The following is a 111239-nucleotide window of genomic DNA, read 5'->3' as shown; positions in this document are numbered from 1 at the left end:
CGTTGATAGGTTGGGTGTGTAAGCGCTGTGAGGCGTTGAGCTAACCAATACTAATTGCCCGTGAGGCTTGACCATATAACACCCAAGCAATTTGTGTCGAATGACCAGATTGCGGTGACTGTGAAGATGACACGAACCGAAAGTTTGCGTCACGAATGACACCTGAAACAGCTTGATATCACATACCCGATTTGCTGAAGCGCGCCGCAGGGCACGATTCGGTACCCGAATTTCTTGACGACCATAGAGCATTGGAACCACCTGATCCCATCCCGAACTCAGTAGTGAAACGATGTATCGCCGATGGTAGTGTGGGGTTTCCCCATGTGAGAGTAGGTCATCGTCAAGATTGAATTCCAGAAACCCTCTTCGCTTACGCGTTGAGGGTTTTTGTTTAAGTAGAAGTCACCAAAATTCGCTGGAACGTTACCTGTTAACGGATCGGCAACAGAATTTCTTGACGACCATAGAGCATTGGAACCACCTGATCCCATCCCGAACTCAGCAGTGAAACGGTGTATCGCCGATGGTAGTGTGGGGTTTCCCCATGTGAGAGTAGGTCATCGTCAAGATTGAATTCCGAAACCCCTCATCGCTTACGCGATGAGGGGTTTTGTCGTTATGGGGCATCAAATAAAAAAGCCCGCTCAGGCACTCGCTCCGAGCGGGCTGCTGTGATGCAGCGTCAATCAGCCAAACAGGCTGCGCACGTTACTCATTGCGCCATCTGCAAACCCCTGAAGAAACGCCTCGAATGCATCCCCTTCAGGCCCATTCTCAACAGGGTCGGCAACAATCGTCCAACTGGCGATGCAGGTATCGCCGTCACCGGTTGCTTCAACAGTCATTGCCGCCCACAGATTGCTGACCGGCAAGCTGGTGTGGATCAGTGACCAGGTCATATAAAGCGCTTGATCGTCCCTGGAGTTCAGTTGTTCGATGGCCACGTTGCCATCCTTGAACAGCTTGCTGCGAACCGAGCCCGGACCTTCGCCAGTGACTTCGATGCTCTCCAGCGCCGGTATGAATGCCTGGAAGCCACCGAAATTGCCGACGACAGCCCACACGCTGTCCGCATCACCGGAGACTTCCACGGCGGACACCACTCGGCATGCCTCTGGGTTCTTGATAAGGGTGTCGGGTTTCAGATTGCTATGAAGTGTGTTCATGTCGTTCTCCATTTATCTCAGGGGGTAATGGCTCAGATGAAGTCGATTTCTTTCAGGTAATCGCAGCCCCTGCGCAGTAACGCCGGAGTCTTTTGCGGGTATTGCTCGCCCATGCGACGAATGCCGTTCAGGGTGTTGCGGTGCTCGATCATCGAGATATCGCCGATGTCTTCTTCAAACCCGTCCAGATAGAACCCCAGCACGCCAAACAGCGCGTTCTGGCTGTCGACGCGCCTGAGTTGCATCTGCCATTGCTCGACGCTGACCAGCTCGAACTGACGCCCTGCCTCGCGGAAGGCGTGCACGTAGTCGCCCCAGCTCAAGGGCTCGGGGTTATGCAGGTTGAACACCGCGTGTTCTGGCTGGTAACGGCTGGCATGGAAGCCGATGAAACGCGCCAGAAAGTCCACCGGCATCAGGTCGAAGTTAATGGCGAATGCCGGAACCTGACCCAGTTGCAGCGAACCCTTGAGCATCAGCATCAAGCGGTTTTTCTGTGGCTGACACACGCCGGTAACGCTGTTGAAGGCGATGTTGCCGGGGCGATAGATGTTCACCCACACACCTTGGTCCCGGGCACATTGCAGGATGCGCTCAGCCACCCATTTGGAGAGGTTGTAGCCATTCTTGATGTAGATCGGCGGGGTCGTGGCAGCGGGCTGTTCAAGCACATTACCGGCGGCATCGATGGCACTGCAGGCAGACAACGTCGACACGAAATTGAAGATCTTTTTACTGCGCCCTTCACACAGCTTGAGGCATTCAAAGACCGGGGCGACATTGTCTTTGACCAGGCTTTCATAGTCCTGAACATGGTTCACATTGGCAGCGTTGTGCACCAACGCACCAAACTCGAGATCCAGCCGCTCATACACCGCTTCACTGAGCCCCAACCGGGGCTTGGTCAGGTCAGCGGGGTAGACCTTCACGCGGCTCAGGTCCAGGTGATCCAGACGGTTTTCCCGCAGGGCATGTTCGAAGCGCTGTTGCGCGCTTTGTCCAGAAGCCTCGCGCACCAGGCAGGCGATCTCGGTCGCCCCCCGGTTGAGCAGCGCTTCGACGATATGCACACCCAGAAAGCCATTGGCACCCGTGACAATCACTTTATGAACATCACCCAGCCTGCTGACGGGCAATGTAGCCAGCTGAAAGTCCGGCTTGGCATCCCGCAGGGCCTGAGCACTGAGGACGCCCGCCGAGGTGCCGTCGCTGTCGATAAGGCTGGCCAGTGTCAGCACCGTCGGTGCTTCGATAAAGCGATTGATCGGAATGCTGCGCCCAAAGCGTTCGCGAACCCCCAGCAACAGCCGCGACAGCAGGATCGAGTGACCACCGAGATTGAAAAAGCTGTCATCAGTCGAGATATCGTCTGGCGGCAGCTCCAGCAGCTCGCTCCATAGCCCCAGCAGCGCCTGTTGCTGCTCAGTCTCGGGCAGCCGACGAGCGTGCTGCCCGATAAAGCTCAGCGGTATTTCCAGAAGCGCTTTGCGATCGACCTTGCCGTTGCTGGCGAACGGCATGCCGGGCAACATCGTGTAGACGGCGGGATGCATGTAATCAGGCAACAGGCGTTGTACATGCGCTTTCAGTGCCTGTTCGTCATGCTCAAGGTACGGTTGAGCGAGAAACGCCAGAATTCGTCGCTGTCTGTCGATCACCACGGCAACCTGTCGATACAGTCCGCTGTCACGCAGGCAATGCTCGATCTCTTCCGGCTCGACCCGAAAGCCGCGAATCTTCACCTGATTATCACGACGTCCGCTGAGGACGATGCCGTCAGCCGTCCACTTGGCGATGTCGCCGGTGCGATAGGCACGCATAAGCTGGCCATCCGGCTTCGTCAGCCACACATAGCGCTCGGCGGTAAGCGCGGGATTGTTTACATAGCCCAGACAGACGCCGGGACCGATGATGTACAGCTCACCCTGAGTCTGTTCGGCCACGGGCTGCAATTGCTCGTCCAGAATCCACGCCTGGCTGTTGGCGATCGGTCGGCCCAGATGGCGGTTGCTGCTGGACGGCCCGAACTCGCAGGCGGTGACCAACACCGTGGCCTCGGTGGGGCCGTACAGGTTGTGGAAATGACATTGCCCGGTGAGTTGCGCAATCACGTGCGGCTCACAGACGTCGCCTCCGGTCATGACATGCTCAAGCCCCAGCGGTTGATCCAGCGGCAGGATGCTCAACAGCGCCGGCGGCAGGAATGCATGGGTGATGCCTTGTTGCAGCACGCTGACCAACTGCAACGGATCACGTCGCTGGTCTTCATCGGGGACCACCAGCTCGGCGCCACTGAGCCAGGTGGGGAAAATGTCGATGATCGACGAGTCGAAACTCAGCGTAGAGAATTGCAGCACCCGGCTGTGTTCGTTCAGGCTCACATGCTCGGCATACCAGGCGGTGAAGTGGCTGAGATTACGCTGGCTGAGCAATACGCCTTTCGGCTGCCCGGTGGTGCCCGACGTGTACAGCGCCATGCAGGGCGCATCCTGATCGGTAGCAACGCGTACATGGGTTGAAGCTCCATCCCCCACAGGAACCGCAGCGATATCCAGCGCCGGAAATTCCGCAGCCGCCAGCGGGTGCGAGCCATCGTGCAGCAACAGCATCGCTCCCGAGTTTTCCAGAATGTACTGCTGACGCTGCACGGGCTGGCCGGGATCAAGTGGCAGGTAAACCGCACCGCAACCCAGAACCGCGAGAATGCCCGCATACAGCTCGGCTGACTTGTGCAGGCAGATACCGATCACGGCAGGTGTGCCGGCTTTCGCGTGCGCCAGCAACGGCTGCAGCAAGCTTTGGATGGCGAGACTGTGCGCGTGCAGTTGCCGATAGCTGAGCGTCCGGTTGCGAACGGACAGTGCCGGGCGTTCGGCAAACTTCAGCAGCGCCTGCTCCAGCCGCTCGGTGATGGGTGTTTCGGACAGTTTCAGCAGATGCGGTTGATCTGTCTGATTGAAACGATGCTCGAACAGCAATTGATCAACCGCCTGCAAGCCGTGCTGCCGATCGCTCCGGGCGGGTGTGACGCTTGTCATACCGTTGAGACAGTCTTCATCTCTGGATAACCGGCTGATCTGCAATGTCGCCAGATCCACCATGGCTGCGACAGCGGCATCACGCAGTACCCGCCCGTTGCCTGATTCCTCGACCGCAAGCCACTTATGAACGATCAAACGTCGAGCCTCGGCTGCGCCATGCCAGCACAGCAATTCCAGCCGGGGTAATCCGTGATCCAGCGCCTTGCTGAAACCGACCCGCAGTCGCAGCTGCGTGGAGTGGCCGAACGCATTCAGTTGTTCCTCGAACAGGTCCAGGCTGCCGTCTTCGATCAGCACGCCGCCATCAGGCACCGTCAACGCGTCCAGCGCCTGCTGATCAGACAGATGCCGCACGCCATGCCCGTGGTCCAGCAGCTCGCTATTCAGTTCACTCAAGGTCAGGCTGTGACCGATGAGCACAATCTCCAGGCGCTTCATTGCAGCGTCCCCTGCGCAGGCAGATAGTCCGCCAGCGCCCGCTGCACACAAGGATCGTCCAGCATCGAGCTGTTCTTGAAGAAACGCACGATGTTGGCCACCAGTGGATGATGGCGGTTGACTGGAAAACTCACAGCCCTGGTCTCATCCCTGAGCGCCTGCTTGACGGTGTCCGGCACCTGCAGGTGGTCGATCAGGGTGAAGTCGAAGCCATTCTGAATATCGTTGGTCAGGTATTGAGCGATGAACACCGGCATGATGCGGGCGATGGATTCCCGGTCCTGTCGGGGAGCGGTGTGCCAGTAGATGCGTACCAGCCGCGCCCAGAAGCCCGAGTGACGCCCCTCGTCCAGCAAGTGGTCGGCCATCAGCCCCTTCACCGATTGCTTGACCGATTCGTCCTTGGCGAACGCCGCCACGTCATTGGTCACGGTGTTCTCCGCGATGGCGACACAGATCAGCTCCACCGCGCTGCGCAGATGCTCGGGGGCCAGAGCCAGTGCGGCGGGAATGGCCCGGCTGAGTTCAATCTCGTCCGGCAACGGGATAGGCTCAATACCTGTCAGGGCGATGGTCTGTTGCATGAAGTCCATCGCCACCAGTGCGTGGTAGTCCTCATCGACCACCACCGTCATCGCGTCATAGCGACAGGCAAACGGGAAGCGAATCGCGAAGTTGTCCTTGGCGATACTGCGCGCGGTCCTGTCGACGATCTCGGTCTCGAAGATCACCACATCGTTGATGAACTTGTAGAGGCTCTGCACCAGCGCGTAATCGCGCCAATGCGTGCACTCGCGGGTGAACGTGTCACTGAGTACCAGCGGCTGTCGGCTGAGGGGGTAGATGAGTTTTTCATCGTTCTCGACCATCCTGCGTGGACGCGTACGAATGGTGGCGCGACCTTCCCACGCATCGATGAACGACATGTAGTCTTCTGCTTTCATGATGGCTTCCTTGTAAAGGCTTCAGGGTGTTGCGAGCGGGTCCTACGCGCTGGCCTGCATGCGCGGCGTTCGCATGCTCAGGCGCAGCGTGTCCCATAGCCGGATCCTGCTTTCCACAGCCGCGATGGCGGTCTGATAAACCTCTCGTTCGCGCTGCGTGTCGCCAGCAACCAGACGAGCCAGCAACTGCTCTGCTGCCGGGCCGTGATCTTCAGCGTCCACTTCGATGTGGCGCTCCAGGTAGTAGCGGAAGGTGGGTGCCTGGTCGGCGGTAATGCCCCAGTCATCGAGGATGGTCTGGAACATCAGCGGGATGACACTCTCGCGACCATGCAGAAAGGCCGCAGCAACGCTGTGTGCCGGCGCATGCAGGGCGATGTCGAGGGTGTGTGTCACGAATGCCGTCGCCGCCTGCCCCGCGTCGACGTGTTGCAGCGCAGTGGTGTAACGCATGCCCTGTCTCTGCAGTTCGATGAAGCGCTCGATCTGTACCGTGCTCGCGCCAATCTCGCGCATCGCATCCAGGTACAGCTCGAAGTGGCTGTAATGACCCGCGCCCAGTCGGTCATCGGACTCCTCCCCCAGCACGATCTCGTTGATCAGGCGGGCAGCGGAAGCATCTGTCGACGGCAACCACGGCAATTGGGTGCAGGTCAGTTCCTGTTGCAGGCGCTTGGTCAGCGACATGAAATCCCAGACCGCGAATACATGGGTTTCCATAAAACGTCGGAGTACATCCAGTGCCGTGATTTCTGCAAAGATCGGATGACGGCCAAGTTCAACTTTCTTGTGTGCGAGCAGTGTTTTTTCACAAAGCATAGTGATGTCCCTATTGTCATGGTGGTGGTCAGTGTTAATGCAGTTACTCAAGGGGTGAGCGTTATCGGCAGTGCGACGATGACACGTAATAAAGTCCCCGAATGCGAGGCGAACAAGGGCCTGAAGTGTGAGGGCTGATTTGCCACAAACACGCATCGGTTATTGAATTACACGATACAGCGCAACGCCGGTTTACCGAGCCTTGGCCCTTGTGGGGCAAGGTGTTCACCCCGGCATGCCGTCGATAACACGGCCGGCGAAGAAAACTTAAAACAAATTTAACAAGGGCTGCAATCGTTTTTTAATAATAATTAAAGGGGGTGTTTTTTGAGGGTGTAAGTGGCTATATAAAACGTCGGGTGTACGTTTTACAGGCGCGCAGACAACCCTTCCGACTGATTAAGTCAGAATTATTAATAATGAGCGAATGCCTCGCCCAGCGTTGCCGATGTGCTGAATAATCAGGGTTCTGGATTTTTTTAATGGGCGAAGTTGGAAATGACTTCCACTGTCTGTTTGCCCCGTTCAACAACTCCTTATCCATTGAGTTCATATGAACAGAGAACCGCTCCGATCCTGCGCGAGCCGTTCAGCCGTAGCCAGGGAACATCCTCCGGTTGGTTTCCTCAGCGTCACGGCCGAGTTTGCCTCATTCCAGCGTTGGGCCATCCGGCAGATCAGGAAAATAGCGATAAAAACGCCATGTCGGGGTTGAGCCTGGCGATACGCCGACGAGGTGTGAAGCGGAGGGCGGGAGGTACAAGCGGTCAAGCCGCAGACGTTGTGTCACCGCCTGCTGGATAGACCGCCTTGATGATTCAGGCGGGGTTTTTCTTCGTTGCGCGGGGCGGCTTGGCCTTGGTGGCCTTTTTGCTGTTCAGGTATTGAGTGACGGCCTGAACACCTCGGTTGAGGTGGTACTGCAGCGCTTCGACACAGGGTTCGATCGCTTTCTGCTCGGCGAGCCGCAACAGCTGCCAATGGTCATCCTGAGAAAGCTTGCCCAGGCCCATGTCGGAAAGATTGAAACGCAGGAAGCGTTCTTCTTCGTTCAGGCCTTCTTCAACCAGACGCATGAGACGCGTGTTGTGGGTCTTGGCATACAGCGAAAGGTGGAACATCCGATTGAGTCTGCCGATCTGGCCGAAATCCGTCTCGACTTCAAGCTGCTCGATGTAGCCCTTGGCCGCCGCCAGATCGTCGGCATCCAGCAACGGGATAGACAGACGCAACGCTTCGGATTCCAGCAGTATGCGCAGGGCATAGGCGTCCACTGCGTCTTCGGTGATCAGCGGCGCGACCACCGCGCCCTTGTGCGTTTCGACACGCAGCAGCGACTGCGCCTCGAGCTGGCGCAGTGCTTCGCGCACAGGCATGCGGCTGACGCCAAACAGCGTCGCCAGTTCCTGTTGGCGCAATGCCGTGCCGCTTGGCAGGCTGCCATCGATAATGGCGTTTCGCAGCTTTTCTTCAATCACGGTTCTGGCAAGGTGCGCCGGAGGCTGCTCATTGCCCAGTACGGAGCCCAGAAAGGCTTCTCTATCTGATTTGCGCATTGGCCTACTTCTTCATCAACCCTGGCTGGACAATGTCCAATTAATCGCTTTGTTGCCGACAGACTAGCCAAGACTTGCCAGTCCGTCGCGAAAATACAAACATCATCATGTTTAACGGCGAGCAGCGAATCGCACTGCAGCCCGGCGAGCTCGACAAAATACGCGTCTATCTTAGCGCTCATCGACCTCACGTACCGAGTGCGTATTCACAGGTAACAGGAGTTTCACGTGTTGTTTTTATGACATTGCGCTCTGAAACGACCGGTCCAGAGCGCAACCGTGACACGCTCGCGGCATAAGGCCGCAGGCGTGATCGTCTCAGCGCGTCAGGCGGCCGGAAACGAAGTGCTGAACGTCATTGAAGCCGGGCGTCGACGCATGGCCGGGGGTCACCAGCGAATCGATGAACGCCTCGTCTTCAGCGGTGATATCCACCGTGAGTGCCTTGGTATACCCGTCCCACTGCTGCTCGGTTCTTGGTCCGACGATGGCTGAGGTCACGGCCTGGTTGTTGAGCACCCAGGCAATGGCGAACTCGACAATGCCGACGCCTTTGTCCTGCACATACGCCTGAATTCGCTGCGCGATACGCAACGACTCCATGCGCCATTCGGTTTCCAGCAGTCGCTTGTCCTGACGTCCGGCGCGGCTCTCGCTGTCGGGAGCGATGTCCGGAGCGTATTTACCACTGAGCACACCGCGGGCGAGCGGGCTGTAGGGCACGACGCCCAGGCCATGATGTGCGGCTGCAGTGATCTGCTCGACCTCGGCCTGGCGGTTGACGATGTTGTACAGCGGCTGGCTGATGACCGGCTTGTCCACGCCCAGGCGTTGCGCAACGTTGACGATTTCAGCAATTCGCCAGCCGCGGAAGTTCGACACGCCCCAATAGCGGATCTTGCCTTGCCGGATCAGATCGCCAATCGCCGACACCGTCACTTCCAGCGGCGTGTCGTGATCTTCCTTGTGCAGGTAATAGATATCCACATAGTCGGTATCCAGCCGCCGCAGGCTGTTCTCGATGGCATTGAACATGTGCTTGCGGTTCAGACCGGCCCGATTGGGCACACCATCGGACGGGCCGATCGCGACCTTGGTGGCCAGCACCCAGTCGCTGCGCTGTGCCGCGATGGCCCGGCCGACGATTTCCTCCGAGCGCCCGGCGTTATAGACATCCGCCGTGTCGATGAAATTGATGCCTTGATCCCTGGCCTTGTCGATGATGCGCAGCGATTCCTCGGCAGCGGTCTGCTCACCGAACATCATCGAGCCGAGTGTCAGTGTGGAAACCTTGAGGCCGGACTGGCCAAGGGTTCGATAATTCATGCTCAGCATCTCCATGTCATTCAGGCGAGCTCAGGCAACCCCCACGCCTTGAGCGGGAAGTCGGCCAGCGAGCCCAGCAGCAGGTCCGCATGCTCGTATTGCTCGACCGGCATATGCGAGTCCGGCACGGCCACCGCGTACATCCCGGCAGCCTTGGCGGCGGTCACACCGAATGGCGAGTCTTCGAAGACCAGGCAATCGGCGGGCGAGACGCCAAGACGGCGGGCGGCGACCAGAAAGATGTCCGGGGCTGGCTTGGCAGCGCCGACTTCCGGGTCGTCGGCGGTGACGACGGTGTCGAACAGCTCGAACCATGCGCGGTGCAGGGTGGTCTTGGCCTCGAAGTAATGCACCGACGAGCTGGTGCCCACGGCGATCGGAATATTATGCGCAGCCAGATGACGGACCAGCGCTTCGGCACCCGGCATGGCTGCGGCGCGCGGGAAACGCTCTTCAAGCATGGGCTCTCTGACTTCGAGAAACTCGTCGATCGACATCGGCAGCTCCAGCGCCTTGATCACGTAGTCCGAGAAGTCCCGGGCACCGCGGCCAATGGTGTGCTGCTTGACCGACCAGTCGAAGGTGCGACCGTGGCGGCTGGCAATCAAGTGGGTGACTTCGGTGTAAACCCCCTCGGTGTCCAGCAACAGGCCATCCATGTCGAAAATGACGGCCTTGATCGGGCCTCGTTGTTTTTGCTGCTCGCTCATGTGATCACGTCCTGTTCGCAAATTCGTTTCAGCCTAACGTTTCCGGGAAGGCTGTGGCTAGGGTCTGTTTCAAAACCTTTCCGCGGGATTGGCATGCGCAACAAAAGGCACAAGGCCATGTCCAACGCGCTTACAGAAGGGCGACGCGCCCACAGAAATGGCCATGAAGGCTGGGCTCTCGGGATCTGCCGATGATAGTCTCTCGCGGCTTTCAATCGGCGCTGCCGCTCCCGGTACGACTTTCCCATCATCAGAACGGATATCTTCACGTCACTATGAATAAATCAGCAGGTATAGCGATTGGCGTCATCGTCGTAGCGGGCGCACTGGCTACGGCTGGTGCCTGGTACACCGGCAATCAACTGGAAGGCGCGCTGAACGACTCGATCAGCAAGGCCAATCAGGAGCTGGCCAAGTCGTTCAAAGGCACGGACACCAGCGTCAAACTGGAAATGCTCTCGCTCGACAAGCACTTCTTCAGCAGCACGGCGCACTACCGCGTCGACATCCAGAACCTGTCCGATAGCACCCAGGGCGGCCAGTTCTTGTTTGTCGACCATATCGAGCACGGCCCCATTCCGCTGTCGCATCTGAAGACGCTGAACCTGCTGCCGGTCATGGCCCTGAGCAATTTCCAGATGGAAAAAAGCCCCAGCGCCGAGAAATGGTTCGCCATGAGCAAGGACGTTCCACCGCTCACGGGTCAGGCCAGCATCGGCTATGACCGCGCCACCAAAGGCACGCTGCAGATGGCTCCGCTGGAAATGACCGACGTCGACGGCACGTTCCGTTTTTCAGGTCTGGACCTGAACGCCGAGTCGTCCGCTGACGCGGAGAAATTCAGCCTTGCGGGCAACATGGACAATTTGCAACTCAATGTCGCGTCGCCCGACGGCCCGGTCAGCATCGAAATCAAAGGCATGACCTTCGACACGGGTGGTACCAAAGGCAAGTCCGGTTTCTATCTGGGCCACACCAACATGAAAATCCAGAACGCGGGTTTCCAGGTGGTGGGCAAGCCACAGGTGCAGATTCGCGATTTCACCAACACCAACCTGGCGCAGGAAGATGCCGGTAACCTGGCAGCCCAGATCAACTACGATGCCGGCATGATTGCCTACGCGGGCAAGGACGTCGGTTCTGCGCACATGGGCTTCAAGATCGCCAACTTCGATGTGCTGGCGACTCAGGCGCTGTATCAGTTGTATCAGGATAAAATCCTGCCTCAGCAGCAACAGGCCGCGCAGGAGAAACGTCCGTTCCGCCTGGAGCTGAGCCCGGCTGATCAGGAGCTGATGAACACCCAGATGAAAACGCTGCTGGCGGCCAAACCGCACATCGAGCTGGAAAAGCTCTCGCTCAAGACCAGCAACGGTGAAAGCCACATGCGTATCGCCGTGGACCTGGCCGATCCAGGCCCGCTCGATCAGCCTTCCGATGCGCTGCTCATGAAGAGCCTGGGCGAAGTCAACGCCAGGGTCGTCCTGTCCAAGCCGATGATTCGCGACCTCGCGACCCAGCAAGCCATGCGTGAAGGCCAGACCGACCTCAAGGTCATCGCCGATCAGGCCAAGGCCGCTGGCGACATGGCCAGCGCCATGGCCGAGATGATGCAACTGGCCAAGGTCGACGGCGACAACATCGTCTCCGACCTGCATTACGCCAACCAGATGGTCGACTTCAACGGCCAGAAAATGACCGTGCAGCAGTTCATGAGCAACGTCATGGGCAAGGTCGGCGTGCTGGGTAACCAGTAAGCCGCCTGTAACTCGGTCTGCGTCAGGACGGGCAATATGCCGCCCTGACGCAGGCGCTGCTACTGAGTCAGCCCGCGCAGGGTATCCGCCAGTTGCCGGGTACGCTGCGAGGTGCCCGCCGTCATGTCGCTGGAGCCTTCCAGTTCCGACAGCAGCCCCGTCAGCGTTCCGACCTCAAGGGACTGCTCCTCGATGTGCTGCGCCACCTTGCGAATCTCCTCGGCCAGGCGCTCGATATCGGTGCCGATGTCGTTGGCGTTCTGCGACGTCTTCTGCGCCAGCTGGCGCACTTCATCGGCCACCACGGCAAAGCCACGTCCCATTTCACCCGCCCGTGCAGCCTCGATGGCGGCGTTCAGCGCCAGCAGGTTGGTCTGTCCGGCGATCTGCTGGATCGTCTGCACCACCGACTGAATGCGCAGGCTGGACCTGGCCAGCTCCCGCGAGCCCAGCACCACCTCGTCCGCCTGACTGACCAGGCTTTTGACGGTATTGCCCGCTTTGTCGATAACCGTTTCCTGCTGGGTGATGGTCTGCGACAGCTCGTCCATCGACACATGCAGCTCGCCAGAGTAGTGGCGCAACTGAGCGGCGATTTCTTCCTGATCATGGTGGGCCTTGACCAGCACCTCGCCGAGGTCGCTCAGGCCTCCGAACACCGGGCGGATCTGCTCGTCCAGACCACTCGGGTCAATGGTTTGCACGAAGTTACGCTGCTTGAACTGATCGATCTGCTTGACCACCACATGGCTCAGACCAGCCAGCTTCTTGATCTGCCGGCGCAGAAAGAACGCCTTGAACTCGCCGTAATAGGCGATGAAGTTATCGATGTAGTCGTCGCGGAACGGCTGGCCTTCGGGCACTTTGAAAAAGAACACGGCGGTGAGCGTCTGGTTGAGGTTCAACCCCAGAATCTCGCCAAAGGTCGAGAAGCCCACCACCGGCGTCGCACCGAACACATCGTTCATCCGGCCCAGCTCACTGCCGTTGTTCAGGCGCCGCAGGATGCAGTCGCTCAACAGACCCAGCAGCGGCTTTCCGGACTTGCCCTGCAGAAAGCGCGCGAAGTCGTTGCGCGTGGTGTCGATCATGGATGTTCGTTTGACCATCACCAGCTCTTCGCCGGGCGCCACGTCGCAGAACAGGTGAACCCGCTCGCTTTCATAATCGATGCGCGCAATCGAGCGCACGAACAGCTCTTCGCCCACCCGGATGGCGAACGAGTACTGCGCCAGCTTGCCCTCCAGCTCATGCCGCTCGCACTTGAGCGCGTCACACAGCGCCGCAACCATGGTGGCGATCTCGCCTCTGGCGTTGACCACCTGGCTGATGTAACGCTCCTCCAGGGAGGCCGTCAGCACACTCAGGCTCAGTGGCGTCGGCTCGAAGTTCTGGCTCTTGAAGACGCCGAAGCGCACGTTTTTTGCGCTCTTGAGAAACACCACCTGGGCATGATTTTCGTAGCTGCGTTTGCCGTCGTGAATCAAGGTCTTCTTGAAGTCGCCTTTGCCCCCCGCAGAACCGCCGACGAACAGGCACGGAAAGCGCCCGGACTCATACAGCGCTTCCATGAAGAACGACTCCGACGCCGACAGCCCGTCGAACGTGACGTAGGCCAGCGTATCGCGGTGGTCGATGGGGGTGTTGATCTGCGTGCGCTTGATCGAGTCGGTCAGGCGCGCAATGCGCTCACGCATCGACAGTCGCTTGCCCGCGCCGCGAATGTCTTCGCTGTGCAGCGGAATGTGTAACACCTCCGCACTCTTGATGACGCTTGAGTCGAACAGCGCAAGGACAATCCTGTCCCACTGGTTATCCGCCGCGCAGTACAGCGAATCATTGCCCGAGCACAGTTCGCCTGACGTTGTGCACAGGCTGATCTTCGCGTTGGGAAAGCGCGCAGCGACAGACTTGGCCACCTGATCGAAGTCGACGTGCGGCGAAACGAAACCGGTCAGATAGACCGGATCGAAGCTCAGCGCAGACAGCTTGGCGTTCAATTCTCGGGCGGACGTAATGACACTGATGGCGCCCTCGGTCCGCGACGTGCCGGCCCGAAAACGAGATAAAAGGCTCATGGTTAAACCCGTAAAGATAAAAAAGCAGAGGCCACGCGGAATATGGACCGATCCTTATTGATCGGCTGCCAACAGGTTGGGGTGAGCTTGAAGGGCGATGAATTTTGCCTATGCGTGCCGCTCAGGACAGGTGCAGCATCAACGCTCTGATGAGGGCGAGCGTCTGGCGATGCACCGAATCATAATGATCATTGTGGCAATAGGGCCGTACCGACAGGGTGATGGAGTCGGCCGTTGTGGAGGACAGGTGCACATCGACAGCGGGGCTGCTCAGTACATTGGGCAGGCGGGCGATCTGATCCTTGAGGCGCGGGATGATCTTCTGCTCGTCGGCGGTGCCTGGCAATGTCGCGGTCAGTTCGACGCTGCGAAAAGCATTGCTGGAAAAATTGACGATCGTGTCAGAGAAGATCTTGTTGTTGCCCACCAGATTCAGCACGTTTTCCGGAGTGTTGATCGACGTGACGAACAAGCCGATTTCGACAACGGTCCCGGTCACGCCCGCCGCCGAAATCAGATCGCCGACCTTGAAGGGCCGCAGCACGATGATGAACCCCCCCGCTGCCAGATTGGCCAGCAAACCCGACCAGGCCATGCCGATCGCCAGCGCCACGGCCGCCAGCAGCGCCGCAAAACTGGTGGTCTCGATGCCGCAATAGCTCAGAATGGCGATCACCAGAATGATATGCAGCGTCACCGTGATGAACGAGCCGACATAGCGCAGAACCGTCGGATCAAACCGCTGCCGCGTCAGCGAACGCTGCGCCATCCTGACCAGTACGCCGATCAGCCAGCGACCCACTATCCACAACAAGGCTGCGATCACCAGCCTCAGAACAACAGTCGTCCCGTACTGCAGAACGACATTGAACAACGAGTTGATTCCGTCAGTGCCAATATTGATGACATTCAGCGCATCCATCACCGCTACTCCCGACTGCAGGGCTCGCCCGGCAGATGGCCTGACGAGCGGAGCCGTACATTGAAGGGAAAAGCGGGGAGGCGGCTACTGGTAGTTTTGACTGGAGGCAAAGGGCCTGCAACTGGTGTTGGGGGCTCAGCAGATGTTGTGGGCTTTTAGCCTACTCGTGTCTATTTTTTGTTTTTTGAGATGTAGTCAACTATGTTTTGCACCGTTTTGAATTTTTCAAAGTTTTCATCCGGGATCTTGATGTTGAATTCTTCTTCCAGAGCCATGCCGAGCTCGACAATTTCTAAACTGCTACCCTTGAGATCCTTGGTTATGTCAGATGTCGGTTTTACATCTTCTTGCGCTGCTTCCAAATGCTCGGCCACCAATTCTTTTACACGTGTCATTACATCTACCATGATGATCATCTCCTTGATTGCTTTTTTTTACTGACTACTGAAGGCCTAAAATTAGGCCGCAGCAGAAAAGCTGTCTACTGACATTAATAACAGCTGTTCAACAGTGGGAGGTCTGAGCAGTTTGGCCATGCTCGTATTAAGCCCATCGAGAAATCGCTAAACTCGCCACCTCACAAGGACGACTCAAGGACCTGGTATGCCGCTCTCTTCTGACACCCTGCGCCGTACGCTGGTGACCTGGCTGTATGCCGTCGCAGTTGCGCATGTGCTGGGCAGTCTGGTGTTCACCTGGGCAGGCTTTTCCGGCTTGCTCGATGGCTATCTGACTAGCCTCGAGCAGGCGTTCTGGACCGAGGCGGTTCCCGCCGCTGCTCGCGCGCAACAGGTCTGGTGGATGGCGCTGTTCGGCGCAACGCTGCAAACCTATTCAATGTACATGCTGGCGCTGGTGCACTTGGGCAATCGCCTGAAAAGCGCCATGCCCTGGGGCTGGCTGATTGCGGGCCTGCTGCTGTGGGCGCCTCAGGACATCCTGATTTCCGTGCGTGGGGGCGTTTGGTCACATGTGTGGCTCGATCTGGCGGCGCTGCTGGCGTTGTTGCCGCCGCTGATCTGGCTGTATCGCCATGATCGCCGCACTTCGGCTGTCCACTCGTCGAAGGACCCTCGTCATGTCTGACTTGCCGCTGCTGTATCTGCTGGCGGGCAACGGCAGCAGTGCCGAATGGTGGGACGACGCGCTGCCGTATTTTCAGCAGCATCAGGTCGTGCCGCTGGAGCTACCGGGCTTCGGCAATAATCCTCAGCCACCCTGCGAAGACCTCGCCGCCTACGCCGATGCGCTGTTGGCGGCGACCGTGAAGGGCAGCGCCATCGTCGCTGTGGGCGTCAATGCCTTGCTGGTCATTCATGCCTTGCAGCGCCAGCCCGGGCACTTCTGCAGAAGCGTGTTGCTGGCACCGGTGGGAGCTTTTCTGTGGCAGCGGCGTTTGCCTGCGCTGATGTCGCCGCTGCCCATTCGCAAGACCATTCACTGGCTGCTGGCCAACAAGCCCACGCTGTTTGCGCACAAGTTTTCCAAGCAGCGCTGGCCTGCCGCGCACTACCAGCGCATGGGTTCCGGTTACGCCCGCTGCCGTGCTTTCGTGCCGTATTGGGACCTGTTGCGTGCCGACACCGCGCTGCCGCTGCTGGAGTGGGTTCAGGATTCGATAGAGCTGGTCTGGGGCGATCAGGACAAGGTCCTGGGCATCGAGCAGGCAGCCGCGTGGTCGGCCATTCTGGCGCGTGCCGACCTGACCATCAGCCTGAAACCGGGCTGGGGTCACTACCCGTGGATCGACGCACCGGCCGAGTTTGCGCAGTGGCTGGAGTCGGGCGAGCGCGGCTTCGTTGCGCACACCAAAGGCGGCCGTCTGCGTCTGGCGGCCATTGCCGGGCAACCGGTGCCCGAGGCACTGTCTCTGGAACAGGGCGGTGACTCGGCCTTGCCCGCGTTTCTGGCCCGTCAGCCTGACGCTATCTGGGCCGTGCGCTCGTCCAGCTTCGGTGAGGATCAGGCCGATGCGGCCAACGCCGGTCTGAGCACCACTTTTCTTCGTGAGCCCGGCCACAACGTACCCGCGCGCGTCGCAGAGCTGCACAACGCTGGCGTCGAAGAGGTTGTGGTGCAGCGCTTCATCACGCCGGTGCTTTCCGGCATCGCCTTCGTGCGTCACCTGTCGGTCGAGCTGGAGTGGGTGGAAGGGCACCTGGAGTCGCTGGCCGACGGTCAGGCAAGCCCTGAACGAGCGATCATTTCCCGCCTCGGCGCGGCCTGGAGCAGCGGCGACTTCAAGCCATCCCACGGTTTGACTGAGGAGGCGCTCTGGGACTTCCTGCAGGGCGTTCTGCGCGTATTCCACTACGTGCCGGGCGACGTCGAGTGGGCCTGGGATGGCCGCCAGTTGTGGCTGCTGCAGTACCGCCCGATCAGTGACTACGGCTGGCGCCGCCACCTGACCGCCGCCAATATTGCGGAGATCCTGCCGCCACAGCCCAGCAGGCTGGTCGAGTACGCACAGCGGCGTGCCGCAGGCAGCATCCCGGCGATCATGGCGCGTTGGGATTCACGCGTGTTGCAGGACAACGAGCCATTTACCGCACTGTTTGGCGCAGCTTCCTACATCAACAACGACCTGTTTCTCGCACGTCTGGCTGACTGGGGCATCGCCTCCAGCAGCTACGCCGACGAGGTCGGCGGCGCGACCCCGCATCTTCCGTGGCGACCGCTGCGTCTGGTGCGCTCATTACCGGTGTTTCTGCGGATGCAGCGCATCGCGCGTGGCCACTTGCTGACCCTGGAAAAGCAACTGCACCGCTTCGACCGAGAGCTGCATGCCCTCACGGCCCAAGGTGCTGACGGCCAGCAATTGGCTGACTGGTTCACCCGTTTCTACGTATTCGTCGTGCAAGGCAACCTGTGCATCGCCACCTCGCTGGCCAGCAGCGGCGGAGACCTGCTGGGACGTCCGCCGACCGCTTACGACGACCTGGAGCATTGCCCGCACCGGCTGCCCTGGGAAACCGACCCCGCGACCCCGCGCCCGGCAGCCACTGACCTGCCTTTACAGGCCTTCCCGACCTGGCCGGGTTTCATTCGCATCGCCCACCGCGCAGGCCTGCCGGGCATGCGCGGCTACTACCTGCAAGTACGCGAGTGGTATCGCGACAACCTGATGCGCCTGTTCTTCCGCCTGCATCACGCCATGCCCGGCGCCGACCGGGAACACTGGTTTGCGCCCCATCCGGACATTCGCAGCCGTGCAGGCAGCTTTTGGCAGGACGGCCGCGAAGGCACCGAGCAGGCCACCGGCTTCATGATCTATCCGGGCCAGGTCCAGGGCATTCTGGGCGAGGACATCCTGCTGGAAGACACCCTCGACCCCGGACGCCACGCGCACTACCAGAACGCCCGCGCGGTGATCGCGCGCATGGGCGGGCGTCTCTCGCACGGCTCGACGTTGCTGCGCGAACTGCGCAAACCCTCGGCCGTGCTGCCGCAGGTTGATCTGGCGTGGGTGGGGCGTGAAGTGCTGTATGTGGATGGGGAGTTGCGGCTGGTGGAAGGGCAGGCATAAAGCCCGAGGGGAGTTATCCACAGCCAACCCGCACGCTCATTGAGCGGTGCGGGTGCTCAGTTGGCTACGTCTGCAGGTCAGAGGCGCATGCCTTTGAACGGGTTCCAGCCTTGCTCGCCTTTCACTTCCTTGAGGTAGTGGGAGTAGTTGGCCGTCAGGGCGTACATCAGAGAAAACACGACGTTCAAGCCGGTGCCCAATGCTGCCGGAACCTCCATTCCGAGGATCCCGAAAAGCAGAGCTATAACGATGTTGACCGCGATAATGACGCCGATCAGCGCCAGATTTTTCTTCCACAGACCCAGTACAAAGAAATAAATCGGGCCGAAGAAAAACGCGATGATATTGGCGCAGACCAGCAGCTTCTTCTTGAAGTCAGGCAGCGCGTTCACTGCCGGCTTGAAGCGTGGATCGTTCGGCGCACCATACGTCTCGAAAAAATTGAAACGCTCTTGCCACTTGGCGCTGTGCTGGCCAGTGCTTTGGGTCTGATCTGTCGTGCTCATGGTTCTACTCCTTGTGTTCCGTGGGGTGACGTTTTCTTCCGGGAAATCCTGTGTCTCTGATGTTGCTGCTTTTGTAATCAGCGAGCGATTGTATGAAGTTTCCAGGTGGCGTACTACGTAATTGCTCCCCGAGCTCTTCATGCCCGCCTCGACAAGGTATAGCCAAACGCTTACACGCGGTGGAGGGATTTGGCCATTTCCGATCTGGTCCTTCCTCCGTAGTATTGGATCCATCAAGTGGTGAACAGGAGTTCACCAGGATCAAGGATGATCGACCATCGCCTCGGAGGCAGCCGACAGGGAGTCGGGATGGTCTTGGAAAAACCCGCTTCGGCGGGTTTTTTGTTGGGCGCGATAAAGTCCTCGTTGAGCCCGGGCTATTTGCGTAGCGCCTTTCTCTTGCGCAGGCTTTCACGATGCACCTCGAGATCCTTGCGCCGCCGCATCTCCTGACGGATCTCCTTGCGTTCGGATCGAATAATCCTCCATTGCATGCGCAACTCCCGGCCGCGCTCGCTGTTGAGCGATAAAAGGCCCAGCAACGGGAAAAGCAGCCCCAGCACGTAAAGCATCAATTCAAAACGCCGCCAGTGCGCAGGGGCAGTGGGCAACACGGCAAAAAAGCAGCTCACCAGAATGGCCGCCAATATCCACATTCCGCAGGCATGCCCACGACTCATCATGATGCCGCCGAAACTCAAGACCAGTGATACGCCCATCATGAGCATCATCGACTGGCCCGTTCTCTCCGGCTCATTTGGAAAGTACGCATCGACCATCGTGCCTGCGGTAATGGCGAGGGAAAATATGCCCATGAAGATCGGAGTCAGAAAGGACAGCAGATAACGCGAGCGGAAAGCGGCAACGTGACTGCGGTAAATCACCATAGGTTCCGGCGAGGCCCGCTTGCTGCGAGATTGTTTACCCATTTTTCTTCCTTGGTTGGGTGTTGCGGTTAGTTGTCTTCTTCGCTGATGGTCTGCTACCTGACTTCATTTGCTGAATGATATTACCCATTTCAAAAACCTACCCAGCCACCAGCGACTGCGTGCTTCACGAAGCTGTTCGATGTACTCGAACGTGTAAGACCGATTGTGCTTCTTTTCCAGCGCCAGGATTTTTTTCAGTATTCGGATGGCGTCCCTGTTCCAGTAAAGAAGGTAAAGATTGCTCAGTGCTATCCAGATACTGACCATAATGATCAGTTCTATAGGCCACACGATCATTGCAGCGATTCCGGCCACAATGACGCCTCCGCTCAGTAAGTTTCCGTTTCTCGTGCTGACATAACCGTGCACCATATATATCTTGTTATCTCTGGTCTCAAAAGACAGCTGACGTGATCTCGATTTTGTGAAGTAAATAAATAAAAATGAAACGAGCATCAGTAAGGCCGGAATCATCGCCCACGATAAAGCATCTGTCGTTGAAGCGCCGTATTCAGATTTTGCTATAAGATAAATAACGCTTGTATTCATGAGTAGAAATGAAGAGAAAAGGCCTGTGAAAGAATGAACTGCGATTGCAGTGAAGCTTTCGCTCAGGTAAATCAAATATATTGCCCGCATGAGTAGGGTAAAGAGGCCGAGGCATACCAGCCAGAAAAAATCAGATTTAAACGTCGACATTGTGCCAAATAAGGCGATCAACAAGAAAGACCCGTAAAGTCCCTTTTTTATTGCGTTGGGTTGTGGTTCTATCATGTTGTTAACTCAAGTTTTAAAAGCGAAATATAGTAAAATTTAATGGCTTGGTCTGAAAGATCATACATTAAATATTTAAGTGTATGACCAGTCGTCCCACTATTTTAGATGGTTGCCTTTTGACGAGTGACCTAGTCAAAGCGGCCGGTGCTGAGGTTCAGACGGTTGCCGATGTTGTAATACGGATGGTTAGGTGCTGGTCTATGCGATGAGGCAGTGAGGTCTAATTGCTGAGTTAATCGTCCTGGCAGCCTGCGCTCCATAAGTCACAGTCTTTCAATAATGGCCCACAGGTCGTGTGCGAAGTCTGTCTTCACAGCGGTGACGCCCAGTTTTCTGCCAGCGTCCGTCGGCTTGCGCTCGATTGACAGCAGTCGGTCGCCGTCGTCGTAGGCGTAGTCCTGACGCGCGTCGTCGTTGAGTTTGGCCAGCAGGCGACCAATCGGGTCGCGCTCCAGATGGGTGCTGCGCCGTGGCTGTTCGCCTTTCTCGCCGTAGCCGATTTCCTCGACCTGTGTCAGGTGTCCGCCGAGGTTGTAGCTGAAACGGCGGGTCAGGTTGTCGATGCGTTTTTCTTCGATCAGACGGTCTGCGTCGTCGTAGGCAAAGCGGTAGGTCGCATCGTTTTCGTTGGTCAGGGCGACGAGGCGAATGGCCTTGTCGTATTCGTAAGTGATGGTCTGCCCTTTGGCATCCTGTCGCCATTTGGGCAGGCCACGGCCGTTACGCAGCAGCTGGGTGGTCTGGCCTTTGCCATCGGTGTGGGTCAGGACCTGGCCCAGTTCGTTGTAGGTAAAGGTCTCGCTGGTACCATCCGGGTGGTTGATGCGCAGCACTTCGCCGTCGGGTTTGCGTTCCAGCGTGGTGGTGTTGTTCAGGGCATCGGTGACGGTGAACAGGTGATCGAATTCTTTACACAAGCAATTCGACATTGACGAGGTGCTCGCTGCACCTTTGATGTTGATAAGGCAATCCAAGTCGCTTTCATGGCAAAGTTTTTATCACCTTTGTACAAGGCTAGGATGGTATTGAAGTTGCCCATCTCAGTCAAATTTTTAAAGATCGCTACTGTGGCGCTAGGGCTATCTCATCGTGAAAGTGCAAGCCTCTAAAAAACCAGAGTTACAAAATACTAGCAACAAGCTTTCTTACAAGCTTCACTTAGACTAATTATATTTTTGTAGCCTAAATGAGTCTTATTATTAGGGCAAAGGCTAACAGCAAAAACCAGATGCCCTATCAAAAGAAAATAAATTTCCTACTCTATTTTTTCAACACTCTCTGTAGCTAATTCAATATGAGTGGTTTGAACCTAAGCTTACATCGCAAAGGTTTTTATTTGCGTAGCATTAATCATTAAATCGTCAAGCCTGTTCGAAATAACTTTCCAAGAAATCGTTAAAATTTGCCCACTGAGGTCTCAATTTTCCTTGTTTGAAATCCAAGAGCTCATTTCCCAAAGATACGCTAAGTACCTCGCCAGTGTCTCTATTATAGAAATAGCCACTTTCGCCCTCGAAGCTATCTAGCGGAATATACTCCTGTGGGAGCTGCAATGTTTCATGTGTGCTCTTCAAGTCTAGATCAAAATTGGTGTTTTTGGAGAACCAGCATACCTGATATATTTCCTTTCCGTGCTGCATGAATGTTGGACCGTCTTCTACGTGTAAGTAGAACTGAGCGAAATCAGATGATAAGTCAATACCCAGCTTCTTGAGCTCCACTTCATAATCTGCGCTAGCATCTTCATACCACCAGCCTTGTTGTTTAAAAAAATCTATCAGTTTTTTCGATATCATAGCTTTATCCGCAGTTTCCCGAAAGCTTAGGGCTCCCGGCTCTTCTGTTAATTTCTGTTTGCGCACGTCCTTCCCAGTAAGCGCCGCGATCACCGTTGAATAGGTCTCTATTAACAGGGTTGATCGGATGCTGTGCAGGTAGATGAGGATGCAACGCGTTAGTGTTACCAAATTTTTTATGTGTATCGGCAGATAACTCGAAGAGAGAGCCTAACCCATCTTGTTTAGAATGATGGAGATTAAGCTGAGAATAACTGCCATTCTTAACAACAAATGGACTTCTCCCCTCTGATGCGAGATCCAAGTTGGTCTTGACTCCTTCCCTTGTATTGACAGGTAGGTCCCAGTCTATCACTTGCTGATAAACTGTATGTGTACTACCGGATGGAGCGGTGAATGAGGAGGGTGTAAAAAATCCAGTTAGTCCAAACGGATCAATCCATCCGTTGGTATTAGGGGCATACTGATAAAGATTAAACCCACCCAACAACCCAATCGGATCCTGCGTAGTAAACCGCCCAATCTCCGGATCATAATACCGAAACGTGTTGTAATGCAGCCCCGTCTCGGCATCAAAATACTGCCCTTGAAACCTTAGGTTCTGCTCAACCTCGTTCACCACCAGCTTTTCCACCGCACCCCACGCCCGGTACTTGGCCTGCCAGACGATCTGCCCTTCTGCATCGGTCATTTCCAGCGGTGTGCCGATCTGGTCGGTGTGGAAGTAATAAACCTTGTTCTCTACCTCGCCCTCTTTCTCATCCACGCGGGCCAGCGGCGCGTAGCTGCCGGGCTCGTAGATATACAGGCTGCTCTGTCCCGGACTTTCCTCACGCAGCATGCGCAAGCCTTGCCAGAGGAAGCGTTTGTGGTCGGTGTGGCCTTTGATCTCGGACTGTTTGGCGACTCGCCTGCCCAAACTATCGTATTGGTAGCTACTGGTGCTTTCCACCTGCGTGTCAGCCATGGTCTCGGTTTTGACCAGGCGGTTTTCGCAGTCGTAGGTGAAGGTCTGCCAGCGCACGATGCCGACGACTTTTTCGATCAGGTTGCCCCAGGCGTCGTATTTGTATTCGTGGTTCGCCCACTGTTTGAGGCGGTTGTCTTTGACGTGGTCGAAACGACTGGTGTTGAAGTTGAGGCGGTTGGCCGCAGCGTCGTAGCGGAATTCTTCGCCATCGACTACTCGACCGGTGTTGCGCGCCAGCAACTGGCCGTTGGCTTCGTACTCGTACTGGGTTTCGCCGCGCAGCTTGTCGAGGGTGCGGCTCAGTTCGCCGGCAGGGTCGTATTCGTAGCGGCGGTGAATCGGGTTGTAGGCGTGTTCGACGTAACGCTCCGGCTTTATGAGCGGGTTCTGGATCTGCGACAGTTTTTCAGCAGGCAGGGTGGTTGCGTACTGCCAAGCCTTGCGACCCATGCTGTCGTAGCCGAAGCAACTGGTCAGCTTGCCCTGTGTGCGATAGATCTCGCGGTGCAGATCGTCGCGTTCCATGTCGCTGATCAGCTGGCCATCCAGATTCATCTGGTGCAGGTGACCGCTGCCGTAGTACAGGTGATTCAGGTGCTGGCCGGTAGGAAGTGTCAGCGTGGTCAGGTTGCTGAGCGGATCGTACTCGTAGGCCAGTGCGCCTTGGGGTGTGGTCTCTTTGATGAGGCGGCCGAGCAGGTCGTAGGCAAATTCCAGTTTCTCGGCGGCAACACCGAGTTTTCTGCCGGTGTCCGTCGGCTTGCGCTCGATTGACAGCAGTCGGTCGCCGTCGTCGTAGGCATAGTCCTGACGGGCATCGTCGTTTAGCTTGGCCAGCAGGCGACCAATCGGGTCGCGCTCCAGATGGGTGCTGCGCCGTGGCTGTTCGCCTTTTTCGCCGCAGCCGATTTCCTCGACCTGTGTCAGGTGCCCGCCGAGGTTGTAGCTGAAACGGCGGGTGAGGTTATCGATGCGTTTTTCTTCGATCAGACGGTCTGCGTTGTCGTAGGCAAAGCGGTAGGTCGCATCGTTTTCGTTGGTCAGGGCGACGAGGCGAATGGCCTTGTCGTATTCGTAAGTGATGGTCTGGCCTTTGGCATCCTGTCGCCATTTAGGAAGGCCACGGCCGTTACGCAGCAGCTGGGTAGTCTGGCCTTTGCCATCGGTGTGGGTCAGGACCTGACCCAGTTCGTTGTAGGTAAAGGTCTCGCTGGTGCCATCCGGATGGTTGATGCGCAGCACTTCGCCGTCGGGCTTGCGTTCCAGCGTGGTGGTGTTGTTCAGGGCATCGGTGACGGCCACCAGGTGGTGGCGTTCGTCATAGCGGTAATAAGTGCTTTTGCCCGAACAGTCCTGAAAGCGCTGCACTTGCGCCAGGTTGTTCCACCACAGGTATTTGGACTTGAGCGTCGGGTCGACGATGGTGTGCGGCAGGCCGTCCTCACCGTTGAGGTATTCGGTCTTGTGGCCCAGCGCATCGATCTCGGCCACGAGGTTGCCTTTGGCATCGTAGTTGGCCTTCCAGGTGCTGCCATCCGGGTAATCAACCTGAGTGATCAGCGTCGTCAGGTGGTGGTACTGGTAGCGAATACTGCGGCCCAGCGGATCGGTCTCCTTGAGCAACCGGGCGAACTCGTCGTACTCGAACGCCAGCTGATTGCCATCGGGCAGGGTCAGCCCGGTCATGTTGCCGGTGTCGTCGATCTCGATGACGTAGTGATCGCCACTGTAGTCGCGGCTCGAGGTGACGCGATGGTCCTTGTTGTAATGAATTTCCAGCTCGCGGCCCAGTACGTCGGTGACCCAGGTGGTGCGGGCCTCGCGGTCGTAGCGGAAGTGGAAATGCTCACCATCGCTGGTCTGGTGTTCGACGACACGCGGCTGGCCGTCGATGATTTCCCAGCGGTACTCGCAGGTCAGGCCCAGTGCGTTACTGTGGCGGGTCATGACGCCATCGGTGTAACTGAAACGGCGCACGGAATCACCGTTGCGGTTGAACACCTCAGCGAGCTGACCGTTACTGTCGTAGTGGTATTGAACCAGCGTTTCGACAGCCTCGTTGTCGACGATGCGCTTGACCGAGGTCAGGCGCGTGGTCACTTCGTCGTAATGCAGGTGTACGCGGATCCCGCCCGTTGCGCTGATGTCGGTCAGCGTGCCTTGTTCAGTGCGGGTGAAATGCAGGAAGTGACCGAGTGCGTTTTCGATACGATCCAGCGGGACCGGCTTGTTGTCGTCAGGCACTTCGCCGAAGTAGAAGAAGATGTTGTCCAGCGTCTGCAGCAGGTAGTGACCACCCTGCGTGCAGACCAGATAAACCTGTTCGTGGGGGTTGTAGATGCGCTGGCCGGGCGCTATGTCCACGAACGGTACGGTGCGGCCCTGGTTGTCCGTAAGGTAGAGGAAGCTGCCGCGCTTGCGCAGGCTTTGCTCCCACGGCAGCACCCAGCCTTTGCCGAGTACGCTGTCGACATTCAGATTGCTGGCGTAAAAACGCGACCATTCGATGGGCATCAGGCCCGGCAGGCTGAAGTCGATCTCATCCGGGATCAGCTTGCGGCCAGTCGTGGTGTCGACCGGATTGCCGCTCAGGCCGCCGATTGCACTGCGCATCACAGGCTCAACCACGTAGCGACTGCCCACTTCGCCGGCCACGAAACCTGCGGTGAACTTCATGGCGCAGGGCAGCACTGCTTTCATGCCAGCCTGCGTTCCGGCCTTGAGCAGCTGTGCAATACCACCTGCCGCACCCGCCACGGCCATCAGCACATCGACGGTAGTGCGCAGCCAGCCTGGAATTTCGTCGTCCACTGGCAGATAGCGATACCTGCCGCCGCCGATAAATACGTTGTCGGAGCCGCCGGAGATGGTCGCGCCACAGGTCAGCTTGTCGCCTTTGCGCGCCGCCGCCACACTGTTGATGAAGACGTTGGTCGAGCCTTCGGCAATCTTGACCGGCCCTGGATGTTTGTCACAGGCACCAATGCTTTTTTCAACATGCGCCGCCTTGCGGTTGTTGATGTACACATTGGGTGAGGCCGTGATGATCGTGCCGGAAGGGGAGGAAAACATACTCCCTATCGCCTCTCCTGCGGCGGTGAGCAGGCTACCTCCGACGCCTGCTGCAAGTCCTGCCAGAAGAGCCACGCCGAACCCGCACGTGAAGGTTGCGATTGCCACCGTCGCAATGAGCGCAATACCGAGCACAGCCCCGATCAGGAAGCCCCCCAGGGCGCCGGTATGCGATATTTCGTCACCAAAGCGCGCGGCCTCGAACATGAGCGTTACTCCTGTTCGCTACCGTTGGCTGGAGAAGTGTCGGCCACGCGAGGCTGGAAACTGGCCAGCAAGTTTTCCCAGTCCTGGGTCTGCTCGGCACTGAAGTCCGTCTGGGACGTGGTCGAGAATACGATCGCGCGCTCAGGCTCGATCAGAAACGCCGCCTGGCGTTGATAGTAAGGGCGCCCTTCGGTCATGTAATACGCGTCGATCTGAATACCTTCGAGAGGGGCCACGGTCGATAGCGAAACTGCTTTTCTGTTCAGCAGCGTGTAACCGCGCAGCTTGGACGAAAGCATTTTGACCTGGCGATCAACATAGGTTTTCAGGTGCTCGGAAGGTAGCAGAGTGTCTCTGGAGACTGTAATGCTCAGCGGGGCAGGCAGCGTCGAACCCATGACGAACATGTTCACTGTGCGGTCCTGAAATCCCTCTGGCAGCTTGATACTGCCTTCGTGCAACTCGTAGTCCATGTGATAAGAATTCCTGAAATCAAAAAAGAAACAATCACTGTGCGGCGAGACCGCCCAGCATGCTATCGAAATCCGCCAGCCAGAGGCTGAGGTCCGGTTTGGTCGGATCGATCAGGCAAGAAATTTCCAACCACTGCAGCACATCCTTTCCGGCAAGCGGAACAAGCGCACCTACCAGTCGTGCGTGTTGTTCTGCGCTGCCTTCTTTGAAGTGGAAATCCAGCGCTTTCGCAGTACAGCCCACCAGGGTGCAGTCCCGCCGACGAATAATACGGAGTTGAGGGTCGCGCTCACGAAAGGTCTGCACCGAGCTTTCGAAAAGTGCTTCCAGCGCCTCACCCTGCATTACGTCTCTGCGTTTGACAGACAACATGAGCGGCTCGCCTTTGTACTCAAGCGTAACCTGGACATCACGAAACAGGGCGCCCTCAGGAAAGGCCAGATTAAAGCCACCAAAATTGAAACTGCTGGGCACGTCCTGCAATGGCGTGATCGGTTCTGGCTCAGGCTCGGGGACAGCTTCAACGACCGGAGCTTCCAGCGCCGCCTTGCGTGCTGCCTCCTCATCCGCAATACGTTTTGCGGAAATACGGTCGTAGAGACTTGTTCGTTCCATGCCCTGCGTTCTCACTTGTTGATGTCGACTCGGTCACCTTTGACGAAGGTGCTCTCGCCAAGAACATTGATCACTTTGCCTTTTATCTGAATGCCTTCCGGAGTGATCGAGATGCTGCTGTCGCCCACTTTGAGAAGGATGTACTGCTTGGCATCCACCTGAATGAATTGGTTGTCGACCTTTAGCGTAAACGACCCCTGCTGCACGTTCGTCACAGTATCTTTCTGGATGATTTCCGTATTTGTGCCGCCGACCGTCACCTTGCGGTTATTGCCCACCTCGTGCTTTTCATCCAGCTCGATCTCGGTGTCCATGTTGCGCTCGGCATGCATGATCACCTGTTCGGCACCGGCCTTGTCTTCAAAGCGGAAGAAGTTGGCCGTACCGCCATCACCCTTGGCCGAACGCGTCAGGAAACCACTCTGGGTCTTGTTGGCAGGCAGCGACCACGGCGGCGTGTTCTGGCTGTTGTACAAACTGCCCATGACGAGCGGACGGTCAGGGTTGCCATCAAGGAAAACGACCACCACCTCGTCACCGACACGCGGGATCTGCATGCTACCAAAACCGCCACTTGCGCCGGATTGAGCGACGCGGACCCAGCAGGAGCTTTTGTCATCAAACTTGCCGTAGCGGTCCCAGTGGAACTGCACTTTTACCCGGCCCATTTCGTCGGTGTAGATTTCTTCGCCGGGCGGGCCGACAACGATGGCGGTTTGGGGGCCGGAGATGCCTGGCTTGAGCAGATCCATCTGAGGCCGGAACTTGATTTTTTTGCGTACGCAATAAATTTTATTGGCGTAACCCGCCTGACTGCCCGAGGTGTAATTATTGCTGCCGCGATGCTCGATATTCATTAACAGGAACTGCCGATCATCGGGAGAGCCCGTGTCATGCTCGTAATGTTGCGTCAGTTCAAATGTGTAACCTGGACGCATCGCCCGACAGTTACTCGACCCTACGAATGTCTTACCTTTTAGCTCCAGTGCCTCGATACGATTACGCACGAGGAGCTCACCATCTTCGTGCGTGCCGTGCGTGTACTGCCCCATGTAATCAAAGATTTCATACGACGGAACATCGCCTTGCTGATTAAGGCTGTTCATCGTGACGGGAATACGATTTCCTGGCTGCCGGTAATCGAAGGTTTGTACCGAAATCTTGCCAGCCTGGAATTCCCGGGCTGAACTCCAGTGGGTGATGGAGTCAGAGGTTTCGGTTACAGAAGCTGTATGGAAGCGAACCTGGGGCTGCTCTGGAAGCGGTGTGAGTACAGTCGAGTCGTCCATGATGATCAGCGTATGGCTGTCCGCCGTATGCTCAAAGTAGAAGAACAAACCCTCCTGCTCCAGCAGGCGCATGACGAAGTGACTATCGCTTTCGCGGTATTGGGTGATGTAGCTGTATGGCTTGAGCGTGCGATTGACACGGAACTCGTACTTCGCAAGCCCATCGTAGCGACCAAATACCTTCCGGATCACCTGCTCCACTGTCTGATCCTGATAGATCTGAGAATCGTACCTCTGCGCAATCAGGCTCAACCACGAGCCTATGTAGGCTGAATAGCGCGACATGCCACCGTCGCTGCCATTGTTACCGAAGCTCAATACGTGACCGTTAATGTAACGGCTGCCTCCGGTGGCGAGTTCGATTTCAATGGTCGCGGACTGCCCTATAGCGGACTTAAGCTTTACGCTCGCATCATCAGAAATCAGATCGAGTTGAAACCCGAAATCAGCCGATAAACCTTCACTACCGGCAAAGGAATCAAGCAACAGCTCCTGGCCACCCTTGAGGGCCATCGTCAGCTTGAACAGTCGCCTGTTCTGCGCCGTAAACAGTGAGGATAGATCCATCGCTTCCACTACTCCTTAAGCCGGTACAACGCTAGGAGGCTTTATCAGCCCGCGCGTAATTATCATCGAAAATCAGGCTCCCGGCGACTTGCGCCGGGAAGCGACCCACTGGAATAACCTGCTCAGCCACCAGCGTCTACGGGCTTTGCGAATTTCATCAATCTGCATGAATGTATAGGGGGTTGGCATCGTTTTTTGGTGGAGGCGCAGGTCACGCAAGCCTCTGATTATGTGACGTGCGTGGAATAATAACGCTATCGAGAAAGTCGTTAACCCAAACATCGCAACCATCCCGGCGGTAAGGGCTCCTGCTGCTTTGATAAAAATGCTTGCTGCCAGGGTGGTTGCGCCAGCTATTAAGAGAGGATTGTAAGCAATCGATTTTTTTTGCTTTTTTTCTGGACGTGGCTGGACCTTGATTCCATCGTATTCAAATGGATGAAATGATGGCTTGCCATTGACCAATATCAGATACGTCAACGATGTAATCCCAAATGGGACGAGTCCCGCCATGAGTGCAGGAGCGCTTGCTTTGCCCCAAAATTTTGTGGCAACCAAATAAGCTGAGAGAGAAGCAAATGAGCAGAAGATGCTTGCTATCGTAACCAACAAGGAAGTCATATATAAAGTAAAGCTCTCGCATACATAGACAAGGTACAGAGTCCACGTTATTGCGCATAAGAAAATAGTAAAATAGACAGGTAAAAAATATTTAAAGCTTGAAAGTCCCAAAGCTAGTATGGAGACCAGAAAAACAAACAAAAACCAGCTGAATTTTTTCAGGTTTTCTGAGTCGATCATTTTTGTTTCTCGATTTCTAAGGCTTTTCCGATCATCTCGTCAATTCCGAACTCAACCATCGCCCATTGCGCAACCAGACCCACGCCGAAGCTGACGGCTACGACAACAACTAAGGGCGCTGCAGGAACCGCAAAAAAGGTGGCGCCGGCCGCCATGGCATAACCGGTTGCCACACCGAAACCAGCGGACACAATGTTAGTGGGCTGACTATGAACAGACTTGTTATAGAACTCCAGATTCGTGGAGGAGCTTGAATAATCCAGGTACGCTTGAGGTCCCACTGCCAGAGCAATGCCAACAGGGTTACTGCCCATAAACTTCAGTACTCCTGTCCCACCTTCCGCATGCAAGTGTGCTCGCTGACTCAAGGCCGCTTTCGTATTTTTCACTGGTACATGGGCGACTGAAGGTCCGATCGCATCGAGTATCTTGTAATGCTTTGCAACGGCTGTGACAGGTATCTCAAAAAATAGCTGACCTTCTTTAGCAATAATTTTAATACTGCCTTTAAATGTCTTTCGCGCCGACCGTGCGCCGGGCGTGCCTCTGCTATCTGCCCATGCGTTAAGTTTGGCTTTCTGCTCGGGCGTCATATCCAGTAAATCAGTCACCTTTCTGCTCTGTGCGGCTGCCATAGCGCCACTTGCGGCAGTCGCTATAGTCCCTGGCCAATTCCCTCCCGAGAACATGAGAGGGCCAATTACCGGAATGTTTTCAGCGGCCGTTTGCAAGGCTTGTAATGCTTCAACCGATACGTTGATTGCGTACTTCAGTTTTTGCAGGAGTTTGCGCAGTAGCAGAGCAGCACTTTTGGACTCATCAGAACTCATTTGCTCATCGCGAGATGAAAGCTGATGCACCAGGTACACCGCAGCTGTGTAATCATCAGTTGCGTACAGTCCTGCAAAGCGCCCAGGCTGCATGTAGAAGTCCATGGCCGATTCGCCTGCAAACCCCTGCTGACCACTACCCAGCAAGCCAGTCTGCTTGCGCTCACAGGTCAGAGCTGCGGAGGTAGGAGGGGTCAAGAATTTATTCATGCGCGTGCCTCGTTGACTGCCGCATGACGTCGGCATTTATCAAGCTGATCGGTCCGAAAACCAAATCTACCAAAATTGACGAGATAGCAATACTTTTGATGCCATCGCCGCCGCGAGGGGCCGGCCTGATCCATGGTCATGTACATATCCTTGAACGTACGTACGTCTGTTGCCGCAACTGAACGCGAGTCAGGGCTTGGAAATTGAAGCCGTCAGATAGCAACGTATCCCTTTATTCGGTATTTTTCTACGTTTCACGTCTATCAAAAAAGTGCAATATTTCCGAAAAAATCGTAGGAGACGTACTACCTCAGCTTCTTCCAAGACCTTCTGCTCCTACCGAGCCACCGAGTGAGACAGCCAGAAAATGTGAAAGTGCCGCAGACTGACCAGAAAGCTAATACTTTTCTTAGAGCCTTTTCGGTCTTACAATTCTTGAGGGAAAAAACCTGGCCTCTGTAAGGTGCCAGTCATACGGCGGGACTGACACGGCGGCCCTTGTTACGGCACCCATGGACCACGTTCCTGGTAGGAAGCTGTACAAAACTGAGTGGCTCCTGTGAAAGCCCAGGTTGCAGGAGATTAAAATGGACATGGATAAAGTTGAGTTCTCAGCAAAAAAGTTGGAAGATAAATTAGAAGAGTACTCACCGAAAGATCCTCAGGCATTACATCTCCATAATGACCTGAGACCATTGCTGGAGTTGGCAAAGTCGAGGCGGATTTTAACCCCTATAGAGGTGGGAGCCGTTCCGGGGCGTTATCGCTTTACCGAGAATGGGCTTCAAGAATACAGTGATTTAGAGCATGCATTTGCTGTATTTTCAATTGAGATTACGGGCGGGGAACCTCCACTTTTAAAAATACTTCGCGCAGAACGAAATCGAAAATAGCTCGTCCGTTCTGCAGTGATGAAGCGTATTCTGTATTAGGGGCAAGCCGATAATAAGGTTTAAGTCCGCCAAGGAGTTCATAGATCATGCTGTTTTACTTGCCGAAATGCGTATAAGTCGACACCCTGCGTTTTCGATATACGCAGCAGTTCTAAATCAGCCTCTCTATATAAAATCAATTCTTGAGGTTGTTGAGGCAGACAAGTCCGGACTTCACAAACTTTTTATCGGGGCCCTTGCAGTCAAGAGGTTCAAAGAAAAAGATTACGTGCTGGCACAAGTCCCGGTGGATGCTTATTACATTGCGAATCAGTCAGCAAACGGGCTGGAAATTAAACTTCCCGAAGGGTTGTGGCATCCTTGAGGAATAAATTTTATAATAGTTGCCCTGTGCAGAAAAATTTGCAATTTTCTCTCTTGGGGCCGGTTGTAGGTTTCTGCTTTCCTTCGTCCTTCTGTAAATTCAGCTGCCGCCAAAATCATTATTATGAATATTGAACATCTTAAGCAAAAAACGCAAAAGCTGCGTGAAGTGATTGAAGATTTGAAAAAATCAGATCACGTGGTTGAAAAGCTTCGAGCTGAGATCGAACCACTGATGAAGCTGGCCGAATCTGGCATGATAACAGTTAAGTTGCAGTGGCGAGACATTCCAGGGCGTTATCCATTTACCGAAGAGGGTTTGCAACAATATCCTCATCTTGAGCATGCTTTCGCAGAGTTTAGGATTGAGCTGACTGGTGGAGAGACTCCTTTGTTACGTAAGTTGAAAAGGGAAATGGGCGAGGAGTGAAGGTGAGTGTCACGGGCATTTAGATTTTGCTTTGTGTGGCTTACGTGCCTTGCTATCTTGATGCTGCATGACCTGCTTTCTGAGATATATATTATATGCACTGGTGAGAATTAGCTAATGCCCAGGATAACATGCGCCATAGCAAATAGGAGTAATATTATGGATGTTGAAGCTTTGAGAATGGCAGCCACAACGCTTCGTGACAAACTTGAATTTTATAAACATCGCGATCCTGATGCTTCAATATTGCTATTGGATCTTGAGGATTTGCTTTCCCGAGCAGAGCGAGGCCAAATCACTGAAATGGTTGAGCCGCGAGATATTCCAGGTTACAAGCTTTTCACTGAGACAAGTTTACAGTCATATAAAGATTTGGAGGCTGCTTACACAGATTTCTATATAGAACTCATAGAAGCACGAGAAGCGGAAGCTTACAAAATGTTGGCGGCCAAGATGGCTAAGGACTGAAAGTTCCATGATTAGGTAATTGTACAGCGTGGTTTCTAAGTGGTTACACAGTGAGGCGAAGATGTTTTTATGCTTTCCGATAAACCTTGAATTCTTCTGGTTTTAGATAAAAGGGAAAATGAAAAGCAGAGAGGCAGTCGAGGAATGCTAGATAAATGATGGTTCGTATAGGTCTCTGATGAGGTTAAAAGCAGCCATAGAGTTTTCAATATGAAAACTCCAGTAGATACTGAGGTGTACATAGGTAAAATGGGCTCTCGGAGTGGTTCTCATGGGTGTGTCACGTTGTTGTCAAGCCAGGGACTATTAGAGATTTGGTTTCGGATCAATAAACTTCATTTGATGGGGTGCGCTATGATATTTAATACTGCGCTGGAGTATGTAAATCACGCTCTTCTACTTGCTAAGGATCGGTGCGCTCGTAATCCCCAGTTTCCAATTTATACATCGGTAATTAATCAACTCATCTATGTCAAGGCGGTTTTCGAGGGGGTTGAGAAAGACAAGTCGAGGTTTCATGATTTGTCACTTGGCGCTCTAGGAGCTAAGGAGTTTGAAGATACGGACTACGAGCTGGCTCGAGCCATTATGGATGTGAACTATATAGCGTCTCAATCAGCTAATGGGCTAAAAGTAAAGTTGCCCACAGGCATCTTATACCAAGATCCATTCGTTAAGCGATGATTCAGATGGGGGGAGGCTCTATGTCACCTGCACTGTTCAGATTTGGAGCGGCGGTATTCGTTTTCTTCATGACATTGGTCGGTGTTTTTTCAGTTTACTGGATGTGGGAACATGTACTCCCTCTCTACGGGCGTATATATAGAAATGCACCTGTGGTAGAAACTCCTTACCTTGCGTTCTGCCTACTTATGGTTCCGCCCGCCGTGCTGCTAATCATAATTGGAGGCTCTATAGCCGTATGGACAGGGAAGAAATTTGATCCTCCAAATAATTCTTTTTTGGGGGCTTTCCAAAGTTTGATGCTCAAGATTTCTGTCAAGACAATAATCTATGTTGTGCCCTCCATAGCTGTATTGACTACTATTGTGTTGCTTGCTAGAGACTATACGCCGTGTCCAAAATTGCTTATTTCTGGTTCGGCATGGCAATTATTTTGGGTGAACGATGAGCGAGTTTGTTTTAAGCCGACGCGTTACATTAATGATGGCTGGCCCTGCAAGATGGTGGGCGACCAAGAATATTGTATGCAGGTAGACGGGAAGTGAACTTTAAATTGCAGCGGCCTTACATTTATTTTTCTTTGACAGCTAATGCTTTGATTTTTGGGCATAGTCTATTAAGTGGTGACGTCCATAATGATTTTATCTTTATAGTTAATTATTCGTAAGAATGGCAGAAAATGAAGCTTGTTGTAGGCGCTTTTTGCACAAATTGATAGGCTTTATCTATGAGGTTGAATGATTAAGGCTCTAAAGCAGTCATATGAAATTTAACGACACTTTTTTCAATCGCGACCTCATGCTCTCCTTGGGCACCGAGGAAACCTCCGGCCGTTTTTATTTATCGTTCCCGGTGAGCAATGGCTTGATCGATTATGAGGAGTATTACGAGATCGACAAAGCCAGCTTTGATCTTTTCCACACAGATCTCATTGCTGCACATGCTTTCGCCACGACATGCCGCAGGAGAGAGCGGGATGATTTTTTGATCCTGAAGCCAGGAGCAAAGCGGGGAACGGCTATTTGGCCGTTAACAAGCGGTATAGATTCGGGCAACAGGGAGCAGCTTCCATACTGCTCTGCACCTTGAAAGATTATCCTGGAAGGACCCATGATCGACTTGAGAAGCCCCAACGACATGCTCGACCACTATGTTGAGCGCTACGATCATCTGCTGCCAGCACCTTCCGCGCAGCTACTTCAACGCATGGATTACATGCTGAAGCCTGATGCACCCAGGCTGCCGAGGGGCAAGCCCGATTGGATAGCATCACGGACGTGTACCCTCAGCGAAGAACAGGCGCTGGACCGTGCGAAGGGGTGCCTGCTCGGTATGGCCATTGGCGACGCGGTGGGCACAACACTGGAGTTTTTGCCTCGTGATCGTAGCCACGTTTTTGACATGGTCGGTGGCGGCCCTTTCAAGCTCAATCCCGGTGAGTGGACCGATGACACCAGCATGGCGCTCTGCCTGGCAGACACTTATCTTGCGAAGGGCAATTTCGACCTTATCGATTACGCGGCCAGACTAGGCCGCTGGTATCTAAGCGGCGAAAACAGTCACAACGGCAGATGTTTTGATATCGGCAATGCTACTCGAACTGCGGTCGAAGAAAGACTGAAAAATGGCGGCCTTTGGTATGGAAATGCTGCTCCATCCAACGCTGGTAACGGCTCAATAATTCGCTTGGCCCCAACTGCGATATTTTGTCGACATTCGCTCTCAGCTACTTGGCGTGATAGTGCCGCCCAAAGTCAATGCACGCATCGAGCACTAGAGGCCATCAGTTGTTGCAGACTTCTCGGTGCCCAGTTGCATCTGGCCCTAAATGGAGCAGACAAAGAAGAGACCCTTTCTCCGATGATTCGGCCATTACGACCGCGAGCTTTGATCATCAACGCCGGCGAATACAAGGAAAAAAACCGCGACCAGATCCGCTCCTCCGGCTATGTCATCGACACCCTCGAAGCAGCCCTTTGGGCCGTTTGGAATACCGACAATTTCAAAGACGCCATTCTGCTGGCCGCCAACCTGGCTGATGATGCCGACAGCGTAGCCGCCACTGCCGGACAAATTGCAGGCGCTCTGTATGGTGTGTCGGGTATGCCTGAGGAATGGGTCAAGAAAGTCGCATGGTCCGAGCATATTCAGGGGCTGGCTCAACAGTTGTTCGAGCGTGCGCCGCTGCATGACCCTTTGGGCGACTGATAGGGAAACGCGCGTGCTCTCTCCGAAGATCAGCTCACAGCCCCTGACTTTTATCGCGTCTCAAGGAATCTGAACCAAATGTCCAAACCGTGCCCGCAACAGCTCTACAACAAAGCCTGGCTATTCGCATCCCAGGCCCACGTCGGCCAAAAAATGACCGGTTCGGACCTTCCTTACACCACCCACGTGGCGATGGTTGCCAACGAGTTGATCTTCGCCCATCGCGAAGAATCCGTGGGCGCGCTTGAAATCGCCTTGCCCACAGCGTTGCTGCACGACGTGCTGGAGGATACGCCGGTAACTCAGGATGAGTTGGCTGAAGCGTTCGGTGTCGAGGTCGCCTCAGCCGTGGCGTGCCTGAGCAAGAACCTGATCGTGCCGTTTTCCGAAGCGCTTTATTTCGCCGGGATCGCCAGTCATTCCAAAGAAGCTGCGTCGGTCAAGTTGTGTGATCGCATCACCAATCTTCAGTCAGCGCCGTCCACCTGGAAGAAGGCGAAGCGAGCGTCGTATCTGGTGGAGTCGGCGCAGATTCTGGCAGCCTTGGGGCATGCGAACGGGTATCTGCGGCAGCGGCTCATTGATACGATGGCGCGTTATGAGGCGCTTTATGTTGATGGCTTTGAAGGCTGAATAATGAGCTCTCATCATTGTCGGATCGAGAACGGGAGTCTCTGGATAGAAAGTCAGCGAGTCTGCCTTCCTTACCCGGCGGACACGTTTCTGCTGTTTAAGGGGATAGTGCTAATCAGGCTTGAATCCCCGCCGGGCGAGGGCTTCAACCGGAACATCTTCGCTTTCTCGATGGCTGGCGAAGTGCTCTGGCAGATCGAGGAAAGCCCGCACGGTACGCAGGCGGACAAGCCGTTTATGAGTCTTCACTGCGATGACAACGCTCATGTCATCGCAGATTGCTGGAATGGTGTGACCTACTCGGTGAATGCGGAGAATGGGAAGATTCAAGTTATCCAGTTCAACAAATAGCCGCGCTTCCGGGCCGGCTTTTTGTGATACCGAATATCAGGCGACCTACTACTTGTGCCAAGCCGCTATCCACTTGCACAGCCTGCCCAACCACCATCTCCTACAAGCCTCACGAATGTCATCGATTTGCACGATAGGGTAGAGCGTTGACACGCCAAAGCAATCACGCGTCCGACTCCGGGTTGCTCAACTGGTCATACCTGTTACGGAACAGACTGCGATTGTCGCTCGGTTTGACGTCTGGGTGCGAAGCGCTTTCGTGGCGGTGAAGCCCGCGGTTGGCCAGTTCCGCATTTTTGGGATCACCTTTGTAATCGGCGGCTACTGGCAGGTCATAGCTGACGCCGTTACTCAGGTCAATACGGTACTGGCTGGTTGTAACGTGATGGTCGATGCCGATCTGTCCGCTGGCGTCCATCACTCCTTTTTTGATCTCGGCCCCATCTGCAAAGATGGTATACGGCTGACCTGCCCATGCCTGATAGCCCGCCGCACTACTAAGCCCGGCGTAGGCTGTAAGCTTTTGTTTGATCGAATCGGTCGGCCACGCCGGATTATCCCGATTGAGCTGCGCAGGACCGTCGAAGGTCTTCTTCACGCCTTTTACGTCGATGGTTCCGGGGGCATGAATCTCGATATTGCCGCCTTTGATGCGGATGTACGCTGCGCCGCTGGTCAGCAGGATTTCTTCCTGCGCCGCAATCTCGATGGTGCGAGCGGTGGAGGTGATACGCACGCTTTCTTTCGCGGTCAGTTCAATGCTGTCGTTTTGTGCCTGTATCTCAACTTTGCCCTTTGCTGCAAACAGCTTGGCGCCTGCCGTTTGGGCGAACAGGCTGATGCTTTGCGCGACACTCACCAATAGCGACTTGCCGCTGGCCAGATTGGTGTCTTCACCGGTCGAAAGCGTTAACTGTTTGCCGCTGTGGATGTGAGTATTTTGCGGGGTGACGGTCGCGATGTCGGCCGGTGAGGATGCGACCAGCAAGGGCTTCTTATAGCCTGACGTCTGGCCACGGCCGCCGCTCATGATTGCCGCCTTGGTGTCACCGCCGTTACGTTGCTGCGGACTGCTGCTGATCGGGCTTTCGCCACCGCTGCCGTAATTGGCCTGGGTATCGGCGTTGAGCTGGTCGAGACTTTCAATACCGCCCGGCATGGGCAGCGCATTGTGCTGCTCGGCAATTTCCGACAATGCCTTCACTCGTGCCTGAGCGTTGCTCAGGTGCTGCTGAGCTTCCTGGGTATCAATCTGCCCGCCCTGCGCCTTGTTGCGCGGCCAAGTGCTCAAGTACAGACCTTGCTGAGCACGCAAGGCACCGTAGGCGTCAGTCCGCAGCTCGAAACCGGCACCGCGCAGTGCGCCTCGTGAATTGCCCTGTTGGTCGATCAGGTAACCGAGGTTCAGCTGACTATGCCCATGGCTACTGTGGATCTGGGTTCTGACCTGGCCGGTGGAATCGTCCATCACCCACTGGTTATAGCCGCTCCCCTGAATCTCCTGACTTTTATAGCCACTCATCAGGCCGCTGGAATGCCACGCAGGCTTATGTCCGCCGTAGACCTGTCCCATGATCAGCGGACGGTCGATATCGTTATCAAGAAAGGTGACGACTACCTCTTCGCCAGCGCGCGGCACATTGACGCTGCCCCAGTCCTGACCGCTGCTCGACTGCATCATGCGCAGCCAGCACGAACCAAGCTCTCCATCCTTCACCAGACGATCCCAGTGAAAGCGAACGCAAACCCGGTTCAGGTTATCGGTGAAAACCTCATGCCCGCCGGGTGTCACGACGACTGCTGTCTGCGGGCCGGGGTGCGCCGGTTTTTGATGGGTAAACGCGCTGCGATAGGGAATATCCAGACGCTGTGTTTCAAAGCGATTCAGGTAGAAGCCTTCATCGCCCGCCGGTAGCGAAGCTTGCGTCTGCAGTGCATCCAACTGTGTTTTCAGGCTCCCGGGTGGGCTTGATCGCGTCTTGCCGATTGGCAGGTTGCTCTGCACAAAGAACTCCACGGCGACGATCAGGAACTGACGGTCCTGGAGCGGCTTGAGCTCGTAAAGCGGATGTTGGGTCAGCTCAAAGCCATGACCGGGCTGCATCTGACGAGCCCCGCCCTGACCCTGAATGCGACGGGCCGCCGACTCATCCTGTTCGATCTGCACGCGCGCGAGCCATTCGCCGCGGCCGAGGTTCTGCCATGCATACTGGCCACGGTATTGGTAACGCTCGAGGTCAGGAGGCGCGGATGCGGCAGGCAGTGCCATGGAGTGAGTGATCTGTGGCTGCGCATGGCTGCGGTATTCGCTGCTGCGCCACTGCACAAGGCCATTGAGCAGGCGGGCGCCGGGGCTCCATTGGGTGATGCTGTCTTTCAGGTCGGCGGCCTGCTGGGTATGGAAACGCAGGCTTGCGGGGTTCAGTGTGGGCAGAGAGTCAATGTTGTCGGTAAACACGATGCAATGACTGTCGACCTTGTGCTCCACGTACCAGAAAAGGCCTTCCTGCTCGCACCAGCGCTGCACGAAGTTGGCGTCGGTCTCGTTGAACTGCGTCACGTATGACAGCAGCGGGTAGTCGCGTTGCAGGTCGAAGCGGTAGTTGGCGCGGGCCTGGCTGTAGTGCTGAAACACCTGAGCAAGGATGTCCGGCAAGCTCATTTCTTGCCAGATTCGGCAATCAATACGGTATTCCAGCAGGCTGAACCACGGCGCAAAGACCAGCTGCCAATCCTCGAGCCCGCCATCGCTGCCGAGATAACGCACACTCTCGACCCAGCCATGCCGAGGGCTCAGGCTGCCGTCGTCGAGGCGAATGCTCAGTTGCACTGCCTGACCAATCAGCTTCTCCGGGTCGAAGTCGGTGGTCTGATTGATCACGTCGACCGTGTAGCGCGCCACGTGGCTCAGACGTTCCACGGCATGCGCGCGCAGAGCAAACAGCTCCTGACCTTGCGGCGTGTTCAATTCCAGCAGGCGACCGGCCTGACTGAGCGGTCCGCTGAAGGCGTTCATGGCAGCGTCGAGTATCGAATTCATAGGTACATCCCTTTCTTGCAATTCCCTGGGTGATCAGCCGATCAGCCAGCCCTGAGTCTGATCCGCGCAACCACGGTCCAGTATCCATGCGGCGCTGCCCGGTTCTGCGCTGGCAGCCAGCCACGCCAGCCCGATCTGCGCCCATTGCTCAGTGGCAGGCCCGACCCTAGCGCCCAGCGTGTTCAAACGGATCTGGCGTTCCAGATCGAGGCCGGACAAAGAGGATCGAGCGTAATGATGGAGCTGCTGCAAACGTTGCCCATCGAAAGCGCCATCACCGATCAGCACCTTGATTTTCTCCGCGTCGAAGCCGGTTCGGGCGCTTAGCCCGGCCATCAGGCTTTCCAGCGCCTGCGTGTCGGTGCGGGTCTGTGAGTAACGGCTGACATGGTGTTCAGTGACGGGCGCAAACAGTTTCAAAGCGCCTTCGCGCAGCGGTTCAGGAGGGCTGGATTCGCGTTGCAGCAGGACCGCGCTGACCGCCTCCCCAGCCATTTCGCCGGGTTCACCCAACTTCATCTGTTCCTTGCACGCCCAGGTATCCAGGCTCAGGCACAAAAGGTAGGGGGCGCCGTAGCTTTGCCCCAGGACCTCGGGCAGCCACTGCGCCACAGGCTGAGTGGTGACGTCAAACGCGTAATAAGGCAAACGGTCGCGAGGCCACAGCCTGCAAACCGCGGCCAGCCAGTCCAGCTCACTGAGTGCTGTGGGTGTAAACAGCATGACCTGAGTGTTCGCCCAGTCGACCTGCGAACAGAACGCCTCATCCCACTGGGCAAACATCGCCTTGAGAATCTCGACAGCCCGCCCAGCCGCATCGACAGCGGGCGACCGAACAGCCGGTGTATCCAGACGGCGCAGAGGCCGTCGCAAACTGCGTGAATCAACCAGACGCGGATCATGATCAAAATCCGCACGGCGCAGCGCCAGCTCATCAGCCGTCAGCGGCGCGTCGAATACACCGCAAGGCAACCACACCCAGGCATTGACCACCGCCACAGAGCCAGAGGTGAAATTGCCCTTCGGCAACTGCGCCTCGACAACGCGCTGCCGCTCAAGATCAGCCAGACGCTTTTCGGACAGGCGATCATAAATACTCCTACGGGGACCAAGCATTTCTTTTCCTTAAGAGCGCGCGCGAGATTTTGGATATCGCGCTGTCGTGCAAGTAGAGATCGTTTATTTTTTAACGGCTGCCAAAGGCATGCCTGTAGCGGGGTCGAGGTTCTTTTCAGCCGCAATCCGTTGAATCAGTTCTTCCGATGGGGGCGAAAGTGGAGCGGCGGAATCACGATCACGCTTCCATTTGAATGTGCCATCCCACTCGGGTAACGGTGCTGGGGGCAGTGGAACAATGTCATCCAGATCTGGAACTTTTGCCCCAAGATGCTCATGGCGCGAGAGAAACATATTTATTTTATCCAATCGCTTCACACGCTCTTCATCTCGCTGCAAGGCCATATAGTAAAGCTCTTCCGATGGTGGCGGGCCTTCAAAAGCACGGGCCAGATTGCGTGCTGCATCGTAGTCACCGTTTCGAATTGCGGTGTGAAAACCGGTAACCGCATCCGCATAACGGCCAACGACTTTTGAATAGCTTGCGTAATGAACGCCTGCTGGCCCATTACCTTGCTCCATCGCGCATTTGTACATTGCTTGCATGACATCGGCGGTATCGGCCGGGATGCTAGACAGTAATCGAGCGACATAAAATTGTGCAGCAGGATTGCCTAAGTCTGCCGCTCTGCGAAAGTAGGCATACGCGCTGCCCTTATTTCGTACTACGCCGTAGCCGACTTCCAAATAATGCCCCATATCGTAGTAACCGCCTGGAATACCTTGCGCGATCAGATGCTCCACAATGTCAATCGCCTCTTTGCTGCGATTGTGACTATCAACAGCACCTTGAGAAATCAGGATGTGCAGGTTGGTCGCTGCTTTATAGTCCCCTGCTGCATAGGCCAAACGGTAGTATCTGCCTATTTGCTGATAGTCTTTGGCGCCTTTTTTCGATTCCAGAAATAGTGCATAGCGATACAGTGCCTGAGCATCCTCGCTTATAGCAGGCAGATTGTCGGCTTCGTGAGTGCAGACAAACGAAAGCCTTTCCATGGCTTTAGCCATGTCTTCATCAGTAACGCTGTCGTGACCTTTCTTCTCGCAAGCACAGAGGCTTGTGGTGAGAATTGCCAGAAAAACCAGCCTTGTAAACATTTCCATTCCCTTGTATGTGCCTATTTGTGAGAAAAGCTTCCCGGAATTGGAGTTCCTTCCTCTACGCATGTGTCGGGTATGACTCAACGCATGTCTTTTTCACTTCGATGCAGGTAATGGAAGACCTGTTTCAGGATCGAGGTTTTTTTCTGCCGCCATCCGTTGAATCAGATCTTCCGATGGAGGCGAAGGTGGTGCAGCGGCATCACGATCACGCTTCCATTTGAACGTGCCGTCCCACTCGGGCAACGGTGCTGGGGGCAGTGGAACAATGTCATCCAGATCTGGAACTTTAGCGCCCAAGTGTTCGTGATGTAATAAGAAGTCGCTGATTTTATCGTATCTTGCGGCACGCTCTTCATCTTTTTCTAAAGCTAAATAATAAAGTCTGTCAGAAGGTTTTCTATCTTCAAAGCCGCGTGCCAGACGATGAGCGCTAATATCATCGCCACTTTTAGTTGATAGTTGGTAGCCGGCTACGGCATCTTTGTAAGAGTGTATTGCCGAGGCATAGCTTGAATATTTTCTTGCAGCCTGTGAATGGCCTTGCTCCATTGCGCATTTATACATTGACTGCATTATGTCTGCAGTGTTGGGGATCTCACCTAGCAATTGGGCTATATAATATTGCGCGTCCGGACTACCCAAGTCAGCTGCGTTCCGTAGATATGCGCGAGAGCTAGGTATGTCTTTCTTTACTCCATAGCCTATCTCCAGATAATGTCCCATATCATAATAACCGCCCGGAATGCCTTGCGCGGTCAGATTCTTTACGATGTCAATCACCTCTTTACTGCGATTGCTACTATCAACAACGCCTTGAGCTATCAGGTCCTGCAGGTTGGTCGCCGCTTTATAGTTACCTGCTGCATAAGCCAAACGGTAGTATCTGCCTATTTGCTGATAGTCTTTGGCGCCTTTTTTCGATTCCAGAAATAGTGCATGGCGATACAGCACCTGAGCATCATCGCTTATCGCAGGCAAATGGTCTGCTTCGTGAGTGCAGACAAACGAAAGCCTCTCCATGGCTTTAGCCATGTCTTCATCAGTGACGCTGTCATGACCTTTCTTCTCGCAAGCACAGAGGCTTGTCGTGAGAATTGCCAGAAAAACCAGCCTTGTGAACATTTCCATTCCTTTGTGTCGAGGTCAGATTCCCCGGTCCCGGAGTCCGTTCCTTTGGGGCGTAGCAGGTATGGCTCAATGCATACCCATCGTTATCACGTCATTTCGGTAGCGGCAGACCTGTTTCCGGGTCGAGGCCTTTCTCCTGGCTTAGCGCCCGGATCATGTCTTCCGATGGCTTTTCAGCAGGGGGCGTGGACTCGCGTTTTTTCAGCCATTCGAATGTGCCGTCCCATTCCGGAAGCTTGGCTGGGGGCAGGGGAACGATCTGGTCGATGTCTGGGACTTTTGCTCCAAGAGCATCATAGCGTCTTAGGAAGGCACCAATTTGTTTATAGCGAAGAGACCGCTTGTCATCCACAGGCAGCGCAAAATAATATTGTTCATCACTAGCATCGGTTGTGGAAAATCCCTCCCTCAGAAAACTCGCGCTATTACGACTACCGTACCGAGCGCCCGCTTGAAAGGCCTGAATAGCCTCTGGGTAGTTACCCCGCACCTTCATATAAACTCCGTAGTTGAAAGCGGCCTGAGCATGCCCTTGATTCATTGCGCAGCGACGCATACTAGTCACTGTTTCCTCTGCCGATTCGATACCCTCAAGCAGTTTTGATACGTAAAATTGGGCATCCGGATTACCTAAGTCGGCCGCTCGACGAAAGTAAGCATTTGCTCTGCTTCCATCTTGCTTGACGCCATAGCCCTCTTCCAAATAATGTCCCATATCGTAGTAACCTCCTGGAATACCTTGGGCGATAAGACCCTCAACAATATCGATAACGTCTTTTTCTGGATTGTCGGTCTCAATAACACCTTGGGAGATCAAGGTGTGCAGATTAGTAGCTGCCTTATAATTACCCTCAGCAGACGCAAGTCGATAATACCTTGCTATTTTTTGATAGTCTTTAGGCCCCTCCGTGGTCTCTAGTAATCTTGCATATTGATACAGCTGTCGAGCATTTTCGCTAATAGACGGTAGATGATCTGCCTCTACATGACATGTAAAAGAAATTCTTTCTAAAGCATGTTTCATTTGGTCTGCAGATATGTTCAATGAGTCTTCCTCGGCACATGCGTATATCGTGAAGCACAAGGTGAAAGTTAAAATCAATCGAGTAAGCATATTTAGTCCTTATTTGTTCTTGAAGCACTTTCTCTTCTGAACTCTGTTAAGGATGCCGTGGGGCTTGCCTTGTCTTTGGTTTTTTGACGAAGTGCTGAGTTGTAAACTGCAGTTTCGGTCCAGATATCAAATGCTTCTCCAATATCATCTCCGCTGCCCTTCCCATTGGAATGTATTCCCCATAAATGCTTGCGCAATGGCTTAGTCACAGCTGGATCTTCAACACAGATATTCAGCTCGCTGTCGACTTCCATACTGCGTGTGTTGATATTGCTTGAGCCTAATGTAGTAAAAACATCATCAATGATCATCAGTTTGCTATGAATGTAAACGTCCATCCATTCTTCGGGGGGCGAGTCAGGAGCGACCAAGGTACAGATCAGCACCTCAAGGCCTTCAATTTCTACCTTTTCCACAGTTTTTACACTAGCAGCAGGCAGTTTGGCTTTTAATTCACGGTACTCAGCTTCTGCCGCTGCGGCTGCTTTTCGCTGTGATTCCCACAGTTTACTCATTGCCGGATTGAATGAATTTCCGTAGGTGCCTTCAATAATGGTGATCTTGCCTTTGGCGGTATCATAACGCTCCTTGGCTTGCGCGACCTGAGCTTCCAGCTCTTTATTGCGCTCCAGTCTCGCAACATTAGGCATGAGTTCGGGGCGACCTAATTGTCTGAGCATTCGATAGGTGTTGATTGTTCCATCGCCCATTCCTTCTTCTGACGAGTTGGTAACGACAAAAAGATAAAGTGGGCCATGCTCAATCAAACTCCGCCCGTCTGCAAATTGACGACGGACATTTTCTTTGATTTTTTCCGCCAAAGGTGGCCAGCGAAAATACTGGTTCTCTATGTACATAAAACTGTTTGCATTGCCTGCGGCCTTGATATACATCTCCCTGATATCACGCTTATCTTCTTGAGGCTGAGTCCGCAGAACCTGAGCCATCATTTTAGGACCGAACCCATCTCTGGCTTTCAGCTGGTTTGCAATATGTTGTCTAGGTGTCAAAAGGTCAACGCCTGTTTCGCGCAACCACGCTTCAGTAAAGTTGTGGTTCAAGTATTCGAGTATCGGGCCGGTAACTCGGCTGGAAATATCCTGACGCGGAGTTGCGCCGTTGCGGCCCTCATGAGCTGGCATTCTTGTCGCGCTGTGATCATCCTTATCCCAATAGGCGTCCAATGAGTTGTGACCCATGACAAAGCCCACCGCAATATCCGGAACTTCATAGTCAATAAGCACCATTTTTTGATGGTGACTCGGTGCGACGAACATAGCCCCTGTACTTACGACCTTATTAGTTTTACTGCGATCTTGATCAAGTGCTCTCATTTGCAATTGCCATGCAATTTCCACACGGTCGGTGACGGAAAAGTCGCGAGTGACGAATTCTAAATTCTTGATTTTGAGAGATTCGTCGGTGCCCCACATCATTACATGAAAAAAGCGTTGACCTAGCTGGATAGGGCCAGTTTCAGCACCCGTGTAGGCGAGGCGGACCTGGCGATACCACATCTTGTCAATCTGGATTTGTTCCTTATCTCGATTCTGTTCGGCTTGCGCGCGCCTTTCTTCGAGCTTCTTGTTCACGCTATCAAGGCCTAGTTCTTTTGTAACCGAGTTGGCGTGAAAAAAATCATCAAGGCCGGGAATCCAGTTGCTGACGTTATCTCCTGGTGTAGTGTTTTCCAGAAATTGGCCCATGTGAAGTGAGTCAGACCAACAGATGATTCTTACTTGAATTCCGGCTTGGGCCTTAATCGCCAGAAGTTTTCCGATACACATAGAGCTTTTATCGCCACGCTTAAAATACATCGAAGGCTGAAACCCCCAGCAGACTATTTCAACACTCTTTTTGGCAACCATTATCGCATCGTACACCGCGCCGAATGCGCGCTCGCCGTTGACCAAAGGCTCAAAAGTGGCTTCTCTAGGGTAGTACTCGGTGTTGTGTAGAAACCACGGCATGTTGATGTTGCACGACATGTTTTTGCTGGTAGCGACCGGGGTGGTGATTACAGGTGTGGTCATGGTCAAGCTCCCGGTGCGTTGCTGCTGAGTGTTGTATTCATCTCTGTTCCTTAGAGGTCCACGGTATCCTGCTGCGTTGCCATCAGCCGCGCATCACAGGAAATGAAATCACCTTCCCGGGCCACCGGGCGGCCGTCCACCAGCAGGGTTTCATCTCCGCTGACGATGGTCCCGATACCATGTGGGCAGGACACTCGGTCCCCGACCCTTGCCACGGCCAAACCATTTATGAACATGCTGGGCGATCCCTCGAGGACCTGACCTGCGTCAGAGGTGGGATCGTTGATCACGATGATTGGTCGCATACTGGCTTCCCTGTAAGTGATGACTCCCTGCCTGCTTAACGGGGCAGTGAGAAAATATTGCTAACGGTAAAGTTAAAACTTTTGGCAAATACCAGCCGCTACAGGCTATTCATTGACCTTCAATGGGCTCTGGTCTTACCCATCAGCACCGCCATCGTCACTGCCTGAACAATGAGATAGGCTGATATCGATAGGAATAGATTCGTGTAGTCGGTATACCTGGAGTTCGGGACAACATTGACGATAAGAGCAAAGCCTGCAGCAGCAAAAGACAGGCACATGGATATCCCGTAGGAAAGTCGAGATACTCGATCAAGAGGGTTTTTACGCCTAATCAACGATACTACGGTTCTAAGCGGCGCGTAAAAAATAAAGAATGCCAGCGTTGAAAAACACAGCAGCGATATCGCATTGACTACATAATCAAACATTCATGCCTCCCTGAAAATAGATCCCAATGTGTTCGCGTTACCAACGCAACCCCTCAAACGGATTCCAGCCCTGCTCGCCTTTCACTTCCTTCAGGTAATACGCGTAATTGGTCAGTTGCCCATACAACGCATTAAACGCAAACCCCAGCGCAGAACTCGCCTCCTTGGCGTAGCGGAACTCAAACATGTCCATCACGATGTTCAGCGCAACAGAAACCACTATCATGATCGCGATAATGCACAGGTTCTTCTTCCACAGCCCCAGAATGAACAGGTAAACCGGCCCAAAAAAGAACGCGAAGAAGTTGAAGTTGATTTTCACTTTTTTCAGAAAGGGCAGTTGCTTGAGCGCAGGTCTGAACCCCGGTGCGCTTGGGCCGCCGTGCGCTTCAAAAAAGGCGAAGCGTTCTTTCCATTTGTCGCTGTAGTGGCCTGATGCGTTTACCGGGTCTGACGTGTTCATTCTCTAATCCCTGATGTGTGTGAATCACGTGAATGGTCGTTCCCTGTTGCCACGCTGGATACGACGCAAAATACGGGTAAATCAAGGGCACGTCAGTCGTACAGACAGACTCGCCCTGTGGTGCATTTCCCGACGGTCTGTACGGATGTTCATACAGACCGATCCTACGGATTACGCTTACTGCTTAGGCTCTTTCGTACCCAGCACATCGCGAATGCTGTCCACGACGTTGCTGTCCTTGATGACGTCGTTCAGCCAGCCTTCCAGCGGCATGTTGCCCCACTTGATGGCGCGCTCGATGAGGTACGGGACGGGGCTTTGCGGTTCGGTGTTTTTGAAGAACTGTGCGATGCCGGCGAGCATGGTGAAGGCTTCGTCGCGTGTGGTCGGGGTGGTGCGCAGTGGTGCGGACGCGCTGTCCTGGCTGGCCTGGGTCATTACGGCACCTGCGGGTTGGTCGACGACGGTTTCGGGGGCGGCCTGAGCGGCGGCGGGGGCAGGGCTCAGTTCGATGCCGCGGTCCTTGAGCAGCTTTTCGGTCAGTTGCCCGGCGCGTTGCAGGATGTCGCTGAGGGTGACGAGGCTCGGCGCGTCGCGGCCGAACAGGGTATCGGCAGTGGCCTGGAGCTGCTGGCAGGCGTACAGGCTGGCGGCGATTTCGCTGGCCTTGAGGCGCAGATGATCCGAGTCGGTCAGGACCACCGAGCGCTGGAAGATTTCGGCGTTGATCTTGCCTTCTTCAACAGCGGACTGCATGGCCTTGGGGTTTTGCAGCGCGAGGTTTTCAACATGGCGCGACTCGTCGTAGCGCAACAGGCCAAAGTTCTGCCCCTGCGTGATCGGCAGCCCGCCGACGACTTCGGTCAGCGTGGTTTTCAGCCAGGCCAGGCGGGCGGCACGTTCTTCTACGCCATCCTCCAGAGACGGGTACAGATCGTCCCAGAAATTTTGCAGGATCCGTTCGGCCACAGTCAGGCCGAAGGTGATGCCGACAAAGTGGTATTTGTGCGCCAGGGCTTCGCTGAGCCAGGCGACGAGCATCAGGTCCTTGCTTTGTTCGGCAAGGCCCTGTGCGGCCAAGGTGATGGTCTGTTCCCAGTCCGAGGACTTGAGATCGGTTTGCCAGTCACCTTGGGTGAGGTAGTCGGGGTCTGCTCGACGAGCTTCCTTGACCTGATCGAACAGGGTGGAAAAGCTCAGGTCCTCGCCACTTCCCCCGTTGATGGGTGCCGTCAGATCGGCAAGCGAAAGGTCGTTGAGAAATTCAGACATAGTCAACTCTGATCAGAGAATAAAAGAACACCGTGCCTGGGCAGACACGGTGTTGAAGACGGGCCGCTTGCGCGACCCGATGTGTCACGGACTTATGCGAATACTTTGTTCGCAGTGCGGTCCCAGCCGCCAGTGACGTTACCGCCACCCTGGCCATCGGAACGGCTCTGCTGGGTGTAGGTGGTCTTGATGCGAGCGAAGTTGAAGCTGATTTCTTCAATCGGCAGATCGCTGACTGCGTTGTCTTCGCCTTTCTGGCTACCGCCAGCAACCGCCTTCACGGAAGACACAACCACTTCTTCCAGGTTGATGGTCAGGTAGGTCAGCTTGTCGCCGCCTGCACGGTTGACGTTCAGCTGGATCTTGGCGATGTGAGTGCCCTTGCAGCACGCTTCGAACAGCTTGGCGGAAGCCTTGTCCACAGACTTGCGGATGCTGAAGTCGCTCAGTGCAACGCGCTCGGACGAAGCACCGCCCGAAGAGCTTGCGGTCGCCGAGGTGGCCTGGGTAGCGCCGAACTCGTAGCCCAACACTTCGATCCAGTCCTTGTGCTTGTCGTCCAGAACTTCGCCTGGGATGCCATCGATTTGGATGTATGCGTCAAATGCCATTTTCTGCTTCTCCTTCTTCATTTAAAGCCGTGGCGTCTGCGGACAGAACACGGCCCTTTGATTAACCTTCCTGAAACGATCAAGAAAGGTTCTCTTGCCACGGCCAAGGTTTCATAGGGACAACCCGGGCTTCGGTTTGCTTGCCAACGCGCGATCAATTGAGCGCGCGTACTTCGATCTCCACGCGTCGATTCGGCTCAAGGCACTGAATCAACTGAGCTCTGGGTTGCTGCATGTCGCATTTGACCAGAGGCTTCTCGCTGCCTTCACCGACCGCGTCCACCAGCTCGGCGGGCACGCCCTTGCCGACCAGGTAGGTCTTGATGGTCTGCGCGCGCTGTTTGGACACCTGCATGTTGCTTTGCGGGTCGCCCAACTGGTCGGCGTGACCTGCAATCACGATCTTGCCGATGTTCGGTGTATTCAACAGCTTGCCGGCGATCGCGCTCAGCTGATTTTGACCTTCGGTTTTAAGGCTCTGGAAATCGGCACGACCAAAGGCAAACAGCGTGTCCGATTCCAGCGTGATCGTTTCGATAGCCTTCAACGACTGCGTCAACAGGCTGTTGATGTAATTACGCGAACTGGATGTCAGAAATGCGTTGTCGAGAATCCGCGGCACGTCCAGTTCGTGAATCTGATCGCTGTAGAAGTTGATCTGTCGGCTGGCGTACTCGTAATCCTGATTGGAGCCTGCCTCGGCATTCGCGGTGATGGTCTTGCCGGTCTGACGCGCAATGGCCGGATACCAGTAATCAGGCATCTTCGCTTTCAGGAACGCCGGGTCAGCCTTTTCACGCTGGGCGCGCGACAACATTACGTAGGTGTCCAGCGTGGCCTTGCCGAAGGCAGCGATGGATTGCGCGCGGTTATCCGGCGGCAGCGCCTTGGGCTCGACACTGTCTACACCGGTGACCGGCATCAGGTCCTTGGCATTACGCTGGTAGACCTTGATGGTGGTCAGCAGGTAAAGCGAGCGCGTCAGGTTGTCTGCGGTCGGTTTGAGCATCACCGTTTCCAGACGGTTGAAGTAACGCGTGCGCAGCAGCGGCTCGACGTCATAGCCCCGGTAGAGACCCAGACGCAAGCGCAGTGGTACGCCTTCGTCGTGATGACGATCGTAGTAAAGCGAAGTCCAGAAGCGCATGCGATCCAGCGTTTGCCACTCGGTGTACTGCCCGGTGGCCTTGCTGTCCTCGGCTGCGGCCTGAGCGAGTTCGCTGGAGATGGACTGGATGTTGTCCTTGTTGTTCCAGTACGACCAGCCCCACAGGCTGCACAGCAGCAACGCGACAAGGCTTGCGCCACCGATCCAGGCGGCCTTGCGGCGACGCTCGCGGTGGTTGGTGGTGTACAGCGCCACCAGATGCTGATCGGGGATGATTACCTTGCGGAACAGGCTGTTGATGAACAGCGGGTGCGGCTGGACATTGCCATCGACAGCTTCCTGCTCGCTTTCCAGCTGGAATCGCTCAGTGACCTGGCGGGTGTGTCCGCCCATCTCGGGCTGATCGGCGTCCAGTGCGCTGGTGAAGTAGAAACCGCGCAGCATCTCGGCGCTTTGATACGGGTTGGCGCGCAGCAGAGCATCGACGAACAGGAGCAGGCGCGGTTTCAAGGCTTCCAGCTCCAGCGGGAAGCGATACACCGCAGTGTCCTGACGAGTGACCTGGATGTCCTGAAGTACCAGTTGCTGGTTGGCGATCTGTTTCCAGTAATTGATCAGTTCATCCATCGCCACACCGAAGCGCTGGCCCCAGTCGGCTTGCTCGAAGCCCTTGTGCGGGAAGGTCTTGCCCATCACTTCGCCACGCGCCACATCGTCAAGCTGGCGATAGAACGGCACGAAGCCCGGGACCAGGTCGCACTTGGTGAACACCAGATACACCGGCAGACGCACTTCCAGCAGCGCGTGGGTTTCCTGGATACGTTCGCGCAGACGCTTGGCGATGCGCTCCTGGTCCTCCACCGAGGACTGCAGGATGTCATGAATGCTGACGGTGACAATCAGGCCGTTGAGCGGTCTGCGCTGGCGGTGCTGACGCAGCAATTGCAGAAAAGCGCGCCATTTGCCGGCTTCTTCCTGATCGTTCATGTAGCGCCCGGCCGTGTCCAGCAGCACGGCTTCCGAGCTGAAGAACCAGTCACAATTGCGCGTGCCACCCAAACCGGCCACGCGTGCGCCTTCGCGTTCTGCGTAGGGGAAGTTGAGGCCCGACTGATAGAGCATGGTGCTTTTGCCCGCTGCGGGCTGACCGACCACCAGATACCAGGGCAGGGCATAGAGCGCGTCCTTGGAGTTGCTGCCGTTCGGTTTGTTGCTTTGCAGGCGCTCGAGGCTTTGCAGCAGGCGCTCGCGCAGCAGGCTGACCTCTTCACGGTCCGCCGGGCTGGCGTTGAGCACCGCCTGATCGGCGTCGTCACGCAGCAGGCCTTCCAGGTTCTGGTGCTGTGATACGCCTCGATACAGCAACAGCACATAGGCTGCCGACAACAGCAGAAACAGGCCGATCCCCGTCAGCAGGCTGTTCATCGAGCTGAAGCCCAGGGCACGGCCGATGCTCCAGACGATAAAGATCGCCAGGAAAAAACAGACCCCTAGAACGTAGGGCTGGTAGCGCAAAAAGTAGTATTTGATCTTGTTCATACGGGCTTCAAATCCAGCACATCGACAAAGCGGTCGATAACGTCATAAAGAGGGCGGTCAATGTCTGGAAACACATGGCCTCGGTGGTGTTCGTCGAACGTGTCGAAGGGTGCCAGTACGTCATAACTCTCCGAATGCTCACTCACGCCCGTCACCACCCGGTACACGCCGGAGGTGTTGCGGGATGCAAAGCAGAACAGCCGGGGGCGCATGAAATCATCCGCCAGAATGCTGATCTGCGGCACCGCCCTGTTCGGTTCGATGCGTGTCAGCCAGTTGACCCACAGATCGGCTGTCGGGTTCTTCAAGCCTCGTTCTGCCGGCAGTGGCAGCGAAATACCAACGGGTGCCTTGGACGACGGGCGGCTCAGCGCCTGCAGCCTGGTGAGCACGGCGTTGCTGATGAACTCCGGGTAGGAGCTTTCCAGCGAGGTCGCGATGTCACGCAGGGTGAAGTTCACCAGAAACTTCTCATGCACACGCCTGAACAGCTCGAAGTCCTGCCCTTGCAGCGGTCGCAAGGCCCTGATGCGTTCGAACAGCACCGCCGTACTTTCGCCTTGCGCGGCCATGTGCAGCAGCGGTTTGATCTGCCCGGCGAACAGTTCGCTCAGGGTGAAAGGGTTCACAAACAGCCCGGCGTCACTGGACTTCACCGTTTGAAAGATGAAGAACGGATAACGCCGAGCGCTTGAGTCCCTGGAACTGATCAAACCGCCCACCAGCCAGTTGCCGCTGCGTGCCCGGTAGCTGAAAAAGCACACGGGCAATCGATCGAACAGCGTGCGCCAGTCTTCGCGGTGCTGCATGTCGGCGAGCGCGCCCTGCAGCCATGCATCGAACTCGCAGACATCGTCGCTGGCACCATGCAGGCTGACGAAATCTGCGCTCGCGGGCACTTTTCCGAAGCAGCCAATCATCGACCGCCCTCCAGATCCAGCATGTGCATCCTCACTTGGTCCGCCCATCGGTTGCGTTAAGCGCGCTCAGCGCCTTGACGTTGGCCAGGTCGGTCAGCTTCACGCCGCCATAGTTGCGTACCACCAGGCTGACCGGCCCTTTGGCCGTGTTCCAGCTGAATCGCTGCTGGATGCCGTCGAGGTCAGCGACGCGTGCGCTGTCGTTCATGCGCAGCAGGCCCCAGCGACCGGTGTAGTCGAACACGGTAATGCGTTCGCCGGACAGGGTGACCACATCCAGGCGTGCGCCTGGCGCTGTGGTAGTGCCAGGCCACGAGAAGCGGCTCCAGCTGGTCTTGCCGTTGCGGTAGTGCTGCTCCTGGCCATCCAGCGTGAAGATGATATCGGTGAAGTAGGCCGACGGCTCAAGCATGATCTCGAAGCCGTTGTCGCGGTCCGAGAGGCTGGCGATGACTTCGCCCAGCGAACTGGCCTTGTCGATGTTGCTGACCATTTTCGGGTTGACCAGCGGCGCCGCCTTGGCCCCGCTGCCCATGCCGAGCCCTTCGCCATCGGACAGGTTGCCGATTTCATTGCGCTTGAAGTTGGGCAGCAGGCCCGACTCCGGATCGACGAAGCGCTGCAGGTCTTTCACCGAGGCCTCGTTGCGGCTGTCCGCAGCAATCGGGTACCGGTGAGCCATGACCTGCTCCCAGGGCTTGGCGACCTGTTTGGCCCAGGCTTTGGCGATCTGTTCGCCAGCCGGATCACGCAGCGTTTCCCAGGCGAACTGAATCGGCAGGCTGAACAGGCTTTGCAACGAAGTGGAAAGCCCGCCCTGGCTGGTATCGACCGTGGTTTCAACGTAGTTACGCACGTTGGTGACTTCGCTCGGCTGCCCTTCGAGGGTTTCGCTGATCAACTGCTTGCTGCTCTTGCCGACATCCTGCGAGCGCTGGATGTTGTTCATCCGCACTTTGAGCTTGCGCAGCGCTGCCAGGTAGCGATCCATGATGGTGCTGTCGGCGCCTTCGGCATTCTGTGTGGCGAAAACCCGCGATACAGGCTCGAAACGCTTGGCCAGACTGCCGTCATCCACCGCAGGCAGTGGCGAGACCAGTACGCTGGCGGCCGCTTCCTTGTTGTCGAAGATGCCGGTGACCTTGCCCCAGAAGCCATCGTCGCGCTTGACCCCGGTCTGTTGCGCCTCGCGAACTGCAGGGACGTCCCATTGCGTGTTGTCGTTGACTGAGGCCAACAGCAGCTTGACCGGCGAATTGCGCACGTCACTGAGCAATGACAACTGCTGCGTGGCGTTGGCCATGTCGCTGAAGCGACGTACGCCCACGCTGTCGATCATGGTGTACCAGACTTTCGTGTAGTCACGCTTGTAACGGGACATGAACTCACGGACGAAGTTGGCTTTCTGCACCACGCTGTCGCCGCCTTCACCGTCGAGCACCCAGTCCGATTCGTTACGCAGATTGCCGGACACCAGCTTGATCAGCTCGGGCTTGACGAACTCTTCCCAGCCCTGACGGGTGAAAATCGCAGGCACAGCTTCCGAACCGTACAGCAACTGACGACCCGGCATCGGCACCAGATCATTCAGGCCGATAGCGGGGAACTGACGGCTGGACTCCAGTTGCAGACGCAGGTATTCACGGTCCACCAGCGAGCTGGAGATCATGAAAAACTTCAGGCTCTTGCGGGTCTCGTCGATCAACTGCTCATTGCGCGGCATGGCCGGCGCGTCGCCGTTCTTGAGCAACTGTACGTAGACCGGCGAGTTGTCCTCGATGACGTCGTCGCTGATCGGGTTGGCCTCGCTGGAAATATCCGCCCAGGCCACCGGCAACGCCGCGTTGACGAACTCGGTTTCCGGATGCGTGGTCGGCTGAGTCAGAATCAGATAAAGCTTGAGAGCGTTGTATGACTCGATGATGGATGCCACCTGCCGTTCATCGAGTCGTCCGAGCATTTCCTCCGACAGCGACAGACCGCCCGTGGTGGCCGACAACTCGGCCGCATCGTTTGCGGTGGCCGGGTTACGCAGTGCGGCGATGGCCTCGCTGCGTGTCTGGCTGGCCGTGTTTCTCGCGGCGCCGGTCAGGCGATTGGTCACGTCGCCGGTGCTGCGCGGAATGCTGCTCAGGCTGGTCGGACGGCCTGCAGCGACGTTGCGAGCGCCACGGTCCAGCAGTTTCCGGCCTTGCGCACGCGCCTTGCCGGTTTTGCTGTCGGAACCTGCGGGGGCGGCCCCGAAGCCATACTGCGGGTCCATGGTTTTGGCGAACTCGTTGAATTCACGCATCTGCAATTGCAGTTTCAGGGTGATCGGCTCAAGCGCCTGGGTACGCAGTTGCTGCAAGTAGGCGGTCTGGGTGGCGAAGTAGATATCGTCACCACGGTACAGGCCGCCGCTGAGTTGCAGCGGTACGCCCTTGGTGCGGTATTTCTCGATGGTTGCCAGCTGATTGCGCAGCAGCTCCAGGCCTTGGCCCGAGGCAAGGCGTTGTGCCCGGTCCGGGGACTGCTCCAGGTCGTGCAACTGCTGGCTGATGTTGGCCAGCCACTCGCGGTTTTTCTGGAACGACAGGGCCTGCCAGCCGATGAAGGCCAGCCCGGCGAACAGCGCCGCAGCGATGACGATCGGGCCAATAGAGCGGTCGCGGCCATGCCGTGACTGGTACAGGGTCAGGTCACGGTCAGGGAAAATGACGCGGCGGAAGGTATCGGTGATGAAGTAACTGCGATCACTGATTTTCCGGTGTTCTTCTTCCTCTTCCTCCACTGCACCGTATGGCTTCGCCGGCCGCAGGACGAACGACTCCGACAGCTCGTCTTCATACACCGGTGTCAGTTGCTTGTCGGTTTGCAGGGCGCTGGTGAAATACAGGCCGCGCAGCAACAACTGAGTACCGTTGACGTTACTGCGCGCGAAATGCTGCAGGAACTGCTCGAGTATCGCCGACAGCTCGGCAAAGTAGTTGGGGAAGTTCAGCAGGGCGCTGTTGGCATCGGCACCCAGCGCGATGATCTGTGCATCGACATGGCGACTGACATGCGCCTGCAGGTTCGCCAGCTTGCGATCGAGCACCGTGCGCAGGCTTTCGGTGCTGATCTCGTTCAGCCCGAACGTCATGCCGAGCGGCTGCTGGCGCTCGTTCAGGTCCATGCCGTCGAAGGCCTGGTTGAATCCGGGCAGTTGGTCGGTCTTGGTCAGCATCAGGTAGATCGGTGGATTGGCGTCCAGGCAATCGGTGTATTCCTCGATGCGCGTGACCAGGCGCGCCCCCATTTCGTTGCGTTCGGCGGAAGAGGAGGCCAACAGTTCCGGCAGGCTGACCACCAGCACCAGACCATTGACGGCGGCTTTGCTGCGCTGCTTTTTGAGCATGCGCAGGAACGCCGCGAATTCGCTGGCGGACTGATCATCGCGAAGGTAGCGGCCAGCGGTGTCGATCATCACGGCTTCAGGGCTGAAGTACCAGTCGCAGTGCTGGGTGCCGCTTTCCGTGTCATTGGCGCTGCTGGCAATGCTGGCCGACAGGCCGGAGCGGGTCAGCAGCGAGGTCTTGCCTGCCGCTGACATGCCGATGACCAGATACCAGGGCAGATCGTAGAGCGCCGAGGAGCCGCCACCACCTGCCGAACGATCGGTGCGCAGCATGGCAATGGCATGCTTGAGGCGGTCGCGCAGCACTTGCTGATCACGGAACTCGCCGGTGGACTTCAGCGAGCGGTCAACTTCGATCTGAACCAGATTCTCGAGGTTGTGTTCGGTGCGAATCCGGCGGTATTGACGCAGTACGATCAGCAGCAGGTAGAAGGCGCTGATGATCGCCATCGCTTCGAGCGTGTAGCCTTGCAGCCAACTGATCCTCGGGGCGAAAAACCAGCAGACAGCCAGGCTGATCAGCCACAGTATCGGGACCAGGAACCAGAAACTTTTTAACAGGCGCAGTAATGTCTTCATGTCTTCCTGACTCGGTTACCTGATCGGGACTCAAGCATTGAACAGTTGGCTGATTTGTTCGGCCAACGCGGCCACGTCTTTGCCCAGCAACCAGTCAAGCGTCAGATAGACACCCAGGCATACGAGGGCGATGAGCACCAGGTAAAGCCATACCGGAACTTCATGGCGCAGCATTTGCGACACCTGGTCAGGCAATGCCCAGTCAGGCGACAGCGCCTTTGGCGTCTTGCGGTAGCGTGCGATGTCCTGGCCCAGCGTGTTGGCCAGGTAGCGCAACTGGTCCTTCTGACCCAGCCCGAATTTGCCTTCGAAACCCAGGGCCAGGCACAGGTGATACACCTCGAGCACATCCAGGTTCTTTTTCACGTCGGCGCGCAGCAGTTCGATTTTCTCGAAGAAGCCTTCGCCCGCCAGGTGAACCCCGAAATAACGGAACTGCAACGGCTCCATTTCGAAGTGGCGACGCATGTCGTTGTCGCCCGAACGCAGCACGCTCTCATCGAGGAATGCGCACAGTGCGTATTGGGCGTCCTTGACCTGTTCGACGCTGTAGTTGGCGCTGCGCGCCTGACGCTCCAGGTTGGCGAAAAAGGTATCGACGCTGGATTCGAAGGCAGTGACCGAGATCGCCTGGCGGCCGCGACGGACAATCAGCGCCATGGTGATGAAGTCACGTACCAGGTCTTTGAGCGTAGGTTTTTCGGTTGCGGCCGTAGCGGCACCTTGCATCACGGCTTCAGTCATTTAAGCACCGCCAACAGTTCGAGCTTGAGATTGGTAAACGCGCTGGGCGCGTAGAAGGAAATGGCCTGGGCTTCCATCATGCGTTCATACACGCGGCCATGCGGCTCGATGGAGAAGTAATGGTTGTCCAGGCGCACCGGAATGGCGTTTGGCAGACGCGTCGAGTGGTTCAGCGTGACGCCCGGCATGGCGCTGTTGACCACCACTTCGATGTCTTCCGGCGAACCGACCTTGAAGGCGCGCGGCACCAGTTCCAGCAGGCTGGAGCCGGGCATGTCGGCATGCACCGAGATGTAAAAGTCGGCTTCGGTAAGACGCGGGTCCAGCAACTGGCCCTGCCAGTACGAAGGCCGGACCTGACTCAGGTTGATGACGATGCACTGGTTCGGAATCACGTTTTCAAGCAGCAGACGAACCAGTTCGTCGAGCTTGACCAACGAGGCCGCCGGGTCCTGATGATCGTAATCGGGGATGTCGGTGAGCTGGGTGTCCAGCGAGAAGGTCAGCAAACCACCCGCCAGTTCCGCCAGAAACAGATACAGACGTTCCGGGTGCAAGCGTGGATGCGCCAGCAGGTGAGCCAGTTGCGGGTAGGCGCGGTTGACCGTATTCAGCAGCCAGAACAAGGTGACGTCGCTGGAGCCAAACTCGGCGATCTGGTCAGCACGCTCGCGGCGGCGGCCTGAAAGCGCCTTGCTCTTGGCTTGCAGCACGCTGATCAAACGCCTGCCGAGACCGACCAGCGTCTCGTGGGTGCCCACGTGCAGCGTCGGGTGCACAAAATGCGCATCCAGGTTGAAGCCGCCAATGCTGTTGCGTGCCAGTCGGGCAATCGGGCAGTAGCTGTAGCCATCCAGACTGTCGCCATCGACCAGCATCACCACGTTCAGGCGCAGGCTGGTGATTTCGTTTTCCAGATCGCCTTCGTTGAGGTCTGGCAGGGTGTCGAACTGTTTGCGAAAGCGTCGCGCGCTCTTCTGCTCCTGGCCGTCCTCAACGTAGTTCAGGCCAAAGGGCTCAGGCAGTTTGAGCGCCGCGTAGACCTTGATTTCTCCGCCTTTGAGCAGGTTTTTCAGGTCGCGGGCGGCAGGCAGCGGGTCGTGCTGCGGCGCGTCGTAAAGGCTGCCGTCCGGGAACACCAGCTTCAGACGCTTCAGTTGCAGGGAGCCTGTCGCCAGCGCCTCGACGTCGACTTCCAGCGTTTGCACGCCCCAGTGAAAGGGCGTGGAGCGCAGCGTCGACTCAGCAAGCTGATGTTGATGAAACTCATCCTGATATTGGAAATGTTGCGGCAAAAGGAACATGCCTTCCGACCACATCACGCGGCTTTGTTTACTCATTTGGCGCCTTCCAACAGAGAATTGAATTGTGAGTCGGCTGCCTTTTTGGCAGCACTGCCGGCCGAGTCCTGAACCTGCTGGACAGCTGCGTCCTGCGCGCGCTCGGTCATACTTTTGCCGGCGGGTTGTTCGGGAATCGAATTGGATTTGTTGAACTGCTCTTCAGTCTTGAGTTTGTTCAGCACGTCCACACCACGCACCGCGAGGATGTAGTTGTTATCCACCAGCACACGCACGCCGTCGGACGAGAACCAGATACCGTCCTTGCGCAGCGTGTTGGCGTCGAACGCGACCTTCCAGCGGCTGTCGACGTCGGTGCGGAAGAACGCCGCGATGCCCACATACGAGGCATTCGGGTTCAGCGGCCACTGATCGGTCTGGCCCATGCCAGGCAACAGAATCAGCTCCCGGCTTTCGACCAGGGTGTTGCCCAGAGCCTTTTGCGGATCATCCCAGAGGGTATCGGCGTTGATCGACTCGAAGCGCTCCAGAGAGGACAGTTGATAAACGCGCACCACCACCGAGAGCGGTTTGCCGTACTCGTCGGGGTTGAGCTGGTTGCCGCCGTCAGTCGTCAGGATGACCTTTTCGTTGTCACCGAACATCATGTCGCCAGCCCAGGTGTCATCCATGCGCTTGGCGACACGGTCTGTCACGCCGCAGGCGGACAGAGCCATCATCATTGCCAGAACAGCCAGGCACCTTGCCAAGGCTGGCTTCGAGGAACAATTGCCTTGAAGTCTTTTATTCATTACGTCTTACCTATGGGGTGATCGATCAGGTCAGGGTGTAAGCGAAGTCGCCATCGCTGCCCAGGTCGATGGTCAGGCTCTGAATCGGCTTGTCCTGCGCCATCCGCTCCAGCACCCGCTGCGCGAGCTCCGGCATGAGGGTCTTGGACAGGATGTTGTCGATATTGCGCGCGCCGCTGTCGACTTCCGTGCAGCGCGACGCGATAGCCTTGATCAGCGCTTCGTCGTAACGCAGCACCGCCTGATGATTGCGCTCGAAACGCTTGCGGATGCGCTCCAGCTTCAGGCCGACGATGCGCTCCAGAATCGCGTCCTGTACCGGGTAATACGGCACGATGGTCAGGCGACCCAGGAAGGCCGGTTTGAACACCTGATTCAGCTCGTCGCGCAGGCCTTCCACGATGTCATCGGGGGTCGGCTTCTGCTCGGTGTTCAGGCACCACTGCATGATGCGATCAGTACCGGTGTTGGAGGTGAGGATGATCACGGTATTGCGGAAGTTGATCTCGCGACCTTCGCCATCGTCCAGCACGCCTTTGTCGAAGACCTGGAAAAACAGCTCGAGCACATCCGGGTGGGCTTTCTCCACCTCGTCGAGCAGCACCACGCTATAAGGCTTGCGGCGTACGGCTTCGGTGAGCACGCCACCTTCGCCGTAACCGACGTAGCCAGGCGGTGAGCCTTTCAGGCTGGAGACGGTGTGGGCTTCCTGGTATTCGGACATGTTGATGGTGATGACGTTACGTTCGCCGCCATACAGCGTGTCAGCCAGGGCCAGTGCCGTTTCGGTCTTGCCGACGCCGCTCGGGCCCAGCAGCAGGAACACACCGATCGGCTTGTTCGGGTCTTCCATGCGGGCACGGGAAATCTTGATGCGCTTGCCGATTTCTTCGAGTGCATGGTCCTGACCCAGTACGCGTTCGCCCAGCAGCGCGGGCAGGCTCTGCACGGTGTCGATTTCGTCGCGCAGCATCTTGCCCAGCGGAATGCCGGTCCAGCCGGAAATCACTTCGCCAATCGTGCCGCCATCGACCAGTGCGTGGACCAGCGGTTGCTCGCCCTGCACGCTGGCCAGTTCGGCGCGTACGGCGGCAATCTGCCCGGCATCAGGCTCGCCGCTTTGCGGAACGCTGAGTGCGCCAAGCTTTTCGACCAGTTCCAGCTCGCGCTTCCACTGTTGCTCCAGCGACTCGCGGGTCTCCTGTTCGGCCTGCAGCTCTTCGTGCAGGGCCGTCAGACGGCGAGCGTGGTCGCTGCCCTTGGCGGTTTCCTGCTCCAGTACGGTGATTTCTGCGTTCAGGTTGTCGATGTGACGCTTGCAGTCCTCCAGCGCTCCCGGCTGTGCCGACTGGCCCAGGGCAATGCGTGCGCAAGCGGTGTCGAGTACGCTGACTGCCTTGTCCGGCAACTGGCGGCCGGTGATGTAGCGGTTGGACAGGCGAACGGCCTGCACCAGCGCTTCATCCATCACCGTGACCTTGTGGTGTTCCTGCATCTTCGCCAGCAACCCGCGAAGCATGTGGATGGCCTTGTCTTCGTCAGGCTCTTCGACTTTCACCACCTGGAAGCGTCGAGCCAGTGCGGCATCCTTCTCGAAATACTTTTTGTACTCGGCCCAGGTGGTGGCGGCGATGGTGCGCAGCTCACCGCGTGCCAAGGCAGGCTTGAGCAGGTTGGCGGCATCGTTCTGCCCGGCTTGCCCGCCCGAACCGATCAGCGTGTGGGCTTCATCGATAAACAGAATGATCGGGTGCAGGCTGCGTTTGGTTTCTTCGATGACCGACTTGAGGCGGTTTTCGAACTCGCCCTTGACCCCGGCACCGGCCTGCAACAGGCCCAGATCCAGCGTATGAATGGCAACGCCCTTGAGCACCGACGGCACGTCGCCCTGCACAATGCGCAGCGCCAGGCCTTCCACCACGGCTGTTTTACCGACGCCGGCTTCACCGGTCAGGATCGGGTTGTTCTGGCGGCGGCGGGTCAGGATGTCGACCATCTGCCGCACTTCGAATTCGCGTCCCAGCACCGGGTCAATGCGACCATCGCGAGCGCTCTGGGTCAGGTTGACGGTGTACTGGTCCAGGGCTGGCGTCTTGCCGTTGCCTTTGGTGGTGGCGCCCGTGCTGGCGTCGGCGTTCGCCAGTGGCTTGCTCAGCTTGGTCTCGGGGCTGCCCTCGACCAGCGCGCTCATGTTCAGGCGCAGGTCGTCAGCGTTGATCTTCTCCAGCTCCGGCGCCGAGCCGATGACCACGCGACGCAGTGCATCGTCATCCAGCAAGGCCTGCACAAGATGGCCGGTACGGATCTGTGACTGACCGAACTCGATCGATGCCAGCACCCAGGCCTGCTCGATCATGCGCGTGATGTGCGGCGAGAGCGCAGGCGTCCGCGTGTTGCCTTTTTTGAACGTCCCCAGCGCAGTGACCAACTGTGCCTGCAGGCGATCAGGCACCACATCGTAGTGGCGCAGGATCACTGGCAGATCGTTGTCGTTGTTATCGAGCAGTTGCAGCAGCAAGTGCTCGACTTCAACGTCGTAATGGTTCTCCGACAGGCACAGCGCAGCAGCGCTTTCAGTGGCAGTGCGGCTCGTTTCGTTCAGCTTGGCGAACAGGGACTTCAGGTTCACAGGGAGACCCCATCAAAAGGAATATGGAAAACGGCGCAACGGGAGGGCTCCACGTCGACACCGGGGCGTTTGAGCCAGCCAAGCCAGCCCAGCGATACATTGCCTTGGCGACCCAGGCGGGCCACGGGTACAGCTTCGCGCTTGAGCTTCGGCGCAATCTGGAAGTCCAGTTCGGCACCGATGTAAAAACGCACCAGTTCAACAAGCTTCTGGTAATCCTCGGTGCCCGGCTGAAAGCGCTGGTAGTCGGCCAGTTCCAGAGGACCCATTTCGATACGTACACACGACTGGTAATCCCAGACGCGATTGCCGGCCACGGCGCTTTGCCCCAGCACGGCGTTCTTGCGGCCCAGCTGCGTGCACTGGCTGCTGTCGAGCTTCAGCCAGCGTCCGGCGAACTGCTGGATCTTGAACGGCAGCGAGAAGTAAAAACTCAGCATGACCTCAAGGTTCAGGGCGTTGCGCGGCTTCTGCGCGAACATCCCCGAGAAGTAGCTGAACAGTTCGCGGCGCAGGGGAGACTCGCCCTTGTCGAACTTCTGCTTCAGGCCTTCTGGACCGAAACCCACCAGGTTGAGCAGATAACGGTCGAAGTTCGAAGTGCCGTTGCGCTCGTACTCGATGTAAAACTTGTACTTCTGCCACGCCTCGTAAAACAGCGTGGTCATGCGATGCGAAAAAATATCCAGAAACGCATGTGCAGCGTCGTCTCGATACTGAATATGTCGGTCGATCAATAGCTCGGTGTACGGGCGCGGCAGCACGCCCGAAGGACCGACCAGGCCCATGAACGTGACCTGCACTTCGGACAGCGGCAAACCTGCCGCCGAGAGCTTGCCTTCGCGTTCGAACTGCAGGTCGCTGACTTCACTGGCCGGGAAGTTCAGCGACAGCTGCGAACGAAAGCGCAGAGGGTCTTCGTGCGGCCTGGTTTCCAGGTCCATACGCCCGTTCCTGCTGTAGTGCAGGCGAAGCAAACGCACCAACTGGAAAAATTCGAATCGGTGCGGCTCAGCCCTTGCCTGGTCGATCAGACCAGGGGTTGATCGCCTGTTCGCGGGGGCCATTGGACCACTCTCTTTTCGCGCTGCAAGGTGCGAAGGGTTAATTGGGTAAAGCTGTTCATCGAGCAGTACTGACCAAAGAAGTGATCAAGCACCATGCCGAACAGGAACACGCCACTGCCGGTGTACTGGCTTTCATCGAACTTCAGCGTGATGCCGACGCCGCGCACGAAGTTCGGCCGCGGATGGCCGATGCGTGCCACGACCGGCTCGCTGCTCACCGAAACGATCCCGTTGATCTGTTTGCGGATCGCCGACACGTTGCGGTAGTTGTAAAGCGACAGCAGTTCCAGCAGCACCTCGCGTCCCTTGGAAACCAGCGACATGTGGTTGAGTGACAGGTGCGAAATAAGCCGCCAGATCACGCCGTTGCCCAGCGGCACGCGCACCGTCGCCGTAGGCTTGCGCAGGCAGCGGATGTCCTTGATCACTGAGTTCGACGGAATGTTGAAATCGCCGCGCTCGCCGCCAAAAGGCAGCATCAATGGCAGGTCGCGATTGCTGCACGTCAGACGGATACTGAGCGTGTCATTGTTGGAATCGATCAGCTCCAGATCCCGATCCACGACCCGGATGAACATGTTTGAGCCGTCACTTTGCCGGCTCTGCGTCGGCCGGCGCCGGGCGATCCAGAAACTCTGTCCCGGGCCTTGATCGCCGCGTGGTTCGAAGAACGGATGGCAGGTGCCGACCTGGTCGTTGCCATTGATCTTCTTGACCCGGCGCACGCGATCGATCGAGACCACTTCGGCGGAGCTTTGCAGGCGCACATCCGGCGTGACAGCGTATTCATGCTGGACGTGGGTCAGCTTGATCGGCTCGGCCTGCTGGCGGAACAGGTTGATGATCGGCGTGCAGTTGAGCTTGAAATTGTTGCGGCTGACGTTCTGCGTCAGGCGCGCCAGACGGTCCGTCAGGTCGTAGTCGGAAAAGTAGAAATTGATCTCCACTTTGCCGATCTCTTTGCCCGCCAGAATGCGCGCAAAGCCCGACAGGTCGAAGAACATGAACTTGTCCGGGAAGGTGAAGTACTCGTGCAGCAACCGATAACCGAGAAACGAACGCTCCGAGTAATCCACCAGCCCTTCATCCAGACCGTAACCGACAGACTTCAAGGCACCGGCGGGCAGCACCACTTCGCGAGTGCGGCCTTCGTCTTCGAAGGACAGCGTGGCCTTGGCCAGGTTGTTGAACAGCAGCTCATACAGTTGATGCATGAGCGTGCTTTCGCCATCGAGGAAAAAGCGCAGGCTGTCCATTTCCATCTTGCCGAACAGCACGTCGGAGGTGGCCGTCAGACCAATGCGCAGACGTGCAATCAGGTCTGCGCTGTGGCCGTTGAACGCCGAGCGTTCCATTTCGATGAACGACGCGCTCTGCACGGCAATCGGCCATAGCTCGACCGGGTAGCACGTCCGGAACTTGCACACGATGCCGTCCACCGGATTAGCGTGCAGTTCGGTGTGTCGCGCCACACGATAGGACTCGGTGACCTTTTCCTGCTTGCCCATGTTGAACTCGACGATGGACATCGACGGGGTAGGGCGCAGGTAATGCGGGTACAGCACCTCGAGGAACGACTCGACGATTTCCGGAAACTCATCATCGAGTTTCTTGTGCACACGCGCCGACAGGAACGAGAACGCCTCGATCAGGCGCTCGGTATGCGGGTCCTCGCAGTTGTCGCCCTCAATCAGCAGTCGCGAAGCGATCTTCGGATATTGAGCGGCAAATTCCTGGCCCAGAAAGCGCAGGTGCGAGAGTTCCTTCTCGTAATAGGGCAGCAGATCGTCGAGCATCAGTTGAGGTTCTGCACTTTGTATTCCTGAGTGTTGACCTGCAGCACGGCGTCAAAGGAAACCTGACGCGAAATGTCCTGCAGACGCAGTACTGCGTCCACACGAAAAGTCAGCATGCGTTGGCCGGTCTGTTGTGCAAGCAACTGGACTTTCACGCTGCGAAAGCGTCGGTCGCCCACCGAGATGGCCTTTTCCAGCTGGCGCTGGATCAAAAGCCGGTCCTGTGGGTCGAGCACGCTTCTACTGGTGAAGTCGGGCATACCGTAGTCGAGGATGGTGCCGCTCAGATTGGCGAAACCTTCCAGCTCGCCAGCGACCAGAGACTGGCGAGTGTTCACCAGAATCTCCAGGTCACGCACGATGCTGGCCTTGTAATCGGCCAGCGAGCTCAACCGTTGCGATGACGATTCCACGGACTGATGCGGACGATCGTCGAGCAATCGATCCAGCAATGAAGGCAACAGCTTGTGTTGACTACTCATGTTGCCTCCCTGGCTAAGTGATGGACGTTAGCCGCGTGTCGATTGCGGCAATTCGGCGACCAGACGCAGCGATGCCGTCAGTTCATCCAGTTGGTAATGCGGACGCAGGTAAGTCACGGCCTTGTAGACGCCAGGCTTGCCAGGGACTTCGAACACTTCGGCACGCGCCTCGCGCAGCGGGAACTTGGCCTTGGCTTCCTGGCTGGCGGTGTCATCCAGCAACACGTAGCTGGACAGCCACTTGTTGAGGAACAGCTCGACATCCTTGCGCGATGCAAAACTGCCGATCTTGTCGCGCATGATCGCTTTCATGTAGTGAGCGATACGCGAGGTCGCGAAGATGTATTGCAGCTGCGCCGACAGACGCGCGTTGGCGTTGGCAATGTCGGTGTTGTACTGCTTCTGCTTCTGGGTCGACTGGGTGCCGAAGAACGCGGCATAGTCGGTGCCTTTGCAGTGCACCAGCGGAATGAAGCCGAGGTCCGAGAGCTCTTTTTCGCGACGGTCGGTGATGGCGATTTCAGTAGGGCATTTGAGCGCGATTTCACCGTCATCGGTCTTGAAGGTGTGCGTCGGCAAACCTTCGACCAGACCACCGCCTTCCACACCACGGATCGCCACGCACCAGCCGTAGCGGGAAAACGCATCGGTCACGCGGGTGCCCAGCGCGTAGGCAGCGTTCATCCACAGGTATTTGTTGTGGTCACGGCCATCGACGCTTTCGACGAAGTTGAATTCTTCGACGGGCGTGGTATCCGGACCATACGGCAGGCGACCCAGCACGTGCGGCAGGGTCAGGCCGACATAGCGGGAATCTTCGGAGGCGCGGAACGACTTCCACTTGGCGTATTCGACGGTGTCGAAGATCTTCGCCAGATCGCGAGGGCCGGCCATGTCGGTGAACGAGTCCCAGCCGAACAGCTCAGCCGATGCAGCCGAAATGAACGGCGCGTGGGCGGCAGCTGCCACGTGGGAGATCTCTTCCAGCAGGTACATGTCTTCCGGGCTGCGGTTGAACTCGTAGTCACCCAGCAACATGCCGAACGGCGCACCACCGAAGGTGCCGTACTCTTCTTCGTAGATCTTCTTGAACAGTGCGCTCTGGTCGAATTCGGACGACGCCTTAAGGTCACGCACGAGGTCTTTTTTCGACGCGTTGAGCAGGTGAATCTTCAGCGTGGTGCTGGTCTCGGTCTGGTCAACCTGATACTTCAGGCCGCGCCAGGATGCTTCCAGTTGCTGGAACTCACGGGCGTGCATGATTTCGTTCATTTGCTCGGAGAGCATCGAATCGATCTCGGCGATGCGCGCGTCGAGCACGGCAATCAGGTCCTTGCTCGGCGTCATCTCGCCTTCAAGTACCTGGGCCACCAGTTCGCCGATCAGATCGCGGGTGCGGGTGCGCTCGGTTTCGGAGCGTGCAACGCGGCTTTCGGAAATGATGCTGTCGAGCAAGGAAGATTGCGGGGCGAAGTTTTCCACTTCAACCAGAGCGCTGTCCTGCTGAGTCACGGGTTGCTTATCGGTCATCGTCAGGCTCCTCCTTACTCTTTGCTGTCGGTGGCAGGAACGGCGGCTTCACGGCCAAATTCCTTGCCCAGGGTTTTCAGCTTTTCAGTGTTCTGCAACACGTCCATCAGCAGTTCTTCAAGCTTGTCGTTGCCACCCATCTTGTTACGCAGGTCAGCCAGCTTGTTGCGCACTTCCAGCAGCTTGCGCAGCGGCTCGACCTGACGCACGACGTTCTGCGGCTCGAAGTCTTCCAGCGCATTGAAGTTCAGCTCGACACCGAGTTGCGTGCCGTCTTTTGCCAGCGTGTTGTCGACGCGATACGCCAGGCGCGGCTTGATGCCCTTCAGGACGCCGTTGAAGTTGTCGCGGTCGATGAAGATGAACTTGCGATCCTTGAGCTTGGGCAGCGGCTCCAGCGGGTTGCCGGAGAAATCACCCAGAACGCCCACAACGAATGGCAGCTCTTTCTTTTCCTGAGCATCGCCGATGTCCACGTCGTAAGTGATATGGACCCGAGGCGCGCGAACGCGGTCAAGTTTGTGCTGGGTACTTTCCTTCTTCGCCATCGTCATCTCCTGTGCGAGCAACTCGCTGCAAGTCGTTTGCGTACCGGGCCTGTGGCAGGCCGGGCGCGATTAGAGTCCTTCAATCGTCAGCAAAAGACGCTGACGGATTTCATCGTTCATTTCCAGAATGTTTTCGTATCCGACCAATTCTTCGAAGCTGGTATTGCCTGCAATCTGCGTGCTGTTGCGAATGACCGATTCATCCGGCAGCTCTGAGCGCACCGGCGAACTGATCACGCAGAACGGCAGGTCGCCGAAGTCTTTCAAGCGCTCGAAACTGACCGGGAAGCGCAGCCCTTCGAACAGGCGGCTCATGCCCGGCGACTTGCTCAGGCAGTAGAACAGCACCAGATAATGCACTACATAGCGGTACAGCTCGGCGCTGCTGCGATTGGGGTCTTTGATGACCTTGCGAAACTGCGCCAGATCGAACGAGTTGAAGCCCACCACCCAACGCACCGGACTGGTGATGCGAATGGTCTGCCCGCTTTGTGACAACACCATGTCGTATTCGAGCGGGAACAGCTCGGGTGTCGTGCTGATCAGGTTCAGGGGCACTTCCAGTTCATTGACCAGCTTGAACGGCTCTGCCGAGGCAATGCGGTCATAGAGCTCCTTGAGCTCCTTGAAATGGTGCTGAGTCTCGCGGCCGCTGCTGCGCTGCGCGCCCTGCAGGTATTCACCGAAGAATGTCTGCGGGCGTATCAACAGCGCGAGGGTCGACAGATAGTCGGACGCCTGCACCTTGAGCGCGTCGGAGATAGCGCGCGTCTGCTTGCGCAGCTTGATCAATGCTTCTATATCGAACGTCTGAGTCATCGGTACATCGTCCTTGAACCCTTCACGACCGTTTCCCGGATCAGGCCGGGGGACGGGGAAAAGTTGCGAATTGCTCGACTGCACACCTGCTCATGAAGTGGTTTTGCCATGTGTGTCACTGCGAGACACACCGCCACAATGAGGGAGGAGTTCGTGCTGGCATATAGATGTCGTCTAGCCAGCAGTGTGGTCTATGGCACTATTTTTAGTAGGAAAGTTCCTACAGACGGTAGATATTTTCTCGGTTTCGTTACAGTAAGCAATGATGCCTATGAGCCATCATTATTTTGGATTGCACCCTTAATGTAGCTGTAGGTGTTGATTTTAAAGGGCTTTAGGGTGGTATTTGGATCCGATAAAGGGGGTAAATTAAGCTTAGAAAGATGAACTTATTTGCAGATTTACCGAGCTCTGAAGAGGGTAAATACACAGACTGGCCTTATCAGGCGATTTTTCCCGGGTGGAGGAATGATGGCACTGCGAGCGCTCAGGCGGACGAATCCAGGTGGGTCGACGCAGGTCAGGCGGGCAGCTTTGTTACATCAGTTTGCAAATCAGGGTATAACGCCGCCAGCGCCCTCACGCCTGTGTTCGAGCAACGGCAGGGCGCATGCACGCAGACGCCAGAGGCGTTTTGCCTGACGGACCTTGTGCGCGCTAAGGACAGCCAGCGGCGACGCACCTCTATGAGCCTTGCCTCATGAAAATCTACAAGCTCATTACTGTACTCATCCTGCTCCCTCTGGGCCTGAACCTCATCGGTGCCTGGCAGTTGCAGCGCAGTGTCGAAAACACTGAGCGCCTGACCGAGATCCAGGCCGAACTTGCGCACGCACGTCCCTATTTCGAAAGGCTCGCCAGGTCGCCCGACGCCCTCACGCGAACGATGGAGATGGACGGAGAGAACATCACCCTCAAGGAGGCTCTGTCCCGTCTCCATGAGGCAGAACAGGGCCTCGACTTCGTAGTGGTGGTGGGTAATGTCACCACCTGGCTGGCACGCGCCGTCATCGCGCTGTGCCTGCTGGCGGCTCTGGTCGGAGGCATCGGGCTGGCAGGGCTCAACTGGGCCGGCGCACGCGCACGTCAATCCCGAGAGCGGTTGCTGCACACCTTCAGCAGGGTCAGGCGGATTCTGCCCTTCGTTCTTGTGGGGCACATCGTCGCCATGGGCGCGGCGGTGTCGGCAATCCTCTGTTTCGAAGCCCTGGGCCTGTGGCATGTGGGGCGCATGTCCGCGGGCGAGCTCAAGTTGATCATCGTCGTGCTGATGCTGGTCGCTGCATGCCTGTATTCGATCTGGCGGATGGGCAAGCAACTGGGCGTCATGCTGCACATGTTCGAGCCCACCGCGATGGAGGTTCTGGGGCAGCAGGTCACGCCTGAAGAGGCACCGGTGCTCTGGGCTTATGTGCGCGATCTGGCCGAACGGCTCGGCGCGCTGTCCCCCGATCACATCGTGCTGGGCATGACCGAAGGCTTCTACGTCACCTCGAGCGACGTTTCCCTTCTGCCGTCCGACGCCGTGCTCAAAGGGCGAACTCTGCATGTGCCGATCCTGTACTTGGGGCTGATCGATGCCGCTGAAACGAGTGCAGTGATTGGTCATGAACTGGCGCATTTTGCCGGTGAAGACACCGAGTACAGCCTGCGCTTTCTGCCGATCTACGACGGCATCGGTCGCAGCCTTGGGGTGATCGCGGAAAACATGATGGTCAGCGGGTGGCTGCAGCGCACCATTCTGCGTCCGGCGTTCATGCTGGGCGTGTATTTCATGGAAAGCTTCGATCACGCGGTCAATCACTGGAGCCGCGTGCGCGAGCTGGCCGCCGATGCCGCGGGGGCGAGCCTGGCTGGCAACGCGTCGGCTGCCTCGGCGCTGGTGCGCATCTCGGCCATCGATCCGCTTTTGCAGGAGCGGATCTACACGCACATCACGCGGGCCACCAACCCAAGGCGCGGAGAGGTGTTCACCAAGGATCTGCCGAACAGCGTGCTGCACGAGCTGGCCGGCAAGGCATTCACGCTGCCTGACGAAGAAATGGCCGTCCAGCTGCCGCATCCCTCGGATACGCACCCTTCAAACGGCGAACGTATCGCCGCGCTGCAGGTTGCTGCCGACGAGGCGATCCGCAGCGGCATCCGGCCGGTGGTGGCGGCCCAGGCCCGCGCCGCGATGGACCAGTACTTCAGCAATGCCCAGGCACTGCGCACGCGTCTTACCGAGGACTTCATCAAGCATCATGTGGCAAATGATGCTGAGGTGGTGACCGAACTGCGTGCTCTCGCGAAAACGGTAAGCGGTGATGTGGTTCTGCATGAGGGCGCTCGCCTGCGGGGGCTGTTGCTAACACTATTCCTCGCCCCTCTGCTGGGGCTGGGTATTTATCTGATAGCCGAAGCGCTGTCATTTCCCCAGGGGCTGACCGAAAAGCGCAACTCTATGCTGATAGCGGGCGGCATCTTGACGGCGTTCATGCTGATGCTGCTGCCATTTGCGCTGCGCATGTGTCTGCGTGCCGACAAGACCGCTCTGCTGCTCACGCCCGAGCACTTTGTCTTCGCCAACCTGAAGTCCCCCGTCCCGATCCAGCACATCGCTGATTTTGAGCTGAATGTCGCCTACGGCACGTTTCTGACCCTGCATCTGCAAGACGATGCGCCCTTACCCGAGCGAGTCTCACGTTCGTTCTCTGCACCGAACGCAAAAGTGTTCAGGAAAAAACGCCGGGTACTCCTGGCGCTGGCGCGGTTCAGCCGGGACGGCAAAAAGCTCAAGCCAGACGAGCTTGGTGAGTTGATTGCGGATTACGTCAATGCGGGTACTGCGCGACACTTGCTGCAGCAGCGCTTTGAGCAGGGTAAGCGCTGAGCAGTTGGCTGTATGCGGGGCAGCGTAAAGCGCGCAGCTTTTCTGCAGACAACAAAAAACCCGCCGAAGCGGGTTTTTCCAAGACCATCCCGACTTCCTGTCGGACGCCTCCGAGGCGATGGTCGATCATCCTTGATCCGGGTGAACTCCTGTTCACCCCTTGATGGATCCAATACTACGGAGCGCGAGCCAGGTCGGAAATAGCCAAGTTCCCCCAGCGCGTGTAAGCCTTTCGCTATACCTCACGGGCTCAGCTTCGAACGGCCCTTTGAAGGGCGGGAAATCTGGCGCCAGGAAAAGTCTTGAGGCGATATGGCTGCTGACGGCAAAAATCGCACGCAATAAAAAACCCGCCGAAGCGGGTTTGTACCAAGACCATTCCAACTCCCTGTCGGCTGCCTTCCCGGCGATGGTCGATCATCCCTGATCCTAGCGAACTCCTTGTTCGCCAGTTGTTGGATCCAATCTTACGGCTCTGATGGCAGGTGCAAAATAGCCATTCGCTTCATTGCGTGTAAGCCTTTGGCTATACATGTGTCCGTTTTTACGGATTCTCAGGTGCTCGGCCATGCACCGGGACAGTCGAAAACACCGGCGAGACCACCGTGCCAGAGGGTTTCAGGCTCGTTTTCAGGGAGAGAAATTCGCGGTCACCTCACAATAGCGCTGTTGGGCGTTTTTACTGTCCTCATCGCGGTTTCTGGTCGCGCGTTTGGTCCACTCACGGCACTCTTCGCGGAAATTGACCTCTGCCGCCTTGCGACACTCGCGCCGTTCGAATGAACGAATGGCGAAGTTTTCGCAGACGCTGTCGCCATTGATCGTGTTGCCGTAAATCCGCCACTGCGCGCGGTAGCGGTTTCTGCCGTCCGCTTCGCGAATGGACGCCGTCGCGACACTGTAAGGCCTGGAAGAACGCGTGGAATTGCGTGAAGCATTGGCCTTGAAATCGGCCATGTAGTCGGCAGACACCATGCCTGTTGCCGGTTCTGCCTGAGCGGGGCGTGGAGCCTGGCCGAATCGACAGTTCGCCACCGCCTCATCAATGACGTTGCCGTTTTTCATGCAGTCATCCAAGGGCTTCACAGGGGCAGGCGGCGCCACAGTGGCCGCGATCGGTACAAGCTCTGCGGTTTTTCGAATGTGCGTGGGCGCGGGATCGGCGGCGGCTACGGGCTGCGCCTCGGCCTCGACTGTCCGGGTTTCGGGTATGGACTGCACAACAGGCGGTACTGTCAGCGCTTTGGGGCCTCTCGCATGTGAGGTGATCAGTCCGGCCACGCAGGCTGCAGCAATAAGGCACGCCAGCCACAGGCCATAAGGGCGTGAGCGGCGAGGCGCATCGACGCGCTTGCGGCGTGGATGCGAGCCCAGCACCACATCGACCTGACCCGGCACGAGGCGCTGAATGCGGATGATCCCGTCGTCCTCGGGTTGCTGTAGGGAATCCATTCCTGCTCCTGATCAAGCGATGTCTGGCGGTGATATTACAATGATATCGGCCGCTGGGTAGAGTTTCTGCAACGCTTTGGCGCTATGTGCATCCGGCCTGGCGCGTTAAGGTTGAGCCCGTTTTTTGACTGATGGATGGACCGCGAATGCACCAGCGTCTCGAACAGGTATTCGGCTACACACAGTTCCGGCCGGGGCAGGAGGCTGCCATCAGTGCGGTACTGGCCGGACGCTCGGCTGCGGCGATCTTTCCGACTGGCTCGGGCAAGTCGCTATGTTACCAATTGCCCGCCCTGATGTTGCCGCATTTGACGCTGGTGGTGTCGCCGTTGCTGGCGCTGATTCAGGATCAGCTTGCCTTCCTGCACCGCCATGGCATATCGGCGGCGAGCATTGATTCGGCGCAAAGCCGCGACGAGATCGCTGACGTGATGGCACGCGCACGTTCCGGCGAGCTGAAGATTCTGATGATCTCGGTCGAGCGCCTGAAGAACGAGCGCTTCCGCAATTTCATCGCTCAAGTGCCGATTTCCCTGCTGGTGGTCGACGAAGCGCACTGCATTTCGGAGTGGGGGCATAACTTCCGCCCCGACTACCTGAAACTGCCGGACTACCAGCGCGAATTCAATATTCCCCAGACATTGCTGCTGACCGCCACGGCGACCCCGCAAGTCCTCATCGACATGCAGGACAAATTCGCCATCGCCCCCGAGGATGTGATCACCACCGGTTTCTACCGCGCCAACCTGCACCTGTGGGTCAAGCCGGTCAGCGGACGAGACAAGCGACGCCGGCTGGTGGAGTGGCTCAACGAGCGTCGCGGGCAACCGACCATCGTTTACGTAACCCTGCAAAAGACAGCCGAACATATCGCCGCGCACCTGGAACAGCATGGCCTGCCCGCCAGCGCCTACCATGCCGGGCTGCCCAACGATCAGCGCGAGTCGATCCAGAAGCAGTTCATGGGCGGCCGTCTGAACTGCATCGTGGCAACCATCGCGTTCGGGATGGGCATCGACAAGAGCGACATTCGCAACGTGGTGCATTTCGACCTGCCCAAATCCATCGAGAACTACAGCCAGGAAATCGGTCGGGCAGGGCGTGATGGTGCTGCTTCGGATTGTCTGGTGCTTGCCAACCGCGACAGCCTCAACGTGCTGGAGAACTTCGTGTATGGCGATACGCCGGAGCGCGAGGGGATTGCCCGTGTGCTGGAAGACCTGCTCGGGGCGCGTCATGACGGGCAGTGGGAATTTCTGCTGGGGCCGCTCGCCGACCTCAGCAACATTCGTCAATTGCCGTTGAAGACCCTGCTGGTGCAACTGGAGCTGCGCGGGATCATTGCGCCGCGCTATGCGTATTTTGCCGAGTACCGCTTCAAGTTTCTGCTTCAGCCGCAAGACCTGATGGCGCGTTTCGAAGGGGAGCGACGCGAGTTCGTTCAAGCCCTGATCGACACCTCAAACCGGGCACGCACCTGGGCCACCGTCGATTTCCAGGCGATGTACCAGCAATACGGCGCCGAGCGCGGGCGGGTGGTCAAGGCGCTGGATTACTTTCAGGAAAAAGGCTGGATTGAGCTTGAAAGCAAACAGATGACCGAGGTCTACAGCCTGTTGCGCAGCGACTTTGATGCACAGGCCCTGAGCGTCGAATTGCACGATTATTTCGCTCATCACGAAGCCACTGAGGTTGCGCGCATTCACACCATGCTGGACGTGTTCGCCAGTGACCAGTGCCTGACCCATCGGCTGGCGCGGTACTTTGGTGATCACAATGCGCCCGAGCGTTGTGGGCATTGTTCGGTCTGCCTTGGCGAAGTCGCCCACCTGCCCGAACCACCCGCGCTGGAGCCCCTGGCGAATCGTGACTTTCAGCAACTGTGCAGTGAGTTTATCCACAAGCATCAGGACTACACCGGCCAGCGGCCCAGCGCTGACTGCCTGACGCGTTTTCTGTGCGGCATCAGCGTGCCGCTGTTCACCAGGCTCAAAGCCCGCGCCACCTCCGGGTTTGCGGTGCTGGAGGATTATCCGTACGCACAGGTCAGGACGTGGGTGCAGGCCATGGCTGGCAACTGACTATGCACACAAAGTGATCTGACCAAGGGGGCGATGCTCTGCATCCAGTCCTGAGCCTGCGTTGCGACAGACAAATGAAAACCGGCCGCTCAAGAGCGGCCGGTTTTTTGTGCTTCAGCAACTGACGGTGGTATCAGTCACGATGACGGCGATGGCCGTGGTGCTTCGGGCGATGGCCATGATCACGGTTACCACGATAACGACGGTCGTCGCTGCGGCTTTCGTTGCCCATGTAGTTGCCAAGTGCAGCACCGCCGCCGCCACCTACCGCCGAGCCGACCAGGCTGCCGGTGTTGCCGCCGACGCTGCGACCCAGCACGTTACCGCCCGCTGCGCCCAGACCGCCGCCAATGGCTGCCTCTGTGCGGTTGCGACGGTCCGCGCCTACAGCGCCACCGGCTGCGCCGCCGACACCTGCGCCAATTGCTGAACCAGTGCTGCCGCCGACCTGCTGGCCGACGACCGAACCGAGTACCCCACCCAATGCTCCGCCTACGCCTGACTCGAGGTTGCCTGCAGACGCCGCACCGCTGATCAGGGTAAGAGACAACAACAGTATCGAGGAATACTTCATGTATGGAATCTCATAGGGATGACGGCGCGATCTTGGTGTCAAGTGAAGAATGTAGCAATGCAATTCCGACGAGTAACACGATTGCCACACAAACTGCTAAGTTATTGTTTTGGCTAAGGAACTTAAGTCTGAAAAGAGAGTCTGAGGTTACTTGCAAAAGGCCCGTTTCCAGTGAAACGGGCCTTTTTTGTGGGCGTCTTTCAGGGACGTCAGAGGATGCGTGCCGACTCTGCCGAGCGCTCGAGGCGGATGGCAACGAACTTCGATGTCGGCGTGCTGCTGCCATCGCCCACGCTTTCCAGCGGCACCAGCGGGTTGACCTCCGGGTAGTAGGCGGCAGCCTGACCGGCCGGAATATCGAACGGCAACAACGTGAAGCCTTTGACGCGGCGCTCGCGGTTATCACTCCAGATCGAAATCAGGTCTGCCTTCTGCCCCGGCTGGAAGCCCAGGCGGATGATGTCGGCTTCGTTGACGAACAGCACGTCACGCTGACCTTTGACGCCGCGATAACGGTCATCCAGGCCATAGATGGTGGTGTTGTACTGATCGTGCGAGCGCATCGACTGCATGATCAGGTCCGGGATCTGCCCGGTCGAGCTGACGTGTTCATTGATCAGAGTCAACGGCAGCGCGTTGGACTTGAAGTTGGCGCGGGTCGACGCAGTGTTCCAGCGGCGTGCGCCAGCAGCGTTACCCAGGTAGAAGCCGCCCGGGTGCTTGACGCGCTCGTTGAAATCCTTGAAGCCGGGGATGGTGTCGGCGATCAGGTCACGAATACGGTTGTAGTCCTCGACCAGCCACAGCCAGTCGACAGGCGTCTTGCCCAGCGTTGCGTTGGCGATACCGGCGATGATCGCAGGCTCGGAACGCATTTGCTTCGACGACGGCTTCAACTGACCGTTGGAAGCGTGAACCATGCTGAACGAATCTTCCACGGTGACGGCTTGTGGGCCGTTGGCCTGGATATCGATGTCGGTACGGCCGAAGCACGGCAGGATCAGCGCGTCCTTGCCGTGGAACAGGTGGCTGCGGTTCAGCTTGGTGCTGATCTGTACGGTCAGATCGCATTTGCTGAGCGCTTCGGCAGTGCGATGGCTGTCCGGGGTGGCCTGAGCGAAGTTGCCGCCCAGCGCAATGAACACCTTGGCGCGGCCTTCGGCCATGGCGTGAATGGCTTCGACGACGTTGTGGCCGTTTTCGCGGGGCACTTTGAACTGGAAGCGTTTTTCCAGCGCATCGAGCAGGAACACCGGTGGGCGTTCGTTGATGCCCATGGTGCGGTCGCCCTGCACGTTACTGTGACCGCGCACCGGGCACAGACCGGCACCCGGACGACCGATGTTGCCGCGCAGCAGCATCAGGTTGGCAATTTCCTGGATGGTCGGCACCGAGTGACGGTGCTGGGTGATACCCATCGCCCAGCACATGATCACGTTCTTGCCCTTGGCGTACATGCGTGCCGACTGTTCGATGTCGCTCAGCGGCAGGCCGGATTGCTCGACGATGGCGTCCCATGACGTGTCATCGATGGCGGCCAGGTATTCGAGTACGCCTTCGGTATGTTCGTTGAGGAACGCGTGGTCGAACACCGAAGGTGCGTTGTTGGCCTGCGCCTCGCGCTCCCATTGCAGCAGGAACTTGGCCATGCCGCGCAACAGCGCCATGTCGCCACCCAGGGCAGGGCGGAAATAGGCGGTATTGGTCGGGCGGTCGCCGTTGGTGAGCATTTCGACCGGGTGTTGCGGGTGCTGGAAACGCTCCAGGCCACGCTCTTTGAGCGGGTTGACGCAAACCACCTGGGCGCCGCGCTGTACCGCTTCACGCAGTGGTTCGAGCATGCGCGGGTGGTTGGTGCCGGGGTTCTGACCGAGGACGAAGATGGCATCGGCGTGTTCGAAATCCTCGAACGTCACGGTGCCCTTGCCTACGCCGACGCTTTGCGACAGCGCTACGCCACTGGCCTCGTGGCACATGTTCGAGCAGTCCGGGAAGTTGTTGGTGCCATAGGCGCGTACGAACAGCTGATACAGGTACGCCGCTTCGTTGCTGGCGCGACCCGAGGTGTAGAACTCGGCCATGTTCGGGCTGGGCAGGTTCTTCAGGTGTTTGGCGATCAGCGCAAACGCGCTGTCCCAACTGATCGGCTTGTAACGGTCGGTTTCCGCGTCATAGCTCATCGGCTCGGTCAGACGGCCCTGATACTCGAGCCAGTAATCGCTCTGCTCCATCAGCGAGCTGACGCTGTAGCGGGCGAAGAAGGCCGGGTCGACGCGGCGCTTGGTCGCTTCCCAGTTCACCGCCTTGGCGCCGTTCTCGCAGAACTTGACCATGCCGCTTTCCGGCGAATCGCCCCACGCGCAGCCCGGGCAGTCGAAACCGCCGTTCTGGTTGGTCTTGAGCATCATGCGCAGGTTCTTCAGCGCGTTGTCACTGCCCAGCCAGTGTTGCGTCACGCTGATCAGTGCGCCCCATCCGCCTGCCGCACCTTTGTACGGCTTGTAGCGGGGGGTTGGTGTCTTGTCGGCTTGATGATGAGTGCTCACGCTTGAATCTCCATCGCAGGGCTATAGACCCGCGGCGCACTTTTCTGCGGCAGGTGAATTAGATTGAGGTTATGACGGCGGGCCCATTGCAGGGCCAGGCCGGTGGGCGACGACAGGCTGACCAGCGTCTGGATGCCGGCGCGCAATACTTTCTGAATCAGTTCCAGGCTGCAGCGGCTGGTCACGATGGCGACGCCGCCGGCCAGGGGGATGTCCTGGCGGATCAGGGCGCCGATCAGTTTGTCCAGCGCGTTGTGGCGGCCGATGTCTTCACGGCCCAGCAACAGCTGGCCATTACCGTCCATGAACACCGCCGCATGCACAGCGCCGCAATGGCGGCCAAGCGGCTGGAACTCGCCGATGCGCTGACGCAGACCGTCCAGCCATTCGATCGGGGGCAGGGGCGCGCCGGGCAGCGCCTTCAGGTCAGGCAATGCCTGCTCGACGGCTTCAACGCCACACAGTCCGCAACCGCTGGTGCCCGCCAGTTGCCGACGCTGCTGCTTGAGTTCCCAGAACGCGCGGCTGGCGATCTCGACCTCGGCCTGCATGGCCGAGCCGCAACCGCTGATTTTGAAGTCGTAGATTTCGTCATGCGAGGCAATGATGCCGCTGCCCAGACTGAAACCGACGATAAAGTCTTCCAGATCGGTCGGGCTGACCAGCATGACCGCCTGGCTGATACCGTTGTAGGCAATCGCCAGTGCCACTTCTTCGGCAAGTTCGTTGCGTGCAGCGTCCACGCCCTCGAGATTCGAGTAGCTGTAGGACTGGCTTGCTTCAGGGGCTGGCGTAGCAAAGGACGCCGAGCTGACCTTGCGCGTAACGGGCATGGGCTGAAATACCGGCAGAATGACATCTGCAAGACTAGGCCCGTTATTGGAAATCGTCTAATCGCTAGTGCTGATGCCCCGATAGATGACGTCGATCAACGCGCTAGCGCGGTATTTCCGCTACCAGTGCAAAGCAGGCTTCAGCCAGTGCCGAGCGCGGCGCACTGCGGCGCATGATCAACCCCAGCCGGGCTAAAGTCCGGGAGTCGGCAATCGGATGCAGGCGCAAATGTTCGGTCAGCGTTTCCAGACCGCCATCCAGCGGCATGATCGCGCAGCAAAAACCGCCGTGTACGGCTTGCAGCAACTGATGAACGGCATCGGTTTGTATCAGCGGATTGGGTTGCAGGCCGCGGCTATGGAAGTTGTGATCGATCGACTGGCGAAAATGCATGCCGCTGGTCAGCGTGCCCAGCGGCAACTCGACCAGGTCGGCCCAGCTCAAGGGATCGTCACCAAAGGTAAAGTGCCGACGGTCATACAGCAGGCCCATGCGTGTGTCGTCCAGGGTCAGCGAATCGAAACGCTCGTTGTCCAGCCGTTCCAGGTACGAAACGCCCAGGTCGATACGATTGCTCGCCAGTTGTTCCAGCACTTGCTCGGAGCTGAGTGACGACAGCTCGAAGCGCAGATTGGGGTGCATCTGGTGCAGCCGGTGCAGCAATGGCAGCGGGTCGAAGCTCGACAGCGGCACCACGCCCAGGCGCAACGTCCCGACCAGATGACCGCGGCAGGCGGCCGCTTCAGCCTGCAGACCGTCGTAGGCCGCCAGTACCGTGCGTGCCCAGGCCAATACGCGTTCGCCTGGCGCAGTGAAACCCTCGAAGCGCTGGCCGCGATTGACCAGTGGCAAGCCAAGCTCTTCTTCCAGATTGCGCAGGCGCATCGACAGCGTCGGCTGGGTGATGTTGCAACGCGCAGCCGCCTGGCCGAAGTGCCTCGTCTCGTCGAGGGCGATCAGAAATTTAAGTTGCTTGATGTCCATATTCACTCCGGTGAGCCATCCAGACAGCCGATTCTACGCGTTCAGGCTGAACGATGGTCGAGCTACGTTGGTCGGAAGCCTGCAGCCCTTGATTTACGAGGGCTACACTAATCGCGCAGTCCTCAACACTACTTACGGATAACCAGAAAATGAGTCTTATCAGTTTCATCAAAGAAGCAGGCGAGAAAATTCTGGATGCACTTCTGCCAGATAAAGCCAACGCCGATGAGGTGCTGAAAAAGCATATCTCCGAAGTCGGCCTGGGCAACCCCAATGTGCAGACCGAGGTTAACGGCGGCACGGTCATCGTCAAAGGCCAGGTCGCCAATCAGGAGGAGAGGGAAAAGATTGTCGTGACGCTGGGTAATATTCATGGCGTGGATAAAGTCGACGACCAGATGACTGTTGCGGGCGGCGAGACTTCTGAATCCGAATACGTCGAAGTGATGCCGGGCGACACCCTCAGCGCTATTTCCAAGCGCGTGTATCACGATGCCAACCAGTACCAGAAAATCTTTGAAGCCAACAAGCCGATGCTCAAGAGCGCGGACAAGATCTATCCAGGTCAGAAGCTGCGCATTCCGAAGTGATCTGAAGACGCTGCCCGCCTTTTCAGGCGGGCACACGGCGTTGCTTACAATCCCTTGCTCAGCTCCCGATAGTCGTCCACTGCAGCGAACTCTTCGGTGTCTTTCGGGCCTTTCTGGCTGTTGGGCTGGCTGACTGCCAGCAAATGAGCTACACCGAAGTGTCGGGCGCTGCGCAGGATCGGCAGGGTGTCGTCGATGAACAGACTGCGTGCCGGGTCGAACGCTGTTTCGGCCTTCAACGCGTCCCAGAAATGCTGGCTTTCCTTGGGAAAGCCGTAATCGTGAGAGCTGATCAGGCGTTCGAAATAAGGCGCCAGCTCGATTCGCTCCATTTTCAGCGACAACGAATCACGGTGCGCATTGGTGATCATGATCACCCGCTTGCCGGCCTTTTGCAGGGCCGCCAGAAAGGACTCGGCGTCCGGGCGCAGTGCAATCATGTGGGCGATTTCGCGTTTCAGGTCGCGAACCGAGAGGTTAAGCTCGGCGCTCCAGAAATCCAGGCAGTACCAGTTGAGCGTGCCCGCGTTGTTTTCGAACAGCGGTTTCAATTCCAGCCAGGCCATGGCGAAACTGACGCCGTGCAGTTCGGCGTAGCGCTGCGGCAGGTGCTGCATCCAGAAGTGTTCGTCGTAATGCAGGTCGAGCAACGTGCCGTCCATATCCAGCAGGACGGTATCGATTTCGCTCCAGGGCATGGAAAGCATTCTGGCCTCGTCAGGGGGTTGATAGCGGGTAAGCATATCCGACACAGACATCGGGAAAAGCTCGGTATAGTACCTCGTTCATGTAAAGGAGCCTGTCATGCGTCAGAAACCTACCGTACTTGCCCGCGCAATCGTCGCCAGTAGTCGTCTGTTCCGCGTTGAAGAGCTGCAATTGCGCTTTGCCAATGGCGTCGAGCGGACCTACGAGCGTCTGGCCAGCAAAGGCACGGGCCCCGGCGCGGTGATGATCGTGGCCATGCTCGATGCCGATCACGCTGTGCTGATCGAAGAATATTGCGGTGGCACCGATGCCTACGAGCTGTCCCTGCCCAAGGGCCTGATCGAGCCGGGCGAAGACGTGCTGGCGGCTGCCAACCGTGAACTCAAGGAAGAGGCCGGCTTCGGTGCGCGGGAGCTGGAACTGTTGACCGAGCTGTCGCTGTCCCCCGGCTACATGAGCCAGAAAATTCAGGTGGTTCTGGCCACCGACCTGTACGAAGAGCGGCTGGAAGGCGACGAGCCCGAGCCGATCCGGGTCGACCGGATCAACCTGCGCGAGCTGTCGAGCCTTGCCCAGAATGCCCAGTTCAGCGAAGGCCGGGCGCTGGCCGCGCTGTACCTCACACGTGACCTGCTGACCCAGCGTGGATTGTTTCAGCCATGACCGATTCGTTGCACAACCTGCCACATCCGCTGCTCGCCCCGGTGATTGAACTCACGCGACTGGCGGGCGAAGTGATCCTGCCCTTCTGGCGCGCCAATGTCACCGTGACCACCAAGACTGACGACTCGCCGGTGACTGCCGCTGATCTGGCCGCCCATCAGGTGCTGGTCGAGGGCCTGCAGGCGCTTGATCCGGACATTCATGTGCTCTCCGAAGAGGACGCTGACATCCCCTTCAGCGAGCGGGCAGGCTGGGAGCGCTGGTGGCTGGTCGATCCGCTGGACGGCACCAAGGAGTTCATCTCCGGCAGCGAAGAGTTCACCGTCAATGTCGCGCTGATTGAACGCGGCCGCGTGGTATTCGGTGTGGTCTCGATGCCCACCAACAACCGTTGTTACTTCGGCGGTGCCGGGCTGGGTGCCTGGCGCAGCGATGGCGTCGGCCACCTCCAGCCGATCGCCGTGCGCAATCAGCTTGGCGAAGGGCAGACCTTTACCGTGGTCGCCAGCCGCCGCCACTCCAGCCCGGAGCAGGAGCATTTGCTGGCGGGCCTGTCGAACGGGCTGGGTCATTTGCAACTGACCAACATCGGCAGCTCACTGAAATTCTGCCTGCTGGCCGAAGGCGCCGCCGACTGCTACCCACGCCTGGCCCCGACCTCGCAATGGGACACCGCTGCGGCGCAGGGCGTGCTTGAAGGTGCAGGAGGCGAAGTGTTGCAACTGGACGGCCAGCCGTTCAGCTACCCGGCCCGCGAATCACTGCTCAACCCGTTCTTCCTGGCCCTGCCAGCCAACGCCGAATGGCGCGACAAACTGCTGGTGCTGGCGCAGTCCTGAGGCCTGTTTCAAGGCCTCTGCCCGGCGGGCGTAGAAGCGAACCGGGCGACGTTTCGCTTGCTCGCGAAAGGGCCGGTGCATCCACAGCAAATCCAGTGCTTGAAACGACGCCTTCGCGAACAAGTTCGCTCCTACAAAAGCGCTGAGACGCTTGGCTGAGACAGTTTCACCAGTGCAAAAGCGCACGGCCTGTTCTTCGCTTGATACAGGTATGCAGGGTCAGGCGCGTTCTTGTGGAGCCAGCTTGCTCGCGAATGCGATTGATCAGACGATGAATTTTTGCCGATTGCACCGGCCTCTTCGCGAGCAAGCTCGCTCCCACAGGTCTGCATCCACTACGCGCAGCCACACTGGCGCAACATGAACTGCCCGACAAAGCGCACGGCGTGTTCTTCGCTTGATACAGGTCTGCAGGGGCAGGCGCGTTCTTGTGGGAGCGAGCTTGCTCGCGAATACGATTGATCAGACGATGAATTTTTGCGGATTACACTGGCCTCTTCGCGAGCAAGTTGGCTCCCACGGGTAGTGAATTGACTGCGCGCAGCCTCACCGGTGCAACACAAACTGCCCGACAAAGCGCACGGCCTGTTCTTCACTGTCCTGCTCGCTGATGGCGGTGTGCAGGGTCAGGCGGGCGCGGCCTCGGCGTTGGTAGGTGGTGATGAATTTGTCCCATTGCGCCAGCTCGGGCGCGTCGCAGCGGGCGATGGCGTCGCTGCGTACCGGCAGTGGATAACTGATCTGTCCATCCTGAATCACGATATGCCCATCGGTGATCCCGGCTTCGCGCAGCCGCAGGTGCAGCCAGCCCCAGCCCGCCAGTACCGCGCCGCAATACAGGCTGCCGCCGAACAGTGTGCTCTTGTGGTTGACGTTGGGTGCCAGCGGCAGGTGCAGGCGCAGTGTCTGGTTGTGCCAGTCAATCACGCGCATGCCCATCTCGCGGGTCAGCGGGATGTCGTGGTGCAGCACCTGCTCCAGTGCGTGGGCGGCGTCATGTCCAGGCTCAATCGTTGTCATCGGAAGCTCCGCTGCTGTCGCCGAACGTCAGGCCGTGCTTGCGCAGTTTGTCGTGCAGGGTCTTGCGCGGCACACCCAGCGCTTCCGCGAGGCTGCGCACCGAGCTGTGCGGGCGCGCCAGTTCGGCGGCGATCAACGCGCGCTCGAAGCTTTCCACCTGATCACTCAAACCACCACCCGGCGGTGGCGCTTGCTCTGCATCAACGCCTTCCGGCTCCAGCTCCAGTTCCAGACCCAGCGCAAAACGCTCGGCAGCGTTTTGCAGTTCCCGGACGTTGCCCGGCCAGTTATGCCGCAACAGCAGCGCGCGCTGGCCCGGCTTGAGTTCGTGCTTGGGGATGCCGTGGCGCATGCTCGCGGCATCGGCGTAATGTTCGAACAGCATCAGCGCATCTTCACCCCGTTCGCGCAACGGCGGGATGCGCAGCGAGGCCACGTTCAGGCGGTAATACAAGTCTGCCCGGAAGCGGCCCTGATCGGCCGCGTGACGCAGGTCTTCCTTGGTCGCGGCGATGATGCGGATGTCCAGCGGGATCTGCTGATTGCTGCCCATTCGCTCAACCACGCGCTCCTGCAGCAGGCGCAGCAGCTTGACCTGCACGTCCAGGCTCATGCTTTCGATTTCATCGAGGAACAGCGTACCGCCGTTGGCAAATTCGAACTTGCCGATACGCCGCTTCTGCGCGCCGGTGAAGGCGCCTGGCTCGTGACCGAACAGCTCGCTTTCCACCACCGATTCAGCCAGCGCGCCGGCGTTGATCGCCACGAACGGGCCGCTGCGGCGGTTGGACAGGTCGTGCAGCGCGCGGGCAACCACTTCTTTGCCTGCGCCGGTTTCGCCGAGGATCAGCACGTCGGCTCGCGTCCCGGCCAATGCGCCGATTTGTTCGCGCAGACGCAGGATCGGCGGCGACTGACCGATCAGGCGTGTGCTCAGTTGTTGGCGATCACTCAGGGCCAGGCGCAGGCTGCGGTTATCCAGCACCAGACGGCGCAACGCCAGGGCACGGCGCACGCTGTCGAGCATGGCGTCGCTGGCGAAGGGTTTTTCCAGAAAGTCGTAGGCCCCGGCGCGCATGGCCTTTACCGCCAGCGGCACATCGCCATGCCCGGTGATCAGCAGTACCGGCAGGTCGGGGTCCTGCGCGTGAAGCTGGTCGAGCAGTTCCAGGCCATCCATGCCCTGCATGCGAATATCGCTGACCACCACGCCCGGCCAGTCGCGGCCGATGCGCTCGGCCAGCCCGGTCGCTTCGGGCAGCGATAGAACGTTCAGGCCAGCCAGGTCCAGCGTCTGACGCAGGGCCTGACGCAGGTGCGAATCGTCGTCGATCAGCACCACCTGAATCTGGCTGTCGATGGCTGTGTCCGAACTCATGCAGAAAGGTCCTCTGGCGGTTGAAGATTGGCCCCGGAAGCCCCGGCACGCAGGCGCAGGGTCAGCAGCGCACCGCCGCTGGGATGGTTGGCGAACAGCAATTCGCCGCCCAGCGCGCGCATCAGCGTATCGCAGATGGCCAGACCGAGGCCAAGGCCCTGGGTGCGAGTCTTGGTCGTAAAGAAGGGCTCGCGAGCCCGCGCCAGTGCTTCCTGGGAAAAGCCGGGGCCGTTGTCACGAATGTACAGGTTAACGCCCTCGGCGGTTTGCTCGACACTTATCCACAGCCTGCGCGGCGGGCCTTTTTCAGTGAGGGCGTCCAGCGCGTTGGCGATCAGATTGCCGAGCACCTGACGCAGACGGGTTTCACCGGCCTGCACCCAGATTGTGGCGTCCGGCAGGTCACGGATCAGTTCGACTTCCATGGCGCGCCGCCGCTTGGCCAGCAACGCCAGCGCATCTTCCAGCGCCGGTTGCAGTGCCACGCTTTCAGGGGCGTGGCGGTCGCGACGGGCGAAGGCGCGCAAGTGCGCGATGATCGAGGCCATGCGCCCGGTCAGTTCGCTGATCAGCTTGAGGTTGCCGCGGGCGTCCTCGGTGCGCTGATGATCGAGCAGCACTTCGGCGTTTTCGGCGTAACTGCGGATAGCGGCCAACGGCTGATTCAGCTCATGGCTGATACTCGCCGACATGGTGCCCAGCGCCGTCAGTTTGCTGGTCTGCACCAGTTCGTCCTGAGCCTGCACCAGTTCCTGCTGCGCCTGTTCGCGCTCCAGCACTTCCTGGCGCAGACGGCTGTTGAGCCCCTCCAGATCGCTGGTCCGCTCGATAACCCGCATCTCCAGCTCGCGGCGCGCCTTGGCCTCGAAAGCGATGCGGTCCAGATAATGACGACGACGCTGCATCATCAGGCCCAGCAACAACATCAGCACCAGCAGCGCTGCGCCGCCAATCGCCACCACCGTGCGTACCTGACGGTCGACAAGGGCGCGAGGCGCGAGGATGTTGACGTTCCAGCCGGTCTCTTCGATGGCCTGGGTCTGGGTCAGCCAGGCGTTTTCATCGATCCTCAACGGGCGCGGATCGCGGGTCGGGTAGGACTGGATCGCGACGATGGCTTTTTTCTCGTCATCGGTCAGGTCGCGGGTCGCCCGAAAACGCCATTCGGGGTTGGAAGTCAGAATCACCACGCCGTTCTGGTCGGTCAGCAGCAGTTGCTCGGGCGTCTTGCCCCACAGGGTTTCGGTGTGGTCCAGATCGACCTTGACCACCAGCACGCCGATGATTCGCTCACCGTCACGCACCGGGCCGGCGAAAAAGTAGCCACGTTTGGCAGAGGTCGTGCCGAGGCCGAAGAACCGCCCGGTTCTGCCCGCCCGCGCATCGATGAAATAGGGCCTGAACGAGAAGTTTCGGCCAATGAAACTGTCCTTGTGATCCGAGTTGGAGGCCGCCAGGGTCAGGCCGTTTGCGTCCATCAGGTACATGACATCGGCACCGGTCTGACGCGTGATTTCGCTGAGCAGACGGTTGGCGTTTACCAGGGTAGGTGTGTCGCCCGGTGCCGCCAGTGCGGCGCGCAAGGCCGGCAGGTCGCCGAGGATCTGCGGCAGGGTTTCGTAACGGTGCAGGGTGCCGAGCAGGTTGGCGACGTACAGGTCCAGGGTCTGGCGGTTCTGATTGGCCAGCACGTTGCGGTAATAACGTTCGGCCAGATGCTCCAGCGGCCACAGCAACGGCGCCAGGCAGAGTGCCAGAAGGGCAAGGCTGCGCCAGCGAGGGCGGGGCGGCAGAGCGGGAGTCATGGTCATCGATTGGCCGTCGCCGAAGGGTTGACGATGCCTGCTGGCGATCACGCCGCGGCAGGCAACAAAAACACCCGGTCGATCCTGACGTGGGCATCAGGCGCGTATTATGCCCGCCGCCGGCTTGTCAGGCACCCGGACATTACGCCGGGCGGCCTTGGGTCGCGGGCTCAGGGAAACAGGTCGGCTTCTTTCAGGCGCTTGCCTTGTTGGTCCTTGGCCGACAGGTTGGGTTGGCCGTCGAATTGCCAGTCGATGGCCAGATCCGCATCGTCCCAGGCGATGCAGCGTTCGGCCGAAGGCGTGTAGTAGTCGGTGGTCTTGTACAGGAACTCGGCGTTTTCGCTGAGCACCACGAAGCCATGGGCAAAGCCCTCCGGAACCCACAGCTGACGGGCGTTTTCAGCAGACAGCTCGACGCCGACCCACTGGCCGAAGTTCGGCGAGCTGCGGCGAATGTCCACGGCCACATCCAGCACCTTGCCGACCGTGACGCGCACCAGTTTGCCCTGGGCATTCTCGATCTGATAATGCAGACCGCGCAGGACGCCGCGCTGCGAACGGGAGTGGTTGTCCTGTACGAATTCACGGGTCAGGCCAGTGGCAGCCTGAAAAGCCTTGGCGTTGAAGCTTTCATAGAAAAAACCTCGTTCATCACCGAATACCTTGGGTTCGAGAATCAGGACTTCCGGCAATTTTGTTGCGACTACGTTCACGTGGCTTCCCCTGCAATGTTCAATAAGTCGTGGCGACTCGACAGTCTGCCCTGAGGCGCGCCTGCCGAGAAGGGTGCTGATCAGGCAATCAGGTCTTTAGGCTCGGTAAAGCCCAGTCGTTCGCCCTGATAACTGCCGTCCTGAACCCTGCGGCACCAGTCCAGGTTATCCAGGTACCACTGCACAGTCTTGCGCAGCCCGGACTCGAAGGTTTCTTCGGGCGTCCAGCCCAGATCGTTGTCGATCTTGCTCGCGTCGATGGCGTAACGCTGATCGTGGCCCGGACGGTCGACCACGTAGGTGATCAGGTCGCTGTACTGTGCGACGCCTGCCGGATGCTGCGGGGCGAGCTCATCGAGCAGCGCGCAGATACCACGCACCACGTCGATGTTTTTCTGCTCGTTGTGGCCACCGATGTTGTACGTCTCGCCGACTTCACCTTCGGTCACCACCTTGAGCAGGGCCCGCGCGTGATCTTCGACATACAGCCAGTCGCGCACCTGCAGGCCATTGCCGTACACCGGCAGCGGCTTGCCCGCCAGGGCGTTGAGAATCACCAGCGGGATGAGCTTTTCCGGGAAGTGGAACGGCCCATAGTTGTTGGAGCAGTTGGTCACCACCACCGGCAGGCCATAGGTACGGTGCCAGGCACGCACCAGATGGTCGGACGCCGCCTTGCTCGCCGAGTAGGGTGAGCTGGGCGCATACGGTGTGGTTTCGGTGAACAGATCATCGACACCGTGCAGGTCGCCATACACCTCATCAGTGGAAATATGGTGAAAGCGGAACGCCTGGCGCTGCGCTTCCGGCAGTTTCAGCCACCAGGCGCGCGTGGCTTCCAGCAGGCTGTACGTGCCGACGATGTTGGTCTGGATGAACTCGGCCGGACCATCGATGGAGCGGTCGACGTGGGATTCAGCCGCCAGGTGCATGATCGCCTGCGGCGCAAAGCGCTCGAGCACCGCGCTGACGCGGGCCTGATCGCAGATATCCGCCTGCACGAACTCATAGCGCGTGTCGGTGGCAATCGACTGCAGCGATTCAAGGTTGCCCGCGTAGGTCAATTTGTCGAAGTTCAGCACTTCGTGGTCGGTGTTGTTTATCAGGTGGCGGATCAGTGCAGAGCCGATGAAACCTGCGCCCCCGGTAACGAGTATTCGCATGAACTGACCTTCTTGTGTGTTCTGGAGTAATGCAGCATAGCGCTTGAGCGCGTATGACAGGATCGAACCATTAAACCCGAGCAGGCGGTTGAATAAAACTCCGGCTTATTTCCGACCTGAGGTGCAGGTGCGGATTGGTCGCGCAGTGCAATCCCCCTATAGTCAATGCCCCTACAGTTGCGCGACTGCCCATCACGCCTTGCTCATTGAGCCCGGGCCTGACAACAACAACGAGGTTCTCCATGCCGCTTGCCACGCTCATCCGCCGATCCAGTCTGCCTTGCCCCGAGGTCAGCGCGGACCAGGCGCTGCAATTGCTCGCGCAGCACTACGGGCTGAGCGGCACCCTGAAAGCGCTGGGCAGCCAGCAGGATCGCAACTTTCTGCTGGATACCGGCACGCGGCGTTATGTGCTGAAAATCTGCCACGGGGCGTATTCGACCAGCGAGCTGAACGCCCAGCACGCGGCGTTGCATCATCTGGCCGGCCACAGTGCGTTCAAGGTGCCGGGCGTGATCCGTGCCATCGACACCGAACAGTTACTGTCGGTCGACATCGACGGGCAGGCGGTGCATGTGCGTCTGCTGGAGTTCATCGACGGGCAATCGCTGGGGCATGTCGAGCACCTGGGCCGTGACATCGTGGTCGAGCTGGGCGAACTGTGTGCCCATGTGGATATTGCGCTGGCCGATTTCGACCACCCCGGTCTGCAGCGCATTCTGCAGTGGGACCCGCGCCACGCCCACGCGTTGATCAAGCACCTGCTGCCGGTGATCAAGGATGCCGACGCCCGCGCCTGTCTGATCGAAGCCGGCGAGCAGGCTCATCGCCGTCTGTTGCCATTGATTGCCGCACTGCCGATACAGGCAGTGCATCTGGACATCTCCGAGCACAACGCAGTCTGGCGGCGTGAGGCGGGGCACCCGTGGCACTTGCAGGGGCTGATTGATTTCGGCGATCTGCTCAGTACCTGGCGAGTGGCTGACCTGTCGGTGACCTGCGCTGCGCTGCTGCACCATGCCGAGGGTGATCCGCTGTACATCCTCCCGGCCATTGCCGCCTATCACGCCCTCAATCCGCTGAAGATCGAGGAATTGCAGGCGCTCTGGCCGCTGATCGTCGCTCGATCCGCAGTGCTTGTGCTCAGCAGCGAACAACAGGCCAGCGTCGAGCCTGGCAATGCGTATATCCAGGCCAACCTTGCCGGCGAATGGAACATTTTCGATGTCGCCACTTCGGTGCCGATGGCGCTGATGGAAGCCGCCATTCTGCGCGCGGTGGGACTGGACCTGCCGCCTGTCGAGCAACCTGCCTATTCGCCGTTGTTGCCCAGCCTGGCGGGGCTTCAGCCGGTGCTGGTGGATCTGGGCGTGCTCAGCGAGCACTTCGTGGCAGGCAACTGGGAGCAGAGCGGCATCGATGAATACCTGCTTTCGCAAGCGGCCGGGGACAGTGGTCTGGCAGCCAGCAGGTTCGGTGAATACCGTCTGTCACGCACCTTGCCTGACTGCGCCAGCGAGCCGGAGACCTTTGCGCTGCACGTCGAATTGCATGTGCCCGCAGCAACGCCGCTGCATGCGCCGTTCGAGGGCACCTTGCGGCTGACGGCCGATGCTGCGGTGCTGTTGGTCGGCGAGCGCGTCAGTTTGAAGCTGTGGGGTGTGTTGCCGGAGGCTTCGCTGCAGGGTCAAGTGGCGGCGGGTTCTTTGATCGGGCAGGGCGGTGGCTCGCTGTTGCTGCAATTATGTACCGCGCCGGACCTCAGCCCGCCGCTGTTCAGCACACCGGCCTGGGCAGATGCCTGGCGCGCAGTGTGCCCGTCGCCGTCGGCGCTGCTGGGTTTTGATTGTGACGCGCCAGCCTTGCAGGACGCCGCGCAATTGCTGGCGCGCCGTGATGCCAGCTTTGCCCGCTCGCAAAAGCACTACTACCAGGCCCCGCCGCACATCGAGCGCGGCTGGCGTAACCACCTGATCGACATGCAGGGCCGCTCCTACCTGGACATGCTCAATAACGTCGCCGTTCTCGGTCATGGCCACCCGCGCATGGCCCACGAGGCGGCGCGGCAGTGGTCGCTGCTCAACACCAACTCGCGCTTTCACTATGCGGCGATCGCCGAGTTCTCAGAGCGCCTGCTCAAGCTGGCCCCCGAGGGCATGGATCGCGTGTTTCTGGTCAACAGCGGCACCGAGGCCAACGATCTCGCGATCAGGCTGGCGTGGGCTTACAGCGGTGGTCGCGACATGCTCAGTGTGCTGGAGGCGTATCACGGCTGGTCGGTGGCCACCGATGCCATTTCAACCTCGATCGCCGACAACCCGCAGGCGCTCAGCACCCGCCCGGACTGGGTGCATCCGGTCACCGCGCCCAACACCTATCGCGGGCCGTTCAGGGGCGCGGACAGTGCGCCGCAGTACGTGCGCAGTGTCGATCAGGCCCTTGCCACGCTGGCTGAGCAGCAACGGCAGGTGGCGGGCTTCATCTGCGAGCCGGTGTATGGCAATGCGGGCGGGATTTCCCTGCCGCCGGGCTATTTGCAACAGGTGTATCAGAAGGTCCGCGCGGTGGGTGGCGTGTGTATTGCCGATGAGGTGCAGGTGGGTTATGGCCGGCTAGGGCACTACTTCTGGGGCTTCGAAGAGCAGGGCGTGGTGCCGGACATCATCAGCATGGCCAAAGGCATGGGCAACGGCCATCCGCTGGGCGCGGTGATCACCCGCCGTGAGATTGCCGAGGCGCTGGAGGCCGAGGGCTATTTCTTCTCGTCATCCGGTGGCAGCCCGGTCAGTTGCCGGATCGGCATGGCGGTGCTGGATGTCATGGAGGAGGAAAAACTCTGGGATAACGCCCGAATCGTGGGTGACCACTTCAAGGCGCGGCTGCAGGCCCTGGCCGATATACATCCGCTGGTGGGCGCGGTGCACGGCATGGGCTTTTATCTGGGCATGGAACTGGTTCGCGACCGCCACACCCTGGAACCCGCCACAGAAGAAACCGCGCGCCTGTGCGAGCGCCTGCGTGAACTGGGCATCTTCATGCAGCCGACCGGTGACTACCTGAACATCCTGAAAATCAAACCCCCGATGTGCACCACCCGGCAAAGCGTGGACTTTTTCGTCGACAACGTATCGAAGGTGCTGCGCGAACTGGAATAGAGGACGCAGAGCGTCCAGAACGGCATACCCACGCGGAGCATGGGCACGATAGGTGGTGCCTGACGGGGCACTACCGCCATACCCGGATCTGCTCTTGATTCTGGCCGAAGGCCGTAGGAGCGAACTTGTTCGCGAAGGGCCGTCGCGTCACACCCAGCTCGTAGGAATGAGCGCGGTCATGAGTCTTAAGCAGATTAATATCGGTAAAATATACAAATAAATTCATGATAAGCAAATTATAAGCTTTTAATACCGATTTATATCCGCTATAAAGACGTTCATAATCGTCATCGCCTGTCTGCTATGGTGATAAGTCCTTTGCAACCGCCCCTGGAGATATTTTCATGAGCCGTATCGTTTCTGTCGCTGCTACCCAGATGGCCTGCTCCTGGGATCTGGAAGCCAACATCGAGACCGCTGAAAAGCTGGTACGCGAAGCTGCCGCCAAGGGCGCCCAGATCATCCTGATTCAGGAACTGTTCGAAACCCCGTACTTCTGCCAGAAGCCGAACCCGGACTATCTGCAGTTGGCGACTACCCTCGAATCCAACGTCGCGATCAAGCACTTCCAGAAAATCGCCAAAGAACTGCAGGTCGTCTTGCCGATCAGCTTCTTCGAGCTGGCAGGGCGTGCGCGTTTCAACAGCATCGCGATCATCGACGCAGATGGCAGCAACTTGGGCATCTACCGCAAGAGCCACATCCCGGACGGCCCTGGCTACCACGAAAAGTACTACTTCAACCCGGGCGACACCGGCTTTAAAGTCTGGCAGACCCGTTATGCGAAAATCGGCGTCGGTATCTGCTGGGATCAGTGGTTCCCGGAGTGCGCGCGCAGCATGGCGTTGCAGGGCGCGGAAATTCTGTTCTACCCGACTGCCATCGGCAGCGAGCCGCATGACAAGACCATCAGCTCGCGTGACCATTGGCAGCGCGTGCAGCAAGGTCACGCCGGCGCGAACCTGATGCCGCTGATTGCCAGCAACCGCATTGGCAACGAAGAGCAGGACGGCTACGACATCACGTTCTACGGTTCGTCGTTCATCGCCAACCAGTTCGGTGAAAAAGTCGCCGAGCTCAACGAAACCGAAGAGGGCGTGCTGGTCCACAGCTTCGACCTGGACGAGCTGGAGCACATCCGCAGTGCCTGGGGCACGTTCCGTGATCGCCGCCCTAACCTGTACGGCGCGGTGAAGACCCTCGACGGTTCGCTGGAGTCCTGATCGCCATGACCACGCTCAATAGCACGCCACGCGCCGACGGTTTCCACATGCCGGCCGAATGGGCACCGCAAACCCAGGTCTGGATGGTCTGGCCCGAGCGCCCGGACAACTGGCGCCTGGGTGGCAAGCCCGCCCAGGCTGCCCACGTCGCCATCGCCAAGGCCATCGCCCGCTTTGAGCCGGTCACGGTGGCTGTGTCGGCTGCACAATACGACAACGCCCGTGCGCGGCTGGACATGCCGAACATCCGGGTTGTGGAAATGAGCAGCAACGATGCCTGGGTGCGCGACAGCGGGCCGACGTTCGTCATCAACGACCGTGGCGAAGTGCGCGGCGTGAACTGGGAATTCAATGCCTGGGGCGGCTTCGATGGCGGCCTGTATGCGCCGTGGAATCTCGATTCGCAACTGGGCGGCAAAGTACTCGAAATCGAGCGCTGCCCGCGTTACGTCACCGAAGGCTTCGTTCTCGAAGGCGGCTCGATCCACGTGGATGGCGAGGGCACGCTGATCACCACCGAAGAGTGCCTGCTCAATCGCAACCGCAACCCGCACCTGACCCGCGAACAGATCGAAACGATCCTCGGCGATTACCTGGCTGTGGATAAAGTCATCTGGTTGCCGGAAGGCCTGTTCAACGACGAAACCGACGGGCATGTGGATAACTTCTGCTGCTACATCCGTCCGGGCGAAGTGTTACTGGCCTGGACCGATGATCCCGAAGACCCCAACTACTCACGCTGCCACGCGGCATTGAGTATTTTGGAAAACACCCTGGATGCCAAGGGTCGTGCGTTTATCGTGCATAAAATGCCGATTCCGGGCCCATTGTTCGCCACGGAAGAAGAATGCGCAGGCGTCGATCAGGTGCATGGCAGCCAGGAGCGCAACCCTTCGGTGCGCCTGGCCGGGTCGTATGTGAATTTTCTGATCGTCAACGGCGGCATCATTGCGCCGAGTTTCGACGATCCGATGGACGAAAAGGCCCGTGAGATCCTGCAAAAGCTGTTTCCAGAGCATGAGGTGGTGATGGCGCCGGGCCGTGAATTGCTGCTAGGTGGGGGCAATATCCACTGCCTGACACAGCAACAGCCAGCCCCTCACAAGAACTAGTGCTTAGTAACTAGTTGTAACTAACAGCAACTAGTTGGTCCCGTTTTTGCTGTATTAAGCCCGTCATCTGACGGGCTTTTTTATGCGTTACCTTATAACTAAATTGGGCTCGTTTATCCGAATGACCCTAAATCAGACTGGCGAAAACCCGTTTTCTTAGCTTGACTGTCACATGGCATCAGTAGATTTAGCCCCTCATGAATCAAGAGGTTTTCGTTATGAATGCAGGTATGAGCCAACAGCGAGTTCGTGGTTTTTCTGCTTCGCTCAGTAACGAGGCACGCCAGCGAGTGGCGGATTGGTTAAGGACGACCAGGCCCGTGAAAGCCAGACCGGACGTTCGCGCCATGCTGCTGCAGCGCTATCCGGCAGGCCTGTTCAACGATGCCGAATTCGAAGCGTTGGCGCGTGTGCTGACAGATTAAGCAATACACCAGACCAGGCCCCGGCCATCCACACGTTTGACACCCCCAGGCACCCGAACTAGGATTCGCGCCCCACTGCCTGTGGCTCCACCCCCTGTACGTGCTTCGTAGTCCACTGCGATGACCTCGTGCGGCGCTCCACCGCCTGACCAGAGGCGGGAAGCCAGACGGCCATTGGCCGCCGCCACAGCGCATGTCATTTGCAGAACAAGGAAGACAAAATGCTTAACACACGTATGGGCATGCTCGCTTTGGGCATCATCAGCGCCAGTCAGGCCATGGCCCAGGGGCAGGCCGATTCGAAGGGCTTCGTTGAAGGCAGTAGCCTGAACGTCAACCTGCGAAACGCCTACATCAATCGCGACTTCAAAAACGACCGTGAAGACAAATCCGAATGGGGCCAGGGCTTCATGGGCACCTTCGCGTCCGGTTTCACTCAGGGCACGGTTGGTGTGGGCGTCGACGCTTTTGCGCTGTACGGCATTCGCCTTGATGGCGGAAAGGGCCGCAGCGGCAATGGCGGCATCGACTTCTTCAAGCAGGGCGACAGCGGCGCGGCTGCCGATGACCTGTCCCGTGCAGGCGCAGCGGTAAAAGCACGCTTCTCGAATACCGTCATCAAATACGGCGATCAGATGCCGCAATTGCCGGTATTGAACTACGACAACTCCCGTCTGCTGCCGGAAAGCTACACTGGCACCCTGATCACCTCCAAAGAGATCGAGGGGCTGGAAGTGGTCGCCGGGCGTTTCACCCAGGAAGCGCGCAAGAGCGCCGAAGGTCGCGACAGTGGTGATCTGAAAAGCATCAACGTCTACGGCGCCAGCTACAAATTCACCGATGAGTTCAGCGCCGCTTTCTATGCCTCCGACAACGAAGATGTGTTCAAGAAGCAGTACCTGAACCTGAACTATGTCTTCGCACTGCCGCAAGACCAGTCGCTGACCTTCGACTTCAACGGCTACAAGACCCGACTGGATAAAGACTTCACTGCCAGCGACGCGCGTGACAACAAGATCTGGAGCCTGGCCGCGACCTGGGCCGTGGGCATCCACTCCTTCACCCTGGCGCATCAGCGCAGCACCGGTGACATGGGTTACGCCTACGGAGGCTATCGCAACGATGGCGGTTTTGGTGATGGCGGTAACACCATCTACCTCGCCAACTCCTACTGGTCCGACTTCAACGGCAAGGACGAACGTTCTTGGCAGGCGGCCTATGGCGTCGACCTGTCCGGGCTGGTCCTGCCCGGCCTGAGCTACAAGGCTGCCTACGTACGCGGCGACAACATCGACGATGGCACCGCAGGCAGCGGCGACGGCACGGAACGCGAGATATTCAGCCAGCTGACCTACGTGGTCCAGAGCGGCCCGGCCAAAGACCTCTCGCTCCGCCTGCGCAACTCGTTCCTGCGCGTCTCGGACGATGCACAGGCCTACAACAGCGAAGGCAACGAGACACGCATCTTCGTTGACTACCCGATCAACATTTTCTGATCCGGGGGCGGCGGCCTGGCAAAGGCCGTCGCCTGAATCCTGATCGTGCCCATGCTCCAGCGCTCATCGCTATACAAGTCTGCTTTTGATTCTGGCCGGAGGCCGTGGGAGCGAACTTGTTCGCGAAGAGGGCTGGATAATCGCCGAAAATGCATGACTGAAACACCGTTCGTGCTCCAGCGTGGGCATACCTTCCCTGACGCTCTCCGTCACATCTACCCATCCCAAGTCTGTCAGTCACGTCAAAGAACATGACAGGGCCGCACCTGACTCAGTCCGCAATCAACTGAACAAACACTGCGAACCCGCCGAGGAATACCCAGAAAAAGCTGAACAGCCAAGGACTGCGCTTGGAGAACAGCAAGGACTTTTTCGGCCCGGTTTCGCTGGATTCCCAATCGCTGAACAACGGCGAGTCGTCATAGGTCAGCCCGATGACCGGCTCGCTGAGCAGCAGTTGCGCCTGTTTGTGGTGCCAGTGCTGGATGATGTCGCAGGCTGCCCGAATACCCGGCCAGGCGAACAGCGTACTGAGCAGCCCCAGCAAGGCGAGCATCGGCGGCACAACCAGCGTAAACATCGCGCCCCAGGCCGTGTTCATGTTGGCCATCGACGATGCGTAGGCGATCACCAGGAATGACTGCGCCGACAAATAGGCGTTGGTGCGGTTGGAGAGGTTGGTGGTTTCGTAATGAATTTCGCGTCGATAAAAATCCAGACGTTCCTTGGGCGAGCCAAACAATTTGACTTGCTGCTCATCCACCACACTTTGGGGTGTCTGATCCGTAATGATTCTGGGCACTGGGGTTTCCGATGTATAAAAGATGCAGGATAGACCCCCACCTGCAGCCGACAGTTCGACTTAAATCCCCGGCATACGGGACCGTTCATCCAGTGATCATCGTTCGATGAACAGGGACATCGTCATGACCATCACCCCCACGCTGCACACCGAGCGTCTGCTGCTGACGCCACTTCAGCTCGAGGATGCGCCTGCGGTTCAGCAACGCTTCCCGCTATGGGACATCGTGCGCTACCTGAACAACCGCGTCCCCTGGCCTTATCCACAGGACGGTGCGCTGCGCTACATTCAGGACGTCGCACTGCCCGCCATAGCAAACGGCACCGAATGGCACTGGATGATCCGCCTGCAGAGCGCGCCCCACGAGATCATCGGCAGCATCACCCTGATGACCCATCCCGGCAACAACCGCGGCTTCTGGCTGCACCCGGACTGGCAAGGCCACGGCTACATGAAAGAGGCCTGCCGTGTGATCAATCGACAGTGGTTCGACGTGATGGGCATGCCCCTGATGCAAGTGCCCAAAGCCGCCCCCAATGAAGCCTCGCGGCGCATCTCGATCAGCGAAGGCATGCGCAAGGTGAGCACGCAGGAGGGCGAGTTTGTTGGCGGACGGTTCGAGGTGGAAGTCTGGGAGATGACGCGGGAGGAGTGGTTGCGCCTACACGAATACCCCGGTCAAGGCGCGCTTTAGCCAAGGTCGCAATCAGCGTGAAGACTTACCGCTGTATCCGGAGATGGCTATACGTGAAGGCATCGTCAACGCTTTCGCTCATCGAGACTACAGCAGCTTTTCCGGCGGCATCAAAGTAGAGATCAGTCCGGTCCGACTGCAGATCTGGAACTCCGGCAGCCTTCCGGACGGCGTCGATGCGGACAAGCTGCAACAGGGCCATATTTCAGTGCTGCGCAATCCTGATATTGCCCACGCACTTTATTTACAGGGCTATATGGAAAAGCTGGGTCGCGGCAGCGTACTTATTCGTCAGGCCTGCGAAGAGAACGGCCTTGCGCCTCCTGTTTGGTATAGCGAAGGAAACTCTGGAGTCACCCTCACATTCCTTACCCCGGAAGTCGCCCCGGAAGCCACCCCGGAAGCCACCCCGGAAGTCGAAAAGCTGATTGTGCTCGTAAATGGAGACATCAAACGCATTGAGCTTCAGCACCAGTTGAAGCTGGCTGACGCGGAACACTTCCGTAAACATTACCTTTCTCCCGCGCTTGAGCAGGGCGTTCTCGCCATGACCATTCCGGAAAAACCGACCAGCAGCAATCAGCGATATCGTCTGACGAGCCTGGGGAAAATCGTTCGTAAGCGACTCGATGGGCAATGAGCGCCTTGACGATCAGGCCCGCCAACAAAGCTAAGTGGTCGCGGTTCGTGGATAGGGCACCTGACGTCGAGCCTTTGATACGGGAGCAAACACAATGCAACAGATTCTAGAAAATGATCCCGACATCACCCTGGTAACGGTCCAGCCCGAAGACTTCGAAACCTTGGTGGCCATACGTATCGAAGCCATGCGCGAAAGCCTCGAGCGCGTTGGCCGGTTCGATCCGGTGCGCGCCCAAGAGCGCTTTCGTGAAGGGTTTTCTGCGTCATGCACACATTACATCCAGGTCGCCGGCAGCAAGGTCGGCTTCGTGGTCGTCAAACCGAGCAGCGACGGCCTGCTGCTGGATCACCTGTACATCAAGCCTGCTGTTCAAGGGCAGGGCATTGGTGCTGCCGTGCTTCGGCAAGTCTTCGCACAAGCGGACGCGACCGCATCCACAGTACGAGTGGGCGCCCTGAAAGAAAGCGACTCCAACCGCTTCTACGTTCGTCACGGGTTTCAGCTCGTTGAGAGCGGCGAGTTCGATAACTACTATTTCCGCCCGCAACGTTTTGAGGGTGCCCCGATGGCGTCTATCAACGTTCGTATCGACGACGATCTCAAAGCGCGTGCTTACCTCGAGCTGGAAAGGCTTGGCGCCACCTCCTCGGAATTACTGCGCCAAACCCTTCAATACGTAGCTGAGCACGGCCAGCTACCCTTCATGATGACCGAGGAAGACGAAGCGCTACTGGCAACTGTCCGCGAGCGCCTGGCATCTCCGCAGCGGGTAAAGGTTTCACTGGATGACCTATAACCTCGAATTCGATGCGCGAGTTCTAAAGGTTTGGCACAAATCAGGAGATACCGTGCGTCAGCAGATGCCACCGCATCCACGTTACACATCAGCGCCCTGAAAGAAAGCGACTCCAACCGTTTCTACGTCCGCCACGGGTTTCAGCTCGTTGAGAGCGGCGAGTTCGACAACTACTACCTCCGCCCGCAACGTTTGCCTATTTGCTGACGGATTGGGATCAACCCATCGAGGCAGCTTTCTCCGCCGCACGTGCAGCGAGCATCGCCGCCTCCGATTCCTGGGTGTGCAGCTCACCTTTGTAGGCCAGTTGATTGAAGAACATGCCGTCGATCTGATCTTTCGATGGCGTCGACGTCTTGGGAATAAACAGCGCGCCCAGGTCCAGAGAATTGGCGAAGTTCTCCTTGTTCAGGTTGTAGCGACCCAGATAACTGCCGCTCCAGGGCGAATCGGCGTCGACCAGATCAATGGCCGTGTCCCGATACGTGGCCGCTGCGGCTTTCAGCCCACTGGACGCATTCAACAATGTATTGAGTTGCTTGGTATCCGCCTCGCTCAACTCACCAGAACTGTTGATCGCCTTCAGATTACCGTCCGCCTCGATCGTGAAGCCGAACTTCTTGCTGGCCAGATCCGGATACACCGACGCCAGCGTCGACGTGAACGCTTCATAAGACGTCTTCAGCGCCTCCGTAGAGTTACTGTGCTGCGCCGCCATCTTTGGGAAGTCAGGCGACTGCGAGCGACCTATCCAGGTATCAACCGCTTCCATCGGCTCAGTGGTCGCAGGCACTTCGGTACTCGGGTGATAAACGACAGCGGGTGTACTGGCAGCAGCGTTCTTAAACGCTTCTTTCTGCGCATCGGTGAGCGGCTTTGGAGTGAGCGTGATGCCGGAATTGGGCAGGGTGATGGTGGGAGACGTGTTGTTGCCGGGGGTGAGTGAGATAACCATTTCATCGATCCATGATTGCGGGGTTGTATGGAGGGTATCGACGGAGGTGGGGTGAGCTTGAGGGAGTTGGGGGGACGGAAAATATTCCGGCGTACTTGCAAGGCGCGCCTTGCCGCGCGCGCCCTTAATGGTATTAATGCTTCTTCAGGACTCTGCGTAGCTCAATACGGTGTCCTTGAGGGCATCGGCAAAACCGTAAATATCATCCAGGGAAGCAATCGGATGGCGGGTTTCGCCCTTGTCCTTTTCGAAAATACCGATGTATTTCTGAGCACGATTGAAATGTAGGCGGGTGATGGGTTTACGGTTGTTGTCATCCAGAAGAATGCCGAAATAGCTCTGTGTATCACGATGAGCAATACGTTTCGCTTCAACCACAGTGCGGATGATCGACTTGACGATATGGAAGCCCTCCATTTCTTCCACCGTCGTCACGATCCGGTCGTCTAACGGCTCTTCCTTTTCAGGCTGAGTGTTATTTTCGATGATGGTTTCGGCCACCGTGGGCGCCTGAACTCCGCTCATTGCCAGCTTCAACCGGTCGTTGACCTGATCGTTCAGAAATTGTGAGGTGGCCTTTTTGGTCAGAATCGTGAACTGCTCACGTACCTTCTGAGTAATAGCGCCCTCATAAATGCGTGACGCGAAGTACCGGACAAAATCGTCGTCTGGCTGACTGAACTGTGCCGCAATCACACGCTTGATCTGACCGACGTACTTCAACTCGCCAGCGGCATTTAGAATTGACTCAACGTCGAAGGACGACTTGGTCAGCTTCTGCAATTCCGGAATGGCATGGTCATCAATCGCCAGCAGGTCCAGTTCAAGAAATGGTTTTTCATCCATCTTGTTAGGCGCGTCCAGGTCTGTAAAAAACTTGTAGACCCGGCCATTGGTGAGAATCGAAATCCTTGCAGTGGTCACATGGAAGTAACGGAACAGCTGGCTGGCATGATTGATGTTCAGCGGCTCGCCGATTTTCTTGGTCTCGATGAGAATCTGAATATTGCCCTCTTTAACGATGGCATAGTCGATCTTCTCGCCTTTCTTGGTGCCCACATCGCACGTGTACTCCGGCACAACCTCAGAAGGATCGAATACATCGTAGCCCAGCACGGTATGGATAAACGGCATGACCAGAGCCGTTTTGGTAGCCTCTTCGGTTCGGATGGACGCGGCTTGCTGGCGGACTTTTGCTGAAAGGGAATTGAGTGCTTCAAGAAAATCCATTTTTATTGCTCCGTGCCGGGCTCATGAGCCCTCAGTCCTATCGATAATCGATAGAGGCGCAACGCTACTACGATGGGCTGGGGAATAGCTATAGGATTTTGAGGCGTGAGCGGAGATATCTGAGGAAATCGGAAACGTCTTACGCGTAGCGGGGCATAGCGGGGAGAGCGGTCTGTTTTGGTTCGTGCGTAATGAAGATCTACATGTGCGTTGCTAAATCTGATGCGAAAAAAGGGCCTGTATTGCTGAAAGCACTTACTTTGTATGGTGCCAGCCCCATTAGTCGAGCTTCTCGAATTGGTCCAGTTGTTGGTGCTGCTATTGGTCGACACCTGCTTTCATACCCAATGCCACAGCTGCCTTATGAGCTCTGCCTCGGGAGCTTGGTAGGGCGCGGCCTGCTCAAGGCCACGCGCACAGGAAACCTCCGTCACGCTGAAAGGAGGTTTGAATTATGTGGATTGCTGCAACCTGAGGTCATCACCGAGCGCATCCACTTTTCGTAAAGCGCTTGGGGTATGACATGCATACCAAGTGGATCACACAGGCAAGATCAACGGCTCTTTATCTTGTAGCCATCAATCGGAATATCTTCTGTGCGCTCATACAGGGGAGCATCGCTGAATGTGGCTTGTTCAAATGCTTGCGTATCCCAACGTCTCGCTTTCAAGGCTAAATACAACATGCCCACCCTCAACGGAATGTTGCCGCGTCTGTCTTTGGCGCGCCTGAAGGAAAAGAAGTTGAAACCTTCTTCCAAAAAGTACCGATAAGGGTCGTAATCGTTAAGATCGATAGAGAAACGTTCGAAGAACTCGACCATCAGATCATTTGCGTCGTCGCCATCGACGCCCATATCCCTTGCGACATCGGTCGCCAAGCTGAAGCTTTCAAACGCCTTTCTTCCAAAGCCCGCGGTATCGTTGATGCAGACGACGATGCTATCCATTAATTTGTAATCAAGGGGTTCGTTCATGACTAGAAAACCTGATCTTCGGTGCTCACAATGGAGCCATCAGTTACAACTGTCTTGCAGGCTATAGGCCCTGGCTCCGCCGCCGTATACGCCCAGCCTGCAGAATGGGCAATAATCTTGTAATGCATCCGATTGCCACCTCAATTGGAGTCACTGAGCGCCCACTGTACATCGACGAGGGATACCCATGCAGTTGACCAATGAAACCATGGCCAAACACACCTTCCTGAAAGGCATGTATCAGGACGATTATTTCCCTGATGCCGTTGTGAAAATGTGCGAAGACGTGCTGGTCAACCTGTGTCGCGAAATCGAGCAACAAAAGCCTTCCGACCTGGACGCGCTGTATGCCCTGACTCACAAAGCGACAGAGCAAATCAACGAGCTGGAGGAGGTGTTCGAAGAGAACGGCAGTGAGATCGAAACCGTCGCCCGCGAAACCATTGCTGAGGATTTCGTACGCATAGCAGACGCTTATGGCTTCACCGACGCGGACATTGAGGAGCTGATTGCGCCGCGCGACTGGTAATCAACCGGTTGTATGCCCCCCTGATGCTGACGGGTTTTGCCAGAAGGGGGCGTACGCTTGAATGCGCTCAGCCTCTGCCTCTTACGCGAGTCTCTGATTAATGAAGCAGGTCAGACTAATTCGTCACGGACAAAGCGCTGCCAACGCAGGCGAAGCCAGTGTGGATCACGCGACTATTACTCTCACGTTGAAGGGAGTAGAACAAGCACAGCTAGTGGCCCGATCATTCACACATGCGCCGGATTTGATTGTCGCCTCGCCGTTTTCCCGAGCGCAGGCAACCGCCACGGCGACCGCAGCTACTTTCCCTGCCACCCCGCTTGAAACCTGGCCCATTCAAGAGTTTACCTACCTCGAACCCGCGCGATGTGCCAACACGACCGTTGCTCAGCGGCGGGATTGGGTTGAAGCCTATTGGTCCAGGTCAGAACCGGCGTTTACGGATGGAGCAGGCGCCGAATCTTTTTCAGGATTTATAGCAAGAGCGCAGGCCTTCCTGGCTCGACTTGCGGAGCATCCTGCCCAGCGCATTGCGGTGTTTTCGCATGGGCAATTCATCAATGCCGTCGCCTGGCTGATCGAGCACAAGCCGCAGGACATTTGTGGGCAAGCGATGTCGGACTGGCGGGAGTATGAAATCAAGAACCATGTAGCTAACGGTGGTGGCTACATACTGTTCAGGCATGTGGACGCTGACGACTGGCGAATATGCTCACAACCCTCACAAAACGCTGAGAGCAGATAAAGCCAAACAGCTTCACTTCCGGATGGCGCTCTGACGACTACAAAAAACTGCTCGTTGTCGTGAAAGCGGCGCCATCTCGGGGTGAGGAATCGTCACTGGTCGGGGCTCTGGCTGCCCACGTCAGCTCTGTGCGAAACAACCTTTGACATTCCCACACCCAATGCCTGGAGCACCTTGAGGATGGTGGAAAGCTTCGGGTCGCCGCCAGCAGCAATAGACCTGTAAAGGTTAGGTCTGGCCAAGCCCGTGTTCTTCGACAGATTACCCATGCCACCTCTCGCCTCGATCAGTCGACGGATGGCCGTAAGGAAAACGTCTTCACCTCCATCTTCGTCGATTTCTTCCAGCGCAACAGACAGGTATTCGATGGCAAACGCTTCGTCTTCACGGAGCATTTCCAGAACGCTTTCATCATGGGAGCGCGTACGAGTCGTCATTTCTTTTTCACCTTGTGACATTTCCATAGAGCCTTGGCTTGGTCTATGTCGTTTTGCTGCTTGTCCTTTGAGCCGCCACCCAAGAGAAAAAGTATTTTTTGGCCCTGAATCGCGTAATACACACGAAATCCAGGCCCAAAATCCAGCTTCATCTCAAAGACCCCGTCACCCACCGGCTCGGTTACGCCGAAGTGGCCAAGCGCCGCTCGGTCGATCCGGGTAGTGATTCTTGCTTTGGATCGCGTGTCTCGAATGGTGTCGAGCCAACCCTGATAGATATCCACTCCATTGGCAGACAGTACGTGTTCCACTTCATACATGAAGAATGTACCTTAAAAGAGACAGATGGGTGATTGAATATTCTTATCGATAGTATGACTATTGATCGGAAATGAGCGACGCTGGGATTCAGATTAGGGGAATTACAGAAATTGGTGTTTGAGAGGGGCTGGTATAAAGCGGCGAAATGTTGCGGGGGAGGAGCTGGAAGTTTGCTGAGCGCTGACGTAAGCGTTAAATGCTCTGCATATTTTCGCTATTGAAGTTGAGGGAAAAAGGGTCTGCATCGCTGCGGACCCTTCTTTCATATTTAGTGCGGCGTTAGGAGTCGAACCATTCATATCGCCTAGAAAAATAAGGACATTCAAATCATGTATCCGAAGATTTACCCCGCGCGGTTACCCACTTGAGCAATCTGCCCAGCCACCAGCGGTTGCGAGCCTCTCGAATTTCATCGATTTGCATGAACGTGTATGGAGAGGGCATGGCTTTTTCTTTTATGCGTAGGGCGCGTAGGCCTCTAATAACGTGGCGTGCGTAGAATAACAACGTCAAGCTACATGCGATAAGGCCGAACGTTGCAACTAGCCCAGAGGTGAGCGCCCCCATCACTTTAGTAAACATGCTGGCCGCCAAGGTTGTTATACCGGCCACCAGAATTGGATTATATACAGTCGAACGACGTTGCGTCGTCTGTGGGCGTGTTTGAACTTTTATTCCGTCATATTCAAAAGGATGAAAAGAAGATTTAGTACTGGCCAGGAAAAGATACATCAAAGCAGATAGAACTAATGGTAACAAGCCTATCATAGCCGTAAGGATGCTTTCTCTACCCCAAAATTTTGCCGCAGCGAAATAAGCAGCGCTACTGGCGAGCAGAGAGAAGGAACCAGCTGCTGACATAATCAGCGAGGTCATGTAAGTAGTGTAGCGCTCGCACATATATATTAAGTACAACGTCCATGCAAACGCTAAGAATGAAGTAATAAAAAATAAATGCCAAAAGTAAGGCAGGTTAGAAGGGGCCAGAGCTAAAAAAAGGATCAGTGTCCCTAGCAATATCCAGCTTCCACGCTTTAGCTTATCTGCGTCAATCATAGTAGGCCATCATATTTGTAGTGCTTTTCCAATTTTTTTATCCCAACCATTTTCAACAATTACCCACTGTACGCCTAGGCCTACAATAAAGCCAACGCCAATTACTACTGCAAGAGGCGCTGCAGGCAAAGATAGCGCGCCAGTTACAATGCCTACCGCTGAACCTCCACCAATACCTGCGACGGCTGAAATAACGTTAGTCGGTTGGCTATCCGCAGATTTATTATACAGCTCTTTCCAGGATTTAGAGTTTGATGCGTCGATCGCTAACTGAGGGCCAACTGCTATTGCCATGCCGACATAGGGGCCGCCTAGTCTTTTCAGTATTCCAGTGGCACCGTCAGCATGCAGTCGGGCACTTTGACTCAATGCGGTATTGGTATTAATTAGCGGTATGTGGGCAACCGATTGTCCAACTTTTCCCATTAATATATAATGCCGAGCTACAGCTGTTGTTGGTATTTCAAAAAATAACTTTCCCTCTTTTGAAATTATTCTAATTGTCCCTTTAAACGTTTTGCTCGCCGATCTGGCGCTTGCCGTACCCCTAGCGTCAGCCCATGAGTTGAGCTTCGCTTTTTGGGCCGCGGTCAAGTCTAAAAGGTCCATGACTTTTTTGGTCTGTGCCGCCGCCATGACTGCCCCTGCGGCGGTAGCAACGGTTCCTGTTAAGTTTCCTGGCGAAAACATCAAAGGACCGATTTCGGGAATATTTTCGGCAGCTTGTTGAAGAGATTTTAGAGCCTCTACCGAGATTTTTGCACCGGTCTCTAATCTCTGAAATATCTCACGAAGTAACAAGGCTCCTTTTTTTAATTCCTCCGCACTCAATTGTTCGTCAGGCGAGGACAGCTGATAAATAAGGTATAACGCAGCATTGTAATCGTCCGTTTCATAGGTGCCTGCGAAGTTAGAGAGAGGCATATAATAGCTGCTCGCAGTCCCTCCAGAGGCTGCCTGATAGCCTCCTCCCAGTAAGCCTGATTGCCTTTGAGTGCAGCTTAAACGTGCTGAAGTTGGCGGGGTTAAATACTTATTCACACAGATATTCCCTTGTCTGGCCATAATCTTGGCGATAACCGCTTTAAGCTGAAATTTTCTGCATAATCATGTGCGATTGATAGATGCTAGTGGTCACTGGCAACGCTTCTAGATCAACTATTGCAACTCTCAACCTGTAGTGCGCATTTTTCGTGGTCATGCAAATATCCTTTAACTCTTGCCGACGACTAGCGCCTGGGATCCTAACCTAGCTTATGCTCGTGTATTGAATTCATCCGGGTTAGTAAATGCACTGACCCTCACGTCCTTGGAGGTTTTCTCAAGCGCACATAGGGCTACAACAACTGAGCATCGCATCGTGTTTATCCTACTTGAAGAAAGACACCAATGGGAAGGAGGGATTGCGGCCTTCCAATTGGTGGGTGACATTGCTGCTGCATTTTGATGTGTCACCACCGATCAAGTCCCTGATGTCTATCAGGGTTGTCCACTAACGCCATTACCAGGAGCTTGGGCATCTCTTGATTTTGCACCCTTATCGCTTTACCGGCAGGTTGGCCGATACGAGAGCTACTGACCCAGAGAACTGCCCTGTTTCCTAGCCGTCAGTATGAAAGCTAGGGCTGCCGGGGTTGCTACCCACACCCCATACTCTTCCCAGCTCATGCCGAGATATTCGTGCAGTTCCATACCCGCACCTTCGCGTCCTTCGTGCCAGTCCTCCACGAACCGGTGAATATCTTCTTCCAGCACATCGCCCTTCAGGTAGAGCTCAAGAAATCTCATTTCAGCCTCCTGGCTCGACGTCGCAGATAGTGTCTCAATCTGGATTTTCCAGACCAAAACGAAAAAACCCGCCAAAAGGCGGGTTTTTCGGAGATTTCAAAGGCTGCAAAAACCACCTTTGAAACCTTGTATGGTGCCGGCACCAGGAGTCGAACCCGGGACCTACTGATTACAAGTCAGTTGCTCTACCAACTGAGCTATACCGGCGTAATGGGCTGCGAGTATATAGAGTCTGATGCGCTTGTAAAGCCTAGCTGTCTGATTCAGTTGAAAAAAATCGACCATTGGCGCTTCGGGTCGGATGTGGGCGGGTGGTGGTGCAGGACGTTTCTGTTGGTTTGGACGGATTGGTCTGTGTGGTAGGGCGGATGGCGTCGAATGCGGGCGTTGATCTTGCCTTTGGTGCGCACAGCTTGTGCCTGACAGAACGCTGGATTTTTAACCTGGTCGCGCAAACCAATACGTCCAGCGTTGATGGCGATTTGGCGTACGAACAGGCACCCATCCGACCCCGCCATTTTTGGGCAGTTGCGGGGCAGGAGGGCTTTGCATAGGCTTGTTCTCAACGGCCCAGGCTACTGAGTCAGCAGCACGGGTCGTTAGCTTTTCAGCCATGCAGATAAAGGACTATCTGATGAGTGATGCGATGGATCGTAACCGGGTTTGGGGTGTTGTTTGCCGCAGGCTGGTCATTCGCTGAAGAGTTGTTGAAGGATATTTGCAGATGCGCCTGGCCTGTTGGCTTTGCGCAGGGTGGGGCTGAGGATGGCTGTCTGAATCGCATGAATGTGCGTCTGGATGCCGACGAAGGCTTCATCGATGTATCAAGAAATGCCCGGATCCTCTGGATTCGGGCATTTTCTTGTGCGCTGGTTGCTGTTGCGTCGGATTTGCACTGGAGCTACCGGCTTTTTGGCCGATACAACTGTATCGAAAATGGCAGTCAGCCATGGACAGCAAGTGCAATGCAGAGAACGCCTACGCATTACGAGCTGCTGAGTGTTGCTCGCGATGCCTCTCCTGAGCAGATCAAGAAGGCTTATCGCAAGCTGGCGCAGAAGCTGCACCCGGACAGGAATCCAGATCCTTACGCCTCGGACATGATGGGCGTCGTCAACGCGTCTCACGATGTGCTGGCTGACCCTTCGCGGCGTGCGGCTTATGATGCGCAGCTCGCTGCCAATGAGCACAAGGCGCGTATCGATGCTGCGCGCCGCAAGCAGGCGCATGCAACGCGCGGGCAGGCGGTTCATGTGTATGCCGCCACGTCAGCAGCCGCGACCTCAGCGCCGTCTCAGGAGGCTCGTTCGGGGCCGGCGCCCAAGTCTTCTTCCTATGCTTCTGCATCCCCTTCCCGTGACAGGCGTCGTCGCAGTGCGTGGCGTTGGGCGCTGTTGTTTGTGGTGTTCTGCGCGGGTGGGGCGTGGATGGGTTACGAACCGGGTGCGGGCAAGTCGTTTGTGCCGTCCGAGCCTGCGCCGGTTGCGCAGACGTGGGTCAAGCCCGCGCCTGCCGCGCCGGTCGAGGAGCCTGTAGCGAGCCCGGCCAATCCGGTGGATGCGGCGGCGTCCGAGTGTGGCGTGCCGGCGCTTGATCCGATGGGCGCGCCGTGGCCGGACAAGGCGGGCTATGTGAAGGACATGCCGGTGCTCAAGGACAACGGTTGGTCGCAGATCACTGTGGATAACTCGGCGGGCGAGTCGGCGGTGTATGCCAAGGTTACGGATGCGGTGGGGCGCCGGGCGTTTCGGCATGCGTTTGTGCCAGCCGGGGCGGTGTTTGTGTTCGCCAAGATGGACCCGGGGCTGTACCTGCTCAAGTACAAGATGATGAGTACGGGCTGTGCCTTTGCGTCGGGGCGGATTTTGCTGGAGGAGACGCCGATGGGCAGTCAGATCAAGTCCAGTGCCTACAAGCTGACGTTGCGCAAGCTGCAGAACCGCAGTGTGCCGTTTGCGCGGTTGAAGGATGATCAGTTTTAGTAGTGAGTCATGACAGGAATGCGGCGCTGCGTATTCAGTCTTCGCGAACAAGTTCGCTCCTACGGCCTTCGGCCAGAATCAAAGCGTCGTACTGTGAACTCACCTTTTGCAACGCTTTCAGGCGCGTTTTTGCAGGCACCGTCTCTTTCTTTTGAAGGACATTTCCGAGAGAATCCCCGACCGCTTGCGCCTACCTGTATGGGCTTCTAATCTCCGTCCGTCGCTGCCTATCAGCGATCGGGTTTAGTCGCCCGGATTTGAGTTAAGGCGTATCGCGTCGCTGTTTTGGTCAGGTCTTCTTCCTGCACTCTATGGCGGCTGTGCGTGAGGGCACTTTCGGGTGCGCCGGTCTTAGCTCCCGGTCGACTAACCTTTCGCACAGCTGCCACCTCAATCGTTTAGTCGCGATCCAGTGGCAGTTCCATTGAGGAGAGAGCTAAGCATGGTCAAAGTAACCCCAGATCCGCCCAACAAACCGTCCAGCACCGCACCGGTCTTCGACAAGGCTGTGGTCAAGCGCGCCATGGAGTGTTACCTGCCAATCTCCCGACCGGCCAAGGAACCCCACGACAGCAAGTTCGACTTCATCAGCCTGGAAGCCACCTTGGTGCACGCGCTGGATTTCCTGCGCTGCGCATCGGCCACCGCTCACGAACTCGGCGATGAACTGACCGGTTCGCAGCGCGATCTGGCGTTCGCTTCCATGCACATGCTGGAAATGGCCAAGGTCATGGTCGAGCGCTCGCTGGAGTGTGTCGAAGAGGTCTGAAATCTTGCGCCCGACAGCTCGTGCACAGGCGTCTGCGTGTGCACGATTGAGCCGCGCAAAACGCTTGCGCCAGAGCCTTTACCAAATCTTTATGCACAATTTGCCGATAAAGATTTGCGCAGCCGGGTAATTATGTGCAGTCGGGTGCATTGAGCCGCAAGGCATTGTTTTTGCGGGTTACGGGAAGGATGGCGGAAAAAAATAAGGGGCTTCAGTAACTGGCGCGCCAAGCTTTAACGCACTCATCCACATTTTCATCAACAGACTTATCCACAGGTTGCTCAACCGATTTCAGTCACGATTTTCGGGCCAGAATCAGCAGGTTGCGCGGTGTAATCCGGCTGTCACAGAAAGTGCCAACGCTCACGCTGTAACCCTGCTCGCGCACGTACATCGCCCTGTCCAGCACCAGCCACATCTCCAGCGGGCGCCGAAACAGATCGCGGACCAGTTCCAGGTTGCGCACTTCGGCCAGTCTTTTCCAGCCAGCGGCTTCCAGCGCAGCCCAGTCCTGCTGGCCCGGTGCAGGCAGATGCTTGAGTTTTGCCAGATGGTTGCAGTAGTCCGCGTAGGACGCATCCAGCCAGGACGTCGGCAGCGAGGGTGTGGGCAAGTAGTCATCAATGCCGCGCAGGCGGCGCTGCAGCAGGTCGAAGCCCAGGCGGCGGGCCA

General features: G+C 57.2%; 92 protein-coding genes, 1 tRNA gene, 3 rRNA genes and 6 pseudogenes (1 of these 102 only partly in view). 34 read left to right on the top strand and 68 right to left on the bottom strand.

The features are described from left to right. The 3 genes from KBY02_RS22445 to rrf (KBY02_RS22435) form a co-directional block, all read left to right on the top strand. Window positions 1–75, top strand: a 23S ribosomal RNA gene (locus KBY02_RS22445); the annotation flags it as partial. A 158-nt stretch (window positions 76–233) separates the two neighbouring features. Then, a 5S ribosomal RNA gene (rrf, locus tag KBY02_RS22440) occupies window positions 234–349 on the top strand. 107 nt (window positions 350–456) lie between these two features. Then, window positions 457–572: ribosomal RNA gene (gene rrf, locus KBY02_RS22435) — 5S ribosomal RNA — on the top strand. Between the two features lie 117 nt (window positions 573–689). Here rrf (KBY02_RS22435) and KBY02_RS22430 read toward each other — a convergent pair. The 7 genes from KBY02_RS22430 to KBY02_RS22400 all read right to left on the bottom strand — a co-directional run bounded on the left by KBY02_RS22430 (window position 690) and on the right by KBY02_RS22400 (window position 10003). Continuing rightward, window positions 690–1169 (bottom strand): SRPBCC family protein, encoded by a 480-nt coding sequence (locus KBY02_RS22430; RefSeq protein WP_104652888.1) that lies wholly within the window; start codon window positions 1167–1169, stop codon window positions 690–692. Between the two features lie 32 nt (window positions 1170–1201). Next, the gene (locus KBY02_RS22425; protein ID WP_225650766.1) at window positions 1202–4648 is read right to left on the bottom strand and encodes a non-ribosomal peptide synthetase; all 3447 of its coding nucleotides are present in this window, start codon (window positions 4646–4648) and stop codon (window positions 1202–1204) included. Further along, the gene (locus KBY02_RS22420; RefSeq protein WP_103713648.1) at window positions 4645–5592 is read right to left on the bottom strand and encodes a diiron oxygenase; all 948 of its coding nucleotides are present in this window, start codon (window positions 5590–5592) and stop codon (window positions 4645–4647) included. The genes KBY02_RS22425 and KBY02_RS22420 overlap by 4 nt, the downstream gene beginning before the upstream one ends. Window positions 5593–5634: 42 nt before the next feature. After that, on the bottom strand, window positions 5635–6411 hold the full coding sequence (locus tag KBY02_RS22415) for a DUF3050 domain-containing protein (RefSeq protein WP_225650765.1): 777 nt from the start codon (window positions 6409–6411) through the stop codon (window positions 5635–5637). Window positions 6412–7229: 818 nt separating this feature from the next. Beyond that, window positions 7230–7967 (bottom strand): GntR family transcriptional regulator, encoded by a 738-nt coding sequence (locus KBY02_RS22410; protein WP_003407917.1) that lies wholly within the window; start codon window positions 7965–7967, stop codon window positions 7230–7232. A gap of 318 nt (window positions 7968–8285) precedes the next feature. Continuing rightward, window positions 8286–9293, bottom strand: a complete 1008-nt coding sequence (locus tag KBY02_RS22405; RefSeq protein ID WP_024659488.1) for an aldo/keto reductase — start codon at window positions 9291–9293, stop codon at window positions 8286–8288. A 20-nt stretch (window positions 9294–9313) separates the two neighbouring features. Beyond that, on the bottom strand, window positions 9314–10003 hold the full coding sequence (locus KBY02_RS22400; protein WP_003407919.1) for an HAD-IA family hydrolase: 690 nt from the start codon (window positions 10001–10003) through the stop codon (window positions 9314–9316). Between the two features lie 275 nt (window positions 10004–10278). Here KBY02_RS22400 and KBY02_RS22395 point away from each other — a divergent pair, with 275 nt between their 5' ends. Continuing rightward, window positions 10279–11760, top strand: coding sequence for a YdgA family protein (locus KBY02_RS22395; RefSeq protein WP_024643251.1), 1482 nt, complete (start codon window positions 10279–10281; stop codon window positions 11758–11760). Between the two features lie 59 nt (window positions 11761–11819). Here KBY02_RS22395 and KBY02_RS26640 read toward each other — a convergent pair. The 4 genes and pseudogenes from KBY02_RS26640 to acpP form a co-directional block, all read right to left on the bottom strand. Next, window positions 11820–12176, bottom strand: a pseudogene (locus KBY02_RS26640) (methyl-accepting chemotaxis protein); the annotation flags it as partial. Between the two features lie 555 nt (window positions 12177–12731). Continuing rightward, window positions 12732–13838, bottom strand: a pseudogene (locus KBY02_RS26635) (FIST signal transduction protein); the annotation flags it as partial. 121 nt (window positions 13839–13959) lie between these two features. Beyond that, window positions 13960–14760 carry a mechanosensitive ion channel family protein gene (locus KBY02_RS22385; protein ID WP_096135886.1) on the bottom strand — a complete coding sequence of 267 codons (801 nt, stop codon included), beginning with the start codon at window positions 14758–14760 and terminating at the stop codon, window positions 13960–13962. A gap of 170 nt (window positions 14761–14930) precedes the next feature. Beyond that, window positions 14931–15167 carry an acyl carrier protein gene (gene acpP / locus KBY02_RS22380; protein WP_054091386.1) on the bottom strand — a complete coding sequence of 79 codons (237 nt, stop codon included), beginning with the start codon at window positions 15165–15167 and terminating at the stop codon, window positions 14931–14933. A 196-nt stretch (window positions 15168–15363) separates the two neighbouring features. On the opposite strand from acpP, the gene KBY02_RS22375 reads away from it, so the two are divergent. Together KBY02_RS22375 and KBY02_RS22370 are read left to right on the top strand one after the other, a co-directional pair. Continuing rightward, a complete protein-coding gene (locus KBY02_RS22375; protein ID WP_032657271.1) occupies window positions 15364–15846 on the top strand; it encodes a hypothetical protein in 483 nt (160 codons plus the stop codon). Further along, window positions 15839–18286, top strand: a complete 2448-nt coding sequence (locus KBY02_RS22370; RefSeq protein ID WP_225650763.1) for a PEP-utilizing enzyme — start codon at window positions 15839–15841, stop codon at window positions 18284–18286. Before KBY02_RS22375 ends, KBY02_RS22370 begins: the two co-directional genes overlap by 8 nt. Window positions 18287–18363: 77 nt before the next feature. On the opposite strand, the gene KBY02_RS22365 is transcribed toward KBY02_RS22370, so the two are convergent. The 11 genes and pseudogenes from KBY02_RS22365 to KBY02_RS22315 form a co-directional block, all read right to left on the bottom strand. Continuing rightward, entirely contained in the window at window positions 18364–18792 is a 429-nt protein-coding gene (locus KBY02_RS22365; protein ID WP_104652894.1) for a DUF2628 domain-containing protein, read from the bottom strand. A 377-nt stretch (window positions 18793–19169) separates the two neighbouring features. Continuing rightward, window positions 19170–19721: a hypothetical protein gene (locus KBY02_RS22360; protein ID WP_003424320.1), complete on the bottom strand. Its 552-nt coding sequence runs from the start codon at window positions 19719–19721 to the stop codon at window positions 19170–19172. A 63-nt stretch (window positions 19722–19784) separates the two neighbouring features. Then, a complete protein-coding gene (locus KBY02_RS22355) occupies window positions 19785–20495 on the bottom strand; it encodes a hypothetical protein (protein ID WP_058823215.1) in 711 nt (236 codons plus the stop codon). 290 nt (window positions 20496–20785) lie between these two features. Then, window positions 20786–21406 (bottom strand): annotated as a pseudogene (locus KBY02_RS22350) (RHS repeat protein); the annotation flags it as partial. 453 nt (window positions 21407–21859) lie between these two features. Further along, on the bottom strand, window positions 21860–22294 hold the full coding sequence (locus KBY02_RS22345) for an SMI1/KNR4 family protein (RefSeq protein WP_055005647.1): 435 nt from the start codon (window positions 22292–22294) through the stop codon (window positions 21860–21862). 4 nt (window positions 22295–22298) lie between these two features. Further along, on the bottom strand, window positions 22299–26543 hold the full coding sequence (locus KBY02_RS22340) for an RHS repeat-associated core domain-containing protein (RefSeq protein WP_104652895.1): 4245 nt from the start codon (window positions 26541–26543) through the stop codon (window positions 22299–22301). 5 nt (window positions 26544–26548) lie between these two features. Next, window positions 26549–27016, bottom strand: a complete 468-nt coding sequence (locus tag KBY02_RS22335) for a DcrB-related protein (protein WP_003318825.1) — start codon at window positions 27014–27016, stop codon at window positions 26549–26551. Between the two features lie 34 nt (window positions 27017–27050). Further along, window positions 27051–27632, bottom strand: a complete 582-nt coding sequence (locus KBY02_RS22330; RefSeq protein ID WP_003420357.1) for a DcrB-related protein — start codon at window positions 27630–27632, stop codon at window positions 27051–27053. A gap of 11 nt (window positions 27633–27643) precedes the next feature. Then, window positions 27644–29488, bottom strand: a complete 1845-nt coding sequence (gene tssI, locus KBY02_RS22325) for a type VI secretion system tip protein TssI/VgrG (RefSeq protein ID WP_104652896.1) — start codon at window positions 29486–29488, stop codon at window positions 27644–27646. A 72-nt stretch (window positions 29489–29560) separates the two neighbouring features. Beyond that, window positions 29561–30289, bottom strand: coding sequence for a hypothetical protein (locus KBY02_RS22320; RefSeq protein ID WP_104652897.1), 729 nt, complete (start codon window positions 30287–30289; stop codon window positions 29561–29563). After that, the gene (locus KBY02_RS22315) at window positions 30286–31329 is read right to left on the bottom strand and encodes a hypothetical protein (protein ID WP_046722315.1); all 1044 of its coding nucleotides are present in this window, start codon (window positions 31327–31329) and stop codon (window positions 30286–30288) included. Before KBY02_RS22315 ends, KBY02_RS22320 begins: the two co-directional genes overlap by 4 nt. 587 nt (window positions 31330–31916) lie before the next feature. On the opposite strand from KBY02_RS22315, the gene KBY02_RS22310 reads away from it, so the two are divergent. The 10 genes from KBY02_RS22310 (at window position 31917) to KBY02_RS22265 (ending at window position 37359) form a co-directional block, all read left to right on the top strand. After that, a complete protein-coding gene (locus KBY02_RS22310; protein WP_003434873.1) occupies window positions 31917–32222 on the top strand; it encodes a hypothetical protein in 306 nt (101 codons plus the stop codon). Between the two features lie 52 nt (window positions 32223–32274). Then, window positions 32275–32586: an immunity protein Tsi6 family protein gene (locus KBY02_RS22305; protein ID WP_104652898.1), complete on the top strand. Its 312-nt coding sequence runs from the start codon at window positions 32275–32277 to the stop codon at window positions 32584–32586. 123 nt (window positions 32587–32709) lie between these two features. Next, the gene (locus KBY02_RS22300) at window positions 32710–33015 is read left to right on the top strand and encodes a hypothetical protein (protein ID WP_181134011.1); all 306 of its coding nucleotides are present in this window, start codon (window positions 32710–32712) and stop codon (window positions 33013–33015) included. A 159-nt stretch (window positions 33016–33174) separates the two neighbouring features. After that, window positions 33175–33483, top strand: coding sequence for a hypothetical protein (locus KBY02_RS22295; RefSeq protein WP_104652900.1), 309 nt, complete (start codon window positions 33175–33177; stop codon window positions 33481–33483). Window positions 33484–33837: 354 nt separating this feature from the next. After that, window positions 33838–34167, top strand: a complete 330-nt coding sequence (locus KBY02_RS22290; RefSeq protein ID WP_225650761.1) for an immunity protein Tsi6 family protein — start codon at window positions 33838–33840, stop codon at window positions 34165–34167. Between the two features lie 20 nt (window positions 34168–34187). Next, window positions 34188–34712, top strand: a complete 525-nt coding sequence (locus KBY02_RS22285; protein WP_181134012.1) for a hypothetical protein — start codon at window positions 34188–34190, stop codon at window positions 34710–34712. A gap of 217 nt (window positions 34713–34929) precedes the next feature. Then, on the top strand, window positions 34930–35256 hold the full coding sequence (locus KBY02_RS22280) for a hypothetical protein (RefSeq protein WP_060408887.1): 327 nt from the start codon (window positions 34930–34932) through the stop codon (window positions 35254–35256). 21 nt (window positions 35257–35277) lie between these two features. Then, a complete protein-coding gene (tri1, locus tag KBY02_RS22275) occupies window positions 35278–36375 on the top strand; it encodes an ADP-ribosylarginine hydrolase Tri1 (RefSeq protein ID WP_060408886.1) in 1098 nt (365 codons plus the stop codon). A 78-nt stretch (window positions 36376–36453) separates the two neighbouring features. Then, window positions 36454–37008: an HD domain-containing protein gene (locus KBY02_RS22270; RefSeq protein ID WP_104652903.1), complete on the top strand. Its 555-nt coding sequence runs from the start codon at window positions 36454–36456 to the stop codon at window positions 37006–37008. Window positions 37009–37011: 3 nt separating this feature from the next. Further along, window positions 37012–37359, top strand: coding sequence for a hypothetical protein (locus tag KBY02_RS22265; RefSeq protein WP_058417009.1), 348 nt, complete (start codon window positions 37012–37014; stop codon window positions 37357–37359). A gap of 163 nt (window positions 37360–37522) precedes the next feature. Here KBY02_RS22265 and KBY02_RS22260 read toward each other — a convergent pair whose 3' ends face one another. From KBY02_RS22260 to KBY02_RS22145, 24 genes are all read right to left on the bottom strand, one after another. Beyond that, window positions 37523–40399 (bottom strand): type VI secretion system Vgr family protein, encoded by a 2877-nt coding sequence (locus tag KBY02_RS22260; protein ID WP_129449168.1) that lies wholly within the window; start codon window positions 40397–40399, stop codon window positions 37523–37525. 33 nt (window positions 40400–40432) lie between these two features. After that, window positions 40433–41515, bottom strand: a complete 1083-nt coding sequence (locus KBY02_RS22255; protein WP_060400233.1) for a hypothetical protein — start codon at window positions 41513–41515, stop codon at window positions 40433–40435. A gap of 63 nt (window positions 41516–41578) precedes the next feature. Next, window positions 41579–42613 (bottom strand): sel1 repeat family protein, encoded by a 1035-nt coding sequence (locus tag KBY02_RS22250; RefSeq protein WP_225650760.1) that lies wholly within the window; start codon window positions 42611–42613, stop codon window positions 41579–41581. Window positions 42614–42712: 99 nt separating this feature from the next. Then, window positions 42713–43741 carry a sel1 repeat family protein gene (locus KBY02_RS22245; RefSeq protein ID WP_032657308.1) on the bottom strand — a complete coding sequence of 343 codons (1029 nt, stop codon included), beginning with the start codon at window positions 43739–43741 and terminating at the stop codon, window positions 42713–42715. A 97-nt stretch (window positions 43742–43838) separates the two neighbouring features. Next, a complete protein-coding gene (locus tag KBY02_RS22240) occupies window positions 43839–44861 on the bottom strand; it encodes a sel1 repeat family protein (RefSeq protein WP_024642645.1) in 1023 nt (340 codons plus the stop codon). A gap of 2 nt (window positions 44862–44863) precedes the next feature. Continuing rightward, on the bottom strand, window positions 44864–46894 hold the full coding sequence (locus KBY02_RS22235; RefSeq protein WP_032657311.1) for a phospholipase D-like domain-containing protein: 2031 nt from the start codon (window positions 46892–46894) through the stop codon (window positions 44864–44866). A 50-nt stretch (window positions 46895–46944) separates the two neighbouring features. Further along, window positions 46945–47199 carry a PAAR domain-containing protein gene (locus tag KBY02_RS22230; protein WP_225650759.1) on the bottom strand — a complete coding sequence of 85 codons (255 nt, stop codon included), beginning with the start codon at window positions 47197–47199 and terminating at the stop codon, window positions 46945–46947. Between the two features lie 119 nt (window positions 47200–47318). Continuing rightward, window positions 47319–47630 (bottom strand): hypothetical protein, encoded by a 312-nt coding sequence (locus tag KBY02_RS22225; protein WP_225650758.1) that lies wholly within the window; start codon window positions 47628–47630, stop codon window positions 47319–47321. 37 nt (window positions 47631–47667) lie between these two features. Further along, the gene (locus KBY02_RS22220; RefSeq protein WP_017279085.1) at window positions 47668–48093 is read right to left on the bottom strand and encodes a DUF2628 domain-containing protein; all 426 of its coding nucleotides are present in this window, start codon (window positions 48091–48093) and stop codon (window positions 47668–47670) included. 177 nt (window positions 48094–48270) lie between these two features. Then, on the bottom strand, window positions 48271–49365 hold the full coding sequence (gene tssA, locus KBY02_RS22215; protein WP_003343647.1) for a type VI secretion system protein TssA: 1095 nt from the start codon (window positions 49363–49365) through the stop codon (window positions 48271–48273). A gap of 92 nt (window positions 49366–49457) precedes the next feature. After that, the gene (locus tag KBY02_RS22210) at window positions 49458–49976 is read right to left on the bottom strand and encodes an Hcp family type VI secretion system effector (protein WP_003318810.1); all 519 of its coding nucleotides are present in this window, start codon (window positions 49974–49976) and stop codon (window positions 49458–49460) included. A gap of 154 nt (window positions 49977–50130) precedes the next feature. Next, complete coding sequence (gene tssM, locus KBY02_RS22205; protein ID WP_104652870.1) at window positions 50131–52623, bottom strand: type VI secretion system membrane subunit TssM; 2493 nt, start codon at window positions 52621–52623, stop codon at window positions 50131–50133. After that, window positions 52620–53543, bottom strand: coding sequence for a type VI secretion system-associated protein TagF (tagF, locus tag KBY02_RS22200; protein ID WP_003401903.1), 924 nt, complete (start codon window positions 53541–53543; stop codon window positions 52620–52622). Before tagF ends, tssM begins: the two co-directional genes overlap by 4 nt. 31 nt (window positions 53544–53574) lie before the next feature. Beyond that, window positions 53575–57501: a type VI secretion protein IcmF/TssM N-terminal domain-containing protein gene (locus KBY02_RS22195; protein ID WP_096127169.1), complete on the bottom strand. Its 3927-nt coding sequence runs from the start codon at window positions 57499–57501 to the stop codon at window positions 53575–53577. A gap of 30 nt (window positions 57502–57531) precedes the next feature. Beyond that, the gene (gene icmH / locus KBY02_RS22190; RefSeq protein WP_003318805.1) at window positions 57532–58245 is read right to left on the bottom strand and encodes a type IVB secretion system protein IcmH/DotU; all 714 of its coding nucleotides are present in this window, start codon (window positions 58243–58245) and stop codon (window positions 57532–57534) included. After that, window positions 58242–59585: a type VI secretion system baseplate subunit TssK gene (gene tssK, locus KBY02_RS22185; RefSeq protein ID WP_003343637.1), complete on the bottom strand. Its 1344-nt coding sequence runs from the start codon at window positions 59583–59585 to the stop codon at window positions 58242–58244. Before tssK ends, icmH begins: the two co-directional genes overlap by 4 nt. After that, the gene (gene tssJ / locus KBY02_RS22180) at window positions 59582–60337 is read right to left on the bottom strand and encodes a type VI secretion system lipoprotein TssJ (protein WP_003420341.1); all 756 of its coding nucleotides are present in this window, start codon (window positions 60335–60337) and stop codon (window positions 59582–59584) included. The genes tssK and tssJ overlap by 4 nt, the downstream gene beginning before the upstream one ends. A 25-nt stretch (window positions 60338–60362) precedes the next feature. Then, complete coding sequence (gene tssH / locus KBY02_RS22175; protein WP_225650757.1) at window positions 60363–62966, bottom strand: type VI secretion system ATPase TssH; 2604 nt, start codon at window positions 62964–62966, stop codon at window positions 60363–60365. After that, window positions 62963–64033 carry a type VI secretion system baseplate subunit TssG gene (gene tssG, locus KBY02_RS22170; RefSeq protein WP_024640475.1) on the bottom strand — a complete coding sequence of 357 codons (1071 nt, stop codon included), beginning with the start codon at window positions 64031–64033 and terminating at the stop codon, window positions 62963–62965. Before tssG ends, tssH begins: the two co-directional genes overlap by 4 nt. Further along, window positions 63997–65829 (bottom strand): type VI secretion system baseplate subunit TssF, encoded by a 1833-nt coding sequence (gene tssF, locus KBY02_RS22165; protein ID WP_003343627.1) that lies wholly within the window; start codon window positions 65827–65829, stop codon window positions 63997–63999. The genes tssG and tssF overlap by 37 nt, the downstream gene beginning before the upstream one ends. Next, complete coding sequence (gene tssE, locus KBY02_RS22160; RefSeq protein ID WP_003318239.1) at window positions 65829–66311, bottom strand: type VI secretion system baseplate subunit TssE; 483 nt, start codon at window positions 66309–66311, stop codon at window positions 65829–65831. Before tssE ends, tssF begins: the two co-directional genes overlap by 1 nt. Before the next feature lie 27 nt (window positions 66312–66338). Next, on the bottom strand, window positions 66339–67841 hold the full coding sequence (gene tssC, locus KBY02_RS22155) for a type VI secretion system contractile sheath large subunit (protein ID WP_003343625.1): 1503 nt from the start codon (window positions 67839–67841) through the stop codon (window positions 66339–66341). 14 nt (window positions 67842–67855) lie between these two features. Continuing rightward, window positions 67856–68389 (bottom strand): type VI secretion system contractile sheath small subunit, encoded by a 534-nt coding sequence (gene tssB, locus KBY02_RS22150; protein ID WP_003318241.1) that lies wholly within the window; start codon window positions 68387–68389, stop codon window positions 67856–67858. 69 nt (window positions 68390–68458) lie between these two features. Next, window positions 68459–69208 carry a hypothetical protein gene (locus tag KBY02_RS22145; protein ID WP_003401916.1) on the bottom strand — a complete coding sequence of 250 codons (750 nt, stop codon included), beginning with the start codon at window positions 69206–69208 and terminating at the stop codon, window positions 68459–68461. A gap of 700 nt (window positions 69209–69908) precedes the next feature. Between KBY02_RS22145 and KBY02_RS22140 the strand changes: the two genes are divergently transcribed. Then, complete coding sequence (locus KBY02_RS22140; protein WP_225650756.1) at window positions 69909–72080, top strand: M48 family metallopeptidase; 2172 nt, start codon at window positions 69909–69911, stop codon at window positions 72078–72080. A 630-nt stretch (window positions 72081–72710) separates the two neighbouring features. Here the strand turns inward: KBY02_RS22140 and KBY02_RS22135 are convergent. Next, window positions 72711–73532, bottom strand: coding sequence for a hypothetical protein (locus KBY02_RS22135; protein ID WP_122319851.1), 822 nt, complete (start codon window positions 73530–73532; stop codon window positions 72711–72713). A gap of 146 nt (window positions 73533–73678) precedes the next feature. Between KBY02_RS22135 and KBY02_RS22130 the strand changes: the two genes are divergently transcribed. Further along, window positions 73679–75613, top strand: a complete 1935-nt coding sequence (locus KBY02_RS22130; RefSeq protein ID WP_225650755.1) for an ATP-dependent DNA helicase RecQ — start codon at window positions 73679–73681, stop codon at window positions 75611–75613. Window positions 75614–75746: 133 nt separating this feature from the next. On the opposite strand, the gene KBY02_RS22125 is transcribed toward KBY02_RS22130, so the two are convergent. The 4 genes from KBY02_RS22125 to KBY02_RS22110 form a co-directional block, all read right to left on the bottom strand. Then, entirely contained in the window at window positions 75747–76187 is a 441-nt protein-coding gene (locus KBY02_RS22125; protein ID WP_024640480.1) for a glycine zipper domain-containing protein, read from the bottom strand. A gap of 209 nt (window positions 76188–76396) precedes the next feature. Beyond that, on the bottom strand, window positions 76397–78733 hold the full coding sequence (locus KBY02_RS22120; RefSeq protein ID WP_003401937.1) for an FdhF/YdeP family oxidoreductase: 2337 nt from the start codon (window positions 78731–78733) through the stop codon (window positions 76397–76399). Next, window positions 78730–79566: a formate dehydrogenase accessory sulfurtransferase FdhD gene (gene fdhD, locus KBY02_RS22115; RefSeq protein ID WP_024640482.1), complete on the bottom strand. Its 837-nt coding sequence runs from the start codon at window positions 79564–79566 to the stop codon at window positions 78730–78732. The genes KBY02_RS22120 and fdhD overlap by 4 nt, the downstream gene beginning before the upstream one ends. Before the next feature lie 103 nt (window positions 79567–79669). Next, window positions 79670–80551: a LysR family transcriptional regulator gene (locus KBY02_RS22110; RefSeq protein ID WP_003401941.1), complete on the bottom strand. Its 882-nt coding sequence runs from the start codon at window positions 80549–80551 to the stop codon at window positions 79670–79672. A 149-nt stretch (window positions 80552–80700) separates the two neighbouring features. Between KBY02_RS22110 and lysM the strand changes: the two genes are divergently transcribed. Further along, window positions 80701–81141 carry a peptidoglycan-binding protein LysM gene (lysM, locus tag KBY02_RS22105; RefSeq protein WP_024660323.1) on the top strand — a complete coding sequence of 147 codons (441 nt, stop codon included), beginning with the start codon at window positions 80701–80703 and terminating at the stop codon, window positions 81139–81141. Between the two features lie 44 nt (window positions 81142–81185). Here lysM and yrfG read toward each other — a convergent pair whose 3' ends face one another. Further along, a complete protein-coding gene (yrfG, locus tag KBY02_RS22100) occupies window positions 81186–81848 on the bottom strand; it encodes a GMP/IMP nucleotidase (RefSeq protein ID WP_024660324.1) in 663 nt (220 codons plus the stop codon). A gap of 97 nt (window positions 81849–81945) precedes the next feature. Here yrfG and nudE point away from each other — a divergent pair, with 97 nt between their 5' ends. Both nudE and cysQ read left to right on the top strand, forming a co-directional pair. Further along, a complete protein-coding gene (nudE, locus tag KBY02_RS22095; RefSeq protein ID WP_003372295.1) occupies window positions 81946–82512 on the top strand; it encodes an ADP compounds hydrolase NudE in 567 nt (188 codons plus the stop codon). Continuing rightward, entirely contained in the window at window positions 82509–83351 is an 843-nt protein-coding gene (cysQ, locus tag KBY02_RS22090; RefSeq protein ID WP_225650754.1) for a 3'(2'),5'-bisphosphate nucleotidase CysQ, read from the top strand. Before nudE ends, cysQ begins: the two co-directional genes overlap by 4 nt. Window positions 83352–83897: 546 nt before the next feature. On the opposite strand, the gene KBY02_RS22085 is transcribed toward cysQ, so the two are convergent. The 5 genes from KBY02_RS22085 to rfbB all read right to left on the bottom strand — a co-directional run bounded on the left by KBY02_RS22085 (window position 83898) and on the right by rfbB (window position 89433). After that, window positions 83898–84371, bottom strand: coding sequence for a YiiD C-terminal domain-containing protein (locus KBY02_RS22085; RefSeq protein ID WP_024659893.1), 474 nt, complete (start codon window positions 84369–84371; stop codon window positions 83898–83900). Continuing rightward, the gene (locus KBY02_RS22080) at window positions 84358–85749 is read right to left on the bottom strand and encodes a sigma-54-dependent transcriptional regulator (protein WP_024659894.1); all 1392 of its coding nucleotides are present in this window, start codon (window positions 85747–85749) and stop codon (window positions 84358–84360) included. The genes KBY02_RS22085 and KBY02_RS22080 overlap by 14 nt, the downstream gene beginning before the upstream one ends. Then, complete coding sequence (locus KBY02_RS22075; RefSeq protein ID WP_032607501.1) at window positions 85746–87554, bottom strand: sensor histidine kinase; 1809 nt, start codon at window positions 87552–87554, stop codon at window positions 85746–85748. Before KBY02_RS22075 ends, KBY02_RS22080 begins: the two co-directional genes overlap by 4 nt. A 170-nt stretch (window positions 87555–87724) precedes the next feature. Then, window positions 87725–88270, bottom strand: a complete 546-nt coding sequence (gene rfbC, locus KBY02_RS22070; protein ID WP_024640486.1) for a dTDP-4-dehydrorhamnose 3,5-epimerase — start codon at window positions 88268–88270, stop codon at window positions 87725–87727. Window positions 88271–88350: 80 nt separating this feature from the next. Beyond that, the gene (gene rfbB, locus KBY02_RS22065) at window positions 88351–89433 is read right to left on the bottom strand and encodes a dTDP-glucose 4,6-dehydratase (RefSeq protein WP_104684665.1); all 1083 of its coding nucleotides are present in this window, start codon (window positions 89431–89433) and stop codon (window positions 88351–88353) included. Between the two features lie 242 nt (window positions 89434–89675). Here rfbB and KBY02_RS22060 point away from each other — a divergent pair, with 242 nt between their 5' ends. The 4 genes from KBY02_RS22060 (at window position 89676) to KBY02_RS22045 (ending at window position 96844) form a co-directional block, all read left to right on the top strand. Beyond that, window positions 89676–92588, top strand: a complete 2913-nt coding sequence (locus KBY02_RS22060; protein WP_225650753.1) for an aminotransferase — start codon at window positions 89676–89678, stop codon at window positions 92586–92588. A gap of 344 nt (window positions 92589–92932) precedes the next feature. After that, window positions 92933–93811: an N-carbamoylputrescine amidase gene (gene aguB / locus KBY02_RS22055; protein WP_003372277.1), complete on the top strand. Its 879-nt coding sequence runs from the start codon at window positions 92933–92935 to the stop codon at window positions 93809–93811. A 5-nt stretch (window positions 93812–93816) separates the two neighbouring features. Next, window positions 93817–94923 carry an agmatine deiminase gene (gene aguA, locus KBY02_RS22050; RefSeq protein ID WP_011269318.1) on the top strand — a complete coding sequence of 369 codons (1107 nt, stop codon included), beginning with the start codon at window positions 93817–93819 and terminating at the stop codon, window positions 94921–94923. Between the two features lie 646 nt (window positions 94924–95569). After that, window positions 95570–96844, top strand: a complete 1275-nt coding sequence (locus tag KBY02_RS22045; RefSeq protein ID WP_057457235.1) for an OprD family porin — start codon at window positions 95570–95572, stop codon at window positions 96842–96844. Between the two features lie 271 nt (window positions 96845–97115). Here the strand turns inward: KBY02_RS22045 and KBY02_RS22040 are convergent, their stop codons facing one another. Next, window positions 97116–97610, bottom strand: coding sequence for a hypothetical protein (locus KBY02_RS22040; RefSeq protein WP_004407013.1), 495 nt, complete (start codon window positions 97608–97610; stop codon window positions 97116–97118). A gap of 160 nt (window positions 97611–97770) precedes the next feature. Here KBY02_RS22040 and KBY02_RS22035 point away from each other — a divergent pair, with 160 nt between their 5' ends. The 5 genes and pseudogenes from KBY02_RS22035 to KBY02_RS22015 all read left to right on the top strand — a co-directional run. Further along, window positions 97771–98340, top strand: coding sequence for a GNAT family N-acetyltransferase (locus KBY02_RS22035; protein WP_225650752.1), 570 nt, complete (start codon window positions 97771–97773; stop codon window positions 98338–98340). After that, window positions 98315–98980: pseudogene (locus tag KBY02_RS22030) on the top strand (Fic family protein); the annotation flags it as partial. The gene KBY02_RS22035 and the pseudogene KBY02_RS22030, both read left to right, overlap by 26 nt. 94 nt (window positions 98981–99074) lie before the next feature. After that, a pseudogene (locus KBY02_RS26290) lies at window positions 99075–99533 on the top strand (GNAT family N-acetyltransferase); the annotation flags it as partial. A gap of 15 nt (window positions 99534–99548) precedes the next feature. Then, the gene (locus KBY02_RS22020; RefSeq protein WP_080377128.1) at window positions 99549–99779 is read left to right on the top strand and encodes a type II toxin-antitoxin system RelB/DinJ family antitoxin; all 231 of its coding nucleotides are present in this window, start codon (window positions 99549–99551) and stop codon (window positions 99777–99779) included. A gap of 51 nt (window positions 99780–99830) precedes the next feature. After that, window positions 99831–99986, top strand: a pseudogene (locus tag KBY02_RS22015) (GNAT family N-acetyltransferase); the annotation flags it as partial. A 10-nt stretch (window positions 99987–99996) separates the two neighbouring features. Here the strand turns inward: KBY02_RS22015 and KBY02_RS22010 are convergent. From KBY02_RS22010 to KBY02_RS22000, 3 genes are all read right to left on the bottom strand, one after another. Then, complete coding sequence (locus tag KBY02_RS22010; RefSeq protein ID WP_225650750.1) at window positions 99997–100734, bottom strand: hypothetical protein; 738 nt, start codon at window positions 100732–100734, stop codon at window positions 99997–99999. A 144-nt stretch (window positions 100735–100878) separates the two neighbouring features. Then, window positions 100879–101964, bottom strand: a complete 1086-nt coding sequence (locus KBY02_RS22005) for a type I restriction endonuclease (protein ID WP_005746663.1) — start codon at window positions 101962–101964, stop codon at window positions 100879–100881. Window positions 101965–102517: 553 nt separating this feature from the next. Beyond that, window positions 102518–102940, bottom strand: a complete 423-nt coding sequence (locus tag KBY02_RS22000; RefSeq protein WP_024640494.1) for a DUF1493 family protein — start codon at window positions 102938–102940, stop codon at window positions 102518–102520. 187 nt (window positions 102941–103127) lie between these two features. Between KBY02_RS22000 and KBY02_RS21995 the strand changes: the two genes are divergently transcribed. Both KBY02_RS21995 and KBY02_RS21990 read left to right on the top strand, forming a co-directional pair. Further along, entirely contained in the window at window positions 103128–103469 is a 342-nt protein-coding gene (locus KBY02_RS21995) for a DUF5713 family protein (protein WP_225650749.1), read from the top strand. Between the two features lie 100 nt (window positions 103470–103569). Next, complete coding sequence (locus tag KBY02_RS21990) at window positions 103570–104214, top strand: histidine phosphatase family protein (protein ID WP_225650748.1); 645 nt, start codon at window positions 103570–103572, stop codon at window positions 104212–104214. A gap of 92 nt (window positions 104215–104306) precedes the next feature. Here the strand turns inward: KBY02_RS21990 and KBY02_RS21985 are convergent, their stop codons facing one another. The 6 genes from KBY02_RS21985 to KBY02_RS21960 form a co-directional block, all read right to left on the bottom strand. Next, window positions 104307–104672 carry an addiction module antidote protein gene (locus KBY02_RS21985; protein WP_054091733.1) on the bottom strand — a complete coding sequence of 122 codons (366 nt, stop codon included), beginning with the start codon at window positions 104670–104672 and terminating at the stop codon, window positions 104307–104309. Then, on the bottom strand, window positions 104648–104971 hold the full coding sequence (locus KBY02_RS21980) for a type II toxin-antitoxin system RelE/ParE family toxin (RefSeq protein WP_054091734.1): 324 nt from the start codon (window positions 104969–104971) through the stop codon (window positions 104648–104650). The genes KBY02_RS21985 and KBY02_RS21980 overlap by 25 nt, the downstream gene beginning before the upstream one ends. Window positions 104972–105299: 328 nt before the next feature. After that, window positions 105300–106028: a hypothetical protein gene (locus KBY02_RS21975; RefSeq protein ID WP_024642620.1), complete on the bottom strand. Its 729-nt coding sequence runs from the start codon at window positions 106026–106028 to the stop codon at window positions 105300–105302. A 9-nt stretch (window positions 106029–106037) separates the two neighbouring features. Beyond that, the gene (locus tag KBY02_RS21970) at window positions 106038–107069 is read right to left on the bottom strand and encodes a DUF5118 domain-containing protein (protein WP_318654158.1); all 1032 of its coding nucleotides are present in this window, start codon (window positions 107067–107069) and stop codon (window positions 106038–106040) included. Between the two features lie 531 nt (window positions 107070–107600). Beyond that, on the bottom strand, window positions 107601–107816 hold the full coding sequence (locus KBY02_RS21965) for a hypothetical protein (protein WP_110392922.1): 216 nt from the start codon (window positions 107814–107816) through the stop codon (window positions 107601–107603). A 131-nt stretch (window positions 107817–107947) separates the two neighbouring features. Further along, window positions 107948–108023, bottom strand: a tRNA-Thr gene (locus KBY02_RS21960). A 758-nt stretch (window positions 108024–108781) separates the two neighbouring features. Between KBY02_RS21960 and KBY02_RS21950 the strand changes: the two genes are divergently transcribed. Both KBY02_RS21950 and KBY02_RS21945 read left to right on the top strand, forming a co-directional pair. After that, window positions 108782–109798, top strand: a complete 1017-nt coding sequence (locus KBY02_RS21950) for a J domain-containing protein (RefSeq protein WP_103360137.1) — start codon at window positions 108782–108784, stop codon at window positions 109796–109798. Window positions 109799–110240: 442 nt separating this feature from the next. Beyond that, window positions 110241–110567, top strand: coding sequence for a DUF6124 family protein (locus KBY02_RS21945; protein ID WP_032655863.1), 327 nt, complete (start codon window positions 110241–110243; stop codon window positions 110565–110567). A 295-nt stretch (window positions 110568–110862) separates the two neighbouring features. Here KBY02_RS21945 and KBY02_RS21940 read toward each other — a convergent pair whose 3' ends face one another. After that, on the bottom strand, window positions 110863–111239 hold the end of the coding sequence (locus KBY02_RS21940) for a methyltransferase (RefSeq protein WP_225650746.1). 895 nt of this gene lie beyond the right edge of the window; 377 of the gene's 1272 nt are visible here — the last part of the coding sequence; its start codon lies off the right edge, out of view; its stop codon occupies window positions 110863–110865.

The sequence above is a fragment of the Pseudomonas sp. P129 genome (assembly GCF_020312195.1).
In the GTDB taxonomy this organism is placed as follows: Bacteria; Pseudomonadota; Gammaproteobacteria; order Pseudomonadales; family Pseudomonadaceae; genus Aquipseudomonas; species Aquipseudomonas fragariae.
Note: the sequence above shows the minus strand (reverse complement) of the source record. Positions and strands in the feature narration are given on the sequence as shown.

Excerpts from the sequence above, each read along its gene's own strand:
- KBY02_RS22430 (WP_104652888.1), bottom strand. The coding sequence starts at position 1,169 with ATGAACACACTTCATAGCAATCTGAAACCCGACACCCTTATCAAGAAC.
- KBY02_RS22425 (WP_225650766.1), bottom strand. The coding sequence starts at position 4,648 with ATGAAGCGCCTGGAGATTGTGCTCATCGGTCACAGCCTGACCTTGAGT.
- KBY02_RS22420 (WP_103713648.1), bottom strand. The coding sequence starts at position 5,592 with ATGAAAGCAGAAGACTACATGTCGTTCATCGATGCGTGGGAAGGTCGC.
- KBY02_RS22415 (WP_225650765.1), bottom strand. The coding sequence starts at position 6,411 with ATGCTTTGTGAAAAAACACTGCTCGCACACAAGAAAGTTGAACTTGGC.
- KBY02_RS22410 (WP_003407917.1), bottom strand. The coding sequence starts at position 7,967 with ATGCGCAAATCAGATAGAGAAGCCTTTCTGGGCTCCGTACTGGGCAAT.
- KBY02_RS22405 (WP_024659488.1), bottom strand. The coding sequence starts at position 9,293 with ATGAATTATCGAACCCTTGGCCAGTCCGGCCTCAAGGTTTCCACACTG.
- KBY02_RS22400 (WP_003407919.1), bottom strand. The coding sequence starts at position 10,003 with ATGAGCGAGCAGCAAAAACAACGAGGCCCGATCAAGGCCGTCATTTTC.
- KBY02_RS22395 (WP_024643251.1), top strand. The coding sequence starts at position 10,279 with ATGAATAAATCAGCAGGTATAGCGATTGGCGTCATCGTCGTAGCGGGC.
- KBY02_RS22385 (WP_096135886.1), bottom strand. The coding sequence starts at position 14,760 with ATGGATGCGCTGAATGTCATCAATATTGGCACTGACGGAATCAACTCG.
- acpP (WP_054091386.1), bottom strand. The coding sequence starts at position 15,167 with ATGGTAGATGTAATGACACGTGTAAAAGAATTGGTGGCCGAGCATTTG.
- KBY02_RS22375 (WP_032657271.1), top strand. The coding sequence starts at position 15,364 with ATGCCGCTCTCTTCTGACACCCTGCGCCGTACGCTGGTGACCTGGCTG.
- KBY02_RS22370 (WP_225650763.1), top strand. The coding sequence starts at position 15,839 with ATGTCTGACTTGCCGCTGCTGTATCTGCTGGCGGGCAACGGCAGCAGT.
- KBY02_RS22365 (WP_104652894.1), bottom strand. The coding sequence starts at position 18,792 with ATGAGCACGACAGATCAGACCCAAAGCACTGGCCAGCACAGCGCCAAG.
- KBY02_RS22360 (WP_003424320.1), bottom strand. The coding sequence starts at position 19,721 with ATGGGTAAACAATCTCGCAGCAAGCGGGCCTCGCCGGAACCTATGGTG.
- KBY02_RS22355 (WP_058823215.1), bottom strand. The coding sequence starts at position 20,495 with ATGATAGAACCACAACCCAACGCAATAAAAAAGGGACTTTACGGGTCT.
- KBY02_RS22345 (WP_055005647.1), bottom strand. The coding sequence starts at position 22,294 with ATGATATCGAAAAAACTGATAGATTTTTTTAAACAACAAGGCTGGTGG.
- KBY02_RS22340 (WP_104652895.1), bottom strand. The coding sequence starts at position 26,543 with ATGTTCGAGGCCGCGCGCTTTGGTGACGAAATATCGCATACCGGCGCC.
- KBY02_RS22335 (WP_003318825.1), bottom strand. The coding sequence starts at position 27,016 with ATGGACTACGAGTTGCACGAAGGCAGTATCAAGCTGCCAGAGGGATTT.
- KBY02_RS22330 (WP_003420357.1), bottom strand. The coding sequence starts at position 27,632 with ATGGAACGAACAAGTCTCTACGACCGTATTTCCGCAAAACGTATTGCG.
- tssI (WP_104652896.1), bottom strand. The coding sequence starts at position 29,488 with ATGGATCTATCCTCACTGTTTACGGCGCAGAACAGGCGACTGTTCAAG.
- KBY02_RS22320 (WP_104652897.1), bottom strand. The coding sequence starts at position 30,289 with ATGATCGACTCAGAAAACCTGAAAAAATTCAGCTGGTTTTTGTTTGTT.
- KBY02_RS22315 (WP_046722315.1), bottom strand. The coding sequence starts at position 31,329 with ATGAATAAATTCTTGACCCCTCCTACCTCCGCAGCTCTGACCTGTGAG.
- KBY02_RS22310 (WP_003434873.1), top strand. The coding sequence starts at position 31,917 with ATGGACATGGATAAAGTTGAGTTCTCAGCAAAAAAGTTGGAAGATAAA.
- KBY02_RS22300 (WP_181134011.1), top strand. The coding sequence starts at position 32,710 with ATGAATATTGAACATCTTAAGCAAAAAACGCAAAAGCTGCGTGAAGTG.
- KBY02_RS22295 (WP_104652900.1), top strand. The coding sequence starts at position 33,175 with ATGGATGTTGAAGCTTTGAGAATGGCAGCCACAACGCTTCGTGACAAA.
- KBY02_RS22290 (WP_225650761.1), top strand. The coding sequence starts at position 33,838 with ATGATATTTAATACTGCGCTGGAGTATGTAAATCACGCTCTTCTACTT.
- KBY02_RS22285 (WP_181134012.1), top strand. The coding sequence starts at position 34,188 with ATGTCACCTGCACTGTTCAGATTTGGAGCGGCGGTATTCGTTTTCTTC.
- KBY02_RS22280 (WP_060408887.1), top strand. The coding sequence starts at position 34,930 with ATGAAATTTAACGACACTTTTTTCAATCGCGACCTCATGCTCTCCTTG.
- tri1 (WP_060408886.1), top strand. The coding sequence starts at position 35,278 with ATGATCGACTTGAGAAGCCCCAACGACATGCTCGACCACTATGTTGAG.
- KBY02_RS22270 (WP_104652903.1), top strand. The coding sequence starts at position 36,454 with ATGTCCAAACCGTGCCCGCAACAGCTCTACAACAAAGCCTGGCTATTC.
- KBY02_RS22265 (WP_058417009.1), top strand. The coding sequence starts at position 37,012 with ATGAGCTCTCATCATTGTCGGATCGAGAACGGGAGTCTCTGGATAGAA.
- KBY02_RS22260 (WP_129449168.1), bottom strand. The coding sequence starts at position 40,399 with ATGAATTCGATACTCGACGCTGCCATGAACGCCTTCAGCGGACCGCTC.
- KBY02_RS22255 (WP_060400233.1), bottom strand. The coding sequence starts at position 41,515 with ATGCTTGGTCCCCGTAGGAGTATTTATGATCGCCTGTCCGAAAAGCGT.
- KBY02_RS22250 (WP_225650760.1), bottom strand. The coding sequence starts at position 42,613 with ATGTTTACAAGGCTGGTTTTTCTGGCAATTCTCACCACAAGCCTCTGT.
- KBY02_RS22245 (WP_032657308.1), bottom strand. The coding sequence starts at position 43,741 with ATGTTCACAAGGCTGGTTTTTCTGGCAATTCTCACGACAAGCCTCTGT.
- KBY02_RS22240 (WP_024642645.1), bottom strand. The coding sequence starts at position 44,861 with ATGCTTACTCGATTGATTTTAACTTTCACCTTGTGCTTCACGATATAC.
- KBY02_RS22235 (WP_032657311.1), bottom strand. The coding sequence starts at position 46,894 with ATGACCACACCTGTAATCACCACCCCGGTCGCTACCAGCAAAAACATG.
- KBY02_RS22230 (WP_225650759.1), bottom strand. The coding sequence starts at position 47,199 with ATGCGACCAATCATCGTGATCAACGATCCCACCTCTGACGCAGGTCAG.
- KBY02_RS22225 (WP_225650758.1), bottom strand. The coding sequence starts at position 47,630 with ATGTTTGATTATGTAGTCAATGCGATATCGCTGCTGTGTTTTTCAACG.
- KBY02_RS22220 (WP_017279085.1), bottom strand. The coding sequence starts at position 48,093 with ATGAACACGTCAGACCCGGTAAACGCATCAGGCCACTACAGCGACAAA.
- tssA (WP_003343647.1), bottom strand. The coding sequence starts at position 49,365 with ATGTCTGAATTTCTCAACGACCTTTCGCTTGCCGATCTGACGGCACCC.
- KBY02_RS22210 (WP_003318810.1), bottom strand. The coding sequence starts at position 49,976 with ATGGCATTTGACGCATACATCCAAATCGATGGCATCCCAGGCGAAGTT.
- tssM (WP_104652870.1), bottom strand. The coding sequence starts at position 52,623 with ATGAACAAGATCAAATACTACTTTTTGCGCTACCAGCCCTACGTTCTA.
- tagF (WP_003401903.1), bottom strand. The coding sequence starts at position 53,543 with ATGATTGGCTGCTTCGGAAAAGTGCCCGCGAGCGCAGATTTCGTCAGC.
- KBY02_RS22195 (WP_096127169.1), bottom strand. The coding sequence starts at position 57,501 with ATGAAGACATTACTGCGCCTGTTAAAAAGTTTCTGGTTCCTGGTCCCG.
- icmH (WP_003318805.1), bottom strand. The coding sequence starts at position 58,245 with ATGACTGAAGCCGTGATGCAAGGTGCCGCTACGGCCGCAACCGAAAAA.
- tssK (WP_003343637.1), bottom strand. The coding sequence starts at position 59,585 with ATGAGTAAACAAAGCCGCGTGATGTGGTCGGAAGGCATGTTCCTTTTG.
- tssJ (WP_003420341.1), bottom strand. The coding sequence starts at position 60,337 with ATGAATAAAAGACTTCAAGGCAATTGTTCCTCGAAGCCAGCCTTGGCA.
- tssG (WP_024640475.1), bottom strand. The coding sequence starts at position 64,033 with ATGGCCCCCGCGAACAGGCGATCAACCCCTGGTCTGATCGACCAGGCA.
- tssF (WP_003343627.1), bottom strand. The coding sequence starts at position 65,829 with ATGCTCGACGATCTGCTGCCCTATTACGAGAAGGAACTCTCGCACCTG.
- tssE (WP_003318239.1), bottom strand. The coding sequence starts at position 66,311 with ATGAGTAGTCAACACAAGCTGTTGCCTTCATTGCTGGATCGATTGCTC.
- tssC (WP_003343625.1), bottom strand. The coding sequence starts at position 67,841 with ATGACCGATAAGCAACCCGTGACTCAGCAGGACAGCGCTCTGGTTGAA.
- tssB (WP_003318241.1), bottom strand. The coding sequence starts at position 68,389 with ATGGCGAAGAAGGAAAGTACCCAGCACAAACTTGACCGCGTTCGCGCG.
- KBY02_RS22145 (WP_003401916.1), bottom strand. The coding sequence starts at position 69,208 with ATGACTCAGACGTTCGATATAGAAGCATTGATCAAGCTGCGCAAGCAG.
- KBY02_RS22140 (WP_225650756.1), top strand. The coding sequence starts at position 69,909 with ATGAAAATCTACAAGCTCATTACTGTACTCATCCTGCTCCCTCTGGGC.
- KBY02_RS22135 (WP_122319851.1), bottom strand. The coding sequence starts at position 73,532 with ATGGATTCCCTACAGCAACCCGAGGACGACGGGATCATCCGCATTCAG.
- KBY02_RS22130 (WP_225650755.1), top strand. The coding sequence starts at position 73,679 with ATGCACCAGCGTCTCGAACAGGTATTCGGCTACACACAGTTCCGGCCG.
- KBY02_RS22125 (WP_024640480.1), bottom strand. The coding sequence starts at position 76,187 with ATGAAGTATTCCTCGATACTGTTGTTGTCTCTTACCCTGATCAGCGGT.
- fdhD (WP_024640482.1), bottom strand. The coding sequence starts at position 79,566 with ATGCCCGTTACGCGCAAGGTCAGCTCGGCGTCCTTTGCTACGCCAGCC.
- KBY02_RS22110 (WP_003401941.1), bottom strand. The coding sequence starts at position 80,551 with ATGGACATCAAGCAACTTAAATTTCTGATCGCCCTCGACGAGACGAGG.
- lysM (WP_024660323.1), top strand. The coding sequence starts at position 80,701 with ATGAGTCTTATCAGTTTCATCAAAGAAGCAGGCGAGAAAATTCTGGAT.
- yrfG (WP_024660324.1), bottom strand. The coding sequence starts at position 81,848 with ATGCTTTCCATGCCCTGGAGCGAAATCGATACCGTCCTGCTGGATATG.
- nudE (WP_003372295.1), top strand. The coding sequence starts at position 81,946 with ATGCGTCAGAAACCTACCGTACTTGCCCGCGCAATCGTCGCCAGTAGT.
- cysQ (WP_225650754.1), top strand. The coding sequence starts at position 82,509 with ATGACCGATTCGTTGCACAACCTGCCACATCCGCTGCTCGCCCCGGTG.
- KBY02_RS22085 (WP_024659893.1), bottom strand. The coding sequence starts at position 84,371 with ATGACAACGATTGAGCCTGGACATGACGCCGCCCACGCACTGGAGCAG.
- KBY02_RS22080 (WP_024659894.1), bottom strand. The coding sequence starts at position 85,749 with ATGAGTTCGGACACAGCCATCGACAGCCAGATTCAGGTGGTGCTGATC.
- KBY02_RS22075 (WP_032607501.1), bottom strand. The coding sequence starts at position 87,554 with ATGACTCCCGCTCTGCCGCCCCGCCCTCGCTGGCGCAGCCTTGCCCTT.
- rfbB (WP_104684665.1), bottom strand. The coding sequence starts at position 89,433 with ATGCGAATACTCGTTACCGGGGGCGCAGGTTTCATCGGCTCTGCACTG.
- KBY02_RS22060 (WP_225650753.1), top strand. The coding sequence starts at position 89,676 with ATGCCGCTTGCCACGCTCATCCGCCGATCCAGTCTGCCTTGCCCCGAG.
- aguB (WP_003372277.1), top strand. The coding sequence starts at position 92,933 with ATGAGCCGTATCGTTTCTGTCGCTGCTACCCAGATGGCCTGCTCCTGG.
- aguA (WP_011269318.1), top strand. The coding sequence starts at position 93,817 with ATGACCACGCTCAATAGCACGCCACGCGCCGACGGTTTCCACATGCCG.
- KBY02_RS22045 (WP_057457235.1), top strand. The coding sequence starts at position 95,570 with ATGCTTAACACACGTATGGGCATGCTCGCTTTGGGCATCATCAGCGCC.
- KBY02_RS22035 (WP_225650752.1), top strand. The coding sequence starts at position 97,771 with ATGACCATCACCCCCACGCTGCACACCGAGCGTCTGCTGCTGACGCCA.
- KBY02_RS22020 (WP_080377128.1), top strand. The coding sequence starts at position 99,549 with ATGGCGTCTATCAACGTTCGTATCGACGACGATCTCAAAGCGCGTGCT.
- KBY02_RS22010 (WP_225650750.1), bottom strand. The coding sequence starts at position 100,734 with ATGGTTATCTCACTCACCCCCGGCAACAACACGTCTCCCACCATCACC.
- KBY02_RS22005 (WP_005746663.1), bottom strand. The coding sequence starts at position 101,964 with ATGGATTTTCTTGAAGCACTCAATTCCCTTTCAGCAAAAGTCCGCCAG.
- KBY02_RS22000 (WP_024640494.1), bottom strand. The coding sequence starts at position 102,940 with ATGAACGAACCCCTTGATTACAAATTAATGGATAGCATCGTCGTCTGC.
- KBY02_RS21995 (WP_225650749.1), top strand. The coding sequence starts at position 103,128 with ATGCAGTTGACCAATGAAACCATGGCCAAACACACCTTCCTGAAAGGC.
- KBY02_RS21990 (WP_225650748.1), top strand. The coding sequence starts at position 103,570 with ATGAAGCAGGTCAGACTAATTCGTCACGGACAAAGCGCTGCCAACGCA.
- KBY02_RS21985 (WP_054091733.1), bottom strand. The coding sequence starts at position 104,672 with ATGTCACAAGGTGAAAAAGAAATGACGACTCGTACGCGCTCCCATGAT.
- KBY02_RS21980 (WP_054091734.1), bottom strand. The coding sequence starts at position 104,971 with ATGTATGAAGTGGAACACGTACTGTCTGCCAATGGAGTGGATATCTAT.
- KBY02_RS21975 (WP_024642620.1), bottom strand. The coding sequence starts at position 106,028 with ATGATTGACGCAGATAAGCTAAAGCGTGGAAGCTGGATATTGCTAGGG.
- KBY02_RS21965 (WP_110392922.1), bottom strand. The coding sequence starts at position 107,816 with ATGAGATTTCTTGAGCTCTACCTGAAGGGCGATGTGCTGGAAGAAGAT.
- KBY02_RS21950 (WP_103360137.1), top strand. The coding sequence starts at position 108,782 with ATGCAGAGAACGCCTACGCATTACGAGCTGCTGAGTGTTGCTCGCGAT.
- KBY02_RS21945 (WP_032655863.1), top strand. The coding sequence starts at position 110,241 with ATGGTCAAAGTAACCCCAGATCCGCCCAACAAACCGTCCAGCACCGCA.